We start from the raw sequence: 115,343 nt of genomic DNA on the forward strand, positions 1-115,343 counted from the left end.
TATATGCAGGCGTTGTACATGTTTTGGAAAACCTCCCTCGCGATCACCAATACCGTTCTTATTATGAGTCGCTCTACCAAGAGCTCACACTAGCTATCGTAAAATTGCAAAAGCAAGATGGAGCTTGGCCTATGTCATTGCTCGCAGGAGAAAAATATGCTGAGCCAGAAACCAGTGGCACAGCCTTTTTCACGTATGGAGTTATCTGGGGCATTAATAACGGCTTATTAAACAAAAAACGTATTTACCTAACGTCAAAAAAGGATGGCAAGTGCTCTCTGCGGCTGTACATCCTGATGGTAAATTCGGCTGGGTACAGGGAGTAAATGAAAAGCCTGATGTAGTAACAAAAGATGACTCACAGCTATTTGGCGTTGGCGCTTTTTTGCTGGCTGGAAGCGCTATGTATGACTTTTTAAATGAACAATAGTGTCTATTTATCTTTGGTGTAAAAACAGGAACTCAATGTGAAAAACAATATAAAATGTTCAGTACGACTCTTAACAGCTTGCGGCGCGTTAATGTTTGCAGGTCAGGGCCTCGCAGCAGACTGCAGCAGTAAACCAGCGAATCCAAACGGCAAAACTTCTAAGCTACAAAACGCCTTACAACAAGCTACCAATACTGGCAAACCACTAAGATTGACTGGTACCTACTATATTGGTAGCGATAAAGATGCATCAGATGGGAAAACCATTCTCAAAGGTATAACTGTAACATTGCGGAAAGACTTAATAGTAGATGCCACGGGCGCTCGTTTTATCGCAAAGGCTGATTTAGATGGTGACTTGTTTAGCTTCGACACAAAGAATAATGACAACGTTTGTGGGAACAAAGGTCAACTTGCTGATTTTACATGGAAAGGCGGTGATTTCGATATGTCCCGCGCGAAAGTATCTACTGTTGTACCTATCACACGCTTAACTCCTGCGGGGAGAGAAGGTAAAGACAAAACTGCTGATGCACTTTCTATCCGAGGTGTCGTAAATACAACTAACTATCACAAACTAAACGAACTTGTTATCGAATACATTAACTTTTACGGCACGCGTGATAATAGTGCCCCTTTCTATGAAGCGGGTGGGGACAGCGGTATTTTAATGACAGGCGCACTTAAAGCGACGATAAGGTATAACAATTTTTATGGGGTTCGCGACGCTGCAGTTTACTTATCTGCGGGCGGGGATAACGGACAGTTTGGCGACCACTTTACCATTCATGACAATTATGTGGAACGAGCATTTGATGGTTTTACGTCGAAAAGAGGCGCTGACAACATAGTTATGCGTGACAATGTGCTGAAAGATGTCGTAGTTGGACTCAGTACAAAAAGCGTTTATCCAGGCTGGCAAGCTACAAACGTGAAAATTATAGATAACACTATCTATAACGCCATGCGCGCAATCAGCCTTGAAACCACGAATAGAATTAAAGTTGAAGACAACGAAATAAACAAACTGGGAGATGTGGTGGCAGGCCAAACTTCAACCAGCAAGGCTAATTTCAATGCTTATGGTGACGCTTTTGAAGGCATCTCACTAAATGGCGTTCAAGGAACAAACACTATAAAAAATAATAAAATTAGAGGCGTTACCAATAGTCCGAGAGAAGGCTCCACTACTACGTGGGGTATTGTTCATCGCAGCTATGAAGGCCGAGATACTAAAAATATCAATAAAACTAACAATACATTTTCAAGCTTAGACAAATGGAGCAAGTACCTCTAACCGTTTTGCTCTATTGAGGTATCGAAGGCACAGTGTTTTTACTGCTGACCTTCGGTACATTCCTTCAACGCCTACATAGACAAGCTTGATCGCCCAGATTAATCAGCCAACTACTTCAATATCCTGTTTTAAGTCGCACAACACACTGAGTAAAGTAAATCGAATTGCGTTACGACTCCCTCAAATTAAGTACCGAACACTAGCGTAATGTATGAAAGCACAAATCATTTTGATGTCTATTTTTTATACTTTTAATGCGAGATAATTCTCACTCGGAAAGACGGTGAACTTTGCTTGTAGATAAGCATTGAAATGAGGATAAGAAAATGAAAGATGATGTATCTCTCGAAAAAGTAATGGGTACTATAAAAAATTGGACTGAGGAGAAGACAAACACTCCTACACCTTCGCTGTTAGTCTCATTGGACGATGGGTCATTCCATGTTGGATATTATGCCGGAATGGGCAATTCTGATAGCTCTCCTTTAAGCAAATTTATGCCACATTATCAAGCTACCGTAGAAAAACTTTACCAGCAGGGTCGGTTGGTTGAAACAGGACGAGCATTCACTCTTTACCCTGGCAGCCACCGATTTAAATCGCTTGTATTAGAAAACTAGCTCTTCAACTTACACGCAGTATTTTAGCTTTGCTTAGCTAAATTAGTCATAACACAAGACTAACGGCAGCCTTGTCCTCACGCGACGCCAAGACCGTATTAGTTATTAAGACCAATGCTTTTTTTAGAGCGTCACTGTCGTCTAAAATTTGTGATGTGTTTTGTGGAGCTTGGCTTTTTAAGCAAAGCGAAAGTTGGTCATAGAAGTTACGGGGTAAAGCTAAACGGGCAAAACTTCCTGCATTTCTTGCTCTATAGAAATCTATAACGAGGTTTGTCGCATTAAGCCCACTACTACTCTCTATACTCTTGAAACTTGAAGCGCAATGGCAAAGGTCAACGATCTCTTTTACCGTATTTGACGAGAGCTGCTCTACCAAATCTGAAGGCCACTCATCTAAATATCTACCGTTCACTACTTGCTGTAAATGCTGGTCGGTGAAATCCAAATAATTTTTTGACGACAAAATACTGGTGTCCCAAGTGGCTTGCCGACTTCTATGGAGAAAGCGCCACTCCTTTTCGTAAGTCGAAAACCATTTTGAGAAATTTTTAACCTCACGAACGATGACTGTCTCTACTAGTGAATACCCCTCTGTATTAATCGTCACAATTGAATAGCCTGGCTGGTAAGCAGCCAAAGATGGCACCTGAACGTTTGTTAAACCGTGCTTTGAAGATTGGCTTACATCAAATAGATGCATGTGTCCGCCAAGGTGTAGTTTCAAACCTGTTGCCGCTAGCACAGCTGTAGTATCTTCACTTGGTTGACGTGACATTTGCAGTGAATTTTCGCCAAGTAGTTCAGCAATGCTATGTGTTTGTTGGTCTGAGAATTCAGCCATGGGAAAATGGCTAAAACTGACTAATTTTTTGTTCTGCTTTTTAGCGCGCACAACAACATCTTTAATCCAATCCAACAGTTTCGGCTTGTACTTTACTAGCGCATTGTAGCCAGCATTGCTCGAACCATAAAACTGTTTGTCCTTCAAGCTACCTTTCGGCCTGTAAACATTGGCATCTATCGCCAAAAGCCAAAGGCCTTCCACTGGCTCTACCAAATAGCTCATATCAGGCATGTCCACACAAAATTTTTCTGTATCGCACCATTGCCAGTGGCGCTCATCTAAATCCACTGTATTAAATGGCGTTTCGAACAACTTGTCTGCAGACGAAGGTAAGAAACCATATTCAGATAGTGATTGTGCAATCTCTTTATACCCCCACTCTTTCAGTAGTTCTGAGCAAAAATCACTTTTCCCAGACATACAATCTTGATGTGATGGGCTCATAACACTGATTTCTGCACCTTCACGATTTATAAAGTCGCGCTTACCACCTGGTTGCGTGAAAGGCCTGACTGGGTCGTGGTTTCCGTTGATAGCGAAAAAACGTAGTCCGTACTTATGTCGGTATTCGTTTAGTATTTCCTTTAATGCAAGGATATTTACTGGCTGACCGTCGTCTGTAAAATCTCCCGGTAACGCTACTAACTTGATATTTCTCTCTACCACATCATCAAGCGCTTCTTTAAACACCATAATATTTTCATTAAACAGTCGAGTAGAACCTAATTGAGCCCGCATGCTTCTCAGTAATATTGGAGCATGACTTACAGGGTCTTTTGGCAATGCATTTTTGGGAAGCTTTGCTGCAGCGGCTTCAGGTGCGTGAAGATGGATATCTGCTATGAAGGCTATTTTTACCTGCGTAATTTCACTTTGGGCTAAGGCATTAGTAGAGATAAGTGCAAAAAAATAACAAATAACTAGCAACCCGCTAGACATTACATTGAACGCGCTAACGTTAAAAACTAGTATCTCTTTCGTTCTCTTTTCATTTTTACCCACAACGCAGTCCTGTTCAGCAAGTCACTAATAGTAATAACTGCGCTTCGCACTCAGTGGGGACAGTGGTTCACAAAATCTATTTCAAGCGTTTTGTTGTATGACACTTTTGTGAAGTTTATCTCTTCGCAAAAATTTCCTGTCCCCTTTTTCAAACAACTCCGCTCTACCCTTCAAAATAGTCTTTGAATGTGTACCTATGCGTTATTTCTTACTTTCTTTAACTCTGGTTCTTAGCGCTATATCTTGCGCGAAATCACTAGACCAGTATCAAATTATTGGTTCGCACAATAGCTACAAAAAGTCGCTACCACCAGAGGCAGAGCAGTTCTTAGCAGGTACATCACCTGACCTTTTAAAGAAGATTTCTTATAGTCATCCTTCTCTTCAAGAACAGTTAAATTTGGGAATTCGTCAAATTGAAATTGATGTAGTTAACGATCCGCATGGGCATCAATACAACACACCAGAAATAGAAACGCTTTCCAATAGCAATTGGTTTACAAAGAGCGAACGTCAAATTTTGGCAGAACCTGGGTTCAAGGTTCTACATATTCCACACGTCGATGTAATGACGCATTGTTCGACCTTGCAGCTTTGCGCGAAACAACTTTTAGAGTGGTCAGAAGCGAACCCTAATCATTTCCCCATTACCGTTCTTTTAAATGCAAAAGAGTCTCAGCCAACGTTTGTTAATAAGGCGGCGCCCGCCATTTTTTCTATTTCAGATTATGAACACTTAGATAACGAAATTGCGCGTTTATTTGGAAGCAAGTTAGTTACGCCAGATCTCGTTCGAGATCGTTACAACACGTTAAGAGCAGCAATAACAAAGAATGGCTGGCCAAGTATTGATGCACTTCGCGGTAAATTCTTATTTTTATTCGATGCTAATGAAGCTCAAAAAGAGATATATCTCCAACAGAGTTCAACGCTTCAAAATAGAAGCATGTTTATCTCTGTTCCGAAAAACTCCGACGCTGCCGCAATATTCATTCGAAATGATCCAGTTAAACATCAGCAAGAAATTCAAATGCTAGTCAAAGATGGTTTCCTAGTGAGAACCCGCGCAGATGCTGATTTATCGGCTACGACAGAAAGTTTGCGAGAGCAAAGAGATGCTGCTTTTGCCAGTGGGGCTCAGTTCATCTCTAGCGACTTCTATAACCAGTCTCCGCAATCCACTAATCGCAGTTATTCAGTTTCTTTCGAGAATAACTGCTTGAAAAGATTTAACGCTGTTACACATCAAAATTTAATCAAATAAAAGGTAAACCCATGAATATTAATTTTAAAAAAACACTCTTGGCTACAGCTGTGCTATCAGCCACCTGCATGACGCAATTTACTGCTCAAGCACAGCAGACTGAAGATGAAATGATAGAACAAATTGTAGTGAGTGGTTTTCGTGGCTCGCTGATAAAAGCTAAAGATTTAAAAAAGGACGCCCTAGGTTCACAAGATTCAATTCTTGCTGAAGATATCGCTGACTTCCCGAGCCTCAATCTAGCGGAATCTATTCAGAGAATACCGGGCGTAACCATAACTCGTGAAGCTGGTGAAGGTAGGCAGATATCTCTGCGAGGTCTAAACGCAGATTTTACTCAAGTGCAATTAAACGGCATGGAAGCACTGGGTACATCTTCATCTGCAATGGACAGTAGAGGTACAACTAACCTATCTCGCTCTTTCGATTTTAACATTTTTGCATCCGAGCTATTTAACCAAATTGACGTTCAGAAGAGCTATTCTGCAGAAATGGATGAAGGCGGCATAGGCGGCACCGTTAAACTCTATACCGCAAAGCCATTTGATTATGATGGGTTCAAAAGTGTAGTCAGTGCGCAAGCAGGCGATAATTCCTTAACCGACGATATAGGCCCGAGAGTCGCAGCCTTAGTTTCAAACACGTGGGGTGATTTCGGTGCTCTTGTCTCACTAGCACTTAGTAAGCGTGATACGGCTGAACAAGGTTATAACACCTATCGTTGGCGACCTCGCAACGCCCAAGGCTCAGACATATCTTCACTATCACCAGCAGATCAAGATGCTGTAAATAGCGGCAACCTGCGTTTCTCAAGAGGTAGTAGATACTCCCAATTTAATAGTGAACAAACTAGGGTTGGCGCTACATTAGCGCTCCAATACAGACCGTCTGATGCATTTTCACTTGGTCTTGATGCATTATACGGCACACTTGATAACGATCGCGGAGAGTTTCATTTACAAAGTAGAGGTTCTAGTTCTACCGCACTTGGCTGCACAGGTGCAGACTATCAAGGGGCACGCAATTTTTGCTCTGCCTTGACTGAAATAGAATATAACCAAAACAACGAAGTTATATATTCGTCGTGGGAAAATACCGCTCTGCACTCAGAAAGTCGCGACCAAGAAGCAACAACAGACATTTCACAGTTGGTGTTGAACGCACAGTGGCGTGTAACGGATGCATTTACGGTTTCAGGCTTACTCGGGCATATGGAAAGTGAGTACGAAAGTAATAGTGCAAAAGTCTACTTAGAATCTTTCGCGGATATGACCATAGACTACAGAGAAGACCGCTTTTATGGTAGCAATACCTACATCAACGGATTTGATCCAACAGATATCAATGAGTACCGTTATCACGAGATAGACCTTCAGGAGGATGAAGTAGAAAATAGCTTTGATATCGCTAAGCTTGATGCGGATTACTTGCTGTCTGATAACGCGTCTTTGAAATTTGGTGGCTCCTTTAAGAAGTTCGAACACAGCAACAACAGAGAACAAGTCGGCAATGCACTAAGAAGTGAATGGCAAAGCGGCGAAGTAAGCGATGTGATTAACCCTGAATTTGTTTATATAAACTCAATTCACAAAAAACAAGATTGGCTAAGTACGGACGTTGGGGCTGTGCTAAACGAATTCAATGTTGACCGCGACATAGAATATAGCGATGCGCCTAATGAAGTCATAGAAGAGACCATGGCGCTATACGCGACATATGAATATGACTTTCTACTGCCTGATTCTGAGCTGAGAGCTAGTTTTGGTATACGATATTTTGATACCGATATTCAATCTAGTGGCATAGTGAATGGTAGTGAATACGTCACTGTAGAGAGGGACTATGATGGACTGTTGCCCACGCTAAATGTTGCATGGTATGCCACTGAGAGCCTTGTGCTAAGAGCGAGCGCAGGGAAAAACGTAACGCGACCTACATTGGGAAGCTTATCTGTATCAGGTACGGTAAATACTGACCCATTATTTGGTTCAAGTGGTTTGAGTATCAATGCGGGTAATCCTGGCCTTCAGCCTTTTGAAACAATCAATATGGAGGCAGCTGTTGAGTACTACTTTGATGAAGTCGGTTATGCCTCTATCACTTACTTCCAAAAAGAAATAGATAATTTTATCGCCACTAATGTTTCTCCAATAGCCTATGGTGATACAGGGTATCCGCTTTCGTTAATCGAAGGCATGGTAGACGAAAATGGAAATGCGCAAACACCAGATACACTGTACACATTTTCACAGCCTCAAAATCTAGCAGAAAGCGACTTTTCAGGCTGGGAAATAGCGTTCCAGCGTGATTTCGATTTTCTGCCAGCACCGTTCGATAATCTTGGCGCTATTGTTAACTATACATATTCTGATGGCGAATCTTTACACAACATTTTAGTCGACGGTGAAAGCGTTGAGGTTTACCGCCCCTTTTATGGATTGTCTGAGAATATCTACAATGCAACGATGTATTACGAGACCGATAATTGGGGAGTGCGCGTTTCGGCAGCCTATCGTGATGACTACTTAACGCAGGTTGAAACGTCGAGCAGCGATCAAGATGAGGCCGGCTTTCACGGTACCACTTACTGGGATTTCTCTGCATTTTATAATGTAAATGATAACCTCAAGGTAACACTAGAAGGTATCAATCTTTCTGATGAGCGCGAAGAGCAATACAGCGATTCGGATGACCGTTTGTACAACACAACGGTAAGCGGAAGAACCTTTTACATAGGTCTAACTTACTCAATGTAAATGGATGTGCTCGAAGGGCCTATTAAAATAAGCCCTTCGAGCTTTTAATAGCGATAAGTAATGGCAAGAGAGTAATTACGACCACTTACTGTAGTATTGTATGGTCGATAAGAAGAATCGGAGTACTGAATTTCTCGCTCATCAGTGAGATTAGTTGCTTCAACCCTTAGCTCTATACTGTCTGATATTTGATAAGCTATTACCGCGTCCATGTATAGCGTTGATAAAAATCCTGTCTCATTTTCATCAACTAAGGTTCCTCCATCTACTCTTGCAATATACTCATCGCGATAGGTGGCTGAGAGCCTTAAGCTCAAAGCGTATCCCTCAAGATAGGCGGTAAGGTTAGCCAATAGCGGAGAAAGATAAGGCGCAGTCTTTTTATCCAGGCGGTCACCAGTATTAGTGTTGTAGTACTGAACTTTTCCAAACGTATAACTGGCATTCGCTACTATGCCAAAGTGAAATACGTTAAGGCGCGACATATAGTCACCCAGTGACCACTCTAATTGCGCACTTCCTTCTACACCATATAAAAAATAAGTACCTTGGTTCGTCGGCGTTACAACATCTATGTAGACACTTTCAAAATCACTGGAGAATAATTCAGGATAATCGCTAGCTACGTCACTCAAGAGCAAGCGTTGACTCATGGAAGCTAAACTGTTTTTTATCCATTTACCAAATACATTAACCGAATATCTATCGGTTTCTCCCGGATAGGTTTCGAAGCTTAGATCGAGATTGTAAGCACTTATAGGCTTAAGCCTATCATTGGGGAGAATGAATATATTTTCGTCTTCGATAAGTTGAATATTTTGAGTCAAGGTATCTAATTCTGGGTGGCCTAACGTTCTGCTAATTCCAACTTTAACTACTCGCTCACCTTTTCGGTAGTTAAATTGTATTGAAGGGAGAAACGCAATGTTGCTTAAGTCATAGCGATTTTTAAAACTAGGCTGAAACACCGAAATAGAAGACGCATCGCGCTCTGCTCGGAGTCCCGCATCGAATGTCCAATCACTTCCTTCCACAGAGTATTGAGTAAACAAAGACGCTCGGTTTTCTTTTATTAGGTTGTCAATAACTCTATCTGGCGTATAAGACAGTAATAGTGAATCCACCGAAGACGGTTTGTTGTAAAAAGAATATACCTGCTCTGGTCTAAGAGCTAACCAATCCAAATGCTGATGACTATCAAAAACATAGGCTGCGCTATGAGGTACGGACTCTCGTGTAGATAACCAGCGTTCTTTTAGGATGTTTTGGATATCTGTGTATTTGGCCGTATTTTCAAACTGCACGAAGTCAAAACCCACCTCCCAGCTACTTCGGTGGCTTGTATTGACCTGTACTTGGCCTTTCACGTAAGTAAAATCAGACGTAGAAATAAACTGCTCAGAGTCGAGTTCGTTCATTTGCCACATATCCGGATGTGTCAATTCAGCGCTGTATTTTATGTTAGGGAAGTAATAATCGTCTCTGTAGTCGATAGAAACATCGCTTTCTCCTCTCATGTAAGCTCGAATACTTTGAGGCATTCTATAAGTAGCGTTTTGCACGCCTAGCACACCGCCAAATAAAAGATTATTCGACAGCCTATGCTCAAAATTTAGCACGGTTTGTTGAAACTGCGTTGATACATCCTGATGGCGGCTTTCTGTGCCGACTCGAGCATTTCGATAGTTCGCGTAAACGAGTTCGTTCCTTGAGTTAACCTCAGCATCAGTTAAAAAAGTTTTGCCCTCGATAATTGGCGTAGACTGAAAACCCCGTGGGTAGAGATGATTCTCTTGTCTTTGGCTATCGAGTCGGCCGTAGATCCAGTCGATAGTGAAGTAACTAGAGTCCGTTTGGTACTCTATAGTCGCCCCGATACCTAGGCGGTCCATGTCTCCTCTCCACACAGAATAACGATTACCTCTGGGAACCCTAATTTCCTTATTCTGCCAAGCTTTAATTAGTTCTGGCTCTAAAGCAGAGACATTTGCCCCTTCAGGAGAAAGTTTCCTCCACCTGAAAGTATTTGCACCTTGCTCTTGATACGACCTTTGTCCGTAGGCTGCAGAAATCAACATACCCCAATGCTGATTGGTTGTAGACAAAGTAAACGAAGAACGGTTTGAAAGACCTGCAGCATATTGGTTGGTATCGACTTGATGAGAAACGTTCCATTGTAGGCCTGGTGAATCGAAAGGTTTTGCTGTGGTTAGTGCTGCAATACCAGCCACGCCGCCGCTTGGTTGCTCAGCAGTGTAGCTTTTAAAAACTTTAATTTGGCTAAAAAGTTCTGATGTAAACAAATTGAGGTCAAAAGAACGATCTCTATCTCTCTGTGTCCTGCTATCCATGGGAGAGTCATTGTTTGAAAGTACAGGCATTCCATTAATCGTAACCAAGGTAAAGTCGGGGTCTAAACCTCTAAGCACCACCTGACGCCCCTCACCTGCTTCCCTCGTAATGCTCATTCCTGGAATTTGTTGCATCGATTCTGCAAGATTTCTGTCGGGGTACCTTGAAATATCTTGAGCGACGATAACATCTGTGACCTGTTTATCGTTGCGCTTTTCTTGTCTAGACAGGTTTAGAGAGCCTCGAATTCCATTAACGCTTATTTCTTCGATAACGCTTTGGTCGATTATACTTTCAGCCCTTCGAATGACTACCCCACTATTCGTAATGCTAAAAGTTAATCCAGTTCCATCTAGCACCTTTTGTAGTGCAGTTTCGAGCGTAAACCTGCCAGAAATAGCGGGCGAAATTACTTCTTTAATCAGGGAGGGCGATGCGACATAACCAACACCGAACTTTTCTGCAATTAGCGCTAAGCTTTGGCTCAGTGATGTGGAAGTCAGCGTAATACTTTCTAGTCTTTCACGGTCAACGGCAGATGCATAAGTAAAAGAACCGATATCACAGACAAATAGTGACAAAAAAAATACTACTCTACATTTACACGAAACGTGTTTAAGCATAGTGAGCGACTACTTTATTTGTCTCACTATGTAATCTGAGCTCGTTCGTTCAACCGAGAACTCTTGCATTGAAGACAATAAATTTAGAGATTCACTAATATCGCGTAAACTAAACCGCCCTGAGATAATTACATCTGGGTCGCCAATGTATTTGAGGTGTCGCGACGAATAACGGTTTAATCTTGCTATCACCTCGTTTATAGGTGTGTCTTCAAGACTTAACCACCCCATCCTCCAACTTGGGAGCTGCTGTGGCGTAAATGCCGAGTTTGATGTAATAACACCGTTTTCGAGCTTAATTTCTTGACCTCTATTTAAGAGAATTTCGCGGTCGGCGCTAACTCTTACCGTACCGTCGTAAACTTTTACGATAGTCTGACCTTCTAGCCTATCAATGTCGAAAGCGGTCCCTACAACAGTGATTGTTGCTTCATCTAAATCGACAATAAACGGTCTTTGTGGCGCATGCGTCACGTCAAAATACGCCTGTCCTTTAGTGAGTTTAACCTCTCTCTTGTCAGCACTAAACGCTACGCTTATTTGACTATCACCACCTTGATAAACAATTGAGCCATCATTTAATACGTTGGACTTTTCTTCTGTTGTAGAAGTTGAAATAACAGTAAAAGTACTGGTTTCATAAGCAGTAAGGGCAGACAGTTGTTCCTCAGAGTTCGCCGTTAAATCGACATTACCCGAGGTAAAAAACACGACAACACATGCAATACAGGCCGCCGAAGCAATTGACCAATAATTAGCTATGCGACTGCGCGCCACCTTACCCTCTGCATTTTCATTTTCAGTTAGACCATTTTGTGTTAGTGGCGTTATATTCGTTGTGATTTTTGTCGATAAAGCGATTGACCGTGCAGCAAGCTCGGGCTGCCCCATTGCGGTAGCTATCTTGCGAAAAGCAGCCTTGTTTTCTTCTACAGCAAGCCAGTTTGCGAAATCACGCTGCTCTTGTTCGTTGAGTTCATCAATACGATCAAACCAGTCTGCTGCTTCCTCTAAAACTATTGATGTCATCTTATTGCGCCATTTACCCTGTACAGTAAAACCGAGAGGTAGAATTTCATCTTTAGTTGTCCTCTAGCCATCCAGCTTCTTCAAGTTTCACCGTGATTTCTACCATCGCTCTTGTTAAGTGCTTTTTGACCACCTCAACACTTACATCTAACCTTCTAGCGATGACATCCCGCGCCAAGCCGTCTACTCTTCGAAGCAGAAAAATTTCTCTTCTGAGAGGTGACATGTTCAAAAGTATACTGTCTACCAGCGCCAGTTTCTGTTGATTAAGATAAGTATTACTTGGCGAATAGTCGTCAGATTGAATACTTACTTCTTCAATATCGACGTACTGCGGAACATTTTTTTCTGAAAATCGTATAAAACTGTTTTCGACACCGTGATCATATAGGCGAGTGGAGAGTCTAATTCCGATAGATGCTTGCTTTTCTTCGTCCTTAACACTGTCTCTTGAAAGATATCGTCAGCTTGGCTTTTATCGACCGTTAAACTTCGAATAAATGCCTTTAGCGAAGCGAGCAAATCTTTTACGTCGCTATTTTCTAATTCATCCCAATGTAAATCTGCCGCTGGTTTCATTATTCGTTAATTTACTGAAATTCCATTGAATTATCGTATAACTTTTGTGTGACACTATGATTTCAGAAACCCCTAACCCCATTTAAAATCTAACTTTACGACTTAAATAGTAAATGAAATGAGGTGAAAAAATCACCTCACTGAGAATTAATAAATATCTAGATAAAACAAATCTTTAAGCAACATGTTTTCATCTTTTAGATACGAAGGGTTTCTATCACAAGTATTTTCTGTCCCGTCGACTATTCCTGCTAAAACCCTTCCACCGTCAGATCTACATACCGTTCTTTCATGTGGCCTAAGGTTCCTATTAATTGGATTTGTAGAACCAGGGAAAACACTGTTTTGTCCAACACTTGAAAGTGCTTGAACTCCCGGAGCCCATGTTTGACCAGGCCCTCTGGGATCTTTCCAATAATAGCAGTAGTTCCCAGTTCCAAATGCCCAACTGTCAAAAGATGCCCTACTGCGCTGATCGTGATAATTGCCGTGAGAATACTTTCCGACATAAACTACTGGGTGACTACCATCGGTTTCGATCTCTGAGACAGGTTTCGTGTATCTACCATTGTGCTGCCAGTAAGTAACGTGCTTTATTGAGCCATTTACAGTGTGCACTGTTACTGGCTCCCAATCATCTGCGTGACCACTGTCAAAAGTAGTACAACCATTTTGATTACCATAGTAAGCCCAGTAAGTGATAAGTGAATGACTATTGCCGTACACTAATTCTGAGTAGCTTTCCTCATAAACGGAAGGAGGTGACACCTGAAATGACGATTTGCTATTGCAATTACCAGAGTTAAGCCCTTGAGCGGGTTCTGTTGGCCAGCACTGTAAGTCGTTTCGTAGTTTAAAAACGGGCCTAAAATCCTGTGATTCTGAAGTATTAGCTAAAGATGAAAAAGATAAGCTAGCTATAATTAATGCAGCGATAGTCTTCATAGTTAATCCAATTAGGTTAAATTAAGTTCGTAGTTAATTTTAACTACAACTATGAAGACTAATTGTTTATCGAGATGGGGACGAAAATAGTATGTGAATATAGAATCTATCTAAATCGAATATGATCGCGGTTAAGGTCACTAATCTTTGAACAGCCCATTAACCGCATGTCGCGCTCTATTTCTGCAACCATTAATTGCATCGCTCTCTCTACACCTTTTTGGCCTGCAGCGGCTAAAGCAAATAGATAATAACGTCCTAAGCCAACAGCCTTTGCTCCAAGTGCTAATGCTTTTAAAACGTGCGTGCCTCGCTGAGCGCCACTATCAAATATGACATCTATTTCGTCGCCGACTGCGTCAACAATTTCAGCTAGGTGATCAAATGAACTTCTTGACCCGTCTAGCTGACGACCACCGTGATTAGAAATAACTATTCCTGTACAACCTATATCCACAGCGCGCTTTGCATCTTCAACACTCATTATTCCCTTCAAGCAAAACTGACCATCCCAGAACTTGACCATCTCTTCAACATCTTTCCAATTCATCGAAGGGTCTAACATATTAGTGAAATAGTCACCTATTGAGCTAGCACCGCCTCCCATGTTGATGTGTGCATCCAACTGAGGAAGAGAGAATTTCTCGTGGGTAACATAGTTGATCCCCCACATCGGTCGTGTTGCAAATTGCCATAAGCCTTTGAGGTTGAGTCGAAACGGAATAGCAAAACCTGTTCGCAAATCGCGCTCTCTGTTACCACCAGTGATAGAATCGACTGTTAGCATCATAACTTCGATATTAGATTCTTTAGCTCTTTCCATCATAGCCCTGTTCAGGCCACGATCTTTATGAAAATAGAACTGATAAACCTGGGGCGTATCATATTTTTTAGCGATTTCTTCCATACTCACTGTACCAAGGGAAGAAACACCAAACATCGTTCCAAATTTTTCCGCTGCTCCTGCGGTCGCGCGCTCACCTTGGTGATGAAACAGGCGCTGCAGTGCCGTAGGGGATAAATAGACTGGAAGCGCAAGCTTCTGTCCCATCACCTCAACACTTAAATCAATGTCTTTTACACCGGTCAGAACGTTTGGAATAAGATCGCAACTCTGAAAGGATTCAGAGTTGCGACGCATAGTTACCTCGTCGTCAGCTCCCCCGTCGATATAATTGAATATAGGACCAGGCAACCTTTTTTGCGCTAACTTTCTAAAATCATGATAGTTATGACAGTTACTCAATAACATTTGCGTTTTCTTATTCCGATAGTTTGACAATAGCTACTTATATTATTCTTATTCTTCTTTATTCTTCTTCAATCGCTTTTTTGTAGAGTACAGGTAGAAAGCGGCTACCAAATCGTTACTTACACGATACCTGAGCCAGTGGCATTAGGGTCGCGCGGACGCTCTTTATCCAGTTTTTTCTCTGTAATCGACAGAGCGATAAGCACCGATAGGATTAATCGCCGCAGACTGACGATAGCGCGCCATGGCCAAGATTGGCGTAACATCAACGTTAAATGCTTTCTTAAGCTCTAATGAGGCCATCATCGCATCATTGTCTTCTTGATAACCATACAGCGTTTCTCTGTCTACTAGCAGCGCCTTGATGTATGAACGCTGCACTTCGATAGCAGAAATAATCAAGCTTTCGATAGGATCAGTAACGTTATGTGATTGGTCCAACATATAAGATGGATTGAACTCTGCCTGTTGACGATATTCAGCATCAACTAATTCATTGAAAATAAGGAACTGTTGATATGGGTGTAGTGAACCACTGTCTAGATCGTCATCGCCATACTTACTATCGTTGAAATGGAAACCGCCAAGCTTCTTAAACTGAATTAGACGCGAGACAATCATCTCAATGTTTGTATTCGGTGCATGGTGGCCTAGGTCAACAAGTGATTTACACTTCGGACCTAAGTGCATAGCAGCAAGAATATTCGAGCCCCAGTCTTGAATTACTGTTGAGTAAAATGCAGGTTCGAACATTTTGTGTTCAATATGCATTTCCCAGTCATCTGGAAGCCCTGCATAGATTTTCTCCATGCTAGACAAGTAACGTTCAAACGCATGTTGGAAATGCTGCTGACCTGGGTGGTTTGAACCATCACCTACCCAAACGGTAAGGCTCTTTGCATCTAGCGCTTTACCGTACTCGATACAGTCTAGATTGTGCTGAATGGCCAACTCGCGAGATGCTTCTTGCGTATTGCTCAAGCTACCGTATTTGTAAGATGCCGTTTGGCCCTTCTGATCTTGAAAAGTATTTGAGTTAACGGAAACCCACTTAATTCCGTATTCATCAGACGCTTGTTTCAATTCGCTGAAGTCATCTACCTTGTCCCACGGAAAGTGCGGCGACACACTATCGGTACAACCAGAAAGCTCATTAATCACCGCGCAGTCTTCGAGTTTCTCAAAAATGTTGCGGGGTTCACCCTGTAATGGAAAACGGGCAAACCTTGTACCGCCTGTACCAGTCCCCCACGAAGGAACAGCAATTTGAAAGTCTTCAGCAGCCTTGGTGAATTTCTCGATATCAATACCATCACGTGCTAGCTTCTCAGCAAGTGCGTCATAGTCAGTTTTAAGGTTGCTATATAGCTCTTCGTTTTTTTCGCTTATTAAAGCTGAATCTATTCTACGTAACATAATATACTCCTAGCGTAGGAAGGCTTCGTGCAAACCGCCGTCTACACTAATAATTTGGCCTGTGGTTTTATTAAGCTGACCAGATACAAGAAGGTAAGCTGCCTCTGCTTGATCTTCAGGCGTGATTGGTGACTTAGTAAGTGTTCTCTGCGCATAGAACTCAGCCAAGCGTGTACGAAGTTCCTCAGTAGAGTCTGACTCTTGGAACGGAATATCATACTTTGTTAGCGAAGATATAACGCGGTCACGTGGGAACATGCTACTACCCTGCACAACAGTCGCAGGTGCCAGCGCGTTAACATTTACAAGCGGTGCTAGTGTTACAGCAAGCTCTCGTACCAAGTGGTTTGCTGCAGACTTACTTGTATCGTAAGCAAGTGAACCTTTCTTCGATACAGCTCCATTAACACTTGTAGTTAAAACCATATTCCCTTTCATTTGCTGCTTTTCCCAAATTTTTTGGGCTTCAGAAGCAACGACATAACCACCTTTCACGTTTACGTTAAAGCTTAATTCAAACACTTGATCATTCTTCGCCAAATCTGCGCCTTCTGCAATGAAAACACCAGCGGTAACAATAACTTTGTCGATACCTCCGTAGGCAAGAGTAACGTTAGCAAACAACTCTTCTACAGTATCGCGCTTTGTGATATCCACTTCTAAAGCAATCGCTGGCCCGCAAGAAGAAATACCTGTTCCAGCTACTCCGATACCTTTACCATATAGAGCCTCAAGCTCTTCTGCTGTGGCTTTAGCATTTTCTAAACGCAAATCAGCACAAACAACATGCGCGCCCTCTTTCGCTACGCGGTGAGCTGTAGCTTTGCCGATACCATCGCCTGCGCCAATTACTACAACTACATCTCTTGCTAAAGGGGCTTCTTTAGGCATTCTTTGTAATTTGGCTTCTTCTAAAGCCCAATATTCAATATCAAATGCTTCTTGTGCTGGTAATGCCGTATACTCTGATATAGCCTCAGCGCCTCTCATAACTTCGATTGCGCAGTTATAAAATTCAGCAGTAACTCTCGATTCGCTTTTGTTTTTGCCCCATGCAATCATTCCAACGCCAGGAATAAGAACAACTGTAGGACTTGGATCCCTCATTGCTGGAGAACCTTCTCGCTTACATGCTTCGTAATAGGCCGTATAGTCTTCTCTATATTTCTCAAGAGAGTATTCAAACTTTTCAACCAATGTTTCTAGATCGTCTGTTTCAGGATTAAAGTCTACAAACAATGGTTTAATCTTTGTGCGAAGGAAGTGGTCGGGACAAGATGTGCCTAAATCAGCGAGTCGAGAAGCATCTACACTATTTACGAAACGTAGTGTTGCTTCATCGTTTTGCAATGTGCCGATATATTTAACCTTATTCGAAAGCTTGCCTCGAGCAATTGGCATGAACTCTACGAGAAGCTTCTTCGAATCCTCAGCAGATAGCGGCGCATACTTTTGACCACCAAATGTTTGCTCGCCTTTATCATGCTCTTCAATATAACGAGCAGCCGTTTCAATAACCCACAGTGACGTTTCATAACAGCTTTTACTCTCTGAAGACCAGTTTGTGTGACCATGTTGTCCCAGCAAGATTCCCCAGATATCTGGATTCGCTTTGTAGCTATCCTCACAAACTTTAGCGGCTTCCCATCCCGGTCTCATCCATGGCACGTATGCCAGTTTTCCACCCCAAATCACTTCCGTAAGGGCTTCTTGGTCTTTACAAGAGGCAACCGATATAACTGCATTTGGGTGTAAGTGATCGACATGCTTTTCGTCAATCATAGAGTGCAAAGGCGTATCGATTGAAGACGCTCTCGGATTCAAGCAAAAGTTGCAGTGCTTGAACATACCAACCATGCGATCTTCACCCGCAGACTTATAACCTTTATCAGGATATTGCTGATAAACGGTATCTAAAGCTTTTAGTTTGTCTTCATAAAGTGAAGAAAAGTTTTCTTTTGTCGAAGTTCGTAAATCACCGCCAGAGCCTTTAACCCACAATACTTCTACTTGCTCACCTGTTAACGGGTCTTCCTCAAATAGCTTTGCAGATGTATTGCCGCCGCCAGTATTTGTAATCCTTTGGTCTTCTCCTAGCTTATTGGAACGATAGACTAGGTTTTCTACTGGAGAAAGCTTATCTGCTTCTTCATCCTTCCAAAGATACTTTACATGCTTGTAATCATCGGGTTTAAAAGCCATTACAGTGTCCTAAAATTAACAGTTAGTTATGTATCACAAATGTGAACATCGATTAATACGTCCACAATACACGCCACTTCCAATCCTTGTCAATCATTTTCAATCACAAATGATTGATATTTGATTGGTAGTGTCATGAAGTGTGTACTAAATTGATTAATTCTTTTAGTTTTGAGCGCCTTTGATTGACCTATGCCATTCTTTTACATACGCATTCAGACCAAAGAAATAAGAAGGCTCAACGGTTTCTAGGTCAAGCTCGTGTGCTTGTTCACCGTATTTAATAAGTGCAGCCGCTCCTAGTACAGTACCGGTATTGTCTGAAGATGCGAATACGGTTTGGTTTGGTCTCAATTGAGCAACAAGACGACAGAGTAAAGGATTCTTTAAAAAAGCCCCTTCAATGTAAATCGGCCCTTCAGCGTTTAAATCACTCAGACGCTGATTGATCATTAGTGCGCAGTAAAGAGTAGCAATAGCCTGCGGAGAGCTTGGTTTTTCTGGACATAGCAAGCGAGGTTTAATACCCGGAAACGGCCCATTACCTTCACTAAAATCCGGAGTAACAAGCCAAAAATTACTCAGAGCATCTTGAATTGCGCTCTCGGTCGGATTCATCTTTATATTACCGCCCAAAGTTGAACATATTCTTTCGTACTCTCTCCCTCCCATGAATCTTGCACAGGAAACTGGGTTACCATTAATGTCAACATTGGCAAGCGTATCTGTTTTATTGTGAAGAGAGCTTACAGCCCCACCAGACTGCATTAAGATAGTCCAAGTTCCAGTAGATATGACGGTGAACTCATCATCTTGTTCGCCGCTATTCAGGTATCGTAAAAAGCTCGCATTACTATCATGAATACCACAGTAAATCTTGCACGATGTCGGTAGAGCGGTCTGTTTAGAAACATCATCGGTCACGTTTCCGATGCAATCCCATGCTTTCTTCAAAGGAGGAAACAAGTTAGACCACCCTTTCTTATTTGCAAGAGAAGAGTATTCACCCTCTATAGGCTTCCATAAGTCTGTGTGACAACCCAATGACGTTACTTCAGAGCTTAGCTCAGCACCTAGCCTCCATGCCCAATACTGCGGATACAATAAAATTGTATCCGCATTCGAAAACGGCTCTGGATACTTCCTTTGTAACCAATATAATTGCTTGGCTAGGTTTAAACCTGCTGGAAGATAAGGCGAGTAAGTTTCTTTGAAAACTGGGCGTTCTGCCTTGTATAGCTCAGCGCATTCATCGATACCTTGATATTCATAATCTAAGATGGGAAGCGTGAGCGCTCTTGATTTATCTGTAACATTGCTATCAATAAGCGCAGCAGTTGCCCCATGGGTAGTCACAACGAACCCTTCGACATTTTTAGTGTGGGTGCATGACTTTAGCGTCTCGACAATCCAGTCCCATATGTTGTCGACATCTGCTTGAGGGTATTGGCCCGCTATAGGGGCGTTTTTGCAACTGAAACTCGCTACCTGCTCATGATTTGACACAAACAATAGTTTTATATGAGTTTTACCAATATCTAAAACAGCTTTCACTCTAACGCTAACTCCAGTTTTCTGAGATGACGGAGATACCGACTAAATAGCAACACCAACAAAAGCTATGGCGTATTCATTCAAACTTTTAAGTAGTTATTCGGTATCCCTAATTGTTAACGCTATGTATACCAAATCGTGATTGCAATTGAAAGCTTTTGATTAATAACTATTGATTGACGATAGTTGAGTGCATCCCATCAAAAGATATTAGAATTAAGGGGGGACTTATTGAACGGGCTAGTGAATAGAGGTTTCAAGTTGTAGGAAACCTCTAATAAGTAGCGTTTTACATAAGTGGTGACGGAAACTAACGCCCGCTTACCAAACTATTAGTTCAGGGATTAAAAATGATAGTTACGCAGCAGCGAGGGTTTCCACATCAACGACGATTACTTCAATACCGTAGCTTTTGATCTCATCAAGCTGTGCTTTGTCCGCGCGATTATCCGTAATCACTATGTCAACCGCATCTAAATCGCAGAAAACCAGATTGCTCTGTAAACCAATTTTACTGCTGTCAGCTAATACAACTAACTTGTCAGCTTGCTTACGCAATTTCTTTTCCGCCAAGATTAAGAGAGGGTCAGATTCCATTACGCCATACTTGCTAATTCCTGGCGTGCCCATGAACATCATAGTCCCACGGTAGTTCTGAGTCGTATCATTTTCAAACGAGCTCAATATTATACTTTGTTTTCGGTAAACCTCGCCGCCAGGTAACGTCACCTGATTTTGGCTGTTTTCCACTAAGTCTTGGGCAAGAACAAACGAGTTGGTGAGTACATTGAGTCGCTTATCTCTTAAAAATTCTGCCATCATAAATGTCGAACTACCGCCATTTATAATGATCGATTCACCGTCATTGCAAAGTTCGCATGCGGTTTTAGCGATAGCGCGTTTTATGTCTGCGTTTTTCTCTTTATCGATTAGAAAAGCGTTTCCAGAAAGATAGAAGTTTGAAGTGGAGCCACTATCTATTACTTGTGCGCCGCCGCGAATTTTTTTAATCTTTTTCTGCGCAGATAGTTTCTTTAAGTCTCGTCTGATAGTTGCTTCTGATGCTCCAAGTTGACTACACAACTCAGGTACACTTGCAAATGTTGACTCTTCCAATATCTCTAGAATTAACTGCTGTCGCTGCTTTTCAAGCATTACTTTTCTGTCCTATTTAGCGTTATAGATATTAATATAGGGACCCAAGTAACCAAAATCAATCAAAAAACTCATTTCATGATTGATTTTGATATAATTTACATACTTGATAGCTATTTTCAGTAGATTATCTAGCTTAACGAAGAGATTTCGATGTGGTCCATGTCGTCAAACTCTTGATTCTCACCACCCATCGCCCAGATAAAACTATAGTTAGTCGTACCGACCCCACTGTGAATAGACCAACTAGGAGAGGCAATAGCAACTTCAGGGGCTAATGGCAAAGTTTTGACTTCTTTAGGCTCACCAAGCATGTGAAATACTCGTTCGTTTTGGTCAAGGTCGAAGTACATATATATTTCAGTTCTACGAAAATGCGTATGAGGCGGCTTAGTATTCCATACGCTGCCTGTTTTTAACTCTGTAATACCCATCACTAATTGACAGCTATCCACGATTCCAGGGCGGATTGATTGGAAAATCGTTCTTTCATTCGATGTTTCCTGAGAACCAAGCTCGATGTGTTTTGCATCGACTTTAGGCACGTGAACTGTTTTAGTTACACGGTGTGCTGGGTATGAAACCATATAAAATTTTGCAGGCTCATTTGGGTCATCCGATGACAAAGTAACTTCTTTACTTCCTCTCGACACGTACAAGCTATCTTTTTGCGCCATCGTGTAATCATTGCCATCAACTTTAACAGCGCCTTTACCACCGATGTTAATGATGCCAAGTTCTCGCCTTTCACAAAAACTAATCGGCCGCTAATTCTTTATGTGTAGGTAACTCAATAGGTGAGCCTGTCGGCATCGCGCCACCAATAACAGCCCGATCAACATCTGTGTACGTAAGTGAAAGCTGACCAGGAACGAAAAGAGGTTCAGTTAAGAAAGCCTCTCTAAGCTCTTCATTAGTCATGCTGGGGTAGCTGCGTTTATTTGTAGAGAAAAGAAAATTCATGCGATACCTTTTTATCGTGAGGTGAAAATTTGAACAGGCTCGCTTTAGCGAGCCATCCAGCCACCGTCAACAAGCAATACATGCCCGTTAACATATGATGAGGCCTTTGAAGAAAGGAAAATAGCTGCACCTGCCAGGTCATCTGGTTGCCCCCATTTATCCGCAGGAATTCGGCTACTAATACTTTCAAATCTCTCTTTGTCTTGACGGATATTAAAAGTATTGTCTGTTTCAAAATAGCCAGGGGCAATTGCATTAACTTGAATGTTTTTGTTAGCCCACTCATTAGCAAGCGCTTTAGTCAACTGAGCTACGCCGCCTTTGCTTGCTGCATAAGCAGGTACTGTTATTCCACCAGAGAAACTCAGTAACGATGCGATATTAATTATCTTCCCGCTGCCTTGCTTAAGCATCTGCTTGCCAGCTTCTCGACAAAATGTGAATACGCCATTTAAGTTAACATTTATTACTTCATTCCAATCTTCATCAGAAAACTCGTGCGCAGGTGAACGCTTAATTGTCCCAGCGTTATTAACTAAAACGTCAATTCGACCATGATTTTCAATAATCTTATTTACGGTATCGATAATTTGGGAGGTGTCTGATTGATCGCACCCATAGCCAGCACACTCAATATCTTTCTTAACCAGCAAGTCAATGGTAGATTCTACGCTCTTTGTCGAAGAACCAATCGCGATTACTGTCGCACCCGCTTCACCTAGCGCCAAAGCAATGCCCTGCCCTAGCCCTCTGCTCGCACCAGTAACGACTGCAACTTTTCCATGTAGGCCAAATTGTCTACTTAAATAATCAGACACGTCATGTCTCCTAACTTTATTGTAATTAAATGAGACCCAGAAGCTTAGGTAAAAACTCGCTGATTTCTGGGAAAATAATGGTAAGCGCTAGTGCAAAAATCATCGCAACGTATAACGGAAGAATAGGTTTCATAATCTCACTAATAGATACTTTTCCTATACTGCATCCCACGAATAAAACACTTCCTACAGGAGGTGTGCACAGGCCAATAGATAAATTTAAAATCATCATAATTCCAAAGTGCAGAGGCGATATATTCAGCATTTCCGCAATGGGTAAAAATATGGGGGTAAATATCAGTACTGCTGGGGTGACATCCATGAATGTGCCTACAGCAAGCAATATAAGGTTCATTATAAGAAGTATAATGATGGTATTTTCAGACACCGATAGTAGCGAGTTGCTGATAGCTTGCGGTATCTCCTCATAGGACATCAGCCAAGACATTGAGGCCGAGGCACCAATTAGAAACATAACAATCGCTGTTGTACCTACGGTTTTTAATAAAATTGGGTAAAGGTCTTTTATTGACAACTCTTTATATACACCAAGGGCCAACACAAGGGAGTATAAAACTGCTATGGCCCCAGCCTCCGTCGGCGTAAATAGGCCTCCAATGATCCCACCAATGATTAGCACAATTAAGAACAAACAAGGGATAGCGCCGAATAAACTGGGCCAAAACTTCCCTACTTCTATACTGCTATCCGCGGCAATTCCGGCTCGCTTGATATAAAATGCTGCCCCCATCATTAAAAAAGCCGTAACTAAAAGGCCTGGTAAATATCCGGCTATAAACAGGGCTGCTATTGATACTCCGCCACTAGCTAATGAATAGATGATAAGAATGTTACTGGGAGGAATTAGCATGCCTGTTGTTGCAGCGGTGACAGTGACTGCCGTACTAAACGGCCTGCTGTAGCCCTCTTTTTCCATTGCAGGGACCATAAAACCGCCGACAGCAGATGTTGCCGCAACAGCTGACCCCGAAATCGAGCCAAAAAGAGCACAAGAGATAATATTTACAAAGGCTAGGCCTCCAGGGAGCTTTCCGACCAACACTTTGGCGAATTCAATCAGTCTGACAGCAATCCCACCTTGCCCCATCAGATATCCAGATAAGACAAAAAAACGGAATCGCTAATAATGCAAAGCTATCAACCCCTACTGCTAGCCTTTGCGCTAATGTGGTTAATGCAGGAAGCGTATCAATCGTTAAGAGCATAGTTGCTAAAGTCGCTACAATAATACTCACTGCGATAGGTACGTTTATCAAAAGCAGGATGAAAAACACTCCGAAAAGTACTACTGAAGTCATAGTGCGTGCTCCCTTAGATTGCTAGGGTCTTTTACTTCTAAAAGTCCCCATACACCGTACAAGATAAACAGACACCCACTAATTGGAACTACCAGATAAACATATCCCATAGGAATACCAAGTACGGGGGATTCTTGTTTTAGCAGAAAGGTGATGTAAGTAAGATTGACCCCACCTATAACCAGAACGCCTACAGCGAACAATATTACTAGTACATATCCTAACTTTGCCGTTGTAACCGCAGCGTTACTCTGCATCTTTTTAGTTAAGTAATCGAACCCCAAATGGCTATGGGTATGAAAAGCATAAGCACTGCCCAGCAAGCTAATCCATATCAAGAAAAAGCGGGCAAGCTCTTCCGTGAAGGAGCTTGGGTGAGGTAAAACGAAACGCGTTATCACCTGCCAAGTTACATTTAGTACTAGCAGAGCCATCATTGTTGCTAATAATACTCGCAACGCTTTATTTAGCGTAGGAATGATTCCTGAGAGTGTCTTCATTGTTCTACTCCTAACGACTTTATCTGCTTAACAAGCGCTTCCAAATCGCTACCTTTTAAAGATTCGTAGACGGGGAGTACACTCTCTTGAAATACACTTTTGTCGGCCTCAATAACTTCCACACCGGCTTTTTTTACTACTTCTAAGGATTCTAGTGTTGATTCGGCCCACAGCTCTCGTTGAAAGTCAGTAGCAGCCAACATAGATTCTTCCAACCACTTCTGTTGTTCAGTATTTAGCTGTTCCCAGACATGGGTACCGATGATGATCACGTCAGGTATTGAGGTGTGTTCATCTAAAATAAGGTACTGACTAACTTCATAGTGCTTTGAATAGTAAAAACTCGGGAGGTTATTTTCAGCACCGTCCACCACCCCCTGCTGGAGCGATGTATAAAGTTCCCCCCAACTTACTGGTGTGGCCGCACCGCCCATCGTATTGACCATAGAAACAGCAGTTTGGCTATTCATGACTCTTATTTTTTGCCCTTGTAGATCATCGGGCGTAACCACTTGCTTCTTCGTCGTGTAGAAGCTTCTAGAACCGGCGTCAAAATAGCCTAGTCCTTTGAAGCGATATGGTTGACCTGCGGCAAGTAACTCTTTACCAACATTGCCGTTTAGCGTTTTCCAATAATGCTCTTGGTTATTGAAAAGATAAGGAAGGCTAAACACTTTCATCTCAGGCACAAAGCTTTCTAGCGCACTCGCAGAAACCTTCGTCATTCCCATACTCCCTATTTGAATGAGTTCTAGAACCTCCCTTTCGTCACCTACTTGTGATGAAGGATAAATAACGATAGACATCGAACCGTTAGATCTTCGCTCTAATTCCTCTTTTAGAAATACAAGACCTTTGTGTACAGGATGATTTATATCTAACTGATGCCCTAGGCGAATAATATAAGTTTCGTCTTCGGTATCAGTGCCGCACCCTTGCAATACTGCTAGCGGAATCAATAAAAAAATTTTAAGAAATTGCTTTATTGCCATATTTACGCTCCTTTGAGTGAAATGCTTTTAGGAACTATCGCTCCTTTATGCATGATCACTTGTGCTGCGCAAAACTGACCATCACGGATACATTTTTCTAGACTTTCTCCCTTCGCCTTGGCCGCTAAAAATGCACCGTTAAAAGAGTCACCAGCTGCTGTAGTATCGACAGGATCTACAACGTTAGGAACGTCAAACTCGAACTTCCCATCTTTATTAGCCGCAAGAATGCCGCTAGCGCCGTTTTTGACAATGACTTCAGAAACACCACATTTTAGCCAGCGCTCAATACAATATTCCATTGAGTGCTCTCCATGTAGGCTTACCTCATCTTCCATACTCAGAAGGGCCAAATCTGTAAGATTCATTATTTGGTTAAACGCTTTTGATGCTTCACTCAGCGACAGCCAGTTCCTTTCTCGATAATTATTGTCAAAAATAACCTTGCCGCCACGCATACGAAATTCACTGAGAAAATCATAAAGCGCTTTTCGTGTTGATTCAGAATAGATTGAAAGCGTGATACCGCTTAAGAAGATAGCGTCGTAATCTTTAATCTCGTCTAACGTTTCTGGAAATTTATCTAATAGGTATTTTGCTGGGGAGTTAGAGCGCCAATAGTGGAAATGACGTTCGCCATTGGGCTCATTTTCAATCAAATACAAACCCGGCACATTGTTTTCCAATGTTTTCACATGCTTAACGCCGACTCCTTCCTCTTGCCAAAGCGAAAGCATTTTACTGCTAAACGAGTCATCGCCCAGTGCCGTTACATACTCGACGTCTCCCCCACAGCGAGAAAGATAAATAGCAGTATTAAGTGTATCTCCGCCATAATTGAGTTTATAAAGCTCACTATCACTGTTAGACAACTCAATCATACATTCGCCAATAATAGCTACCTTCACTTCTCTTTCTCTCCATCCCTTAAACTCTGTGTAATAAAACTCATAGGCTTTAACACTCATCAAGAGTCATCAAATAAATGTAAAATGATTGTATATGAACATCTAACAATCATCAACACTCAAAATCAATCACACAGGTTTAATTTGATGCTATGAGAAGTTTGAAATTATTAAGTGATGGCTCTCCCTCCAACTAGCGAGGAAGAGCCATAAGTATTAAGGATTTAATTTGGCAGGAGAGTGTTCTCGAAACTTTTTCTTGATTTAACTTCTTCACTTCGTGCATTTTCGTACTTTTCTATATACACATTTGCTCGCTGTAAAAGCCCATTAGTTAAGTACTGGTACTTTTCTTCATACGCTAGATTAGTAGTTTCTAGCGGGTCGTTTTCCAGATCGTATAGTTGCAAATAGTCATTTTTATAGAAATTCACAAATTTCCAATGTGCTGTTCGTAAACCATACATGGGCGGAATAGGAGCACGTTTCGGTTGATACATATGCTCAAAGAAAAATTCATCGCGCCACTCAGTAACTTTTTCTCCTCCAATTAATGGGATTAAACTATTACCTTGATACGTAGATGGAATAGGCACACCAGCTAAGTCGAGTATTGTTGGTGCAATATCAATGTTTAGTGCAATCTCGCTTACTTCTTTATGCCTCGGAATGCGAGGATCCTTAATGATGAGAGGTACTCGTAGGTCCTCTTCCCAACCAAACCACTTCCCTGCCAACTGGCGTTCGTTCAGTGCGTAACCGTTATCCCCAGTGTAGATAATAATCGTGTTATCATCCAAGTGGAGATACTTAAGAAGCTCGTTTAAAGAGCCAACGGCATCATCGACGCTACTAATAGCTCGATAATGTCGTTTCACTATTCTTTGATACATTTCTTCGGTTGCGAATCGATATTCCCAACGAATTCTTCCCATAGATGTTTTTAGAAAATCAGGGAGCGCTTCAAAAGCTGTGTCATCAGAAACATTGGCTTTTTCAATTTCTACATCCGAGTACATAGGCTCAAATTCTGGCGGATAATGGAACTGGTCTACCTTATCTACGTCATGTGCATGGGGGTTCCAAAAATTTACCGCCAACACCCATGGCTTGTCACCTTTTGATGCTTGCTTAATAAATTCACTCGCAAGATTTCTAATGTAATGTGTTTGTGGTATTTGTTCACCATCCCACTCATTAGTTTTCGACTGAAGAAGAGGTTTGAAATAATCAAACCGTTCATCATCTTCTCCCGACAATTTTATTTCATACTTGCCCACAAAGCCTGTGCTGTAACCTGCACTTTTTAAAAGCGCCGGGTATATATTTGACGATTCTTTTTCGCCTGTGGGCGGTCGCCCAAAAGTAAAGTCGTGAGTACGCTCTGTTAAACCTGTCAGAATACTAATTCGACTTGAAGCACATATCGGAGTTGTTACAAAGGCGTTTTCAAACACCACCCCGTCATTAGCTAATGCATCGAGGTTAGGCGTTTGAACTTGAGACGAATTTCTGCTTAACAAATCCCAACGATGATCGTCAGCGAGTATGAAAAGTATATTTGGAGGCCGGTTTTTAGTATTTGCAGTGTTATTTTCGTTAGCTACTGCTTCGTTGAAACATACTGCTAAGCAGTTAAGAAGTAATGTTAGATAAAAGAATGTTATTTTCACAACCTTCGTCCTGTTGAAAAGAAAAAGCCCCTCTAACTCACGGCGCTAGAGGGGAAACCCTACTTTGGAAACTAGTTTTGAGTTGCGTTAGCTACTGTCGAAGACTCACTGTCTGACTTTGAGTTTTTAGTGTTAGCAAGATAGACGTATGTAGCTGTAATGAAATAAATGATCGTCGCTATCAACAATGGCGTGTGCAAACCACTGTCACCATTATTGACGAAAGCCATTACCCCAATCACCAGACAGGCAACTAACGAAGCGATAGCAGTGTATGTCGCAACGGAGACCACAATCGTAGACTTTTCTTTGGAAACTTGTGTCGAACTCTTGGATAAACCATCTAGAAACGTTTTCTCTTCTTGCCTACGGCTTGCCTCCGCAGCTTCGGCGATTTCCGATTCCGCAAATCTGGTTTTAGCGCCCATAGAAATTGATAGCAAGCAATAAACTATCGTTGAGTAAATCCATATAGGAATTAGAAGGAAAAATAGATGAAGTACGCCTGACTGCTCTAGTACATAGCTTAAAGCGAGCGCTGTTAGCCATGTGATTATTGCCGCCCAGTTTGTGTTATTCCCTTTGTATTGTGACCAGTAACGAGTTAGTCCAATCCTAGGGAAAAGCCAATGTTCTGCGACAATAATTGCACCTACTGGCGCCATCATAAGACCCATGATTCCTACAAAGCCGAGAAGTTGGGAAAACACAAAAGGAAAGCACGCTATGATAGTCGTTACGACGCCCACCACAATAGTCGACTTCTCCCTACTCCACTTTGGGTTTAACGAACTAAATGCTAAGCCAGCACGGTAGATCGTAGGGTTTGAAGTGGTCCATCCCGCAATAATTACGGCAATGATTCCGCATGTACCTAATGCCTGATAGGCAACTGCACCGGGATCTAAATTAGTAATTGCCGTGCCCAAGATAATTGCTGCGCCAGCCCCCATGATGCCTGCACATATCCACGCCATATAATGGCCTATAAACATACCTAACGCAGAGAAAAAACCGTATCGAGAATAACGAGCGAAACGCAATAATGTCATGTCGCCCATACCGCCATGCATAGCCAAATTTGCTACCCAAGCAAACGCGGCAACGTGCCAAAAGCCGACTTCATTACTCGTTCTAACCCATATAGATTCATTTGCAATAGTATAAAAACTCAGAAAATGACGAAATAGAAGTAATACCAGGCGTAGATTCGATTAGAGCGGGAAGTAAGAAAAGCGCACCAATAATGAACATTAAAATCATCCAAGGTGCACAGACTTCTGCAAACGCAGCTAACTTTTTAAAGCCTTTAACAGCCATAAATACCACTACAGCACCGACAAAGAGCGCGACGAGTACAAAGCGAAAATCGGATGGAAACCAGTCCACCTGTGGAGGAATATCTAACAAAATCCTTACAGCAGAAGCAGATACAGTAATCATTGCACCGGCAAGCACACTGAAAAGAATACCATTCACAACACTATATAATTTAATTGTTCCTTTACCTGCTATTTTTTCTAAATAAGCATATAAGGTAAGCCGGGTTTCTGTTGCTATTGGTGCGGTTAAAAGACCCCAAGTAAGCACAGCAAGTAGATTACCTAGAAGTAGGCCAACTAAAATATCACCAGCCCCAACTCCCCAAGATACAAAAAGTGCTCCAATTACAAATTCTGTTCCTGCGACATGTTCCCCTGCATAACTCCCTGCAAATGCTCGAGCTGGCTGTAACTTATTTGGACTTATCGGTTGTGTTTCAAACTCATCTGAACTCGACACATTTCCTCCATTATTTTCATTCTAGGCTTCGGCAAGAAAGCCGCTTAAAAGGAAGTAAAGATGATTACTTTTGAGCGATTATGACTTAATTGTAATTACCAATCAATAAAATTGTTATCAAATTGTGTCGCGTACAAAAGAGCCGAAGATGAATCTATATATAACAAATTGTTTATATTATTCCAGTAAGATTAGTTGGGAAGGTACTGGAGAGGTTTAAGCCGAGATAATTGACATCGGGCTACAACAACAAACATTTTAAGATAAGGCTGTTATCTCTCTGGATCGAATAAAGGCGGAAAGTATAATCTATATTTTATTCGATATTTAATTCATTTACTTAAAAGCGCTGAAACCCGCTATTGTAAAGAGTTTCAGCGCCTACGAGCCTAAATGTTTCCGCGGAAACAAAGACTATTTTGAAAGGGACTTAAACAACTCCTTTAATGCTTTTTCTAACATCACCGGGTCATTAAAGTCTACGCTGTTCCAATCGATTCCTAACTCCAACTGAGTCACATCTTCCGTTAATAAACGTTTTATTGCGGATGCCTTGTCAACTTTTACTTTAGGAAGTGAAATAAACTGTTTAGTTCTGCCTACTTTCTTAACTACTGGTACTTGTAGATATTTGTGAAATTTTTCTTGCGATAATAAAGATCCGAGATATTTTTCTACCTCTTCCCTACCCTCTTGCTCTGCTTTTATTATCTCTTCGTATAATCCTCGCAAAGATTCTACTATTTTATTTTCCAGAAGCGGCATGACAAACTCTCGATATTCATAGAGTTTGTCATAACGGTAGAATGTAGTACGACCTATTCCTAAATATGAAGTAACAACAGAGGCTCTACTTTTTGATAGCTTTTCACCTTCTATGCTTTCTAACTCAGTAACAGCATTTGAATAACTATTAAGAGCATCAGGTAGCGTTAAATCATTACGCGAAAAATTTTCGATGTGGCGTAATACATTTATGTTTTTTGGCTTTTCTGCATATATTTTTACTTTTACTTTTATCAGACCACCATATAAATAACGTATCGCATAATATCTTCTGTGGCCTGCTACAATCGCATAATCAGACATATTTTTACGCCACACAGCGATTGGGTGCACTAACTCACTATGCTTGAGTGTCTCTGCTAAACCTTTAATCTCCTCAATTTCTGCGTCTACCGCATCATATCTAGGGTTACTCTTATCCAACCTATTTTCAATAAGCCCTTTTTCGCATACTACGCAGTTTTTTAGCAAAGCAATTGAATCAGCATCATCACGTTTAGCAAACTTGACAGGTAAATACCGCGGATTATCTGATTGAGGCTGGATGTAGTCCACTAGCACCCTGTCTATTTCAGATGACGTCTTAAACAATGGATCGTCGTGTACGTTACTCTCTTTAGACTTATCTCGTTGCTTCAAATCATCTAGCATCTGTTGAGATTTTTTCGATACACCTTCACCTGACTGAAACTTACTAATCAAATCTTCCTGTGAAGATGGCTTCGTAACACGTCGGCTTCTTGGTTTTTTAGCAGTCATACTTCATCTCCCCATAAGCTACTTTCAATTAATGCATAAAGTTTTTGCATTTCGCTTTTTGCGTGGTGGTTATGAACATAGTTAAAGTGTGTTTCATCAACAGATGGCCGTTCCATTACTCTGTAACAATTTCTTTGCTGAAGCCAAAATGCACTCATGTATTTACCTGTAGGCCCTTCGCTATCATAGAGTTTCGCTAATGCTACTTCGTCTTTTTGCGTTAATCGTGACTTACTAGGAACCTTATTAGGAACTACACCAATAATCTTTAGTGGGTTATGCGCTCTGTCTTCGTTAATTCGATCGATCCTATTAAGAAGCATCGGCACGCCATCAATTGAGTCGTATTCTGGTTCTGTAGGAATAATCACATGCGTAGCAGCACCCAACATGCCAGCAGACACGGGAGATTTACTTGGTGGGTTATCAACGATAACTATATCGTAATCGTCGGCCAATTCATCAACTGAGAACCAATCTCGCATATGAGCGGTAATTTTCGAAACTAATCTATCAGATTCAGGAGTAAGCGCGAGCACTCTATCAACGTTGCCTTCTGAAGGTAGTACCTTAATGTTTTCAAAAGCAGTTGGATATTCGTATACGGGAGAATTGAACAGTATATCGGTACTGGTATTTCTACCACTCCATTCGGGGTCATCTATATCATCAAACTCTGGATGTAAAGGCGCAGCATATTCATCATCTCCTGGGATAGCATCCATTTTCAGAAATGCTTTTGATGAATCTTGCTGTGAATCATAGTCTAATACTAAAACACGCCGCTTTTTACCTTTTCCATCTGGGCCACCAGTGGCAAGTAGGTAAGCAATAGTAGAAGCTAAAAAAGTTTTACCTACGCCACCCTTGCGGTGGTAGCTAGAAAGAACACGCATTCCGTTATACAACTCTGTTTTATTCATTATTCTAACCTTCTTTCAGGACATTTCGTTATATTGACACGCCAACTATTTAATGTCTCGGATCGAATCTTTAGAAGTGAGGACTTTGATAGGCTTGCAGTACCATATATAAAATTTAGAGGAAGAAGACGAATAAGGATTGATTAAAAAGGTCTCAAAGTACAACCTTTACGCGCAAAGTTTTCGTTGTATCCGCTTAAATATTGAGTAATAAAAAAACTTTACGTTAATTAATTTTCTATTCTCGAGTTGCTACAGGCTGCGTCTTTACTAGACCATACCGTTTTTTCTTCTAATTGTTTCCGCGGAAACAATTTCTAGAAACAAACCTGTTGAGTTGTTTACGCCAATCATATAACTGGAAAACACTAACCTGCGTTTTACACAAAGCTCACAATCTCGGGCCAACAATAAAATGATGTCCGGCTGTTCCGTCATGATATGTTGTATCTCCTCATGGACGAGAACTAAATGCTGATGTATCTAGCTATCAGCTCTCGAGGAAGAGATATGCATAGTAGTTCGCTTGAATTTTGCTATTTTGAAAGACAAGATAAATACTTCCGCGAATGTCATTATAATAGCCTATATATAATGTTTCTGATTCCAACAAGTTTCAGTTTCGCTCAAGCTAGATTAAGTCCTACCAAGAGGTAGTGTCTTACTTCGCTATCGACGAGAATTTGTTTTGGCTATATAGAAATTTTGAACTCACGAGCTAAGCAACAGGATGTTTCCAGCATATTTGTGCATTTTACTAATAAAATGAAGTCAGGCGTGAAGTCGCGATTTTACTGGTCTACAAGGGAACAAATGTTAGTTGTTTCCGCGGAAACAATAACGATATGAAAAGGAGGTTAGAAGACGTCCGTCATAAGCCTTCTTTACATAGTCGAAGCAACAACCCGCCTCAGTGAGCTCTTCTTTCAGTATAGCCATATCTACAGAAGACATACTTTTTTCTATTCAATTTTGAAGAAAGCCAACCAGCAATTCTGGTGGAAGAACAATAGACAAAGTTCAGTGCTTTTATTATCGTTCTTTGCATTAAATAAAACAGGAGTAACTTAGCGTCTCTTTTCAATTCTAGTTTTAACTGCTGACAGTTTGTCGACCAGTATTTCATCCCATATCTATTCTAGCAATTTCGCGTAGTCGTAGACATGATAAAGCTTCTCGGATAACCTTTGGATCGAATCTGCAAAAAGACTAAAATCTATAGGAAGAAAGTAAAGTGCGTGAGCTATTCGGTTTATCTGAAAAATATGGATTCAAGGCTCCACTGGTATCGGTTCAAGACGACTTCGATTTCAAAGTATTTATGAGACTTTGTAGTTCTTTAAACATATCACCTACTACTAGTACTGTGGCTTCAGACATATTTATTGCCCTGCAAGAGATTGAAGAACTAACGGCTAGCTTAGATTTCATATCAGCGAGAATAAGCCGTAAAATTTCGAATGTACGCCATCATTTAGTGCAGTTGGAAAAGGAAGGGCTAATTTCAAGTGAGTTTATAACTACCGATCCCATTAAGAAACGTAGAGGAAAGCTTTATAAATTAGCAATTCCTAAAGGTCATTTCTTAACAGCGTCTGATGTAGAAAAAGAAGATGCTGCTTCAGATAATTTACAGTCCGTATCATCAAGTACTGTTGAAACGATAAATATTGAACGCTACGACGACAAAACAAGGTTCATGGAGCTTCAGATAGTTCGCTACTTGGTCAAAGCAATGCGGACTAATCGTAAAGATAAATCGAGTACAATTAGCATTAAGCTACGCGAAGAGGGAAGACCTAAACCTGTTCTTATTACAGCCAGAGCAGAGGAGGGGAGGCTTATATATCTTCCCGATATGAGCTACTACGCTAGCGCAATCACTTGGCTGATAAATCATATATCCGAGCAATTAGATGAGTCGGAAAATATTGGGGAGACCTTTACTCTACCTCTAGAGCCTCTGATAACAATGGCCAAAGATATTCCCGTATCGGAAGCCTCTGCTGGCGGCTACATTAATAATGCTATTCAGTCGCTACATCGGCTCTCAGCTACGACTTTTGATATGAGAGATTTTTACGATAGTAATAAGGACTTTATTGTTGATATCGAATTGTATTACAAGTTGTTTCGATTGGAAGCCATAGTGACCTATGAGGATTCAAAAAACGTCGAAAAAAAGGCTGCAGTAATTCAATTTCCACGCTCGACGGTGAAGAGTATTGTTGCAGCGATTAAGGAAAGGCGGACATTAGACGATATGTTACTCATTGATAGTGACGTCTTTGCTACTAAAAATGAGATCGAAATTCTTTTTGGGCTGTGGGCTAGAGAGCATTTAATTACTGGTCGTCAAGCACAGCAACTATATGCCTGGAATGAGCTAAGAGAATCGGTGGCACCTTCATCTAGCCTAAATGAATTCAAACGAAAATTCTCAAATATGGTCTTGGCTAATTCAGATCCGTCTTATAAAGCAAAAATACACGAAGCTGTAGAGGATAAGATCGTTAAGCAGGTCGGAACTTGTCATCTATCAGAACAGCGAAAAGGAGAGCTCGTCGTTGAATATGGAAGAGCTACTGTACAGGGCTATTTAATCAATATTGGCTATTCCCCAGAGCAGGGTATACCTGTGATCGCCTTTAGACGCGATATGTCTGCGCTCCATATTCTGGGTAAATTAGAAGATCGCAGATAACGCAGTATTGAATTAGTATTTGGATCGAATCTTTAATCTAACAAAATCAAGGATTAACACCTGGATCGAATCTTTAAAAAGATCACAAATAGATCGTGATCCGCCTTGATCTATCATACCTTTCATATAAAGATTACACCTATCGAGAAAACAAGAAAAAAAATGATATTATCTTTAAAAGCTCAGTGAAGAGCACTTTGAAATATGGATAGATAAGAAGCGCTAAAAACAAAACCCGTGGAGTGTTGGCGCACTGCACGGGTCTTTAGATGTAACTTTTCGAAGCAGTTACACATCTAATTCTAGCGGTTTACCAGATCAGGTCAACCACTAATGCGTTTTTTATCAGCAAATCTGCGTATATTGTTGGTAAAAAAGATGAATTCTAATAACAACTATGACGACGTTGTTTTTATGTCGCCAGGGCAATTTGAGTATTTGTCAGACACAGAGTCCTTTGTGTTTGCACATGTTGCTTTTTTTGCATCTCAAATGCGACCATACAAACGACAATTCAAACAGACAACACAAGCAATCTGTAACAAGATTGGCTACTCGCCAAATGCTGTTCGTGAAGCTATAACATCCCTGATAGAAAAAGGTTTTTTAAAGAAGAGCCAACCATTAGAGGAAGGGCAGGGCACCTTTCACCCGTATTACGATAAAATATCCCACCGGCTGCACGTGGGCGAGCATAGCTATGCTGCTTTGTTCGCTCGGGAGCTAGAAAAGACGCTTATTACCTCAAAGAATAAGAGTAAAAGTAGCCAAGAACGCGCCATGACTTTTTTTAAAGTGCATGTAGGACAGTTGAAACGTAATATATCTCTATTATCAGGTAACAGTTCTAAACATGTTCACAAAGCTCTTATCATGCATGGGTATCTTCAAAACCAGCATAAGTGGAATGTTGAGAAAAATCGAAATAGCTTACAGCGTACAGTGCCTTCACTTGCTCGATTTTTAAAATGGTCTCAAAACACTGTTAGACGTGTAATCAACACCTTAAAGCACTGGGGCATCATAGACTATAGTTACACTAAAGGGTTTGTGAAATTCTTAATTGTAAGACAGTTCGACACTGCAGCTAAATGTGTGAAATCTCTCATAACAAAATTGTGCAACGTTGTTCAAAGAAAGAAGCACATAGAGACCATCCGCTCACCTGAACCACTAAACGCCTCACCAAGAACACCTCAGGAAGCAGCTAAACACCTACAAAAACTAAAGAGCTTAGGTAAGATTTAGCTAGCTTAGCGCTCAATTAAGAAAAACTCGACTTTTCGAGGGCTTTTTTGCGCGTATATTTCAATAAATTACTCTCATTTTCTTCTTTTTACTAAAAGACAATCTACTTTTGCCTCTTTCTGAGCTTACCTGTCCAATCTCTAGGCCATATTAAGAACTTGCTAGGGCGCTATAGAGCAAAACAGCGCCATTGATGCGTGAGGAAGAGTACATACATGCGCCACTATTGTCATTGAAGAGCAACATTGTACTTACAAGGTCCTATAATCACATTGGTGCACACATTAGAAGTAATATAGATGTTAGATAAAAAGTTTATATATGGCTTCGCCGATACTCTCACTAATTCTGAATTAGTTATTTGTAACAAACGTTAGCCTTGTTAGAGAAGTTTGTACTATTTGGTAATCGCTTCGAGTGAATATACAACAGCATATTTGACCGATAGTGCTTGTTATTGATTGATTGTGAATATATTGTTAAGACACCACTTTTTGAATAAAGAGAAAGCTTCAACAATGAGAGTTGCTAAAATTACATATAGAAAGCCACTGCTATATACACCGTTAAAGTATATTTGCTTCTCACTAATGTTTACATCATTTCATAACTCAATTATTGCAGCACCGGATCTACATACCGAACAAAAACTACAATCAAATAATGTTTATCTCCCTGATTATTCTTATGCAGGTTATCACTTTGGTGAAAGAGATATTACACATCGAGAAACGACCACTTACGTAGACGTTCAGGACTTCGGTGCAGTACCTGATGACGAAAAAGATGATACAAAGGCTATATTAAGCGCCCTGAAACACGCCCATAGTATAAATGGACATGTCACAGTAACATTTCCCAAAGGGCAGTTTATCGTAAAAGACATTCTTAAAATTACTCGGGGAAATATTACGGTTAGCGGGAAAGGAATGGGCGGAAAGGGCACTCAACTCTACTTTCCAATGCCTCTTTCAATCATTGATAAAACCCCTCACTTAGATGAATTAAGAAACTATTTAAGGTTACATAACAAAAAACAACGTAATGCTGAGATCTATATCGATGATTATTTTTCAGAATACTCTTGGTCCGGAGGGGTGATATGGGTTCAAAAAGAAGGAACTCGACCAGTACCTTACCTAGAAGAGTTAGATAAACAGCTTCCAATGTTAGCGAAAATTACCCAAGGTAAGAGAGGGACAAAAACCTTAGAAGTTAGCAACACATCAGAAATTTCAGTTGGTGACATACTCAGAATAGACTGGCACAACAAAATCGGTAAACAAGCCGGTATTATAAAGTCAATTTATGGAGATACCGACCTGGTGATCGGTTCACATCACTTTGATTTTCCTAATCGTCCACTAGTAATGCAGCCCACTCAAGTAGAATCAGTTAAAGGAAATAAGATCGAGATACGCGATCCTCTTCTACATGACATTAATAATGATATACCCGCCCACATCTCATCATGGGAGCACCTAGAAGAAGTTGGTATTGAGGGGTTGTCAATTCAATTCCCAATGGGTGATACCTATGGCCATCACGTTGAACAAGGTTTTAACGGGATCTATTTGACTAGTGTGTTTAATGGTTGGATAAGAGATGTAAGCTTTAACAATGCCGATAGCGCCATATTGACCGAAAACAGCGGAAACGTGACTATCTCCAATATACACAGCTATGGAACACGTTTTGGTCATTATGGTATTCACCTTGGCAGCGTGCACAATTTTTTAGTCGAAGATGCCAAAATATCAAATCCGACTGTTCATACCTTTAGCATGAATACCAAGTCGACTAAAAGTGTATTTTTGCGGGGAGAAGCTTTCACTCAGCCAACGCTAGATCAGCATGCAGGCGCTAATCACCAAAACCTTTACGATAACATGACTTTTCATATAGAAGCTCAGCGCGATGAAAAAGGTCCCTACTATGATTTATGGTTTGGCGGTGGGGCAGGGTATTGGCAACCTGGACACGGGCGTTATAACACCACGTGGAACGCAAAAATATTTGTTGAAAGTGGTGCTGATAGTAACGAAACCGTAAGAATTTTAGGCCAAACAGAAGGGCCTGATGCAAGAGTTATTGGTATATACGGAAACAGGAAGTTTGCAGTGGAACATTATCCTTTACCGTATATAGCTGACATAAATTCAAAAGTGTCTATACCCTCTCTTTATGAATATCAGAAACAAAAAAGACTAAAACGGTAGGAAAAATTCGGCCCAAGACTAGAAATCTTGGGCCATTTTAATTAACTCATCCGCTTTCTGAAAAATATAATCCCTGCAATACAAAATATTGCCAGGGTTGATGGGGCAGGAACCGATGTTGCGTCTATGTCGTCTCCGTCAAAATTTTGCGCATACATGTCAACTAATGTAAGTTCAGGTGATAACACGCCGTCTTCTAAAGCAACAAAGCTAAACGTACCCAGTTTAAATGACGTACCGAGAACACTACTCCAATTGGGTGATAGGCCTAGTTGGAATATTAATTCATTGCCAACGGCATAAGCATCGTCAAAGTAAGAGTTATTAAACACACTGTCTGTGACGGAAAGCACATCGAATTCGAAAAGACTAGCATCGAAATCCCATACAACTTCAAGGAAGTCTATCGCAGGATTAGCGTTGTTTATGAATACCTCTATTTCAATGATGTCTCCATTTAGGTAGGACGAGGAATCATTTGAAAAGGTAATTAATGATGCTTTCGACGAAAAGGACATCACTAAACCAAAGATAAGAATTAAATTCGCTATTTTCATTTTTTACTCCTAATTTGAGCCGCAGCGTGAATAGGTACAGCGACGAACGAGACCGCGAGTATCTCTGTTATTTACAACGCCATCATTGTTGAAGTCATAACGAATATTCATTTCTTGTCCATTGCGCATCGCAGCCGTAAAGAGTCGAATATCTCTATTATCTACAACGGAGTCATTGTTAAGGTCACCGAGTAGATTAATATTTATAAAAATGCTTGATTCAGACTGCTTATTGTTTGAATCAGTAGCAACGACTTTTACTAAATGCGTACCCTCTGGCAAATCGAGTAATTCATCTGAATAGTTTTCAGCTCCCCATTCAAATGGAGGTTCATAGATTTCTCTTACCAACTGGTCATCAATGTAAAGTGCTAAGCTAACCAGAGAAATATCGTCATTCGCCGTAGAGGCGTCTGCCGTTATGGAAAGGTTTTGATATTCAGTAAGCAGTGAGATATCGCTTTCGTTTATCATTACTGAAGGCCCTGGTAAGCTAAGAACAACTAGTGTCATATCGCTTTCACCCTCAAGACCCGCACTATCTTTCGCGACAGCAGTAAACGTGTGAGTGCCTACACCTAAAGGCGAGGGGTTAGGTTCATGACGGTCTAACCAACCCATAGCGCCAAATTCGTATGGCGCATGAGAATGGCCAAAGTTCCAAACTGGGCGGGTATCTACCCTTACCAATTCGCCATTTCTATACAGAGTAACCGACTGTACATCACGGCCTTCTACAGGTGATTCTGCATCGATAGTAATCGCTAGTTTTTCATAGCCTTCATAGACTGTCACAGTTGAATTAGGCCACGTAACGACTGGTGGTTGCGGCTCGCCCTTCACTACTAGCTGCATCGACGCTGTAGACTCCTCACCTTCACTATCAATAGCAACAGCTGTAAACTCATAGGTGCCAGCTGTCAACGGTGAGGGGTTCGGTGAATGAGTGTCAAGCCATCCCATAGCACCCGTTTCATGAGGTTTTGACGCATGTCCAAATAGATAAGGAAGAGAAGTATCTGTTCTAACAAACTCGCCATCAATGTAGAGAGACACTGATTCGATAGAACGCCCTTCTACAGCACTTTCTGCATTAATGGTAAGGTTGAGTTTTTCAAATCCTTCATCTACTTCTAAATTCTCTTGAGGAAATGAAACGATGGGGGCGTTTGAGTTAACGTTAAGTACCATTGTTGCAATAGCGCTATCACCTTCGCTATCTACCGCTACAGCTTTAAATATATGGCGTCCTGCCTCAAGTGGGGTAGGGTTTGGCTCATGGGTGTCCAACCATCCCATAGCGCCCGTTTCATGGGGTTTAGACCCATGACCAAATAAGTAGGGCAGGGATGTGTCTGTACGTACTAACTCATCGTTAATATAAAGCGTAACAGACTGTATGGTTCTGCCTTCTACAGGGCTTTCAGCAGAAATGTTTAGACTTAGTTTTTCAAAACCTTGCTCTACAGATAGTGAAGGGGAGGGGAAAGATACTAGCGGTGCATTAGCATCAGACTCTATGTCCAAATCGATAATTTGGAGATAAAGCGGCATTGCGTTACCTGAAGTACGCTCCATAAGGTAGTAGTAGACTTTGCCATCTTTTATATAAAGTGTACCGTGATCGAAAACTGGTCCATCGGTGGCTTTATACACTCTGACAAAGTTATTGGTGCCGCCTTGGGCTTTCTCAACATAGGGGCGGCCCCCCTCTAAACCTACAATATAGACATTGTCACCTGATGTATAAATCTCGCTTGCACCGGTGAAATCAGTACTAATTATAAATTCATCAGCGCCAGCCGGTTTATATGAATGAATATATACTTCTTCGTAATCAGGTCTATTACGGTCTGTAGAACGCACTTTGCTGATTATATGAATGTCGCCTTTCTCTGTAACAGTCCAGTCAAAACTTCCCACAATGTAAACCGAGTTGGCTTCGGTGTGGCTTATATAGTCACCTGGTTCAAATACTTTAATCTCATCTGAATTGATGAGCGGCCACGTCATTGGCTCACCTTTGTGGTTCTTCCAATCACCGAAACCATCTGGATGGTCTGAATATGCGTAATAGACACCGTTTTGGTATTTATACTTGTCTGAATTATTGTTACTTCGCTGTTGAAAGCCTACGCGAAGCTTGCCATTCACGTATTTCATGTTTCCATAAAGGCCCCAGTTATAGTCGTTGCCTTTAAGCTTTTGGTTGTTTTCATTAAACTTAGTGAACGTCGACCACTTTTCTGTCTCAGCGTCATAGCGATTGAAAACATAAGCGCCATTATTGTTTCCGCCAAGGCGCATATAAAGAAGTAGCGTACCGTCTACTGTGGTAAAAAACTTGGGATAGGTCAGGCGAGCAAAATTGCTTTTATCGCTTAGGTCACCGGTCATGGTGAGGTGCTTGTAATCATCATCCCCTTGACTGACTTCACTGGTATCTTTTACAAATTTATCTAGCGTAAATTCTGAGTGGGGAAGCTCAGCGGCACCAGGTATGCTATAAGAATAGCGAAAGAAATCGTCTTTAAATTTGCCGCCGTGGTTATTGTTATCATATGCGTGCATGTCGAACACCATATGGATGGTGCCATTAATCGGGCTAACCGCTAAACCAATTGTGTTGTGCGACTCGCCAACGAGTGGGTCCCCTCTAAACCCTGTGTGCTTGTGTGGGAACTCTATCGTAGATAACTCACCGCTAATTGTATTGTAACGAGTGAGCATCACGTTTCTTTCGCTTTTCCCGCCCTTATACCACGTCATAAAGACATAGTGCTTATAGGTTTTCACTGCATCACCATGTGCAGAGATGTTCGGGCCGAAAAAATAGTCGTACTTCTCACCCGTATCAGGTGTACCTACGTTTGAAAAATCGAGGTTTCTGCCATCGAAGTGCAGTCCTTCATCGGTAATTTTTACTTGTTGTTCAAGTGTCACTTCCGCATTTAACGAAAACGCACCCAGTAAGGTGGTTGAAACTAACAATGTTTTTAGGCATTTCATAATTTTATTAGCTCAAGTCTGTTATTAAGTGATGTGTGTTTATTACCAAATGTTAATACTGCAACATTTCAATAACATTCAGTTTCGGACATACCATATTACATTGTGTTTACAAAAGCATTACTTTATGATCATTATTAGTCAAAAGTAGTCATTTGGATGGAAGAGTGTGGATCATATAAGGGATGAGAAAAAAGGTTTCTTAGTACGAGAGCATAATACGCGAGTTAGCGTGCAGAAGGATATGAATTGGATAGGTGCAACACTTTTCACTTTAATATCAATTAGTGCATGTAGTGAACAAAATCCTTCAATACCTACAGTTGAGGAAGTTAAGACAACCCAAGAAAGTGAGCAATTATTCACCGTGCAAGATGCCCTCGGTAATCTTACTTTTGCTAAGGATCAATATCTAAAGATGGCGAGCCATATTGAAGCAGAACGTCATTTATATTATCGACCGGCCTGCGTTGAAGATACGTCAATGATTTGTGTTCCGCGCTCATATGAGCACGGAGGCATTTTTATGGATAAATATGAAAAGTGGACTAACGGCTTTTTCCCCGGAGTAATGTGGAAATTACTGTCTAACAAAGATTACGTGGAATGGACCGAAAGTGAGGAAAAGCAACTTCTAAACTTTGCCACGCACTATCAGAAGGCGTTAGACGGAGATGCTACGCTTGATTCAACGCATGATTTAGGTTTTATGCTTTATGATTCATATGGCGAAGCCCTAAATTACGAAGGCTTGAGTCATGAGCTTAGATCTAAGTATGTTTCAATTTTGGCCAAAGGTAGAGAAACGCTCTCCAACCGATTCAATGCAGAAAAAGGTGTTATAAAATCTTGGGATTTCGTCCCCCATATGAAGGTATCCGTATCAAGAAACGGTAGAGAGGTCGTAGAGTTACACCAAATTGCAGAGCCATGGACATTCCCAGTCATCATCGACAACATGATGAACCTAGAATACCTGCTAGATAGCGATTCATCGCATTACAAAGACATTGCAATAACGCATGCTAAAACAACACTCAAGAATCATTATTTCTATGAAGAGAATGATTCTGAACAGCGGTATCCCATTGCATACCATGTTTTTGATTATGGCAAACGTAAACCGGGAAATTGGCAGGGGTTAGGTAATATTTCAGCATGGGCGAGAGGGCAGGGGTGGTCGTTATACGGTTATGTTACGATTGCCGACTATATGTCTGATTTAAACCTGAGCGACGCGGAACGCGAGGCTTTCGAAAAGCATTTAGGTAACGTGCTAAATAGCATTGAGCATTTGCTAGAAGAAGACTTTGTTCCTTTTTGGGACTTTTGGGCGGACAGAGACAACGCTTATAAATATGCCGAAAACACGTCTTTAGAAACGTCTGTGTATTCGGGAATTTTAGAGCTCTGTGCGAACAGAATAGAGCCTCACATTCTGCCGTATAAAGGTTATCGTCCTCAAATATTAGACGCTTCAATGCTAACTGATGAATCGCTAAACGAGCTCAAAAACCAGAAAAACTGGTATGGTTCTGACATTCTGCAGGGAGATAAGCTTGTTCCTTGCGGACGCGAACCTTACCCTGAAACGCATACTAAAATTCCTAAAGACACCTCAGCCGCCGCTATTTACGCATCTGCACTTTATCGTTACGCAACTATAACGAGGGACGACAAGCAAAGACAAAAATATGGAGCTCTCGCTGACAAAATCATGGCGGAACTGACTTCTAACTATAGAACTGATAGAGACAAAAATGGGCGGGATATGAGCTTCGAACTTGGATTTGTGCTCGATGAAGCTACGGGAGACATGGGGAACGCTGGTGAAATTGATACGCCTATAATCTATGGCGACTTTTACTTTGTCGAAGCCAACATTAGAAAGGTCGACTTTGAACGTTCTCGTGGCGTAAAACTAAATAATTAATTAAGGAACTAAAGAATGATAGGCAGAAAAGCTTTCTTACTAGGTAGTATATTTGTTTTCGCTGCAGCTAATGCCTTTGGTGAGAGCACGTCAAAAGAATTAAATGATCATCCGAACATTCTTATGTTAGCGGTCGATGATTTAAACAGCTGGGTAGGGGCGATGGATGGCCATCCTAGTACCAAAACTCCGAACATTGACAGACTGGCTTCAGAAGCCATCACGTTCACTAACGCTCATGCTCCGGCACCGCTTTGTGGCCCATCAAGAGCGAGCATCATGACCGGGCTTCTTCCTTCAACAACTGGAATTTATGGGCACGTAAAGGATAACGACATCCGTTCTGCAAACAGAAAAGCTGCACAATCGACATTTCTCAGTGAATATTTTGCTCAGCACGGTTATTACACTGCAGCGGTTGGCAAAATATTTCATCAAAGTATAGCTGATGGAAGTTTCGAAGTATTCGGCGGGAGACAGGCTCAGTTTGGTCCGTATTCCCCAGAACCAATTAAATGGGATAGAAAAGGGACCAGTACTGACTGGGGGGCCTATCCAGAAAAAGACCAAATGATGCCAGACTATGATTCGGCTAAGTGGTTAGTCGAGCAGTTACAGCGTAAACACGATAAACCTTTTTTCATCGCTGGTGGATTCCTTCGTCCACACGTGCCTTGGACTGTGCCACAAAAGTGGTTTGATATGCATCCTATCGATGATATCGAACTCCCTCCCTATTTACCCAGCGATTTGGATGATGTGCCTGAAATTGCAAAACGAATTTCTACCTATGACATGATGCCAACGACCGATTGGGCGATAGAATCTGGAGAATGGAAGAATATTGTGCAGGCCTATTTGGCTAGTATTTCGTTTGTAGACCATTATATTGGACAAGTGCTTGATGCGCTGGAGTCTAGCGAATATGCCGGCAATACAATTGTCGTACTATGGGGGGACCATGGCTATGACGTTGGGGAGAAGAATCGTTTCGCTAAAATGGCGTTATGGGAAACGTCTACAAAAACTACACTTATTATTAAGTCGCCTAACTCTTCTTCAAAGTTAACAAGCAACCGCCCAGTAAGTCTGGTTGACTTGTATCCTACACTAGTAGAAATGGCGGGCTTACCAGAAAATCCATTTAATGAAGGGCATGATATTACCCCCTTGATTATCAACCCGAATGCGGAATGGGAGCATGTTGCTCTCACTACGTTTGGCCCAAACAACCATGCTGTAAAGAATGATAGATACCGCTATATTCGCTACGAAGATGGTAGTGAAGAGTTATACGATCACTCAACAGATCCTAACGAGTGGAACAACTTAGCTAGTAACCCTTTCTATTTTGATTTAAAAAATGAGCTTAAAGCTAAGCTACCAAAAGAAAACGCTGAATGGTCGCCTGTATCCCAGTATAAAAGTAATGAGTATTTTAAAGCGCTAACGGAAAAAGCGACAGCAAGTGAATAAATAAGTAGCACGCGCAAGCTATGCTGGCGCGTGATTGTCTAATCTAATACGTTTATTGTTTAAGCGTAAGCTTGATATTCTCGGGTGTGGCATGTTTGTCTCCACCATTATCCGCACCCGTAATCCACCAGTAAATCATACCGGCATCAGAGCTATCAAATTTGCCTGCTTGAAAGGGAACGATACCGTCCTGTTCAGCATATTCGAGCATTTCGTAGATAAGCGAGATACCATCATCTTTACTATCTTTGGCCCAATCCCAAGCATTAATCGGCGTTTGCAAGCCTACATTCTGATCGCCTATTTGGTGCTCTTCAACACCGAAGTCCAGTATTTGTTGCCATGTAAAATAGTCTCCGCTGTTATCATTTGCGGGGTGATGAGAAACTACTTTCACGTATTGTCGTTTGCTAACTTCTGATTCTTGAAGGGCATAGCCAATAACATCAGGTTCGCCAGCTTCAATAATCCATAAAGGTTCATCGGCGGTGGAATTATTGATTGCTAGCGTTAAGTCTTCAATTGCAGCTTGTTGTTCTGCTCTACAATTAAATAATTTTTCAACGTTTTCGAATGGACCAAAAACATTAAGTGCGCGGTTTATAGAACTGTCGAGCACTCGTTGACGTCTGCTCTCGTTTTCTGGATCTATTTGATACCTAGCTTTATTTCTGAAGGGGTCTAAATCGCAAGAGTGAGAAATATGAACAAGTCTGTCGGCAGCGCCGGCCTTATCAAGTAACGCCAATAAAACAGGAGTTGCGCCTATATCATCAGGGTCAGGTGAATTGCCGTCTATCACAACCGCAAGTGTGCCGCTAGGTAAATTGACGTGCTCAAGAGTCGAAGACTCGGAATGTTTATTGATAATAGAAGCTGAATTACAAGCAGAAAGTGCAAAACCAGCCACTACAAGGTTTATTAAAGATTTCACGAGGGCCCCTAACACGTATCTCTTCAAAACCTGAGGCAGGTATGTATCCGAAGAAAGTTCGTGATTGCAAATGATTGATATTTGTCAATGGTAATCAAAATGTGTCACTATGTAAATATTGTTAACGATCGCACCAATGTTACTTACTGAAAAGAGTAGTTGAAATTCTATGGACACATTAAAGCAAATGAACTTTAAAAAATTGGGTATTGCATCCGTACTACTTACGGTGCTTTCTGGTTGTCAGGTTGATGCTTCAAGCACGCTTTCTATGCAAGAGAGGCCAACAAAACAGGCAACTACCGGAAGCTTCGGTGATCAAGGTGACGGCACTTATATAAACCCCATTCTAAACGCCGACTACCCAGACTCAGATATTGAGCAAGTGGGCGACACGTATTACATGATCACGTCGAAGCAGCATATGTCGCCAGGTATGCCTATTCTTAAGTCAAAAGACATGGTGAACTGGGAAAACGTTGGTCACGCTTTTTCCAGTCTATCCTGGGCGCCGGAATACAACTGGGATCGAATGAATGGCTATTCTTTTGGAGTATGGGCTGGTGACTTAGCGTATCACGAGGGTAAGTGGTACGTGTATCAAATAGACTATCAACACGGATTAATGGTCACAACAGCTGACAATATTGAAGGCCCGTGGAGCGAGCCAATCATGATGCTTCCCAAAGCTGATGTGTTAGACGACCCAGCTGTATATTGGGACGAGGAAACACACGAAGCCTACATTATTGTTAACTCAGGTACTAAACAAAAAAGTGCAGATAACACCATTGAAGGTAATGAAAATCGAATTTACCGAATGAGCTGGGATGGCACTAAAATACTTGATGAGGGCAAGCTGGTATATACCGGAATGGGTGCTGAAGCTGCCAAAATTTATAAGAAAGACGGGTATTGGTACATATTCATGGCGCAGTGGACCATGGGAGACAAATCTACAAAGCCTGGTGTTAAAAATCCAAAGAATGATAGAAAGCAATTGGTTTTGCGGTCTAAAGAAAGTATCTATGGACCGTATGAGGTTAAAACCGTATTGGAGAAAGGTTCAGAATTTGGTAACCGTAGTGCAAGCCAAGGTGGGTTAATGCAAGCTCCTGACGGTAGTTGGTGGTATATGCATCAGCTTATTCAAAATGACGATATTCCATTTCAAGGTCGTCCACAATGTCTAGAGCCTGTTACTTGGATAAACGACTGGCCAATTATTGGTGTAGATGAAGACAATGATGGGATAGGTGAGCCTGTTAAACGTTTTGAAAAACCGATAAAAGGTTACCCTATCGCGGCGCCGCGTTCAGATGACGATTTTTCTGCTGGCGATTTAGGCCCACAGTGGGAGTGGAACCATAATCCACGAGACAGTCACTGGTCATTATCAGAACGAGATGGTTGGTTAAGGCTTAAGGCTAGTAAGGTTTTACCGCAAGGCGATAAGTACGGCCCTAAAATTAACGAATGGACTAATAATGATGGTTCAGATGGCGATTTCTGGCGCGCTAGTAATACCATTAGCCAACGTATAATGGGCATTACAACAGGCACGGCTGTAGCGAAGTTCGATATTAGCGGTATAGCGCCAAATCAATTAGCGGGTTTTGTTAGGTACGGCGGTACGTTTAACTTATTAGGCGTGGAAGGCCTAGAAGATGGCACAACTCGTTTGTTTTACATGGATGGAATGAGTAAAAAAGAAGTTGGCCCAATAATCGAAAGCGACACGCTATATGTCAGAACTTCTAATGCGAGGAACAAAGCAACGTACGAATACAGCTTAGATGGCAAAAGCTATCGGGCTTTCGGCCCAACTTTCACTATTAGCTTCGGTAAATGGACGGGTGACAGATTAGGCTTCTTTTCTTGGAACCAGAAGAAGGATGACGGTTACATCGACGTAGACTGGTTCAAATATGACTACGATGGTCCTAAGGGTACTCAACAGATGATGTTTTAGCCTAAACCTTTGGTGATAAAGAAAGGCTGTAGCGTAGTGCTACGGCCTTTTTTAATGAGAGAAAGTATGTAACCTGAATTAGCTCTCATTATTAGATGGCGTGAACCAGAAAAAAACATTGTAACCGCGCTCGCGGTTACTGCTAGCCATTATAAGGCGTGAAGTTTAATTTAACCGCGAACGCATATAAACACTTGTTATTTGTCTCATCTTTTATAAAATAACCGCGGACGCATATATTTGAGGGTGTTGTGTGAAATTTTCAGTTAAAGATGTCAAACAATTGGGTAAAGCCGCGCAATTAGTCAGGAAGACGCAAGGTCTTGATCAGATGTCTGTTGCCTCTTTGTCTTCCAATGGCACAACGTTCCTTAGTGAATTTGAGAATGGCAAGCCGACGGTTGAATTAGGTCGAGTGTTGCGAGTTTTGGATTCATTGGGGATCGCGGTCACCATTGATGTACCAATTGAACAAGAGTCACTTTCAGATGCACAACGAAAACGGATGTCACAAATCATAAACGGCATTGATTTATGAACCGAGCTCTTGATGTATATGCGGATGATACGTTCGTTGGCAAATTGACTGACGAGAATAATATTTGGGGGTTTGAGTACGCCCCAGCTTGGTTAGCAAGCGAGAATCGCCACCCGCTGTCTCCTCATATTCCTTTACGAGAAGGGAAGCACATCGACGGTGCTACCTATCGACCGGTGCAGTGGTTTTTTGACAACCTGTTACCCGAAGAGAAAGCGCGTGATTTGCTGGCAAAAAACGTGAGAGTGCCAATAGACGATGCTTTTGGATTACTCAAAGTTGCCGGTGCTGAATCTGCTGGTGCCATAACCTTGTTGCCAGAGGGCGAGCCGCTTACAAGAGGTGAAGTACATTCACTTACTTACGAAGAAGTGAATGAGCGGATAAAAAATTTGCCAAAAGCGCCTTTGAACCGCGCCGAGCGTAAAAGAATGTCCGTAGCAGGGGCGCAGCACAAGATGCTGGTTATCTATCGCGACGGTGAAATTTTGGAGCCTTCGGGATTTTTTCCGTCGACTCACATTCTTAAACCTGAACATTCTTCGCCAGATGTTTATTACCACACCGTTAGGAATGAATGGTTTGTAATGAAGTTGGCAAAGCTTTGTGGTTTAGACGTCCCTTCGGTAGATATTCGCTATTTGCCAGAACCGGTATACCTTATAGAGCGGTTTGATCGCGTAGGCTTGTACCCTGATCAACATCGTTGCCATGTCTTAGATGGTTGTCAGTTACTGAATCTTGCACCAAATATGAAATACCTCAACAGTACAGCAGAGAATCTAAACCAACTGGCGCAGCTCTCCAGAATGAAAGCCAAAACAACGCTGGATATCTTTCGTTGGGCTCTATTTAATGCGTTAGTAGGTAATGGCGACGCTCATCTGAAAAACCTCTCATTCTTCATCAAAGGCTCTGATGTAGTTATGACCCCACATTATGATTTATTGTCGACGGCGATATATGAGCTGCCGCATAAACACATGGATCATGAATTATCCCAGCCTATGGGAAAAGCACAATTCTTGGGAGAATTGTCAGAAGCAAACATTATGGAATTTGCTGAGGAGTTACACGTCCCCGCTTCTTTGGCGGCGGTTCAGGTAAGAAAAATGACAAAAGCTATCGAGCAAAATGCTTGTCGTTTAATAAATCTTGTTAAAAATGAAGAACAGCATTCTGGCAAAGCTGGAGAGGAGCGTATGGTTAATGAAATATTTCATAACTGCATCAAAGAAACGATCGCTAACCTCAAGCTTTAGCGCGGGTTCTGCGTTGTGTAGAGTGACGTGTTCAAATCTAGGCTTAGTTCTGTTGAGAAATAATTTAGATGCGTCACTCATTAAACTGTGAAGATAAATGCGAAGTAGATTTTAGTGATTCAGCAGAATGTAGTCTGCTTAAGAAAAGGAACGAACTTCATAGTGTAGGCTTTAAACTTCCGAGTTGTGCCATTAGCAGCCGTTCGAATATTTGTAATTAAACGACAGAAAAGTACGTATTGCAGACACTTGCAGTATGATAAATCAATTGGTTTAGTGTGCGATTAACGGAAGTTCAGCACTTGTCTAATAATGATAGAATAATGCTAATTGTTTTAGAGAATCCGCTTATGAAAACCATTGGAACGCTGGCTAAAGAACTAGACATTAGCGTAGAAACAATCCGATTTTATGAACGTAAAGGACTTATCGTACAGCCACTAAAACCTGATAGTGGTTATCGCATGTATGACGACACCCATGTGAGTCAACTTAAATTCATATTAAAAGCTAAAGCCTTGGGCTTTACACTTGATGAAGTCGCTTCGCTCATGACGATGAGTGGAAACTGCGCTGATGTCGAATCGATGGGATTACAAAAACTTAAGTTGATTCGAGAGAAAATTGCTATTTTGCAGCGGCTAGAACATGTGATTCAAGATATGACAAATTCTTGTAAAGCCAACCATGACCCTAATTCCTGCCCAATAATCAATTCGCTCAATTAACTATTGACTCCGTACCTATGTACGGAGTTTAGACTACCTCAAAAGTAGAGGTAATTATGATGAATAAAATTCTAGATAAAGTAGGCTCTGGTGGCGTTTGGCTAGCCGCACTTAGCTGCACAGCATGTTTCCCCGCACTTGGTTCACTAGCATCAGCTTTAGGGCTTGGTTTTCTATCACATTTTGAAGGAATAGCGGTGAATACTTTATTACCATTGTTTGCTGCGCTCGCTTTATTGGTCAACTCGTACAACTGGTATCAACATAAGCATGTGGTAAGGGGCATATTAAGTGTAATTGGCCCAATTGCAGTATTGCTGACTCTTTATCCACTGTGGCAATACGACTGGAGCACTTACTTATTTTACTTTGGGATCACATGGATGGTATTTATGTCAGTATTGGATGTCGTTAAGCCAGTTAAGGAACCCGTATGCGAGGTATAGAATTGGAATCTAAGATTACTTGTCCCGAGTGCGGCTTTAGTAAGGTCGAGACCATGCCAACAAACGCTTGCCAGTGGTATTACGAATGTGAGGGATGCAAAGCGCTACTCAAGCCTTTAATAGGTGATTGTTGCGTTTATTGCTCTTTTGGGACTGTTAAGTGCCCACCTATTCAAGAAGGAAGTAGTTGCTGCAATAAATCTTAACGTCTGCTAATGGCACAAATAGTAAGTCCGATATCAACCTTCTGAAGGTCTGCAATTTGTCTGGAGCGGACTGGCGAGTCAGAGTATCCAAGGTCCGCTTTACGCTCTCAGCGGAAGTCCAAATTAAAAATCTAGATGCGTTTTGTGCTGTCTTAAGTTGTACTTCGCACAGCAAATTTTGCTGTTAAGACTCAAGGGGCTTGATTGCTGCCAATTAGCTGAAAGCACGAATTTAACTAATCTTTCCAACGATACATTGTCAACCGTTTTTTTGAGGTAGCCCATCGAGTTGACTTTTCTGCAATTAGTTTTCTTTGTTGAATTAATCGTTCAACAATTTTGACGCTGAGGGGAGGTAGTGCTACCACTAATTTTTCATTTCCACGATCGGTTCCTACGAGTAGCCATCGACCATTGACGTCTAATCCAGGTGCATATACTCCTGCAGCCAACTTATCTTCAAACTGCCAAGTTGAGTCTAATAAATGCTCGTCTGAAGACATAATGTGGCTGGCTAATAACCCTTCTTCAATTACCGAAAGTAGCGATGATTCGTCATTCAAATTTTTATTTGCTCTAATATGGTCGAGAATACTTAAAGCCGCTCGTTTATATCTCGTAAGTAACACCGAGCGCTTTTTTCCTGATTCGTTAATATTTCTATTTTGAATTAACTTATCAGACTCTTCTTTCAACCGCTGAGCTTCTTCTTTGGTGTTTGCAATAACTTCAAAAATGTTATCGAACTCCAAGTTTGCTTGTATTTCAGTGTTTTCTACTAGGCCTTCGAAAGCTTGCTCGTCGTGACCACAATCTACTAAACCAAACTCACGTCCAACAGGTCCACCAAGAGCTTCATTGAGTCGTCGCTTCTCGCACCAAGCGATGGCCATTCTATCCATGATATTTGCCGGAATATCAACAGATAATTGAGAAAAACCTTCATCGCCGGTATGCCCTTGGGTTACATTGAACGAAACAGGGAAGTCGATAATCAGTTCTACTGGGTTTGTATTGTCGCTTGGATTTGAGAGACTGTCTTCACTAGGAAACTCTTGGTGTAAGCTATGGTCCTCGTCACTAAAAATCCAGTCAATTTTAGTCATAATAAAGTCTCTTGTGTTTTCTCACATGCAAGGTTTGCTGCCACTTAGTAATTAGTTATCAATTAATAAGCCTCAGCGTTTAAACATTTCTAAAACGAGCGAAATCATAGTTGTCGTTTTTCTCTTTCTTTAAGTTCATTTAGAATTTAGTCAGTCAATATATTTGTTCGAGCTAGTATCAAATTTGCACTGCGGCTATCAACCGTCCTCTTTATTTAAGTATTATCCTTTATTGAAGCAATTTAAAAAAGACATCAAAATGATTCGTGCTAAGAGCTATGTGGAAGTAGTAAGTGTTTTTACTTTTCAATGTCTTAAGTTGAAATAAAAGCGAGATGTTTCTTATTTCAAAAGTAAGTGAAATTTATCGGAAAGGGTTCTTCAGCAATAAAACCGCGCTGAGCGTAACTATCTACTGATAATCTTCTTATCTTTGATGGTAATCAGCGCAGATTTTTAGCTTGTTGTTAACAAGATGATAGAACTTTAATTTAACATTGAGCAGTTCGTAAAATGGCCGTGATTATCAGATTCACGCGTCGACTAGATTGACTACATAACGACCAACCACTTTGCCATTGAAGAATCTATCTAGATATTCTGGCGTATCATGTAGTGATATTTCTTGATAGTAGCTTTCTAGGTTAGGCAGTTTCATGTCTGTCGCCACGCGCTTCCAAATATGTTGCTTGTCTTCAAGCGGTATGTAAACCGAATCGACACCCAATAAAGAAACACCCCTTGTGATAAAAGGAATAACGTTCATTGCTATGTCAGGTGAAGCAGCGAGTCCGACAGAAGTGACTCCGCCACCAGGTTTAACTTGCTTAAGCAATCCTGTTAAGTAATCTCCACCTAGGGTATCAATAGCGTGAGCCCACTTAGGCTTGCCGGCAATAGCGTCCTTTACTTCTAAAATAACTTCTCTGTGCAAAACTTCGCTAGCACCCAGTGACTTAAGCTTCTCAGATTGTTCAGGCTTTCCTGAAAAGGCTATAACGTCATAGCCAAGATGAGAGAGTAGGGCAATACTGATACTGCCAACACCTCCAGTAGCGCCAGTCACACCCACCGGGCCGTCACTGGGCTTCGCTCCCATTTTCTCTAATTTTTGTATGCAAAGCGCGGCCGTTAATCCTCCAGTGCCATAAACCATCGCTTCTTTCAGAGACAATGAACTGGGGCGCTTAACTGCCCAATCGGCTGGTATTGATATTTTTTGACCAAGCCCACCAGGAGTGTTCATGCCTAAGTCATAACCAAACACAAGGACTTCGTCACCAGCGCTAAAGGTACCTGACTTATCGCTAACTACTATTCCTGCTGCATCGATTCCGGGCGTATGAGGAAAGTTCTGACTTATTCGCTTATTGCCACTTGCTGACATAGCGTCTTTATAATTTAAAGACGAGTAATGCACGTCTATCAACAAGTCATTATCTGGAAGTTGACTCACTTCTCGCTCAACTACTTTTTTACTAAAGCTATTATCGTTATGCTCTTCAACAAGCAGGGCTTTGAACGTGGTTGAATTGTTACTCATAACTTTTCTCCATAAATACTAACGCGCAAATTAAAATGATAGTTGCATCACTCATGGTTGAACGGCGATGAGACGACCAACTCCTTGTCGATGGTATTCTAAAGTCGCCAGACTAATGGAGGTACAACCATGAGTTATAAGCAGTTGCTGATGGGCAAAGATACCAGATAGAGACCTACTTGCGCGAGAGTTTCAGTTACCGAGAAATGGGAAATTGCCTGAAAAAGAGTCATAGTACTTTGCGTCGCGAATTCAGGCGTAACAGAACTAGAGGTAGTCACTATATACCCGAAGTCGATCAGGCCAATCTTCATTCCTCATTGAGATGAGGGTTCAATGAAAAGTAAAGGTTGGAAGCGTCAGTACATACGAAAAGGCACCGATTGACGAACAGTGATAGATAAGCCGATTAGTGACGTTAAAAGATATTAAATATAAGACCGATAAGTTACTTCGGTTTAAAGCAGCCTATTGCAGTGTTTCATAATCCAAATCAAGCAAGAATATAAACTCTGCTATTGTGGGCACGCCTGCTCTTCCTGTTCTAATAGAGTAGCTTCGCTTGAGTCTCTCACCCAATCAAATGCGTTCGTTAAAAATTGTCGATAAACGGTTTCATCAAAACTTTTATGCATATGGCCAATAGCAGAATAAACCGCTCGGAAATTTGGTGTGCAAAGAGCCCACGCAATTGGGTGTTTATCTGGCGTCGACCCCATCCGCAAATTTTCAGGCCAATCGGGGACTACATTGTTTAGCGGCTCATAGGTCGTTTCGTCAGTTCCTATCAATACTTGTAGCCCGGGCATATCTGGGATTTTATAGAAACTATACCATTCATCTTCGTGCTCCCATGTTTTCGGCACATTTATCATAATAGGATGATTTGAATTCAAGTTCACCAGTGTCGCTTTCTGAATCTGTGGCCCCATTGTATGACCAATAAATCTAGCGCCAATTAAATTGCTTTGATACCAGTTCCAGTCTCCCATTGAGTAATCTCCAGAACCATGTAGCCCAATCCATGATCCACCATTCAGCATCCAATGCTCGAACATACTTCTTTGCTCTTCATTCAACACTCCGCCTGAGACATTGTTAAAGATCACTACCTCGAATCGGCTGAGGTCTTCTTTGTTGAAAATACCGGGATGTTCAGTTGTATAGATACCGTAACCTCGTGCGCTAGCTAATTCTGTAAAAAACAAATCAGCACCAGAAATACCCTCATTATGTCTCCAGCCATGGGTGCCGGAAAAAACCAGTATAGCGGGTGTTCGCATATATTCTGTTATTGGCGGCCGGTACCGTTCAAAATGCGCTATTCCTATGTGGTGTTTCGCACAGCCGAAAATAATGGGCAGAATAAGTAGTACCAATACTAGATGCTTTTTCAAGGGCATTGTTAGAGCCTTAATTAACTAGAGTTTAATTACTCACAGTACGTACACGTTTCAGGTATATCGAACTAACGCGAAAGATGCTTTGCTAAGCATCTTTCGCCAGAAAGCCCCTAAACTATTTAAGTTCTATAGTATCTTGCACTACATTGTCCTTACGTTTCAGTCCTTGTCCACCGCCTACAAGCACCTTTAGTGTACCCAAGTAGGGTTGTCGGACACCGCTTTGATCGACATAGGTAAGTTGGTCGCTTGTTAGAGTAAATTGTACTTTTTCTTGTCGACCACTTTTAATCGTCACTCGTTTAAAGGCAACCAATTCGCGTTGTGGCACCTCGTTCGGTGCATCAGGCATGGATAGATAGACCTGCACCACTTCATCTGCCGTTATTTCGCCGAGATTTTCTATTGTTGCACTAATCGCTAGTCCGTTTTTATTTCGAGATAGCGATAATGAATCGTAGCGAAAGTCGGTATAGCTCAAGCCATAACCAAAAGGATAAAGCGGTGTACCCTTGTAGTATTTATATGTACGGTTTTCCATACTGTAGTCTTTAAAGTCGGGTAGATCGTCCACCGACGAATAAAACGTAACAGGTAAGCGGCCAGAAGGGCTAACCTTTCCGTACAGAATATTCAATAACGCTGGCCCAGTTTGTTCACCTGGGTAAAAACCTTGGATAATAGCGTTAAGGTTTTTATCGTGCCAATTCAAGGCCATGGCGCTGCCGCTCATATTGACTAATACTATTGGTTTTCCTAATTTATGAAGTGCTTTTAGAAGCTTTGTTTGAGTTTTTGGAAGAGAAATATGCGTTCTATCACCATGTGAAAAGCCATCAATTTGCAGTGCCATTTCCTCGCCTTCCAATTGCGCGCTAATACCACCCACAAATACTATAACATCTGACTCTCTCGCAATTTTGATTGCTTCAGCGGCTAAGTCCACGTCTGTGTTTACCCATTCAAAGCGAATATCAGGAGCGATAACGTTACTGTGCCAGTACTTTTGAATTACAGACTCAGCGCGAAATGAATAGGTTTTTCCTGCTTCCAAATGCATGGTGTCAGCAACAGGAATATCATCTAAATAAGCATCGATGTTACTTAGATTGAATGCATAGTTACCGGTCTTCTGAGGTTTGAATAAACCGTGCCAACGAATAGCGAATTCTTGATTAGGTTGACGATGCATAGGAATACCTGTTTTAGGCAAATTTATGTTTGGCTCTATTTGCCGATGAGCAGGCTGTAAATTAAAATGGCTTGCCGAGAAATACTCAGCAACCAGCCCAGGAAGTCTTTCACCTTGGGCATTGGTATGACTAAATACCGATGCTTGAACGGCCTTGAAATGGGCGTAAATATTTTCCGTTAAGCTACTGCCCGGTGCATAGCTGAATTTATTCTTTGGAAGAAATGCACTTAGCGCTTGTTTTGGCGTTGATGGTGCTACAGGGGTACCGTGATAATTCCCTACAAGGATAGAATTATTGTTAGCGTTTGGACCGATAAGTGCAATTTTGCTTGAAGACTTTAAGGGCAATATTCCATCGTTTTTAAGTAACACCATAGAAGACTCTGCGGCATGACGGGCAAGGTCAATATGTGCATCCGAGCCGATTACTGACTCTGATATTTGGGTATATGGATGTGTGTTGTTTTCATCAAACATTCCCAGCTTCATCCGTGCTGTAAGCAAACGAGTAAGTGCGCGGTCGATGTCCTGTTCTTCTACTAACCCTTGAGCTAATGCTTCCTTCAAATAGCTAAATGTGTTGCCGTGATGATCCCCGCAATTCAGGTCAGTGCCCGCTTTTAATGCGTTAGCCGCAGCTTCTGCTGGGCTCGTTACTACATGATGAGAGTTTTCATCATAAAAGTCAGCTATAGCGCCACAATCAGAGACTACATAACCAGAAAAGCCAAAGCTACCTCGTAATAGGTCTTTCAGGAGAGGATCACTGCCGCATGCAGGTAATCCATTTACCCTATTATAAGCACACATAACAGATGAAACATCGGTAGCTGAGATGGTATCCTTAAAGGCTCTAAGATAAGTTTCTGAAAGATCTTTTTCTGATGCTATGTAGTCATCACTATGCCTAGATACCTCGGGCCCACTATGAACTGCATAGTGCTTAATTGTCGCAACAGATTTTAGATAGGTAGGGTCATTTCCTTCAAGCCCCTTTACGAAGCTAGTAGCCATTGTGGAGGTTAAAAACGGGTCCTCGCCGTAGGTTTCTTGACCGCGTCCCCACCTTGGGTCGCGAAAAATGTTTATGTTAGGTGACCAGTAGGTCAGTCCGCCGTACATAGAAGTCGTGCTATTGCGAAGGAAGGCATGGTGTTTCGCTCTCCCTTCATCGGAAATTGCGGTGGCAACGTCTAACATCAAGTCTTGGTCAAATGTCGCCGCTAATCCAATAGCCTGAGGGAATACAGTGGCTTTTCCCGCTCTGGCCACCCCATGTAATGCTTCATTCCACCAATAATATTCAGGTATAGAAAGTCGGGGTATGGGCGCTGACTTATCAAACAGCTGGCTTATTTTCTCTTCTACAGTTAATCGGTTTATCAAATCGTCTACTCGTTCTTCTAATGGCAACTGTAGATCTTTAAATGGCATTGTTTTGGCTTGCGTTAGAGGAGTTAGCACTATGCATGCTGAAAGCAAGCAACCCACTGGCAATTTATTCATCATATTTTTCATTGTAATCACATAAGCTCTTTTTCCTTTGGAGTTAGCATACTAAGAAACAGTAATGCAAAAATCGTCAATACTTGTGAAAACGAAGAAACTTGAACGTTTTAATTATGTAAATTCATATTATGTTTTATGTAAACATTAAATTTGTATTGTTTATAAAGAACCGAGTATAGGCCATGCATAGAAAACATTATGGGATAAATTTTTAATGATAGATTAATGTAATAAATATGTTTACTTAATGGTTTTTGATAATTCTTAACGTTCAAGTTCAAGAATTTCGAAAAGTTGAACGTTATATATTTCTCTTTTATTTCAATTTCTTAAGTTATTGTTTTGAGGTTTATAGTAATTTTTCGTTCAAGTTTGCACGTAACTTCCATATTGGTCGAAATGTTATTTTAATGTTGCTAGATTGTGAGGTGTAAAGCGGTAGTAGGTTAGCTTGTTGACGTGTTGATAGTAGGGAAAAGGTGGTACACGGATTACAAGCGACTACACGACAACGAAAAGGCTAGCATCATATTAAACCACGTAGAAATGGGAGCAATATGCTCGGTATATAGGCACCAATTTTTATATTTAATAGATGCTCGTACGGGCCATTTAATGCATAAAAACAAGAGATTTCGTATGACAACTGGAAAGCACACATTACTTAAACACAACAAACGATTCAGATATTCGTTACTTGCCTCTGCCGTATTAGGACTAACGGCCGGACAAGTAAATGCGCAGGACGTTAAGACGAATAACGAAGAAGAAGAGGTGGAAATAATTGACGTACGCGGGACGCGAGCCGATCTCTTCAACGCTCAAAACATCAAGCGTTTCAGTGAAACTGTAGTCGATGCACTTGATGCCTCTGACATAGGTGGCTTCCCAGATCGGTCTGTACTTGAAGCGATATCTCGTTTACCAGGCATAACCATGGGGCGTTTTGCGGCACCAAATGACCCAGATCACTTCGGTACAGAAGGTAGCGGTGTTGTTATTCGTGGTTTAACACACGTGCGAAGCGAATTTAATGGCCGTGACAGTTTCACAGCAGATTCTGGTCGGGGATTAAGTTTCCAAGATGTTCCGCCGGAACTGATGGGATCAGTCCAAGTATTTAAAAATAGTACTGCCGACATGATAGAAGGTGGTATCGCAGGTACGGTAAATCTCATTACAAGAAAGCCTTTTGACACTGACGGTCAAATGTTTGCTTTTTCTGCTGACGCTACATACGCGGATTTTATCGAAGAGACCACACCGACGTTTTCAGCGCTTTACAGTAACGTATTTGAAAACGACAGCGGTAAGTGGGGCTTACTTGTTAACGCATCTCACTCCGAACTTAAGGCGCAGTCTGACGGTGCGATGGTAGGACAATACTGGCCACAGGCTGACAACGACAATCTAATCCCTGAGGGCGCCAGACTTACACGTAAAAAAGACGACCGAACTCGTCAAGGCTTTGCAGCGGTTGTCCAGTGGCAAAATCCAGACCGCACCATCTTGGCTACAGGGGAGTATATTCGTAGTGATTCCCAATTGGCATGGACTGAAAACGCGGTAGAAATGGATGATACTGATGCGCAAGATGGTTTGATTCCGATTGACGGTACCGAATTTGAGTTTGACTCGAATGGCTACTTTGAGCAAGGTGTTATGACCTCAGACGAGGGGTGGCGTGGAAACGAGGGTGAGCGCACACCGGGTGGTATATTTGGTATGAACCATTCACTCCAGTCTCGTTTTCGCGATAACGAATCAACAGTAGAAGATATGAGTCTTAACGTAAAATATACGCCTAATGACTCATGGGCCTTAAATTTTGATGTTCAGTATGTAGAAGGGACGAACGACGTCATTGACTTTACTGTAATGGGAGCAACCGATGCAGTTATCGGTTTGGATGTCTCGGGTAGTGGTAAGCCCTCAATTGACTTCTATGCGCCCACATTCAACGGTCAACCCGATTTTGATAGAAATAATAATCACTTTACTGACCCGAGTCGCTCGTTCTTTCGAAGTGCGATGGACCACATTGCGGCTAACGAAGGTGAAGAAGTAGCAACGCGCTTTGATACAAAATATACCTTTGATGACGGTGCTCTGACATCTGTGCAGTTCGGGGCTCGTTACGCTAAACGCGAGCAAACCACTCGGCAGTCAACTTACAATTGGGGTGTACTATCTGAAGCATGGACGGGTGATGTCGCTTGGTATGACTCCGCTGCTGGATTACAAGTACCCCACGAAAAAGTTAGCTTTGATAACTTTGCCCGTGGCGGCGTTCTTGACATAGATGGTGGCAACGCCTTCCTGTTCCCCGCTATGTCACTAGCTCAAAATTATAGAAGTGCAGGTGCAGCGTTGGCACCAGTCTCCAGCGGTTGGGCACCGCTCTCTGCGCGAAATACAGATGGTTCTGACTTTATCGACAATGAAGTAAACCAGACCGACGAAGTAAATACTGCCGTCTATATTAAGGCCAATTTCGAAGGTATGTGGGGGGATATGGACTACTCAGGGAATTTTGGCGTGCGTTATGTTAATATCGAAAACGATACGGCTGGCTTCATAGTATTCCCAGATAACGTGCCTGATGATCCCAACGACCCTAATGAACAAGAAAACTATTTACCTGATGACCAAAAGGCATTCGGTAACGCTGCTTCAACATCATTAGTATCTTCGAGCGATTACAATACGATACTGCCTAGTTTCAACTTCAAGCTTAATATTACCGATGAAGTATTAATGAGGTTCGGTGTTGCGGAAACTATCGCCTTACCTCAACTTGGTCTCCTGAGAAACTATGTCGCAATACAAGAGCAAGACCGCATTAATGTTGTCGGCGATGACAATAATGGTGATGGTCAACCTGATTTGGTTTCGTCTACTATAGGGCGTTACACAGCTAACTCGGGTAACCCTTTCTTAAAGCCAATGGAAGCGGTGAACTATGATCTCACACTAGAGTGGTATTTTGCGCCTGTTGGCTCTTTGACTTTCTCTTATTTCTATAAAGATTTGGAAAATTACTTTATTAGCGGCACAAGAACCGAACTGTATACGAATAATGGGGCCACTCAAGAAGTTGAAGTTGCCTCGGCACTAAACGGAGAGGAAGGCTCTGTTCAAGGCTTCGAACTCGCTTATCAACAATTTTTTGATATGTTGCCAGCACCTTTTGATGGCATCGGTGTTCAAGCTAACTACACCTTTGTTGAAGAAGAAGGCTCGCCAAATGCTGGCTTGGCACCAGATAATCCGAATACCACAGCGAACGCAAACTTTGCCTTCGAAGGGCTTCCATTAGAAGGGCTTTCGGAAGACAACTATAATCTTGTGCTTATGTATGAGAAATACGGTTGGAATGCTCGTATGGCGTATAACTGGCGTTCTGCATACCTGTTAACTACACAAGACGTAATTACTCAGTTGCCTATTTTCAACGAAGCCATTGGTTTTCTGGATGCCTCCGTGTTTTATGATGTAACTGAAAATATTAAGCTTGGTGTTCAAGGTACTAACCTGACCGATGAAGTCACTAGAACATCAATGCAAGTAGACCAAGATGGCAACCGGAAACTAAGGGGAGCGTTTGTTAACGACCGACGCTTCAGTTTAGTTGTACGCGGTGTTTTCTAACGCGTGATATTACTCAATGTAGCGGTGCTTACTCTTAGTAGGTACCGCTGATGTAATTTGCGTACTTTCTACGATATTAATTATAAAAACCAAAGAAGAGATAATGCGTGTTTAAAGCGCCCACCCATCAAATAAAGAGTATTGTTGTCCTAGGTGGTGGTACCGCAGGTTGGATGACGGCTGCAGCTTTGTCTAAACTACTCAATCCCAATGTGTTTTCAATTACACTCATAGAATCTGACGCTATCGGTACCGTTGGTGTTGGTGAGGCAACTCTACCTCATTTAAGATTTTTTAATCAGCGATTAGGCATTGATGAAAGCGAGTTTATAAAGGCAACCAACGCCACCATAAAAGCTGGGATTGAGTTTTCAAATTGGGGGAATAGTGGAGACACCTATATTCATCCTTTTGGCGATTACGGTAAACCATTAAAAAGTGTTGAGTTTCACCATTATTTCTATGCCCTTAAAAAATACAATGATCAATTGAACCTCGATGATTATTCTTTGCCTGTAGTGGCATGCAAAAGTGGAAAATTTAATTTTCCGACATCCGATCCTAGTTTACTCACATCAAGCTACTCTTATGCTTATCACATTGATGCAGGTTTATACGCGCAGTACTTAAGGGGTTTTGCGGAGCAAAAAGGTGTTACGCGCATTGAAGGTAAGGTAAATAGTGTTTCACTTCGAAAAAGTGATGGCTCAATTTCTGGCCTTAAACTGAATAATGGCGAACTTATTAATGGCGATTTCTTTGTCGATTGCTCGGGTTTTAGAGGACGTTTAATAGAGCAAAGTTTAAAGGCGGGTTATGAAGATTGGTCGCATTGGTTACCTTGTGACCGTGCTATTGCCGTGCAAAGTGAACATAACGGAAGACCCCTACCTTATACTAAAGCTATTGCCCGAGAAGCAGGTTGGCAGTGGCAAATTCCGTTAAAGCATAGAATGGGGAATGGTTATGTTTACGCTAGCCAGTACGTTAATGAAGAACGTGCACTACAAACGATTTTGGCAAATTTACCCGGCAAACCAACATCAGAACCTAACTATTTGAAATTTACCACAGGTAAGCGCAAATTAAGTTGGTTAAAAAATTGCGTAGCAATCGGGCTTTCAAGTGGATTTTTAGAACCGCTTGAATCAACAAGCATTTACCTTATTCAGGCGGCTATCATGAAGTTGGTGGAGCTACTACCACAACGAGAAAACATGGCTGCTAAAAGTGCCGAATACAATCGATATTTTAGTAATGAAATGGATAAAATTCGTGACTTTCTTATTCTTCATTACCACGCAACGTTCCGCGAAGACACGCCATTTTGGAATTTCTGTAAACATATGAAAATACCGCTAAGTCTTGAAGAAAAGATGGAGTTGTATAAAGAGATAGGTGTAATTGAAGATTATCAATACGGACTATTTTTAACTCCATCTTGGTTAGCAGTCTATAACGGCCAAGGTGTTATTCCCTCTTTTAGTGATATACGTGTAAACGAAATCACACTAGCTCAGGCTAATAAATATATGGCGACGCTTTACGCTGATATTAAACAGGCGGTAGCTGGAATGCCAACACATGAGCAAATCGTTGCACGGTTACATGAAGAGACTATTTGTAACGAACCGTCACAACTCAATCAAGCAGTTCGTTTTAGCCTGTATGGTCAAAGATAATTTAGGCACAAATATGACAAATACTGCTGCTATTAAAAAAGTTAAGGTGATCAGTTGTGAACACAGCGCACTCGCGGGATGGTACACGACTGCAATGGCAGCGTACGCGTTTAAAGATACAGGGATAGCCGTATCACATATTACCAGTGATAAAGAACCACTGTTTAGTCACGGCAGTTTGACGTTGCAAGCTGATGTGCTATTGGCATTGCAGGAGATTGGCATAACCGAATCTGCACTAGTTAACCACGCTCGCGCGATGCCTTTTTTAGCAAACAAGTACATAGGTTGGCAGCGAAAAAACCATGTTGCACTTGCAGGGCTCGCAAAATCTGGAGTGCCATTAAGGGGCGTGAGTTTTGTACACTACCTAGCGAGGCTTAGGAACGAAACCAATGATTTGACTTGGCAGGCAGAACTATTTTCCTTGAACACTATGTGTGCGTCTTTAGGTACGTTTGCACGACCAAATGCTGATCCTCGGTCAATTCTTTCTAGCTTAGAATACGGTTTACGAGTTGACGCAAAGTTACTTTGTAAATTACTGATACAAGTAGTATTTGAACTCGGAGATGTTTCGGCACTACAAACCAACAGTCGTGACTGTCAAGAGCAATCTTTTGACAGAGAAACCATTACGTTAGATTGTCGAACCAGTAGAGGTCCTTCCCACAAAATGCCTTTAGACACATTGCTAATAGAAACACCGTGTCCTAACGAAGATATTCCCCGAGTAGATAAACTTTCAAATGAATATGAATGCACTGACGATGGCTATATTGAACATCAGTATGTGAATGGCTGCCGATATTCTAGGAAATTCATTGCCCGTCACTTCATTAAAGATAATAAGAGGCTATGTGAGCCGTTTAGTGAATGTAACGAAATATCTCTATCGCCTAATTCCAGTGACTTTTGGCAGCATTCCTTTAACACGGTCTATTTGTTCGAAACAGGCGCACATCAATTGCTAGATAATGGCGGTTTAGGGTACAGAGCTCAACAGCTAAATACACTTTGGCCTTTGATACGTGGTGCTAACTTGTCAGCTACAGCGGCTAATTTTTTTAATCGGCTATCGGCGGAACGTTATCGGTACTGGCGTGATTTATCATTACTTCCTGTTTTTTTATGTGACAGAGAAGATACTGCATTTTGGCAGTTTAAAGCCAATCAGATTGAAGCCGAAGACCTAGAACATGTCATTGGCTTCTATCAGCGTACCGGAGTGTTCCCCCAACTAGAACATTATCCCGCCGATATAGGATTAATTGAGAATACGTTATTAGCGTTTGATAAATACCCCAAAGCATCTGACCCTTTATGCTTTTCAATAGAAATAGGGGAGCTTGAGCTTCAGCTTACCAAGCTCAAGCAACAGATAAAGCAAGCAGCAATACAGTTGCCTCAGTTTCAGTGATACAAACCAAGAGAATTCAGTATGCAAGCAGTAAATAAAGTCGTCATCTTAGGTGGAGGGAGTGCAGGTTGGATGACCGCTGCAGCACTAGCCACGGTCTTAAAAAATAATTACGCTGAAATCGTACTCATTGAGTCACAAAATATCGGTACCGTATCGGTTGGCGAAGCAACTATTCCTCAAATAGCGCTGTTTAACAGCATTTTGGGGATCGATGAAAACGAATTTGTGCGCGAGACTCAAGCGACATTTAAATTAGGCATTGAGTTTGCGAACTGGAAACAAAAAGGCCACACCTATATGCACCCTTTCGGTAACTTTGGTGCTGATATGGATGCTATACAATTTCATCACTATTGGCTAAAGATGTTTCAAAAGGGCCAGGCTGAGGACCTTGACGCTTATTCTCTTGCAGCGGTTGCAGCTAAACAAGGCAGATTTATGCGCCCGCAAAACCGAGGCAATTCACCACTATCAAAAATTGCTTATGCGTTTCACTTTGACGCAACCTTGTATGCAAAATACCTAAGAAAAATCGCCGTAAGTCGTGGCGTAACGCGTATTGAAGCTAAAATGGAAGATGTATGTATAAGAGACACAGATGGTTTTATTGACAGTCTAGTGTTAGACAACGGACAAGTTATCAACGGTGATTTATTCATAGATTGCTCGGGCTTTAACGGGCTGCTTATCGACAAAACTTTGAAGTCGGGCTTTGAAGATTGGTCGCATTGGTTGCCTTGCGACAGCGCTATAGCTATGCCTTGTTCGGCTAAGCATGATGTTTATCCCTACACCGTTAGTACGGCGCAAGAGGCAGGTTGGACTTGGCGTATCCCACTGCAGCATCGTATTGGCAACGGTTATGTTTTTCCAAGTCAGTTTGTAGATACTCAAAAAGCAATTGACGTATTAACTCAACAAATGGAAAACGCCCCGCTTAACGAGCCTAATATTCTTCGTTGGAAAACCGGTATGCGCAAAGAGTTTTGGGTGAAAAACTGTATTGCAATAGGGCTTTCTGCCGGGTTTATTGAGCCCTTAGAATCTACTGGCTTGCACCTTATTCAAGCGGGAATAGCCAAATTGTTAGGCATGTTCCCGTATCAGGGGTGCGAGCAAGTAGAAATAGATGCTTACAATGAGCAAACCCGCTTAGAAATGGAGCGTATTCGAGACTTTATCATTTTGCATTATGCAGTAACTGAACGAGAAGATACCGAGTTTTGGCGATACTGCAAAAACATGCCCGTTCCCGATTACCTGCGACAGAAGATCGATCTCTACAAAGCTAATGGGCGAATCTATCGACATGGTACAGAATTATTTAATGAAACTTCTTGGTTAGCGGTAATGAACGGGCAGGGAATTATGCCGAAAGGCTACCATCCTCTCGTTGATACCTTGTCTGAAGCCGAAATTTACTCTAGGTTAGTGCATATAAAGCAAGTAATCGATAACTCGGTAAATGTAATGCCGACTCAAGCAGCGTTTATTGATAGGTACTGCAAAGCAATATCATAGAGAACCGCATCACACTTTATTCGTGTTATTTAGACTAGTGCTATGATAACTGGGTTTCAATACGCACATTTTACGTTTTCACTCTCACGAGGATAAACGTAATTTATTCCCAGAAGTTCTTACGATATTGCGTAGGCGTTGTGCCTACAAGCTTTTTAAAAAACGTGTTGAAAGTAGCTTTGCTGTTAAAACCGGCTGCATCCATAATATCCATCATTGTAGCCTTTCGATTTGATTCGGCCTCAAGCAAAAGTTTACTTTCCTCAATACGATAATGGTTAATAAACTCAAAAAAGTTTTTGTTGAAATGATGATTGATGATGTGCGACAAAATTCTCGGCGAAATGTCGAGCTGTTTAGCCAAATTCTCTAGCGTGAGAAGGTGGTTCAAATAAGGTTTATTTAAATGCATGTAGTGAGTAATTTTTTCTACTTGCTGGGGGGCAATTTTTGGCTTCTCCTTGGCTGTAGTAGGAGTCGCTTGGCGTTCTATTCCGCGAAATATAGTTGAATAACCTGCACTGAAGAATATCAATCCGGACACAATTAGAATTACTACGTAATTTGATAACAAACCCAAAAACTCGTGGTCGATATAAAAGCCAATTTCGTAGGCTGAAATGATAGCGAGTGCGGTGAAGACACCAATAACGCGAACCCCTAAAAAACCTAACACAAGTATTTTTAACCAGGTCAAGTCGACACTGTCAGTTTCAGCGACTTGTTGCTTTAGCTGTTTTTGATACTTACTGAGTTCCATTAAACAAAGCACGCCGCACGCAACGCGAAATATTTCTCTGAAAAGGTGAATGGCTCGCTCATAGAAAGGGCTATTCGCAATAGTGTCACCCTGTAAGGCGGCAATTTTTGTTACTTCTTCTTCAAGCCACCAGTTATTTGCAAAGTATATGGTGTATAACATAAATGGAACGAGTAGAAGCATGTCGTAGCGTCTAAATTGATAATCCTTATAAATAAGACTGCGAATATAAAAGAGTAGTAAAGGCGCTTCTACCCAATATGCCAAACCGAATGAGTAAAAAAGATTCGGAGAAAATTGCAGCGCGGTCTCGCGAAACATTTCTCCAAAATTGATCAAATTATCTAGTGGGATTGCCGCTTGCGACAATAAAAAAGCAGCGAGAAGTAGATGAGTTTTACGCTTGCCTCGCTTAAGTGTCACCAAAAATAGAGCAAATAAGAGACATTGGTAAACGGTAAAAAGAAGAGCTAAATCGTGCATGTTAAATAAAACGGCTTTCATATTAGTAACCTAGAACTCTCCATTCTTTATGTTTATAACCGTTTCATTTCGGTGAAGCAATAGGAATAGTTAAAATGTTATAAGGAAATAGAGTTTTAACTTAATATGTCGATACTGAATTCACAAAATGCGTTCAAATATCAGTAAATAGCGCAAGTTTTAACGAATGGTACCTATAAATAGACGACTTTCTGCTGTTTACTGATGAAGATATAACAAATTTTACGAAGTTCGAGTTATCTATGCATCTCCACATTTTTAAAGATAGGGCTCTATGCTGCCGACCTTATTATCATATGCTTATAGCTTCGATATGTTGCGTGCTCGTTATTGGGTGTAGTGAAGATAATAGTCGAAAAAAGTATACCGAAGATCAAGTTCATAAGCCTGTACAGATTAAAATGAGTCAGGTTGGGTATTTGCCAAATAGCAGCAAACTCGCCATAGTCTCATCTCCAGTTGCTACACATTTTGAAATTAAGCGCAAGATTGACCATGCGGTTCGATATGAAGGCATGTTGGAGAAAGCTAAAAAATGGCCGCTGAGCCATGAATCAAATCTGTTTCATGCAAATTTTGGTGACTTTACCGAACAGGATGAATTTTATTTGGAAATAGAGGGCATTCCAAGTATGTCATTTACGATCGGAAATAGTGTTTATGTCGAACCTCATCGAGCCGCAATAAAATCGTTTTATTTCAACCGTTCAGGTACTTCTTTAGCTCCTGCACATGCTGGGAAGTGGGCTCGGCCAGTTGGGCATTTAGATGAAGAGGTTTCTGTACATAGCTCTGCCACAACAACATCTTTGGATTCTTACGCGGTTCTCGCTTCAAAAAAAGGATGGTACGACGCCGGAGATTATGGCAAGTATACGGTCAATTCCGCAATTGCTACCTATACATTACTTGCAGCATACGAACATAATCCACAGTACTACGATAAGCTAATCACCAATATACCTGAGACTAAAAACGACTTGCCCGACCTGCTCGATGAGGTGCGCTGGAATTTAGATTGGTTAGCTACCATGCAACGATATGATGGAGCCGCTTTTCATAAGCTCACCACTTTAGAATGGCCGGGGAAGGTGATGCCACATGAAGATGTTGAGCAGCGTTTTGTTATTGGTGTTTCAACGTCGGCTTCACTTGATTTAGCCGCAACACTCGCCGTTGCTAGTCGTGTTTACCAAGAGCATGAACCTGAACTCGCCAAGCAGTGGTTAGTGCAAGCTGAAAAAGCGTGGGAATGGGCACAGCAAAATCCAGATACACCTTACATACAGCCTAATGACGTTAAAAGCGGTGAATACGGTGACAGTACTTTCGATGATGAATTTTTCTGGGCAACAGCAGAGCTTTATATCGCAACAGAGAATCCTCGCTATCTAGACTACCTCTCTAACAGTCATATCGAGTTTACGGTACCAGGGTGGGCTGATGTTGAAACACTTGGGCTCATTTCACTACTTACGCATGGAAAGGATTTGTTACCTAGCTTGTTATACGAAAAGTGGAAACAGGCTCTACTCTCCCTTGCTGATGCTATATCGAATCAAATAACGACATCGCCCTATCGCATACCGATGGAAGAGGCAGATTTTGTATGGGGCAGTAACAGTGTTCTATTGAATAAAGCAATGGTTTTACTCACCGCTCGTCGATTTACTAATAATAACAAAGGTTATCTTGATATAGTGCATCAAAGCATTGCTTATATATTTGGAACGAACCCTACTGGTTTTAGCTTTGTAACCGGTATCGGAAATAGAACTCCAATGTCGCCACACCATCGGATTTCCGAAAGTGATAGTGTTGAAGCGCCTATCCCTGGGATGTTAGTAGGCGGGCCTCATTCTGGACATCAAGATAAATGCTCTTACCCATATCCAATGCCCGCGGATTCCTATATTGATAACTGGTGCAGCTTTTCAACCAATGAAGTTGCCATTAACTGGAATGCGCCTTTGGTATACGTACTTGGCGAACTCAATGCGCTGCTGGATAAGCGTAAGTGACAAAAAAGAACGTAAGTACGTACCTTATTTTCAACTGAATGTGTAGCTGCGGATTGACGAGGTTTTCTCTCGGTCTTTTTTTATCCAAAACTGTTCTCGCGCTAAAGTTTTTTGATCGTTATGTCTCTAAAGCGCACTATGTTACTTTTGTCCCGATCTTCTCTATATGCTTTGCTGCCGTGATGTTGAAATGCAATTACACCTTTGCTGTCTTTTGTATCTTTGACATGGGTCGTCAGTAGGCCATTAATAAAGATTTTGATATCAGAACCTTTACAGACTATTTTTATCTTGTTCCACGTTAAGTGATTATAAGCTTCACCTTGCTCTTTGGTCCATTCACCTAAGTAGTTGGTAACAAAGTCTTCATCGGGGTGAGAACGGGTAGAGTGTTGTGGGTAAAGCCATTTCCTGCGGCCCTGATCGTAAAGCCCGCCTGTCCATTTTCTATCACTGGGGTCTATATCTACTTGATAGCCGATAATTTGTGTACCTTTATCGGTTTCGATAATTTGACCTCGGAAAATTATGCCTGAATTACTGTACTCTGACGTATCGGGCATCATTACTTCTGCTTCAAGTACAAAGTCTTCATAAATTTTTCTAGTTGAAAAGAACCAATTTTTTTCAGCTATAAGCTGCAGTTCTCCATCAACAAAATATGCTTCGCCGTCATTGTAAACATTATCGAAGTTAGAGAGTGTCTCGTCTAATAAAGGCTGCGTAGAGGTGCACCCATTTAACATCAAAAGCGCAGCAACTAGACTAAAAAATGTAGAGCATCTCATGATTAAATCTCCAGTTAGCACAAGTTATAAATTATTCCTGAAATACCAGTCCGCGCCACCTTCCTCTTGCGTAAGCCGTGCCACCGTTTTCAGGAATTTTTCCGTTCGTTACTGCCTTTGATTTAACGGTAATGATGTCACCTGGCTTTAAAGTAAGTGAGCCTAAGTCAAAATAGTTTTCTTGGTAATCTGTCTCGGTTTCACTATTGGTGTAGCTACCTATTTCGTTGTTATTAAGTAGAACTTTATAAGGTGACTCACCATCTATTTCGCCAAGCGTAACCAATATTACGTTTTTAAATGTTTTTTGAGCGCTAGCCTTTTTACCCCACATTTTTTCAGGAACCTTAAGTTCTGATGTCGCCCAGACATTTCGATACTGAGTCTCTCTAGCATCAATGCCTAAGGCACTATTTCTGCGGTCATGATAAAAGGGAACATCACCGGCAGACTCAAAGGTTTGGGGAGCTTCTAAAATAAGGCTGTATTTCTGTACGTCAACGAACGTTTCTTTTAACGGAAGGGGCAATGGTGTATGTCTGGTTTCGCTTGGACCCACGCCCGCGGGCTTGTAATTAGCGTCTCTAGTCAGAATGATTTTGTCTAGCTCGAAGCCATCTTCACGCATAGATAGAGTAATATTGTGTACGCCACTTTCTGGTACATCTAACCAGATAGTGTTTGGTGTTCCACAATGATTGTCCTTTCGTCTTTGATTAGACGCCCACGTCCACTTATTTTTGCCCTCACAAAGCTGAAGCCTTTGGCTGCTTGAAGGCCACGTATTGTTTAACCCAACATGCAAACCATTGTCTTCGCTACCAGTGCTAAAAGCCCGAGCCCAAACGAAGTATTTACCTGGTGCATCAAAATAAACAGGGTAGGTTAGCACAGCCAACTTACCTGGTTTTGCAGAAAAGTTTACGCCATGCTTCAAAGGCTCGTAATGGTTTGTTCTTGTGTCTGGCAGTAACTCAATGTACGCATTATTGCTGGCGTCCTCTAAATGGATTTTATCGCTATCTGCTAATCCATGTGCGCTATTGCTTCGACTATTAAAAATGATCCAACGGCGCGTATCAGCTTTATGTTGTGTAGAGTAGTGTTCTGCTTCTATTACCGCTATTCCGTTTTCTGTAGTAATGATAGAGTCTTTTATACTCGCAAAGCTATGGGTGGCCGTGCTCAGTGAAAAAAGTAAGCATGTGAAAGTGAGCATCTTATCCATGTTGTTCACTCTCATAGTGCCGCTCCTTCGTCATTAACATCGTGAGTTACGCGAAATTGATATTGCCCAGTCGGTAGAGATTTCCACTGTTTGAGTTTTTCACCGTTATGCCTTGCAGCATGTTCAACTTTGAAATGCGCCGGTGGAACGAATTTTGCTGTCGTATTGAAGGGAATCGTCACCGATACATCGAACCCACCATTAATCATCGTCCAACTCACATCAATAGTTCCACTTGGAGTAGGTATGGCGCCTTCAGCAAAGCCGAGTTGCGAAGTAAGTTGAGGCGATATTACTGCCTTTTGAAAGCCGGGTGACTCGGGTTTTACACCCAATATACCTTCGTAAAACCATCTAGAAATCGTACCGTAGGCGTAGTGATTCAACGAATTCATGCCTTGTGGGTTAAATCCGTCTTCTATTGAGTACGAGTTCCAGCGTTCCCATGTGGTAGTAGCGCCATTGTTGATTGAGTAGAACCAAGATGGATAAGTTTCTTTAAATAACAGTGCATAGACTAAATCAGTACGTCCAGCCTCTTGTAGAACATTAGCCAGTAACGGCGTTCCAAGAAAGCCCGTTCTTAGGTGAGTGTTCGACGCCTCTAGTAACGAAACGAGTTTAGCTTGTGCTACTTTTACTTCGTTATCAGGTAAAAGGTTGAAAGCGAGTGCAAGAAGATAAGCTGTTTGTGTTTCCTTTCCTTTTACTACGTTTAAATTTGAGTCAAAGAATTCACTTCTGAAAGCCTTCGCTAGCTCTTTGTGTTTACTCGCTAAGCGTTTAGCATCTTTATTGAAGCCAAGCTCTAATGCTGTTTTTTTGGTTAGCTCTACCGAACGGGCAAAAAATGCTGTCGAGATAAGAGAGAAGTCAGTGTCTCCTCGGTTTGCCCCTTTTCCTTCTTTTTCAGGGTAGGGTTGTAGCCAATCACCAAACGTCATCATGCTTGATAAATTGTCTTTAGCCTGGCTTTCGTGGTAATCAATCCAGGCTTTCATTGATGGGTAGCTGTCTTTCAGGATCTTTTTATCACCTGTCATCATGTAGAGCTCCCACGGGAGAATAGTCGCAGCGTCACCCCAACCCGATGATGTCCAGTTTATCCATTTTACAAAGGGTACGTAGAGCGGAACGAAGCCGTCTTCGGTTTGTTCTTCGCGCAAACTTTTAAGGTAGGCTGACCAGAACCCATATACATCCGCCATATACATTGATGGGGCTATAAAAGCGTTGGCATCACCTGTCCAGCCTAGCCTTTCGTCGCGCTGAGGGCAGTCCAATGGGATATCAAAAAAGTTGCCTCTTAACCCCCAATTAATATTTTCAAACAGTTTGTTCAATTTTGGGTTGGCACTAGAGAAATTGTTATATAGCGCTACGTCAGAATGTTGTACGTTCGCTACTATCCAATCTTTTACAGGAACTTTGCTGTGGTCAAAACCAGATACTTCTATGTAACGAAATCCATGGAAGGTGAAAGTAGGCGTATATTTGGCAACGCCGCTTTTAGAAGGTAAGTAGTAATCCGTTGAATGCGCCGAACGATAATTCTCTGTGTAAAAGCTTCCTTTATGTAGTGCCTCGGCAAAGCGTAATTTAACTTCCTTTCCTTCTTTAACTGGAATGTTAATAGTAGGCACGCCCACCATGTTTTGGCCAAAATCAAAAATAACGGTGTCTTTATCAATTTGCTCGAATGATATTGGGGTTAACTGCTTTATATTCCGAACGGGTAAGTGACGTTTCGGACGTAAGAGTGTGTCAGGCGTTACCACCTCGGTAACAGCAGTACTCCATTTAGAATCATCAAAACCTGGTTTTGACCAACCTTCCATTTCAAACCGCTGGTCATATCGTTCTCCATCGTAATTACTTGCAAAACGAATGGGTCCCGACTGTGTTGCTTTCCAAGAGTCGTTCGTTGTAACAAGTAATGTCGTATTGTCTGAATAAGTAATTTCAAGCTGAGTAAGAAACCGTGGCGGTTTTAAATGGTCGGTTTCCTTTAAATCTGCAATTCTTCCCGAATACCAACCACCTGCAATGATGGCCCCAAGTACATTTTCTTTTTGTTAACTAAAGAGGTTACATCATAGGTAAGGGTTTCAATTCGTTTTTCATAAGGTGTCCAACCTGGTGGCAATGCATCGTTGGCGGTGACGTCCTCACCATTTAAGAAAATCTTAAATACACCTTTCGCCGTTACATATAGCCTTGCTTTACTCACTTCCTTATCTAATGAAAATGGCTTTCTAAAATATTGCGGTGTAGCTAAAGTGCTTTGTGAAGGCGATTCAGTAGCTTGGCTTTCTTTTGCGCCTATCCATGAAGCTTTCCAGTCGCTATTTTTAAGCAGGCCCAACTCAATGTGCGCTACGTCGCTCCATTGTGAAACTATATTGTTTTCATCCCAAAACCTAACCCTCCAAAATACCTTTTCTCTTGAGATGATTGGCTTACCTTCGTAATTTACCCATGACATCGACGATGACTGGACTTTGCCACTATCCCATTTATCCGGTTTATTCATTAAGTTTTCGAATGTTGACGCTACTTGTATTTGATACGCCGATTGTTGAGTAGCCTTTTTGTTGTTGAGCGGTGCCTTCCAGGAAAAACGAGGGACTGATTCGTAATAGCCAAGCGGGTTCGTGAATCCTTCTCCTACAGTTAATAATGTGGGTTTATCAATATTGGAATAAGAATGGGATGAACAGGCTCCTACAAAAATTACCGTTATTGCGGCAAGCCAAAATACTTTTACAAAATTCATTTTTATTCCTTGAACATCAGTTTTCTTCAAAAGTCAGCGTTGTTGTAGCACTCTCGATGTAACCTGGTCTATGTGCGACAGCTTCAATAAGACCGGGCTTAATAGGTTGCGCTTCTTTATATATTTGCCAATTTTGTGACGTTTTATCCCGTTTATATCTAAAAGAAATAAAAGCCCCTGGGGTTTCGCTAGCAATTACTGCTTTGCCATTTTCAATGACTAATTCGGGTGCTTCGGTTTTAGGCTGAGTGCTTGCATCGTCCCATAAGGAAGTAATGAGCTGCCTCTCTGTTACTAAAGGATCGTCACCAATATCCTTTAACCACTCGTTCAGTGCACTCTCCATCTCTTTACGTTTATTTTGATAGTTTTTGATATAGGCAAGATTTGATAGTTCGTGAGGATCACTACAAACATTGAAAAGCTCATGAACGTCCTTGGTCTTTCGAAACCATTGACTTTGTGCTTCGTTGAGTTTACCCGCATCGTTTAATGCAAGTAGCTCGCGCATGCTCGGTATTTTCTCTCGGTATGCGACAGGAAGGTAATACGGTTCATTCGGACGATAATTGCGAATATATTTATAGCAGTGATCTCTAACGGCTCTAATTGTGTCGGTAAAGCCATCGAACCTATCGGCTGCAGCGTAAATGTATTCTCTTTCATTTGCGGTGTTTAGAAAGTTTTCCCCTTGCATGTAATCAGGAATGGGAACGCCAGCCATAGCGAGTGTAGTCGGTGCGAAGTCGACAAAAGAAACGAGACGCTCTTCTATAGTTCCTGCTTTCTGACCGTTAGGAAAGCGGATAATCAACGGTACTTTTAACCCGCTGTCATAGATTAGGCGTTTTTGCCTTGGCATCGGACCGCCGTGATCAGAGTAGAAAACGATTATAGTGCTGTCTAACAAGCCGTCATCTTCTAATACTTCTAAAATTGCTCCGATTTGCTTATCAGTTTCGGCTAAATTATTGTAAACCTTCCATAGGTCTCTCTGCACAATTGGTGTATCGGGTAAATAAGGTGGGACTGGAAACTTGGTCTCTGGGTCTACGTGAACAGGTGTAGAGTCTTCATCCGTCTTAACTCTATGATCGTTAGGCAGTGCTGAAATCTTGTCTGCGTCACTAGAAAAGTAATGTCTTTGTTCCAGCTTTCTTATGCCGTAAGGTTCAAATAGGCCTGACTCATGAGTTGTAGTGAAATTGAAAATAGAGAAAAAAGGCTGGTTACTCGGGCGGTTGCGCCAGTGAGCGTAAATTCCATTTTCATCCCACGCAGTTTTTGGTGCTTTAAATTGATAGTCGTTTTTATAGTTGTTAGTGGTGTAGTAACCGGCCTCCCGTAGCAACTGGCTTAACATTTTTGTGTTTTGAGGAGGAACTGCTTCATACTTTGGCAGGCCTGTCTCTTCAGTGTTAGATGAAGTTCTCATATTGTTAGCGCCAAATCCACTAGGGTAGAGCCCTGTCGCTAACGCTGCTCTACTTGGTGCGCAAACGCCTGATGTTGAGAAAACGTTATTATATACAACACCCTCGTCAGCCAATCGAGATATGTTCGGAGTTTCAATACTGTCGTCACCGTACATAGGCAGCAGTGGGCTCATGTCCTCTATTACTAGCCACAAAATATTCGGCTGTTCAGAGCTTGCGCTGGCCTGCATTGAACAGCTTAGCATGAGAGCTAAAGTTGCTAAAACTTTGAGCACACCAGGTTTCATTTTGATAGTAACCACACTACACCCCTTTCTCATTCGACACTTTATAAGAAGAATCCAGATCAGTCTTTCAAACCCGATATTAACACCTTTTTAATCATAAATGTAAATAATAGGTCAAATTCAATCTTTTGTGAGTACTTTCTACTTTCTCCGCTAAGGCAATCGCTGTTTTTATCAGCCCTATTTCCAAAGCGCTTGTTTTATCAATTATTACAGAATGTTGCTATTGTTCGGTGGAATTACAATACTTTTACGGAGTTACATTCAACTTTAAATTGTTCTTTTTATCCAATAGAAGAGACCATCGTATTGTTTATTGTGTGAATGAAAAAGATTGTAAATGACTGTTTTTTGTTTAAAGTTGCTACGAATATTAACGATGTATTAACGTTTCGAGGTTATATTAGTGAGCCGAGTAAAAACATTGCTACTTCAGAGTGTTCTGGGTTGTGCGGTTAGCATCAGTGGCGTAGCCGTTGCACAGACTTTTGATAAAGCAGGCTGCTTCGAGGTTGAAGCAATAGATCGTGTTTGGTCGGGGCACCGCGTTGCGTTTGATTATATCGGGAAGGGCGACCAGCAAATCGTGGCTTATTACGATGCTAGCAGACAAATGAGTGTCGCTTATAAACCCTATCCTACAGGAAACTGGATATATCAAAAGTTAGACAGCTATTTAGGGTGGGACAGTCACAACAGTGTCGTTATTGGTCTTGATGAAGAAGGGTATATTCATATCGTTGGAAATCTACACGTTAACCCTATCGTCTATTTTAAAAGTGAAAAACCTTATGACGTGCGAAGTTTAAAACGTGTGGACTTTATGGCTGATAAGGAAACAGAAAGTCGAATGACTTATCCAGAGTTCTTTAACGATGCTGAGGGGAAACTCTATTTTAAGTACAGAAACGGACGAAGTGGGAGCGGTAACGAAATTTATAACGCTTTCAATGCCAAAGACGGAACGTGGCAGAGGTTACACGACTCTCCGTTAGTTGATGGAGAGGGAGAAAGGAATGGTTATTTCTGGGGGCCCGTTCTTGGTCCAGACGGTTACTTTCACCTTTCGTGGGTTTGGAGAGAAACGCCAGTCGCAGCCTCTAATCACGATATTTCCTATGCTAAGAGTAAAGATCTTGTGAATTGGCAGAAATCAGACGGTACTGCAATCTCTCTTCCTATGAAATTGAGTAATAGTGAAGCGGCTGTTCCGCTTCCTCAATTTTCAGGCATTCTAAACGGTCACACACCTATTGGGTTCGACCATAAAGCTCGACCTTTAATTTCATATCAAGCCTATGATGAGAAGGGAGATAGCCAGCTCTTTATAGCTAGAAATGACAACGGGAATTGGAAAAGTTTTCAAATATCTAATTGGAAAGACTCACGTCAAGAATTGAATATGACTGGTGCCCTTCCTACTACTCTTACGGTCAAGAAACCAGCGAAGCTCCTTGATAGCGGAGATATAGAGGTATATGCGGATCTAGACGGTACATCTTACGCTTACACACTTGATGCTGATTCGTTAAAGGTTAAATCTGAGTCGACCGGCTCACAAATTCCATCAGCTTTGCTTGCCTATGATAAAACTAACGACATGCCCTTATATACAAAGGCTTTGAAACAGCTTTCAATAGAGAATAATCATCCCACTGCTGGAAAACGCTTTTACTTAGCATGGGAAGCCTTGCCGCCTAACCGTGATAAAGGAAGGGCGTTTATACCAGAGCCAACAACATTAACTGCACATTGCCTTGAATAATATGCAGAAAAAAGAAACAAGCGGTTTTAAATTTTTAACTTTTACTAGGAAATACCATGAACAAACTAAGGTTTAGTCTTATAAGCGTACTTGGTGCTCTATTCACATCTCTTTCTTCTAGTGTAGCAGCACAGGACAAACCCAATATTCTATTCATTCTTACAGATGATTTGGGCTTCAACCAAGTCGGTGCCTATGGCAATACGCCAATTAAAACGCCAAACCTAGATGAGCTTGCTTCTAATGGTATCCGCTTCGATCAAGCATATGCAGGTAACACAGTGTGCTCTCCATCGCGTGTCTCTTTATTTACAGGGCGAGATGGCCGTTTGATGACGAACAATTCAAACACTGTTCAGTTAACCGAAATGGATATAACCCTAGCACACGTATTAAAACACGGCGGCTACGACACGGCATTATTTGGTAAATATTCTATTGGTTCACAAATGGGTGTCACAGACCCTCATGCCATGGGGTTCGATACTTGGTACGGGTTTTACTCCATACTCGAGGGTCATCGTCAGTACCCTCACATAGTTTGGAAAGACGGTAAGAAAATTCGCGTCCCTGAAAATGAAGGAGGCAAAAAAGGCGCCTACGCTCAGGAACTTTTCACCAAGGAAGCCATTGAATACATAAAGCAGCCACGAGAAAACCCATTCTTTATCATGCTTGCTTACTCGTCGCCACATGCTGAATTAGGTGTACCAGAGAAGTTCAGTGAGCAGTACAAATTCGCTGAAACACCCTATACAGGTATGAGAGATGGTAATCCAGCTGACAAATATGCCTCATACTACCCAGAACCAGTTGATAAGCCAAACGCGACATTGGCAGGCATGGTATCTGCACTTGATCACTATATTGGTCAAATTGTTACACAGTTAGACGAAATGGGTGAACTTGATAACACGCTAATCTTCTTTACGTCTGACAATGGCCCGCATGATGAAGGTGGCGCAGACCCTGAATACTTAAAAGCCTCTGAGCCCTATCGTGGTATGAAGCGAGATTTGTACGACGGCGGTATTCACGTTCCAATGATTGTTCATTGGCCAGAGCGCATTAAAGCAGGTCGGACAGACGATACACCTTGGCTATTTGCAGATGTTATGCCAACTGTAGCTGAGCTAGCGGGCGTAAATCTAAACATGGTCCCTAGAGTTAAAACTAATGGTAAATCAATTGTAGGGCTTTTAAAAACCGAGCCCAGCGAGATGGGTGAGCGAGTACTCTATTGGGAGTTCTCGAAGCAGGTAGGTGATCCTAATTCAGGCGTAATTGGAGATACCTATCAAGCGGCTCGTAAAGGCGAGTGGAAAGCGGTCCGTTATGGCTACGACGCACCACTTGAACTCTTCAATATTGAAAAAGACCCTGCTGAGTTACGTGATCTTTCGAAGAAAAATCCAGATATTGCCAGCGAGTTTTTAGCGTTATTTGAAGAAAACAAAGATTAGTGGAAAGGTGACGGGGATAGATACGATGTTGAAACGTCAATTTTTACTCAAGAAAACGCAACTAGCGTTCAGTGTAGCTTTAATGAGCGGAGCAGTTCTATCTGGCTGTGCTATGCAAACGAGTAAAGCAGGTCCTACAGCCTCTGAAAACACTCAGTTTGTAGAGTACTTTGCAGACAACGCAGTAGGTAACCCTCTCGCAATTGTTCAGCATCCAGCGGCCATACACCAAAACGGTATTACCTATGTGTCTTATCAAGGACCTAAAGAAGATCCGTTTGTTGCCACGTATGATCACAGAACCAAAGAGTGGAAAGGCCCCTTCAAAGCGGGGACCAGCGAGTTAGGTCGGCGCGATGGTGGCAAGAAGTTCGATAACCATGGTAAACCAACCATGCTTATTGATAACGAAGGCTACATCCACATTTTTTATGGTGGCCATGGCGGCCATAAATCAGACGGTCACAATTCTCTGGGTAATACTCATGTTGGTGCAAACAAACATGCGGTTTCTAAACGTCCTTACGACATTACCGAATGGGTAGATCTAGATAACATAACCCCTTTTGGTACTTATAACCAAGTTGTCAAAATGGATAACGGCGATATTTACCTATTCTTTCGTCACGGTGCTCACCGCAGTGATTGGGTGTATCAAAAGTCTGTAGACAACGGGCGAACTTTCTCTGCGCCTGTGTCATTTCTTAAACACAAACGGCGTACGGATATTGAAGCTGTGGATAGCTGGTATGCCTGGGTTGGTAAGGGAGAAGGAGATAACCTAATTGTTTCCTACGACTATCATGTTTGTTGGGATAACGGCGCAGGTGTTAACGGTCGTGGACATACAACTGAACGTCACGATGTTTACTTCATGAATTTCAATACCAAAACAAATGAATGGAGCAATGTAAAAGGTGAGTCTTTGACTCTTCCCGTTACGAAAGAAGTCGCTGATGAAAAAACACTGGCGATGAAAACCGGTGAGCTCTGGACTTTCAACGGTACTTCACATCTAGACAGCAAAGGTTACCCACATATCGCAATAAACGCAGGAATTGATAAAGGCGCTAAAACCGGCGGCCCGAAACAAACTAGGCATGTTTGGTGGGATGGCAAGCAGTGGTTAGGCGGCAATAAAATTATCGAAGGGTACGAAGGTGTATCTCGCGGAGACTTCCGTGTTAACGACCCTGAAGATATTCGCTACCTCGTTGCTTATGAGAAAGACGGGGACGCTGTTTTGTCGTGGTGGAAAAGCAATAACGACGGAAAATCATTTTCTGAAGAGTCAACTGTGCTAAAAAGCGAAAATGCGAGTTTCGCTATTACAACGCTAATTGAGAACGCTCACCCTGAGGCACAGATGCTAGTTGCCGAAAAAGAGAGTGATGAAAATATTAAAATTTATCTGGTCGGTGAAGATGGTCCGATACCAAGGTCGCTGAGTAGCTTTAAATCTTCGAATAATGCGTCTATGTAAGTCAGTATCCAGATTATTGGACCAAGAAATTTGCTAGTAGTCTGCAACAAATTAGTTGGGAATAAATATGAATCACACAAAACTAAAATTATCTGCCATCGCGATGAGTTTAGCATTAGCTATTAGTGCTTGTTCTGGTGAATCACCTGAACAGAAGACACAAAGCGTAGATGTCGAGCCTAAAAAAGAAATGAAAACATCAAAAGATGTGACTGAGCAGGACATTCAAAAAACAGCACAGCGTATCGGGAAAAGTGTCGCAAATTGGCAAATTGCACAGTTCGGTAACCTAAACTATATCCCTGAGTCGCATCGCGCGAAATCTGAAAATGCAAAATTTTGGATTCAAGCCTCTTTCTACATTGGATTAACTCGTTGGATTGACGAAACAGGTAATCAACGTCTGCTGGACTTTGTAAGAACAGTTGCAGAGAGAGAACAGTACGAATTAATACTAGAGCGTCCTTATCACGCAGATGATCATGCTATTGCTCAAACCTATTTATGGCTTGCTGAAAAGACAGGAATGAAATCAGCTTATGGGCCTACTAAACAGGTTTTCGATATGATTTTATCTAACCCCCCACAGGTCGGTCTGGACATGGGTAATTCAGAGTCAAGCACTGGCAAATACCATTTAGAAGGAAACTGCCAGTTAAGATGGTGTTGGGCCGATGCGTTATTCATGGCGCCTCGTGCGTGGGCACAAATGACGAAAGTTACCGGTGACCCCAGATATCTTGAGTACGGAGACAAAGAGTTTTGGGCATCTGCAGACTATTTATTCTCTGATGAATATGGTTTGTTTTATCGAGACAGTCGCTATTTTGATGCAAAAAGCGACAACGGAAAACCGGTCTTTTGGGGGCGCGGAAATGGGTGGGTCTTTGCTGCTATTCCGATGATTATTGAAGAATTACCTGACGATCATCCCTCTAAAGAGCGATACATTGAGCTCTATAAGAAGAATGCTGAAGGACTTATGGCACTTCAGAAAGAAGACGGTTATTGGCCAGCCTCTTTGATGGATCCTGATAAGGTGAAGACACCAGAGGTGAGTGGCACAGGGTTTATAACTTTCGGTCTAGCCTGGGGAGTTAATAACGGCATCTTGACTGACCAGCGTTCAAAAGAAATCGTAGAAAAAGGTTGGAAAGCAATCACTGAAGCTGTTACCGACGATGGCCGTGTTCACTGGGTTCAACATGTTGGAAAGAGCCCTGACCCTGTTAAAGAGTCTGACTCACAGCTATACGGTTCTGGTGCTGTGCTACTAGCGGCGTCAGAAATGCTTAAATGGAATAAATAGAAACGTTTTTACTTTAGCCCCTGACTTTACGCGCGTTGGTCAGGGGCTTTTTTGTATCTGCTATAGGTTAAATAAAAGCGCGTTGAGATTATTAATGTAAAGATTAAGGAATTTAAAATGCCTTTATCAAAAAGAAAAATAAAACAAAAACTGTTGGGTGTGACAAGCTGTGCAATTGTTTTATTTTCGATCGCAAGCTGTGCTAATCAGAACAAAGAAGAAGTGACAGCTAAAGTTACAGAGCAGGAAACGCCACCGAATATATTGTTAATATTATCTGATGATCATGCGTGGAATGATTATAGTTTCATGGGGCATGAAATTGTTAATACACCAAGCTTAGATAGTTTGGCCAACGAAGGGGTGACGTTCAGTAAAGGGTATGTTCCAACTTCACTTTGTAGACCTTCCCTTGCAACAATTGCAACAGGCCTTTACGCCAGTCAACACGGCATTACTGGAAACGATCCCTCTAGAGAAACTCCAGGAGGAAAAAAAGGAAAGGAATACCAACAACTTCGTTCGCAGATTATTGCAAAGATTGACGAAGTTAAAACTTTACCAGAGCTATTAAGGGAAAAAGGCTACGCATCTCTGCAAACCGGCAAGTGGTGGGAAGGCAGTTACGAACGAGGCGGTTTTGATGAGGGAATGACAAAGGGATTTCCGAACCCAGGTGGTCGACATGGCGATGAGGGCTTAAAGATTGGTCGTGAGGGAGTGGATACTATTACCAGCTTTATAGACAAGACTCATGAGGCAAATAAGCCGTTTTTTGTTTGGTATGCGCCGTTTATGCCGCACTCGCCACACACACCTCCTAAGCGAATTTTATCTAAGTACGAAAAGTATGACCTACCAGAGTCTATTGCTAAATACTACGCGATGATTGAATGGTTTGATGAAACGAATGGAGAATTGTTTAGCCATCTCGAAAAACGTGGTTTGAAAGATAACACGCTGATTGTCTATGTCTCAGACAACGGGTGGATTACTAACCCAAAGCAAACTGATAGGTTCTTACCAAAATCTAAGCAGAGCCCGAATGAAAGTGGTGTTCGAACCCCTATTATTTACTCATTGCCAAATAAATTTAAGTCTTCGTTTAGACAAGAAAGGGTAAGTAGTATTGATATAGTCCCTACTATTTTAGGTGCTGCGGGTATAAGTGTTCCAAGTGAACTGCCAGGTATTAATTTATACGATAATTTAGTAACGGGTGAAGATATCGACAGAGAATTAATATTTGGTGAAGGTTTTGCACATGATATGGATGACTTAGACGACGTTGAGTCTACACTGCTTTATCGCTGGGTCATTAAAGGCGATTGGAAATTAATTGTTAGCTATGATGGTAAAAATGTTAGTTACCAGAAATATCATGATGAATTTTTGGTTGGCCCAAGACTCTATAATCTCGCCAACGATGAATTCGAAGAGAAAAACTTGGCTGCACAATACCCTGAAAAGGTTGGCGAGCTGAAAAAAGAAATCGAACAGTGGTATGCATTGGTAGAACGTAAGCTAATTCAGTAACACCTTCAATAACACCCATGGGGCTTGTGGGAATTGCCGCAAGCTTCTTTCATTCCTTCAATGATCACTGCGCAATCGATAAATGGTGATGGTATTTGCCACTATCACACTTACTTCAAGCAAAATTCCTCCAACAGAGCCTAAATAAATGTTGTTCGCTAACCAAAAAACGGCCCCGCAAATAAAGAGTTGTCTCATTCTTATGCCAGAAGCGTAAAAGATAGCGTAAGTGCCAAAACATGCGCCAAAAATGGGGCAAACGTCTATTAGCCGGTTAACGTTAAAAGCGCCCCAAACAATATTTATTGCTATAAATACAATGCCTATAAACTTGTGGTTAGTTTTGACCGATATGATCGTGCGAAAAAAGTTGAGAAAATTAGCGATAGTTCCAGTGACGGAACCTAAAAAGAAAAAGTGAGCCGTTTGAAATGAAAACATAACAATTAGGCTTATTTTAAGTTTTATATCGCTTTTTTGTGTAAAAGAGTAAATCGCAACTAAAAAAGCGAGCACACCAAAAAGCTGACCAAGGGAAGTAAAAGACATGCTTGTGATGTACCCACTTAACAGTTAGAAAAAGGCTCGTAAACATACAAATACGAGCTCAGGTTCGTTCAATTAGTCGCCAAATTCGCGAATTAGGCCGTTAATCGTTTCTTTAGCATCGCCCAAGATCATTCGCGTGTTATCCTTAAAGAACAAAGGATTGTCGACACCAGCGAAGCCAGCGTTAGCTGAGCGCTTCAACACAAATACGGTTTTTGCACGATGAGCTTCAATAACCGGCATCCCGTAAATGGGACTACCTTTCATCTCTTTGGCAGCCGGGTTAACAACATCGTTAGCGCCAATTACAATAACAACGTCATAATTTTCCATTCGAGGGTTAACGTCGTCCATTTCGTAAAGCTGGTCGTAAGGAACATCCGCTTCCGCTAACAGAACATTCATGTGCCCTGGCATACGCCCTGCTACCGCATGAATGGCATAATCCACTGTACAACCGTTTTCTTCTAGTAAGGTGTGAAGCTCTCTAACAGCATGTTGCGCTTGAGCTACGGCCATTCCATAGCCGGGCACAACGAGTACGGCTTGCGCCGCCTCAAGCACATAAAAGGCATCTTGAGGTGATAGCACTTTTATTTCGCCAGTAATAACCTCGCCTTGCTCGATAGGTTTGGCAAACCCAGATAACAAAACGTTCATCAGCGATCTGTTCATCGCCTTACACATTATATTCGTGAGGATCAATCCTGAGGCGCCAACCAGTAGGCCGGTTACAATCAAAATTGTATTGCCTACTGCAAGACCTGCTGCTGAAGCGGCAATACCTGAATAGCTGTTTAGCAAAGCGATAACTACAGGCATATCTGCGCCACCTATAGAGATCGTTGCCCATAGGCCGAAGCTCAGCCCTAATGCAATAATACAATACAGCCATACTTCATTAGACGGTTGTGTAACAAAGAGATACCCCACGGCTACCATAGCCAGCAAATGAAGGATACTTAATTCCCTTAGCCCAGTGAAAATGAACGCCTTTGAAGACAGTTTTCCAGAAAGTTTTCCCCAAGCAACTACGGATCCTGAAAACGTAATCCCGCCAATGAGCAGCGTTAAAAGAACAGTAATGAAAACAAAAGCCTGGTTATAACCCGATGCACTGGCGTCCATACTGCTAACTGTTGCCCATCCTAGTAGCAATGAAGCAGCGCCACCAAAGCCGTTAAAAAGAGAAACCATTTCCGGCATTTGTGTCATCTGCACACTACGTGCTTTCCATGCGCCATACAGTCCACCGATAAGGACACCAACTATAATGTAATGGTAACTGATGATTTGTTGGTCGAGCAGAGTAACCATTACAGCTACAAACATACCCATCGCTGACACGAAGTTGCCTTTGCGTGCTGTTGAAGGATGACTAAGTAACTTAAGACCAAATATAAAAAGCCCTGCTGCTAGCACATAAGCAAGGTTAATAAGTGTTTCAATTGTCATGTTCAGCGCTCTCTTAGTTATTATCTTTCTTTTTAAACATGCCAAGCATGCGATCGGTAACAAGATAACCGCCCACAACGTTAATACTTGCTAACGTTACAGCTGCAGTCCCCAGAATTGTTGTCAACATACTGTTATCAGAACCAGATGAGACTAGAGCACCGACTAAGGTAATACCTGAAATAGCATTAGAACCAGACATCAATGGGGTGTGTAACGTGGCAGGAACTTTACGAATGAGTTCAAATCCAAGAAATGCAGCGAGTAATACAATAAACAGTAGGTAAATAGTTTCCATTATTAAGCTCCTTCGTACGCAGACAACAGCATGTCATTTCGAATTTTTCCACCATGAGTAATGACAGCACCATTAAGAATGTCATCTTCAAAGGTTAATTCGAATTCAATAGGCTCGTTCTTTACAAACTCATCCAGCAAGTTGTAAATGTTGTTTGCGTACATATCGGTCGCAGCCCGAGATACGCCCTCACTCCAGAAGCCGTCTCCTATAATAGTAACGTTATTTAGTACAACGGTTTCACCTGGCTTAGAGCCTTCTACGTTGCCGCCAGAGACCGCAGCCATATCCACAACAACGCTACCTGGTTTCATAGACGCCAGTGTTTCTTTTGAAATCAACACGGGCGGCTTACGACCGAAAAGCTGCGCTGTAGTGATAACTATGTCTGAACTTGCTATGGCTTCTTTTTGTGCCTGTGCGAGCAACGCTTTTTGCTCGTCAGAGAGTTCTTTAGCGTAACCGTCTTTTGTTTGGCCAGTTTCACCTATATCAACGTTAAGGAATTTGCCGCCTAACGACTCTACTTGTTCAGCTACAACTGGGCGCGTGTCATACGCCAGCACATTGGCACCAAGGCGCTTGGCTGTCGCAATAGCCTGCAGACCCGCAACGCCTGCTCCAATAATAAATACTTTGGCAGGTTTAATTGTACCGGAAGGTGTCATCATCATTGGTAATATAGAAGGAAGTGTGTCCGCGGCCTTCATCACCATCGCATATCCCGCCAAACTCGCTTGAGAGCTCAATGCGTCCATTTTTTGTGCTCTAGAGGTTCTGGGGATCATTTCTACTGAGAGCGCCGTCAAATTGGCCTTTGCTAGTTTAGTTACCAACGCTTCGTTAAAAAATGGGTCTAAGTGTCCAATAACAACTGTGCCAGCAGGCAGCTTTTCAACAATTGATTCTCTAGGTGTGTTGACACAGGCTAGTATATCTACTTGCTTAGCTATTTCTGTTATATCAGCAACAATGTTAGCGCCAGCTTTCGCGAAGTCTTCATCTTTATAGTGTGATAGCAGGCCAGCACCTTTTTCGATATAGACTTCGATGCCTTTTTTGACAAGCTTGGCGATAGTTTGTGAAGACACCGCGCAGCGCCGCTCCACATGAGCGTGGTGCCTTTGCTCTAGGGCTTCGTTTAAAATTAGGATTTTCAATTAACTCTCCTTTTCAAAACTGTAGGAGAATGAGGTAACTCATTCAGTAAACTTCTCTGTCGTTAACTGATATGTTTTAAAGAAGCCCGTTCCTTAACTATGTTAAGCATGGCACCGGTGCTTTGGTGTTGTTAGTATCACACCGGCTACTCTCGGATAGACATAAAAGGTTTTACTCTAAGTGAAAAACCTTTGTTAGGTCTGTAGCTACAGGTTGGTTATCTTCGTGAGTGTCCATTATGTCTGCCATATACTGCCACCACTTCTTAACTACAGCATTATTTGGCAGCGCATCCATGGTGTGGTCGTCCTCACGCTTTAACACAGCAAAGAGCTTATTCGAGCTTTCCTCATAGAAAATACTGTAGTCTGACACGCCTGCATTTTTAAGCTCTTCTACCAGCTCGGGCCATATTTCGTCATGACGTTTCTTATACTCTTGCTCATAACCCGGCTTTAGTGTCATAACAAAGGCAACTTTTTCCATCTATTAGTCCTCCAGGCTGTTTAAGTATTCTTTCCATTGCTCCACAGTGGTGATCTCACTGTCACCTTCCCATGCAAAGCCAGCTTTGTAGTTCAACTTACCTTCTGGTGATGTTTGAGTTATTAGCCAAATATGACTTTCATCTTTCTTTTCAGAAGGTGTATGAATGATGTTACTAATTTTACTCGGCGCGATAACGGCCGCGGTGCCTAACCCTTGGTTGTCAATTTCTTCCCAAGCGGCAATCCATCCTTCTTGTTGATTTTTATACACATCGGCTTTTTCGTCGTGTGTAGCTACACCTATGGCAATAGGGAGAGAAGCCGGGGTATTATTTAGATAGAAAGTCGAATCGACGTTGTACATCCGAGAGCCTAGCGCAAGCGACACGGTTTTAACTTCTTTTACCATGCCAATAGGCGTTTCAAATTCGTAGTGAAGGGTAAACTTGACTTCGTCAGCATTGTTTTCATGAATTTCATAACGAGTGAAGTTGTGGGCGTAGTACGGTGTTTCGTTTATCCACACTGCTGAGCCACCCACGCCACGACTAATACCCGTATGGTAAGGGTCGTAACCTTCTCCTCTGTCCTCGTGATACGACTGACCACTGAAGTGCATGTCATACCACTTGTCGATAATCGAATAATCGACCTTCTTTAGCCATGCGTCGACGCCGCTGGCGTGGCCAGCTAAAGGTGCGGCAGGGCCATAAACCCGAAACGCTACCTTATCATTTTCCCATGCAAAATCGTCCCGTCTCTCAGGTACGAATTTAGCATATGCCTTGACTTGGTTAGCCATAGCCGGCGCGCTGTCTTTATCAGTTTTTTGTACTTCAGATGAGCACGCTGACATGCCTGATAATCCAATAGCGATCGCCGCGGCTAAACAAATTTGCGTATGTTTAAACATCTACTCTTTCCTCTGTTTGATGGCAAAGCAAGTGCTTGGACATTGTTTACAAGCGTACTCATTTATTCTTTTCAATCAATGAAGTGATTGTTAATGAGCGATATTGCATTATTGTGAGACGGTTTGCAATGGATTTAGAACGCGTTTTATAGAATTAAACTAACTGATATTATTTTAAGTTATTAAAATAGCGTTGTTTTCGGGTAATTCTGTCTTTCCTATAAAGTAATTCTAATATTAACGAAAATATAACAAATATGTTGATATTGGTTAACTTGTGATCTATCGTGATTTTTGGTGATTGATAATGATTGTTTAGGGAGAGAGTACATGACGTTAATCGGTGCGAAGAAATTACGGCTAGCTGTAGCTATTTCATCTGCGATTGCTTGCTATTGTGCAGAGGCTGCCGCACAGGATGCAGATATATCAACAAGTGCTGACCAAGAAACCGAAGTGATAGAGGTTAGAGGAATAAGGAGCGCGCTAGCTAGTGCATTGGCTGAAAAGCGCTCTGCCGACAGTATTAAAGAAGTTATTCAAGCTGAAGACATCGGTAAGCTACCTGACCAGAATTTGGCAGAAGTTTTAGAAAATGTCACGGGTGTTCAAATCGACCGAACTGCAGGTGTAGGAACTGGGGTCCAAATACGAGGTACGAACGCAAACCGTGTCGAAATAAATGGTGTATCTACTGTTGGAAGTGGTAACGGCCGCTCTGGGATTAGTTTTGACGACCTACCAGCAGCGCTGATTTCATCTCTGGAAGTCATTAAGGTGCCGACTGCGGAAACTGTTGAGGGCTCTGTAGGTGGAACGATAAATCTACGTACACTTAGAGGCCTTAGTCTAAAAGAGCAGCTGATTTCAATTCGTGCACAAGCGGAGAACAGTGATTTGGCAGATGCTACTTCGCCGCGAGTTTCCGCAACCTTTGGAGATAGCTTTGACACCGATTATGGACGAGTCGGTTTGGTTCTCACCGGTAGCTACGCAGAGCAGCAAGTTGCTTCGTTTGACCCACGTTTCGACAGGGACAGGGAAGTACTCCCTGATTCTGGCAGCGCTAGTGCAGAGTCTTTCCCTTTTTTGAGAACGCAGTTTTTAGATCAAGTCATTTCCCGATATGAATATGAAACCAAGAATTTCACAGGCTCCTTTGAGTTTGAGCCTATGGATAACCTGAGGTTATATTTTGATGCGACAGTTAATCGCCAAGAACGAGCACAGAAAAGTTCCCGCGCATTTATTTCAGGAACCGGTGGATCGGCTGTTGTTGACAATACGGATAACACAGCGTTTGAAACCGTCGACTTAGGAACAATTGATGGTCCAAATGGGCCGTTAGAATTAGGTGAGGTTCAAGCAGTCCTTACGGGAACATTAGGAGTAGGTGTTGATGCAAATAACAATAATATCGACCCAAATTTAAGAACAAGCGTCAATACAGGCTCACGTATTACCGACAGTGATGTATTCGCTACCGGTTTCGATCTTTTGTTAGATCGCCTTGCTCTTAAAGGTGAAGTATCTTATTCAAGTTCAGATTCAGTGTTTCCTCGTTTAAATACGACACTCGATTTTATCAATCCGAATGGCCCGCAACCAAGTGAAGGGTTAAGTATTGATAACGGTGTGCCTGTTGAATTTGATGCTTCGGGCGGCACACTTCAATTCGGGATAGCTCAAAATGCTGAATTTGGACCTTCTAGCCAAGACTTGTTGAATCCAGCTAACTATGCACTTCGTGGTGTCGGTGTGGGTAGAAGTACTCAAGAAAACTCCGAAACCGCATTTAGACTAGATGGGGACTACGACATCTCCGATTTAAATCCGTATTTTTCGGGCATTAAAGCAGGTTTGAGATGGAATAAGAATAAGGCAGAAAGTAACGATATAAACACCACGTCAAACTTTTCTAACCCTAACTCAGCATTCTATAGACCTAGGGCTGATCTGTTTTCAAATATTGTTTCTGCTGGCCCTTCAAACTTTAACGATGCTGATGGAAGACGCTTGTACATTGCTGACTACCTTACCGTAGACGGTGACTTATCGTTTAACAACCCAGACCAAGTTTTGACTGCGATTAATAACGCTATCGCTGAGAATAATGCTGCTCAAATTGCAAATGGAAATATATCAGAGCCATATCCGTCATTGGCACAGCCTGAGCTTCAGCTAGATTCATTTTTTGACATTGAAGAAGAGACAACAGCGTTATATTTGCAAGGAGACTACTTCTTTTATATCAATGATATGACATTTCGCGGAAATGTTGGGGTTCGTTACGTTAGTACAGATATTACTTCGGTAGGTAACAACATAGAGAACGGTGTAGTAACAGGCCTGCGCGAAGAAAATGCGTCTTATGATTATTATCTGCCAAGGTTCAATATTGCGTCTGAAGTTATCGATGATTTAGTAATTCGAGCTGGTGTTGCCAAAGATATTCGAAGACCCAACTTCGATAACCTTTCTACTTCGATTAACTTTCCTGGAGGAGCCGGCGCCGCGGTTAGAGTGGGGAATCCTGCTTTAACACCGGAAGAAGTTATTTCTTACGATTTATCAGCAGAATACTATTTCTCTGACTCAAGTTTTGTCAGTGTGGGTGTTTTCCATAAGGAAAGAACAGATATCTTTGCAGCAGTTCGTGATAATCCAGAAGAGCCTATTGGAGAGAATGGTCAAATTGAGCGGGATATAACCGCTCCATGTGAAGGTGGCGGTATATTTAATCCCACTGTTACTGACCGAAATGTTTGGTCGTCTGTTCCTGGTACGGGGATTTGTGTTCCACTTCAAACAACAATTAACTTGCCGAATGAAGAGACTCAAACCGGTATTGAAGTCGCGTTTCAACATGACCTTTCTGAATATGAAGAAGAGCTTGGATGGGCTTCTGGTTTTGGGGTAATCGCAAACTATACATATCAGGAAGCAGGTGCAGGTATTGAAACGTTCCGTCCAGCAACGGGAGATGGAAACGCGCTTAATAAACTATTAGGACGTACAGATACTGTTCAATCTACAGCAACATTAGCTGACGATATTGTAGAAGAACGTATTGAGCTGGAAGATTTATCTCAAAATGCCTACAACATTACACTGTTCTACGATAAGTATGACCTCAGTGTAAGGGCAAGATATACATGGCGCTCAGCATTTAAAACTGGTGAGTTGATTAGTTTTGATATGCCTCGAATTGTTGATGATAGAGCGCAGCTTAATATGAGCGTTAGCTATGATATCAACGATACGTTCACTGTTGGTCTTGACGGTATTAACCTGCTGCGCGAGGACCGCACCGAGTGGTGCGTAAATGAAGGTGCACTACTTTGTGCACAGGGATTAACTGACAGACGCATTGTGTTGGGGATTACTGCAAACCTTTAATCACATTTTAAACCATTGAGTTAGTGAATAGTATCTACCTCTAGATCATCTAGAGGTAGATTTATAGCTTTAACAAGCGAAGAAAGCGGAAAGCCCATTGCGTAAGCTCAAGTTTCTAGGTCATTTTTGACAATACAAAAATCATGTTTCGTTTGGCGGTGATATTTGGACAGTAAGTGAATTGGGTCAGTACCGCTAATCAGGTCAACCTGAACTGTCGGTGATGTATCATCTATGGGGGAGCGCCTCCAAAATAAGTCTTGGCTGCTCACCTCATTGCAGAAAAATTCTCCACAAGTATACAACCAGCTTTTAAATAACACCAAATTGAGAGACGTACTACCATTTTAATGATTATCACTTCGTAAGTCATTGAGTTGGGTTATTGTCGACTGCTTACTAAGCCTTGTATTTAAATAGCAATTTCATAAGACGGTTGTGAATTACCAAAATCTTTATGTATACATATTTTCGCCTATGTAGAGAAAAAGTGTTTATGAACCTTGCATTAAAGGTCACTACTAGACTACAAAAAGCCATTAAAGACGGTCACTTCGGCATATTTACGACTCACGATATCAGCATAAATTGCAAGTATTAGTGTTGCCCTGTCCGATGGCGACACGAAACGCAATGCAATGCTTTAGATATGAGCATGTAGTTAACTCACTATAAAATCGCTTGATTCTAACCGTGAACTTACCGGCTCTTGCTGTATGTTTGTTAACTTTTGCTCTGTCCACAATCATCAAACCCTACTTGTTTTTCGCAGCCCTCTTGATTTTAAAGGGCTCAGCTGGGTACCACAATATGAAAAACTATGTTAAAGGGTGTGCGTGTTCCGGCCCGTTCCGATCATCTATTTGGGTTTGCTAAGGTTAAAAATAACGTTTTTCCAAAACCATTAATCTGAATCCCGAAATGTTCTTCTTTTTTTACTACATCTATTCGTAAGCCCAATTCCGCATTTTATTGAAGAAACAAGCAGGCACGGTGAGAGTTTCAGGATAACTTTTTGAGCGCTTTCTCGATATTGCATCTGCGCGATCCGTTTTTACGTTTTTGAAAACTAGATTTTTGCCCAAAAAACGTATAATACCTTCGCGTGGGTATGCGGTTTGCCAATTCGGGCATTTATCAATTTATATCTGGTTAAAATTGTAGTTTGAAAAATTGATATTGAGTCATTCTTCAGCATTATGTGATTTAGAAAATCACTTATTTTAGGGTATTGAAAATACTTCATTTGCCATAAATTTAGTATTTTTTTGGGCGATTTAGCTAAGAAGCATTAGAAAAAGCGATTTTGATTAAAACCATATCCAGTCTCATCATTAACAATGACTCGCGAATTCAAGTCCGAAGTGCACCACGCCGAAAACGGCATATCGCCAGTAAAAACTAGTTGCAACTTAAAAATCGAGATACAGAAAGTGTTAAATTCCTGACTTATTAGTACTAACTCAGAACTGAACTGAAAGTCACTCGATTTGACCCGACAGACAGCAAAAGATAATTTCTTGCCCGTCACTACCGCGAAAGCGGTAGTCTCTTATAGACAATAAGCGGACCTTCATAGGTAGTGTCCTTTAACTTCTGATTGATGCCAAATTCGGTCATTTGCACCATAGTCTCTTGTAATACCTAGCCTTCGATAATATTGAAAACACGCTGAGCACAAGCTATCGGCGAGTTCATAATATCGGGACCAGAAATTCTAATGCTGCGTATTCCTATAGCTTCTAGCTTGTCATCTATTGCTTTATCTTTAGCTATGGCTTCTTCAGAAGAATGATGAGCTACAGAATCAACAAAAATCGCTACGCGCTGTTTAGCAAAGTAAAAGTCAACCTCTGTGATTGTCTTGCTCAGCGCTTTAGTTCTAACGCTACCTTCCCACATCGATTGTAAAGTTGGAAAAATGGTACCGTCTCTGAGGATGTGGGTTTGAATTGTAGGTTTTAGCCCGAAACTATGCATAGCTTGAAGCAGAAAAAGCTCTATCGGAGAATCGCATCCCCAGATTTTTACTGATTCGATGTTATTAAATCGTTTAAAGTATCGAGTGAACCTGAACTTTCGGTAATCATTTAGCAACCCCTTACTTTCACCGAGTAATGATGTGCACAAACCGGGATCTAAAACGTCTGACTTGTTGTATTTTGATGCAAGAAAATAGGTGTTATAAACAAACCCTATTACATCGGAACACATTTTCTCGTTAACTGGTATTCCCTCACCAACACAATACAAACCAAACGCATTTGAAAACGGATTGAAGCCCATATAATATGGGTTGCCATCTAAAACACGTTCCAAGTCGATTTTATCGATCCAATCAACTCCAACGGATGATGGTAGTCCTCTTTTTTGTGTAGGTCTTAACGATATATGGTATGGAAGCCCAAAAAGTTGACCATCTCTTTCTTCAAATGCATAGCAGCAAACTACTACATTGATCATTTGAAAATCGTCACCACGCTCACGATAAAATGCAAGAGCTTCATCTGATGGGTTTACGTTAATCAGACCATCCGTCAGTTCAACTATTCTGCCCTCTATTGGTTGGTTTCCATCAAGATCAAATAGGTCATGCGCCAAAAAATCACCGAGAGTACCATTTAAATCTATCTGAAAACTCCCTGAAGGTAAGCAACCGTAATTTGGAAGCTTGAATAACTCTTTTGGTCTATTTTCAATGTCTGCTGCATCTCGTGTCATGATTTCTCCATGTTAGGTATAACGCCTCAAACACTGGCGCAATCAAGTTTCGTCCGAGTGCTCTGATTTGTCAGGCATTTGTCCAGTACATTTAAAGTTCGCTTTACCTTTAATTGAGCTTCGTGAATCCAGCCCCCATCACGGCTCAAATATTCATCAAAACTTCTTAGCAAAGTTATTAGCTCATCGATATTATCTAAACCAACCTTAACTTTATCAGAAGCATCTTTGGTTCTACGGGTCGACAGGTTTCCTTCAGGAGGAACCCCCATGTCTAAAAAGTGATACCTATTAACGAGTTCAATTGCAGATAAAACTGCGATATCCATTAGGTGTTGCGGATCAGAATCAACACCAATCTTGCCTCGAAATACTGAAGCGATTCTTGGCTGTAGATACTCGATAAATGAAATATGCTGACTTGATTCATTTTGGTGAGGAGGAGCACCACTTCCATCATCGAATGGCAGAGAGCGATTATACGCGTCTTTAACTAATGACAATGCCATTAGACACTCTTCATCTAAAAACAATTGATGATGATATAAGAGCTCTTCAAACTCTCTCTGCCCGCTTGAAGGAACAGGTTCATACAACCCTACTTCAGGGTCATAGTGAGAAACCCACTCTTTGTTGATTTGGGCTATTTTAGTTATTAATGTTGCAAAAGCATCTCTTTGATGATCAAAGAACAGTGAGGTTCGCAGTTGTGAAACCTGATTTTCGTGCTTAATCGCTTCCACTTTTGAATTTAATTCAGTTTTATAGCTTTCTAATTTTTCCGCGTATTCATGTTTAATAGATTGTTTCAGCCTCTCTGAAATCCATCCTTGGGCAAGCCAAACCAAAACCGCACCACTAAAGCCACCAGATAATATGCTGAGCAAGTATTCCATTCTGTCTCCTGATACCTAACGCTAAGCTTTGAGCTTTGGGACGCAGACATGGGCTATAATCGCTGAACGGCCCAGTGTTCGCGTCCCAGCGACTGAAGGCAGTACAGATAGCGTAATGTTAGTTTGCATTGATACGGCCTTTTTCGTTTAGAATCTTGATTAATTCTTTAAAAGCGTTTGCACACCTGACGTGAGATGAGACGTTGTATTGGTTTTCATACTCACGCACGTCGAGTAGAAACAGGTGCATATTATTCCTAATATCCCAAACCCAATTTAAGTCGTCGTGCAATGATTGGGAAACAATGCCCTGATTTAAAAGATACTCAGAACGCTTTTTAAATGAGCGTTGTTTACCAACTATTCCTACTAAATAATCCGAAAGAATTCCTTCAATAAGAGCGCCACCGAGAAAAATAAACATTTTTATTAGCATGTCTTTAGCAGTAGCAGATATATCTGTTCTTACTAAAAGCCATAGAACGCTATCTGTCAGAATTAATGTATAAGAGAGGTTCGCCCTAAGTTCTTTTGACTGTACAAAGCTGAGCCGGTTCCGTTGTTCGCTTGCAGTTCTCAGGTAACCACGGGGAAACCGTACTTTAGCATCTGGGCGATTTTCACGGCCACAATAATCTTGAATTTCCTGAAGCAAAAGCCCTGCTTTCTTAACGGCAGCTGCTAATTCTTCGTCCGTTTCTATAGTCATCCTTGTTTCCTAAAAACTAACATTTAAATGATGCGGCCCCTTAGAACCGCATATTAATTTTTATCATACGAGGCCACCTCCCGCTATCCCCTGCTGAGGCTGAGATGGCATCACATCCTGCATTTTACGAACCTATTTATATTCAAAGAGCGGTTCGCAAATAAATATCTCATTATTAGCATTCTAAAGCTTTACACCGCCAAGTCATACGCTCAGGCGTACGCAAAACAGCTGAGTGTAAAATAAAACGAATAGGTGTCTTAAGGGACAAAAATGAACGGCAGCAATACGTACATGGCGGCCTTACGACTTAGGCTAAAGTTTTTATTCTCTAACTAAAAAAGCGCCTAATAAAAACGGCGCTTTTTAACACATCAATATATATATTTATTGTTCAATCGTCACTGAATGTTGCCCTGCTCCATATATACGGCTTGGTTTACCCTGCAATGAAACCTTGGCTGAGGAATTGTTCGGCACCTCGAACTGCCAATGGATAGTATTTCCATGGCGCTGCCAATTGCTCACTATTTTCCCATAGCCTGTCTTATAACTTGCTTCAACCCATTCTAGGTCTTTGGGGAACACAGGCGACAACTCAAAATGTTGATAACCTGGATTGTCGCCGAGAGGTCGAATACCGCCTAAACCCTCGTAAAACCAACCGTCATACCCACTGTGAAAAGGGTGGTTTAATGAGCGGCCCGGCGGGTTTCTACCTTCAGGGTCTTTAGTTGGATCCCATACGCCTTTACGCTCCCATAGGGTTGTTGCTTTTAGATTATCGAATTGCCACTGGTAACCTGGATAGCCCTGAGCCGTAAATATACCAAAAGCAGTATCGCCGTAACCGTAATCACTCAGTGCGCGATATACATAAGTTTGACCCAATGCGCCAATAGAGCCGTGACCATTCCAGTTTTCCACAACATCTTTATTCAGTGCTTCGGCAACAGAAGACCTTAAGTGTATAGGGGTAATACCGAATCTAAGTGCCATGGCGTCAGCGGTTTGGCTCCCATAATGCCCGGTTTCTGGGTTATAAAATTCTTTGTGATATTGCGAGGCAATCCTTTCGAATAAAGCACTATAGTGTTTAGCTTTTTCCGGCTTATTCAGAAGCGTAGACATTTTAGCCATTAGGTCGGCGCCATGTGCTAAAAAGCCAGATGTCGTCATCGTTGGTAGAGTATATTCAGGATTACAGCGTTTGCGCGTCATCCCGGGTACTCGAACTGGATCACACCAGTCACCATAGCCATCGCGCAGAAGGTTATCGGTTAGTTGTGTCTCTGCAGCGTCCATGTATTCCACCATACTCTCGTACTGTTCGGCGATTACTTGGATATCTCCATGATGGCGATAATGCTCCCAAGCAATAATAACTTCAGCTACAGCCCAGTCGTACTTTTCGCCATGTGAACGTTTGCCAGGTACGACTGCCGGTGCGATGTGACTCGATGTCTCGAAGTCACCTAAATATTTTTCCCAGAGGTTTTGCATGTCATAATTGTAGTTACCAGTAATCAGCGCTGCATGTGCATCACCTGTCCACCCAGCTCGCTCTCTTATTGGGCAATCCATCGGTAGCGCCATTAAATTTCCTTCGTAACTCCAAAGCGCCATGTCATGAATTTTGTTTAGTAAGTTACTAGAGCTTTTAAATTGCCCAGCAATTTCAACGTCGCTTCGAACTAGATGTCCGTGTACGGCATTTAATTCTGGCTCAAAGTCTATGCCAGTTAGTTCTAGATAACGAAAACCATGCCATGTGAAAATCGGACTCCAAAATTGCGCGTCTTCTCCAGAAGCTATATAGGTATCAACCTGTTTTAGAAGTGGTGCACCTCCCCCAGACTTTTGGCTTAAATTACCGTCTATGTCAGCCCATTCTCCGTAGCGCATATGGACAGCTTGCCCTGGTTTTAAATTTAGAGCTTCTAGGTTTAATGTGGGTATACCAGTGAAGTTTTGTCCGAAGTCGAAAACCCATACATTCTTTTGCGGTTGATAAAGCTTAATAGGTTCTAATTTTTTTATTGCTCTTATTGGCGGCAGAAGCTGTGGTTCCAATGATTCAGTAGGCCATTCTTCCAAGGCTTCAACCGGTTGCCAGTTAACTAGATTATTTGCAGATGTATTTACGTTCCATTCTTCAACAGCTTCATTGGCGTCGTAAAGCTCTCCAGAAAAAAGCCCTTCTTTTAAAATAGGTGAAGGGTGTGATATCCAGTTTTCATTTGACGCTACAATTTGACTGCTTCCATCTTCATAAATAAGTTCTAATTGGGCTATGAATTTCGGCTGTCCATAGGATAAGGTTTTCTGGTTTCTCTTATCCTTAGCTGCGTCAGGGTTAGACCATTTGCTAAAGGCAATGTTTTCGTCATACCAGCCGCTTCCAAGATGGACGGCGATAGTATTCTGACCGTTAAGAAGTAAATCGCGGACTTCATCAGTGTTATATAAAATACGCTTATCAAAATCAGTTTGACCCGGGTCAGCAAGTCGATCATCAACCTTCTGTCCGTTTAAGAATATTTCGTAGTACCCACCAGCTGTGCTGTGAAGTTTTGCTCCCGCGATTTTTTTGCCAGTTTCTGTTGTAAATGAGTGACGAAATAAGCTGGCAGTAGGCTGCTGTTTTAATTGTTCAACAACGCCTAGTTGTTTGTTAAAAGCGCTCTCTGTTAGTTTTTCTGTGATATTTGGATGAACATTGGCTGCATATTTAATCCAATCCATTCGATTTTTTGTTACTTGTGCGATATCACGCTTTTTGACTTGCAACCACTTTGCACGCCAGTCGGATTTGTTAAGTAAGCCCATTTCCCAAGTTGAGGGAGTGCTCCATTCGCCAGGCTGTTCGGCGCCCTTTGACCAAACTCGAACTCTCCAAACGGCTTTACTGTTTGCCTCTAGCGCCGTGCCTTGATAGGGAACGTTAACAGAAATACTAGATATGACTTTCTCGCTGTCCCAAAGATCGGGTAAACCAGAAATTAATTTGTCCCGACTAGTAGCGACTTGTATTTGGAAAGCCTCTTGTGCTTTAACATTTGCATGCCAAGATAACCTTGGAGTTTCGGTGTGAACGTTAAGCGGATGGATATTATCTTCAACCAGTAAGTTACTAGGTTTTGGCTGTTCATTGTACTGTACTTTGCTGGAACTCGATTCAGGTTCAGGAAGGGTACAAGCAACTAATATAAGTAATGAAGCGACAAAGGTAAGGTGTCTTAACATGTAATTTTGCTCTTCTCATAGCGAGTTAAAGGTTCATGATGAATAGGCAATCTTCTAGAAGATTGATACCCAAGATTTGTAGTTATTTTTCAAAGTTAGTCTTCGCAAAAGAGCACTTTCAATATGTAAGGGCTTTGACGTAACTAACTACTTGAGAGCTGCTACCAAAATTCTCTTACGGTGTCACAAGTTTTACTTAGAAAGAGTAGTAACGAGGTGCCAGCAAGCATTCACAGAAGCACCTATTTAACTAAGTTGCAGAAGCCTAATTCTTTAGGACAGGTAACTAGCCCTGCATATCTTCAAGTTCTACGCCTCTAGTCTCATAGACATATCGTATGACAAAGATAATCGACAGCAGTGAGAAAAGCGCATAAAGGCCGTAAGCACCCGCGAGCCCTATACCGGCAAGCAACATCGGGAACGACCAAGTTATTAAGAAGTTTGTTGACCACTGGACTAATCCACTCACAGCAAGACCTGAACCTCTTATCTGATTTGGAAACATTTCCCCTAACATCACCCACATCACAGGACCCCATGAGAAGTTGAAGCAGAAAACGTAAAGGTTTGCTGCAATTAAGGCTATTGGCCCCCATTCGTTCAGAGATAATTTGCCATCAGCAGATTGCTCAGCATTAAAAAAGGCAATGGCTACTATGGCAAGCGTAACTGTCATACCAATAGACCCCCACTTTAATAACGGTTTACGCCCTACTTTGTCGATCACAGTGAGGGCGACAATACATGCCGCTATGCTTATAGCCCCACTTATAACGTTTATTAGTAATGCGTCAGACTCAGAAAAGCCTACTGCTTGCCATAGTACAGCGCCATAGTAAAAAACGACGTTTATACCCACGAGCTGCTGTAGCGCAGCTAAGCCAATGCCAATCCATACTATAGATTTCAGCTTCCCTGAGCTTTTATCAATTAAATCCTTTAACTGAGGCTTATGATCGTCAGATAATGATGCCTCTATTTCCATGAGTTTATTCTGAGCGTGAGAGCCGTAAAGCTTACTTAGTACCGACCTTGCCTCCTCAGTTTTCTGCTTGACTACCAAAAAACGTGGGCTCTCAGGAATGAAAAGAAGCATTACGAAAAAAAGTGATGCTGGCACTATCTCCATCCAGAACATCCAGCGCCAAGCTTCAAAATCCAGCCAAAGCTTTTGAGTAGAGCCTGATGCGATGTCAGCAAGAAAATAATTACTAAGAAAAGCTGTGAAAAGCCCCCCTATAATCGCTATTTGCTGTATTGAGGCGAGCATACCTCTATATTTTGCTGGTGATACCTCTGCGATGTACGCGGGTGCCATTACGGAAGCGGCGCCTACAGCGAGACCTCCGATGATTCGATAAAGAACAAATTCAACACTGCTTGTTGCAACACCTGAACCCCACGCACTTATCAAAAAGAAAATCGCCGCGACGAGTAGTAGAGATTTTCGGCCGTAGTTATCAGCTAAGCGTCCAGCAAAAAAAGCGCCCACGGCACAACCTAAAAGCATACTGGATACATTGAAACCAGTGCCTACACTTTGAGAATTAAAAGCGGTTTGCAGCCCATCAACGGTGCCATTTATTACGCCACTGTCGAATCCGAAAAGAAACCCTCCTATCGTCGCTACAATAGTTATGAAGAGAATAAACCCAGTGTTTGTCGTTTTACTGGAAATATCTTTGGTTAACGTTGTGTCCATATTGTTTTCTCTATTGTTATTTTCCTAATCTAGGAGATGTTGATAACCGTGCTTTCTGATTCACTTTCTAAATAATCAGGTTGCGCTGCTTGGCGGTACTCAACAGGAGTTTGATCAAAGTGTTTACGAAAAAGCGCGTACATGTATTGAACAGAAGGATAGCCACAGCGCTTTGCTATTTCGCTACTGTGCGCGTCAGTTTCTTTTAACATTCTGCATGCTCTGTTTAATTTTTCGTTGTGTATTTCGGTGTGAATGCTATGGCCCCGCTCTTCTTTAAAACGGGCCTCTAAGTTAGACCTTGAAATGCCGACATGGTCCAGCACTTGGTCAACTTTTATACCCTTACAGGCATTCATTCTTATAAAATGCGACGCTTGCATTACAAGAGGGTCTTTAATGGCTTTAAACTCTGTTGACTGCCTTTCTGCTACGGTAACGGGAGGGACGAGTAACTGAGTGATTTTAGGTGCTTGCCCTTTCAATTGCTTGTGAAGTAGCTTCGCAGCCTGGAAGCCCATTTCGAGACAACCTTGTCTAACAGAGGACAAACTAACTCGGCTCAAAAATCGTGTGAGTTCATCGTCGTCGATCCCAATAACCGCAAATCGCTCTGGAATGAGCAGGTCCAAATGGTCACATGCTTGAAGTAGATGCCTAGCACGAGAATCAGTGACGGCTACAATGCCAGTGGGTGCTGGTAAACTTTTGAGCCAATCGGTAAGTCTTTTTTGAGAATATTGCCAAGTTTCGGCTCTCACCGCATGACCACGATAAACATAACACTCGTATCCATATTGCCTAGTTAGAGAGAGCATTGCTTGTTCGCGTTCTTGTGCCCACCGCTGCTCTTGGCTGATTGGGCTACCGTAGAAAGCAAACCTTTCAATACCTTTTTGACGTAAGTGTTCAACTGCGGCTTCTACGAGCGCAAAGTTATCCGTTGCAACATATGGAACATTGGGGTATTTGCTTTTGTCTTGATAAGAGCCCCCTACGCCAACAACTGGTACAGATGTACTTGCCAAAGCGCGCTCTATTGCAGGGTTATCGAAGTCGGCAATTATGCCGTCACCGCGCCATTCATCTAAATGCTCTAACCGAGTCAAGAAATCTTCTTCTAAATACAAATCCCAGTCTGCATCTGATGTTTGGAGGTACTGACCAATCCCCTCAATAATTTGTCTGTCGAATATCTTACTCGCATTCAGAAGTAGCGTAATACTGTGCGCTTTTTCGAACATGTTAGCTTCCTACGTATAAACAGATTACGTAACTTTTATTATGATTATTTGTTTATTGATACTAAACCAGGATGTCTTAATTAACAAAACGATTACAAAATTTCGTAATTGATATAAACGCTTTTAGTAATCAACATTCGTACATCAGCGCTTATTTTATGAGAAACGTCGATGTATATAGGAATAGATTTAGGCACCTCTGGTGTGAAAACTGTGTTAACCAACGCAGCTGGAGCGGTTGTTCAGTCAGTGAGCCGTCCCCTTGGCATATCTATGCCGCATCCTCTTTGGTCGGAGCAGGATCCTAAAGACTGGTGGCAGGCCACCTGTGACTGTCTTGATGAGTTGAGTGATAAGAACAGTTTATCTACCGTCAAAGCAATCGGCTTGAGTGGTCAAATGCATGGTGCGACGCTGTTGGATAGTAATGGGAGCGTTTTAAGACCAGCTATATTGTGGAACGACGGCCGAAGTAGCGACGAGTGCGAAGAGATAACTCGCTTAGTGCCAGACTCGTCTATCCGTACCGGAAACCTCATAATGGCAGGCTTTACTGCCCCCAAAATTCTTTGGGTAAGAAAAAATGAGCCGGAAATCTTTTCTAAAATAGACAAGGTACTGCTTCCTAAAGACTTTTTGAGGTATCAGCTAACCGGCGAGTTTGGGTCAGATATGTCTGATGCTGCGGGAACTGTTTGGATGAACACCGAGTCTCGAAGTTGGGATGAAGAACTATTAAAAGCTTGCGGCTTGAGCGTCGACAACATGCCTTCTCTTTACGAGGGCAGCAGTATTACAGGGCGTTTAAAAGACTCACTACGGACACGCTGGGGAATGCAGGATGTCGCTATTGCTGGTGGTGCCGGTGATAATGCGGCCGGTGCGATTGGGTGTGGAATTCATGAGCCTGGTCACGCAATGCTATCGCTTGGAACATCAGGTGTATATTTCGCGGTAACTGATCGATTCACCGTAAATACTGCTCAGGCTGTTCACAGTTTCTGCCATGCTATTCCTAATCGTTGGCATATGATGTCGGTTATGCTCAGCGCGGCGAGTTGCTTAGACTGGTATGCAAAGCAAAGTGGTTATGCTGATGTTGGGTCTATGATTGACGATGTACAGACAAATACAAGCCACCACGACACTCAAACACCTGTTTTCCTCCCTTATCTAACAGGCGAAAGAACACCTCATAATAACCCTTCAGCTAAGGCCGCATTTTTTGGCGTGTCGGCATCGACTGAGCGAGTTCATATGGCACGAGCTGTCATAGAAGGGGTTTCGATGGCGCTCGCAGACGGCATTGATGCGGTACATCAAAGTGGTGTCATTGCAAACTCAATAAGTCTTATAGGTGGAGGCGCTCGAAGTACTTTCTGGCGTCAGCTCCTTTGCGATATCAGCGGTTACGAACTTGAGTACAGAGAGGGCGGAGATATTGGTCCAGCTCTTGGGGCGGCTCGGCTGGCCCAACTTGCCGCCAACCCTAACGCCGACCTTTCAGAAGTATGCTTTAAGCCAAAGCTTGAAGCTACATATAGGCCGAACAAACTTATACATGATAGCTACCTTAACAAACGACAAAAGTTTAGAGAATTGTACTACGCCGTCGAAACATTTTACTCGTAATGTTGGGTTAGAGTTAAAAACTTTAAGTGACTGTTACGCATCAATATAGTGCGGACTACAAAGGAAATACTATGAGCAATTATTTTGAAAGCATTCCTTCTATACAATATGAAGGGCCAGATTCAACGAACCCACTTTCATTCAAGCACTACAACCCTAAAGAGGTGCTCGGTGGTAAAACAATGGAAGAGCACCTTCGCTTTGCTGTGTGCTACTGGCATAACTTCTGTTGGGATGGCGCAGATGTATTTGGAGGCGGCACGTTTAATAGACCTTGGCTTGCAGCGGGTGATCCCATGGAGAGAGCCAAACAAAAAGCCGATGTAGCGTTTTCATTTTTCGAAAAGTTGGGTGCGCCATTTTATTGTTTTCACGATATTGACATAGCACCAGAAGGCGATTCTATACAAGATTACATTCGCAATTTTGGGGAGATGACAGATGTCTTAGCCCGTAAGCAAGAAGAAACCGGTATGAAACTTTTGTGGGGAACCGCTAATGTATTTAGCCATCCTCGCTATATGTCTGGCGCGGCAACTAACCCAAATCCAGAAATTTTCACTCGGGCTGCTACTCAAGTTTATCATGCGATGAATGCGACCAAAGCCCTCGGCGGTGCAAACTACGTCTTGTGGGGTGGTCGTGAAGGTTATGAAACGCTTTTAAACACGGACTTGAAGCGCGAGCGTCAACAATTTGGTCGCTTTATGAATATGGTTGTTGAGCATAAGCACAAAATTGGTTTTGATGGATTATTGTTGATTGAGCCAAAGCCTCAAGAACCCACAAAGCATCAATATGATTATGATACAGCAACGGTTTATGGCTTCTTGAAGGAGTTTGGTTTAGAGAAAGAATTTGCTGTAAACATCGAAGCTAACCACGCGACTTTGTCTGGCCACTCATTCCATCATGAAGTGGCTACTGCGTTTGCGCTTGATATTTTCGGTTCAATTGATGCGAACCGCGGTGACCCGCAGCTTGGTTGGGATACCGATCAGTTTCCTAATTCAGTAGAAGAAATGACACTTATTTGTTACGAAATTCTGAAGAACGGCGGTTACACCTCGGGCGGATTTAACTTTGATACAAAATTAAGACGTCAAAGCCTCGATGCTGAAGATCTTTTCTTAGGCCATATTGGTGGTATGGACACCTGTGCGCTTGGTTTGAAGAAAGCTTACGAATTGATATCTAACGGTGTGTTAGATAGTAAAGTTAAGAGCCGCTATGCAGAATGGAACTCAGTATTCGGACGAGAAATTCTAGATGGAAATATGTCGCTAGAGTCCTTAGCTGAACTCGCGAAAGTTAAATCTTTCGATCCTAAACCAGTGTCAGGCAAGCAAGAAGGGCTAGAAAACATAGTAAATCAGGTTATCTACAAATAATGTTGTAAACCCAGCTACAAGTTAAAGAGGGCAAACACTTCCAATTAGACTCACCAGAAACGCTTTTAAAGTAATAGGTTAAGCTTGTGAGCACTTTATCAAAGCTTGCTAAGTTTTTATAAAGCTTACATAGCAAAGTTGGTAGAGTAGCGGATTGAAAATCCGCGTGTCCCTGGTCCGATCCCGGGTCGAGGCACCATCATTCAAGCCCTTGCAGATATGTGAGGGCTTTTTTGTTTTTACTGTTTGCTCGTAGGTAAACGCACCGGATACAAAATCCGCGTGTCCCTGGTTCGTTCCCGGGTCGAGGCACCATCATTTGAACCTGATACTTTATTGAAAAATATCAGATTTTTCTATTTCTGGGCCTTGTCTTTTTTAGTCACCAGACCATTGATTGTCACAAAGTGTGACGATTTTTCGTCACAACCTATTCAAAAAATTTATATAATTTAAAAACTTAGATAGCATTTATTTGAAAAATATGTCACGGTTCTTGAATAACATGCTTGAACCACGTTTTTAATTGCTCCTGGTCTGCAAAATTTCCTTCATACTTAATATCTGGTTCTAAATTTTCAGGTTGTGAGGCTTCCAACAGTGTCAATGCTCTATATGGAATGTTTACCTTCATATTGTTTTTTGTACGAATACTAATCTGGTCTGTATAGATAGTACTCATGTGTGGATGTTCACCGATGTGGATAACGTTATCTAATTCCTTCATTATTTTTAGAAAAACTACACATGCACTAGCGCACCCACCGTCTGTCAATATGTAGATTTTTTTCGCAAACTTTTTCGTTCTTACATTGTTAAAATTTGAATAAAATGTTTCCGTCGAAACTACAGGAAAAACGATGCTAGAGAGATTTTCAGCTAAAGCTTTTTTTGAAACATTTACTAAGCGTTCTAGCATAACTTGGTCATAACTAATTTGCTCTTGGCTAATAGCTATTTTCCTTAGTCTTTTATCTAAAACATCAATTAGTTCATCCGTAATACGAAATCTATTGTAAGATATTTGCTCAACAGTAGTGGAAGAATGTAGATGATTTGGAACTAATGACTCTATTATTTCAAAGACTCTAGTGCTTGATCCTCCGGTATTGAACCTCAAATCGATTACTGTTGCTTCTCTTTCTTCTATTGATTGCAGTCGGTTTAAAAATCTATCTTGAAAAATTTGCTTTTCTTTTTCATTAAAACTGAATGAGGGTATAGCTATATATATTATACCGTTGCTCTGAACATTAACTACTCGAGAATTCATATTTTCATTAATGAGAAAGCCCTTAGAATTCTCTGCGTCAAATGATGCCCATTTGATATCGTAAGAAGTGCTTTTTTTGTCTGATTCACTAGTAAAAACACAGGTCTTCCATTTTTGAGAATTCAAGAGCGGAAAAATTGATGGAAATCTCATCGAAAACAAGTTTATTACTTTTTGAGTAGAATTGACTGAATGAGTGTTATGGTTCACATAAGGTAATATAATTGACTCCCATATTGTTTTGACGCTAAGCCCATCGCAAGAGGCTAGCTTATCACCGACAGCAGGCAATTTTTTATCCCAAGATGGACTGACATACTTAACTGTATAAGTATTATCCAGTTGATAACCTGCCCACGATGGATTTTCAGGGCCTATTTGCCAAAATCTAAAGGAAAATTTGTTTGAGACAAAACACCCAATACAATACTTATAATGACCAGAGTTTACGTGTATGTCTTTAAAACCGTTAATATAATACTTTACGACAGCACTAGCGTCCTCTATGTTATCAATCTCTCCTAATTTTTTCTTAGCAAGTAAATAACCCTTTTCGTGCCAACTAGCGACCTCAATTTCCGATAGGCCAGGATGGATAAACTCAATATTCTTATAAATAACCTTGAGGTCTTCTTCCACCCTGTGTTGCCATGTGATAGCAGAGAACTCTTGAATAGTATCAAGAATTAAAGTAGCAATAATAAGCCCAAAAAAGAGAATAAATATTTTGCGCATGATAGCCAACTAATTATGTTGTTTGTAAAACACGTATTCTGTCGACTATCTTATAAATTCTAAGCTAAATCATAAGCAGATATGAAAGCTCAATATTACCCACAAAAGTAACAATTCGAATAGAAGTCACTATCGAAGAACACAATAAATAACTGGGAAATCAAGTAACGTTTGTGACGATTAACGTTACCTGTGAATCGAAAAGACCTACAATGATCACTCTACTTCGTCAATGAAGGCCTTTGTTTGAAAACCTAATTTTCACTTCTTGATTGCTTTTACAAGAAGTCTTCCCGCATTGGGCTAAACATGTCAATGAGGATCCCACCGGTTTCTGTTGTGGTGCCGTGCTCAACATGTGGATCGATCACGCAGCTATCTCCTGCCTTCAATACCTTAAGTTTACCGTCAATGACGAAATTGAATTCGCCTTCTTCGCAGTAAACAATTTGTGTATGACGATGGCTGTGCGCGTAACCTTCTGCGCCTTTTTCAAACCACACTTTCACGGCCATAGCATCGTCATTGTATGCGAGTATCTGACGCTTGATACCGCCACCCATATCTTCTACAACACCTAACTTTTCAGACATTTCAATTTTCCTTCTTAAAGTGTTTTAACAATCAATTACGTGATTTCTGCGCATCTACGGACGCTAAAACTTCTCCAGTTCTTTTCTAAAGTATGTAAATTCACCGTTGAGCCCCAGTTTTTTGGGATAAAGCCAGGCCGAGTTGTAGTACTTCATATCGACCTTCAACGCTTGGACTTCGTGTTTTTAGCAACTCAATAGCTCGTTTGGTATTACCTGCTTTGTCTAGCGCTAAGGCCAAAATATACAGATAGTTGCTGTTTGTCGGCTCGATATCGGTGGCAGTGTTAAAATGCGTTATTGCGGCATTTAAATCTTGGCTGCGTATTAAGCGCATTCCTTCTGCATAGTGCATCAACGGTGAGTGTTGATTGGCGTTTAGACCATCTTCAAGTGTTGCTGCCTCTAAAGCGCTATCTCCCAAAGAGCGATATAAATTTGCTAGGTTTATGTAATTAGGCTCAAAGAATGGGTCTCGGAATATACCTGCCTTAAGATAATATTTTGCTTTTTCAAAGTTACCTTGATTAGCTTGAATAAGACTAGCGTTTAAGTTCCCTTCACCACGCCAGAGGTTTTGTTCAGATGCTTCGTATAACTCGTCTAATACTTTTGCGGAAATAATGGCCAATTCCCCCGAAGCTATTAGCTGTTCAGCAGCCGAAACTCTAACCGCTTTATATTCATCCGCTAAAAGCGCTTTTAAAAGCTCGACGCGTCTGTGTTTATCGACAAGAAATGAAATATCGGAAAATGCTAGACGAACTAGCGGGCTCTCGTCATTGGCCAGCATTTTGGCATACTTATACGCTAGAGTTTGAACTGAAGCGGGAAGCAGTGAAACGACAGTCGCTCGTTTTATATCAGACAGTGCTTTGTTTTTTGCTAAGGAAAAGTGACTATTGAGTGTCAAGGTGTCGCCACTTAGCAATACCATATATTGCATTTCAGCAGGGTGTGAAGGCGCTGATGGGCCATGCCACTCGTCGATTTTGTCTTGCGCCCATTGCGGGCCTTTGTCTTCGTGGCAGCTGTTACAGGCGTTAGGCGTGCCAAACTTCTCAGTAAGGTGCGGTGCTGGAACCTTGAAACTATGATCTCTTCGTTTATCAATGCCCATATAGGTATTCGTAGGCATATGACAATTTACACATTGTGAGCCCTGACTATTGGGTTCGTGCTTATGATGCTCGACGTCATCATATGCTGTTGCTTTGTGGCACTGTAAACAGAGGCCATTTCCTTCAACTTTCACTTTCGCAGTATGCGGGTTGTGACAGTCGTTACAGTTCACGCCGGCCTCAAACATTTTACTTTGTAAAAACGAGCCGTAGACATACACTTCATCCTTTATCTGGCCATCAACATGATATTGCGGGGTAGTCAGCAAAGCGGGTTTAAATTGTGACAAGAAAGGTTCAGATGGTGTGATACCATCGGTGAGTGGGGTGCGAAGCGAATGGCACGCAAAACAGCGTTCCATAAAACTGTTATCACGCTTTGGACCTTCCCATGTGGCTATCTTTTTGTCTTTACCTAACAGCCAGTTGCCAATATCTTTCTGTTCGCTTTCAGAAAGAACCGAGTGAGAGGAGCCCTTACCAGTATAGTGATTATCGTCGACGTAACCATGGCAAGATTGACAAGAAACGTTTATCTCATTCCACACTGTATTGAATGTGTCTTTTTCACTGTCGTAGTTTCTTTTTAATCCTGACGAGTGACAGTCCGCACACATACCATTCCAATTCTGCAAAGGCTGGAGCCAGTGTAGCCTATCCAGCCTGCTTATTTCTTCGTCGGGATATATGGGGTACCATTTTTGACCGCCGTTCGACTTATCTCTTGAGTCCCATGCAAATGGAAAGACCTGCATTTTTCCTTGTTCAGTGTTGATAAGGTACTCCTGAAGAGGAAAGTGACCGAACACATAGCTGACTTCGTAAACCCTCGGTTCTGTTTTATCTTCTTGAAACTCTACAAAGAACTTTTTACCTTTTTTATAGAATGTGGCTTTTTGATTGAAATGTTCAAACGTAAAGTTATTAAAGTCGCCTAAAACCGTATTTTCTGAGGCGATAGCCATTGCTTTACTGTGGTCCGATTCTAGCCAATCGGTCAGCTCCTTCTCATGACAAGCACCACACTGGTGCGCCTCGTTTGCAAAAGAACTGAAGGAAATACTAATAAGAGTGAGTAAAAAGCACAGCCGTAACATTAATTAAGAAAACCAAAAGCAACAAAATACAATCATAAAATATCACGGTAGAAGTACGATCGCTAACATTCGATTAACTTTCATTCTCTTATTACGTATGTAAAGCGCGAAATGAGGTAAATTCAAAAACGAATGAGATTACGATTTAACTTAATTTGCTTATTAATGACAGATAAAGATGATATCATCAATTTGAAATTCAACTTTATTCAGGAGTAGTCATGAAGATTGCCTTAATGATGGAAAATAGCCAAGCGGCGAAGAACCCTGTAATTCTTAAAGAATTGACTTCTGTGGCCGACTCGCTAGGACATAGTGTTCATAATGTAGGTATGGAAAGTGAAACCGATCATCACTTAACTTATGTACACCTTGGGATTATGGCCGGCGCTCTTTTGAACTCTGGCGCTGTAGACTTCGTTATCGCCGGCTGCGGTACCGGGCAGGGCGCTATGATGTCTTTGAATGCGCAACCTGGTGTTTTCTGTGGTTATTGTATCGATCCTTCTGACGCCTTTTTGTTTAACCAAGTAAATAACGGTAATGCGTTAGCGCTTCCTTTTGCGAAAGGTTTTGGTTGGGGAGCTGAGCTGAACGCCCGTTATATTTTTGAAAAGGCTTTTACTGGCGAGCGCGGAGCTGGTTATCCGGTTGAAAGACGCGAGCCTCAAGTGCGTAATGCCGGTATCCTTTCAGAACTAAAAGCGGCGTTAGCATGCGACGACTATGTTGACACATTGAAAAAAATTGACCAAGAATTGGTAAAAACAGCAGTGTCTGGTGAACGCTTTCAAAAATGCTTGTTTGAAAATGGCAAAGACGAATCTATCAAGTCATATATCAAAACGCTCGTATCATAATTCACCTGTAGGCAGTGTAAGGCGTATACAATGCACCCTTACACTGTCTTTATGTTTATCCAACGGGTAGCGTACTATTTGGATACTTGATTCTTTTCTGACGAGGGCTAGCAAGAAAATACGCAATGGTCAGTGGACCCAATCGGCCAATAAACATCAGAAATATGATAACAAGGCCTCCAGCATCAGACAACTCTCCGGTTAAACCGCGTGATAATCCTACCGTACCTAAAGCCGATATAGCCTCAAAAATAATATCTATAAACGCCGCATTTTCTGTTATCGATAAAATAAATATAGAAAGCCATGCAATTACAGTGGATATTAACGTAAGCGCCAACGCTTTTCCTCTCGTTTCACTCGACAACGTGCAGCCAAATATCGCTGGAGAAGGATCGCGTCGCAGATAGCTGTAGGCCGACATAATAAGAACAATAAAGGTGACAAGCTTTATGCCACTGGCAGTACTCATAGAGCCTCCACCGATGAACATTAATAGCAACGTTAGCCAAGTAGTTGCATTTTCTAATGCACTTATATCCACAGTATTGAACCCAGCCGTGCGGGGTGTTACAGCTTGAAACCAAGATGCCCACCATTGTGAAGTGGTGTCCAAATTAGCAAGCGTATTTGGGTTGTCTTTTTCGATAGAATAAATAAGGAGTAACGCTATTGCGTTTACGATAATAGTGCTACTTATCATTAATTTACTGTAGACAGACAATTTGTGCCACGTACGCTTTTTAATAAGATCTATCCAAACTGAGAAGCCCAAACCTCCTATGATAAACAAACCGGTAATAGTGAGGTTTACTACCGGGTTACCCACATAAAATGAGAGACTATCTGAGCTTAATGCAAACCCAGCGTTGTTGAAGGCTGAGATTGTGTAAAAAAATGCGTGAAAAAGTGCCTCTGCAGGTGGTTTACTCTGAAGCCAGAATAACGCCAAGATAGTAAAGCCAATCATTTCAATGATAAACGCAAAAATTAGAACCGACCTCGCCGTAGAGGCGAGGGTGGATAAATCTGTTTGGTTAAATGCTTCTTTAATTGCCGACTGTTGCAAAAAGCTTATTCTTCCGCCAAGCGCAATTAGCGTGACTACCGCAAAGGTCATTAAACCAAGCCCACCTATTTGAATTAACAGAGCAATTACTGTAAGCCCCAAGGTGGTGAAGGCAGTCCCTGTGTCTACAACTACAAGTCCTGTCACCGTAACTGCAGATGTCGCTGTGAAAAGACTGTCTGCGAACGTGATTGATTGTGTAGTCATACCTGGTAGTAAGAGCAATAATGTTCCTAAAATTATCACAGCTAAAAAGCTCAGGGACAGTATGAGTGGTGGAGCCGCTTGGATTTTATAAGCGCTTTTTGCCTTACGTGATAAAGGGCGACGTTGCAAATTCCAGCGTGTCATTATTTTAGCCTTGGGGCAATCCGAACTAAGGCCTCTTTGGGGCCGAATAAGATTAACGTATCGCACTCGCGAACAATATAAGAAGGCGGTGGGGATTTCATAACCTCTTGCCCTCGCTTCACCATTAAACAGTGAATTGAGTTCTCGAACCCTTTTATGAGCGAGTCAATTGAGGTTGGTTGAAAAGGAGAGGGGAGGTGTATATCTACAATATAACTACCATGACCAATACTCAAATAGTCACTTACCATTGGATAGTTTAAAGCCTGTGCTACTCGTGCTCCCATCTCCTCTTCTGGGTGAATAATTCGTGTCACTCCTAGTTTAGAGAGGATAGTATGGTGGGCTGAAGTATTAGCTTTTACCCAAATATCCTTAACGCCCAGATTTTTAAGATGAAGAGTGCACAGAAGGCTGGCCTGCATATCTTCGCCTATGGCTACAAGTACGGCTTCGCTCTGACAGAGATTAAGTTCTTTCAGGGCCCTCTCATCTGTAACGTCACATATGAGTGCTTGAGTGAGCTCACCTGCGTACTGCTCGGCAAGTTTCTCATCTTTATCTATACCTGTTACGGTATGGCCCATATGTATCAGCTCGATACTGGCGGTTATGCCAAATCTTCCTAATCCAATTACCGTGAAATGTGCCATTTATTTACTCCGTGTGACTGACGAGGAAGCGATATCCGTTCCCTGCAGAAGTCTCAATCGAAAAACAATTTGAATTTAGAGCAGAAAGTTTTTTCCTAACGTGACTGACCAGAATTCTTACGTAATGTGTGTCTTCGCTATTATAATTACCCCAAATAGAGCGAATGAGTGTTTGTTGGTTAACAAAGACCCCGACTTCCCGTGTTAAAAGGTCGATAAGGTGCAGTTCTTTTGGGGTGAGTGAGATGTCTATGTTGCCTAGTGATATTAATCCGCTATCCAGGTCAATTGTTAGGTTCTGTATCTTTCTACGTCGTTCCGCGGTAGGAATGACGGGGGTAATATCCCTTAGAAGAACTCGAATGCGTGCTATCAATTCTTTTATACTGAAAGGCTTGCTAACGTAGTCGTTAGCTCCAGCCATCAACATACCTACTTTGTCATCTTCTGAATGTCTAGCGGATAAAATTAGAACAGGCACGCTACTTGTGCGTCTAATTCTAGCTAGAATTTCTTTACCGTCGCCATCGGGAAGGCCAAGATCCAATATTATCAGTTCTGGCTTTTCTTTAAGCGCTGTGATGAGTCCGTCTTTAACATTAGATGTTTCAAGGGGCTTAAACCCCTCGGCCTTCAGGGCAATACATATCATTCTGCGAATGTTTGCGTCATCTTCAACAATAAGGATTTTGTTCATGACGATTTTTCACTTAGGTTTGGGATGGAAATAATTGCACGACAACCTGGCGCTAAGTTTTCGAGTATTAGCCTACCTTTGTGCGCCTCTGCTATACCTTGGGCGACGTTTAGCCCTAAACCAATTCCTCCAGTACCGACATCACCATCTCTTGATGAAGAAAAAAGCATAAACGGGCGTTGTGTGTCGCCATCTTTAAGCCCAATACCACTGTCTTCTACAATTATATTTGTGTATTTCGAATCGCTTTTTACTTTTACAAGCACTTCTTGTTCGCTAAATTTAAGTGCGTTGTCGATGACATTAAACATAGCTTGTTCTAAAAGTGGGCCGCTTGCATAAATTTGACGAAGATGCCCCGAAAAGCTAGTCACAATACGAGGATTGCTAAAGCGAGTTAGTACGTTTTCAATCAGCGAGTTTATTGAAATTCGCTCTCGCCCCGCTATCAACAGATCGTTTTGAATACGCGTAGCTTGCAAAATATTCTCTATGTAAGCATGTAATCTTTTGCTTTCGACAATACTCCCCTTTATCAACTCTCGCTTATCGTTTTCGGGAAGCGAGTGATAGTAGGTATCTAAGGTTTCCATGGAGCCAATCATTGTTGATAAAGGGGTGCGTAGATCGTGAGAAACTGACCTTAGCACGTTTGCTTGGAGTTGTGCTTTGCGAAGAGCGGTTTGCTGTCTCTTGTAAAAAGAAGAGAACTCACTGGCT

General features: G+C 41.8%; 83 protein-coding genes, 1 tRNA gene and 3 pseudogenes (1 of these 87 running past the window's edge). 32 read left to right on the forward strand and 55 right to left on the reverse strand.

What is annotated here, in order from left to right; translation table 11 throughout:
• Positions 1–23: 23 nt before the first annotated feature.
• The 3 genes and pseudogenes from EYR97_RS13005 (at position 24) to EYR97_RS13015 (ending at position 2,347) form a co-directional block, all read left to right on the forward strand.
• Positions 24–430: pseudogene (locus EYR97_RS13005) on the forward strand (glycoside hydrolase family 88 protein).
• Between the two features lie 91 nt (positions 431–521).
• Complete coding sequence (locus EYR97_RS13010; RefSeq protein ID WP_131094845.1) at positions 522–1,727, forward strand: right-handed parallel beta-helix repeat-containing protein; 1,206 nt, start codon at positions 522–524, stop codon at positions 1,725–1,727.
• 326 nt (positions 1,728–2,053) lie between these two features.
• Positions 2,054–2,347, forward strand: a complete 294-nt coding sequence (locus EYR97_RS13015; RefSeq protein WP_131094846.1) for a hypothetical protein — start codon at positions 2,054–2,056, stop codon at positions 2,345–2,347.
• 46 nt (positions 2,348–2,393) lie between these two features.
• On the opposite strand, the gene EYR97_RS13020 is transcribed toward EYR97_RS13015, so the two are convergent.
• On the reverse strand, positions 2,394–4,196 hold the full coding sequence (locus EYR97_RS13020) for a metallophosphoesterase (RefSeq protein ID WP_131094847.1): 1,803 nt from the start codon (positions 4,194–4,196) through the stop codon (positions 2,394–2,396).
• Positions 4,197–4,392: 196 nt separating this feature from the next.
• Here EYR97_RS13020 and EYR97_RS13025 point away from each other — a divergent pair, with 196 nt between their 5' ends.
• Both EYR97_RS13025 and EYR97_RS13030 read left to right on the forward strand, forming a co-directional pair.
• Positions 4,393–5,460 carry a Ca2+-dependent phosphoinositide-specific phospholipase C gene (locus EYR97_RS13025; RefSeq protein WP_131094848.1) on the forward strand — a complete coding sequence of 356 codons (1,068 nt, stop codon included), beginning with the start codon at positions 4,393–4,395 and terminating at the stop codon, positions 5,458–5,460.
• 11 nt (positions 5,461–5,471) lie between these two features.
• The gene (locus EYR97_RS13030) at positions 5,472–8,216 is read left to right on the forward strand and encodes a TonB-dependent receptor (protein ID WP_131094849.1); all 2,745 of its coding nucleotides are present in this window, start codon (positions 5,472–5,474) and stop codon (positions 8,214–8,216) included.
• 44 nt (positions 8,217–8,260) lie between these two features.
• Here the strand turns inward: EYR97_RS13030 and EYR97_RS13035 are convergent, their stop codons facing one another.
• From EYR97_RS13035 to EYR97_RS13130, 22 genes and pseudogenes are all read right to left on the reverse strand, one after another.
• Complete coding sequence (locus EYR97_RS13035) at positions 8,261–11,149, reverse strand: TonB-dependent receptor (protein ID WP_165478077.1); 2,889 nt, start codon at positions 11,147–11,149, stop codon at positions 8,261–8,263.
• Between the two features lie 51 nt (positions 11,150–11,200).
• On the reverse strand, positions 11,201–12,220 hold the full coding sequence (locus EYR97_RS13040; RefSeq protein ID WP_131094851.1) for a FecR domain-containing protein: 1,020 nt from the start codon (positions 12,218–12,220) through the stop codon (positions 11,201–11,203).
• Positions 12,221–12,272: 52 nt separating this feature from the next.
• Entirely contained in the window at positions 12,273–12,635 is a 363-nt protein-coding gene (locus tag EYR97_RS22615) for a sigma factor-like helix-turn-helix DNA-binding protein (RefSeq protein ID WP_307722616.1), read from the reverse strand.
• Entirely contained in the window at positions 12,530–12,799 is a 270-nt protein-coding gene (locus EYR97_RS13050) for an RNA polymerase sigma factor (RefSeq protein WP_131094853.1), read from the reverse strand. The genes EYR97_RS22615 and EYR97_RS13050 overlap by 106 nt, the downstream gene beginning before the upstream one ends.
• Before the next feature lie 147 nt (positions 12,800–12,946).
• The gene (locus EYR97_RS13055; RefSeq protein ID WP_131094854.1) at positions 12,947–13,744 is read right to left on the reverse strand and encodes a hypothetical protein; all 798 of its coding nucleotides are present in this window, start codon (positions 13,742–13,744) and stop codon (positions 12,947–12,949) included.
• Positions 13,745–13,850: 106 nt separating this feature from the next.
• Positions 13,851–14,996 (reverse strand): alpha-hydroxy acid oxidase, encoded by a 1,146-nt coding sequence (locus EYR97_RS13060; protein ID WP_131094855.1) that lies wholly within the window; start codon positions 14,994–14,996, stop codon positions 13,851–13,853.
• Positions 14,997–15,161: 165 nt separating this feature from the next.
• Positions 15,162–16,412 carry a TIM barrel protein gene (locus EYR97_RS13065; RefSeq protein WP_131094856.1) on the reverse strand — a complete coding sequence of 417 codons (1,251 nt, stop codon included), beginning with the start codon at positions 16,410–16,412 and terminating at the stop codon, positions 15,162–15,164.
• Positions 16,413–16,421: 9 nt separating this feature from the next.
• Positions 16,422–18,614, reverse strand: coding sequence for a bifunctional rhamnulose-1-phosphate aldolase/short-chain dehydrogenase (locus tag EYR97_RS13070; protein WP_131094857.1), 2,193 nt, complete (start codon positions 18,612–18,614; stop codon positions 16,422–16,424).
• A gap of 165 nt (positions 18,615–18,779) precedes the next feature.
• Entirely contained in the window at positions 18,780–20,168 is a 1,389-nt protein-coding gene (locus tag EYR97_RS13075; protein ID WP_131094858.1) for an FGGY-family carbohydrate kinase, read from the reverse strand.
• Positions 20,169–20,525: 357 nt separating this feature from the next.
• Positions 20,526–21,323, reverse strand: a complete 798-nt coding sequence (locus EYR97_RS13080; protein ID WP_131094859.1) for a DeoR/GlpR family DNA-binding transcription regulator — start codon at positions 21,321–21,323, stop codon at positions 20,526–20,528.
• 131 nt (positions 21,324–21,454) lie between these two features.
• Entirely contained in the window at positions 21,455–22,084 is a 630-nt protein-coding gene (gene kduI, locus EYR97_RS13085; protein WP_307722617.1) for a 5-dehydro-4-deoxy-D-glucuronate isomerase, read from the reverse strand.
• Entirely contained in the window at positions 22,080–22,286 is a 207-nt protein-coding gene (locus EYR97_RS22395; protein ID WP_242635066.1) for a hypothetical protein, read from the reverse strand. Before EYR97_RS22395 ends, kduI begins: the two co-directional genes overlap by 5 nt.
• 44 nt (positions 22,287–22,330) lie before the next feature.
• Complete coding sequence (locus EYR97_RS13090) at positions 22,331–23,104, reverse strand: glucose 1-dehydrogenase (protein ID WP_131094860.1); 774 nt, start codon at positions 23,102–23,104, stop codon at positions 22,331–22,333.
• A gap of 25 nt (positions 23,105–23,129) precedes the next feature.
• Positions 23,130–24,423, reverse strand: a pseudogene (locus EYR97_RS13095) (TRAP transporter large permease).
• Complete coding sequence (locus EYR97_RS13100) at positions 24,420–24,923, reverse strand: TRAP transporter small permease (RefSeq protein WP_131094861.1); 504 nt, start codon at positions 24,921–24,923, stop codon at positions 24,420–24,422. Before EYR97_RS13100 ends, EYR97_RS13095 begins: the two are co-directional and overlap by 4 nt.
• On the reverse strand, positions 24,920–25,915 hold the full coding sequence (locus tag EYR97_RS13105) for a TRAP transporter substrate-binding protein (protein WP_131094862.1): 996 nt from the start codon (positions 25,913–25,915) through the stop codon (positions 24,920–24,922). Before EYR97_RS13105 ends, EYR97_RS13100 begins: the two co-directional genes overlap by 4 nt.
• Before the next feature lie 2 nt (positions 25,916–25,917).
• The gene (locus tag EYR97_RS13110; RefSeq protein ID WP_131094863.1) at positions 25,918–26,883 is read right to left on the reverse strand and encodes a sugar kinase; all 966 of its coding nucleotides are present in this window, start codon (positions 26,881–26,883) and stop codon (positions 25,918–25,920) included.
• 164 nt (positions 26,884–27,047) lie between these two features.
• Positions 27,048–28,496, reverse strand: a complete 1,449-nt coding sequence (locus EYR97_RS13115) for a sulfatase-like hydrolase/transferase (protein WP_242635067.1) — start codon at positions 28,494–28,496, stop codon at positions 27,048–27,050.
• 71 nt (positions 28,497–28,567) lie between these two features.
• Entirely contained in the window at positions 28,568–29,575 is a 1,008-nt protein-coding gene (locus EYR97_RS22400; protein ID WP_242635068.1) for a hypothetical protein, read from the reverse strand.
• Positions 29,576–29,645: 70 nt separating this feature from the next.
• The gene (locus EYR97_RS22405; RefSeq protein WP_242635069.1) at positions 29,646–30,278 is read right to left on the reverse strand and encodes a hypothetical protein; all 633 of its coding nucleotides are present in this window, start codon (positions 30,276–30,278) and stop codon (positions 29,646–29,648) included.
• A gap of 414 nt (positions 30,279–30,692) precedes the next feature.
• On the reverse strand, positions 30,693–31,823 hold the full coding sequence (locus EYR97_RS13125; RefSeq protein WP_131094864.1) for a ParB N-terminal domain-containing protein: 1,131 nt from the start codon (positions 31,821–31,823) through the stop codon (positions 30,693–30,695).
• Positions 31,820–32,746, reverse strand: coding sequence for a ParA family protein (locus EYR97_RS13130; RefSeq protein WP_131094865.1), 927 nt, complete (start codon positions 32,744–32,746; stop codon positions 31,820–31,822). Before EYR97_RS13130 ends, EYR97_RS13125 begins: the two co-directional genes overlap by 4 nt.
• A 1,234-nt stretch (positions 32,747–33,980) precedes the next feature.
• Between EYR97_RS13130 and EYR97_RS13135 the strand changes: the two genes are divergently transcribed.
• From EYR97_RS13135 to EYR97_RS13145, 3 genes are all read left to right on the forward strand, one after another.
• A complete protein-coding gene (locus tag EYR97_RS13135; RefSeq protein WP_131094866.1) occupies positions 33,981–35,450 on the forward strand; it encodes a helix-turn-helix transcriptional regulator in 1,470 nt (489 codons plus the stop codon).
• A gap of 459 nt (positions 35,451–35,909) precedes the next feature.
• On the forward strand, positions 35,910–36,698 hold the full coding sequence (locus EYR97_RS13140) for a hypothetical protein (RefSeq protein ID WP_131094867.1): 789 nt from the start codon (positions 35,910–35,912) through the stop codon (positions 36,696–36,698).
• A 494-nt stretch (positions 36,699–37,192) separates the two neighbouring features.
• Positions 37,193–38,917 (forward strand): right-handed parallel beta-helix repeat-containing protein, encoded by a 1,725-nt coding sequence (locus EYR97_RS13145; RefSeq protein WP_242635070.1) that lies wholly within the window; start codon positions 37,193–37,195, stop codon positions 38,915–38,917.
• 41 nt (positions 38,918–38,958) lie between these two features.
• Here the strand turns inward: EYR97_RS13145 and EYR97_RS13150 are convergent, their stop codons facing one another.
• Positions 38,959–39,474 (reverse strand): hypothetical protein, encoded by a 516-nt coding sequence (locus EYR97_RS13150; RefSeq protein ID WP_131094868.1) that lies wholly within the window; start codon positions 39,472–39,474, stop codon positions 38,959–38,961.
• A gap of 9 nt (positions 39,475–39,483) precedes the next feature.
• Complete coding sequence (locus EYR97_RS13155; RefSeq protein ID WP_131094869.1) at positions 39,484–42,483, reverse strand: BNR-4 repeat-containing protein; 3,000 nt, start codon at positions 42,481–42,483, stop codon at positions 39,484–39,486.
• 169 nt (positions 42,484–42,652) lie between these two features.
• On the opposite strand from EYR97_RS13155, the gene EYR97_RS13160 reads away from it, so the two are divergent.
• Complete coding sequence (locus tag EYR97_RS13160) at positions 42,653–44,416, forward strand: glycoside hydrolase family 88 protein (protein WP_242635071.1); 1,764 nt, start codon at positions 42,653–42,655, stop codon at positions 44,414–44,416.
• 15 nt (positions 44,417–44,431) lie between these two features.
• The gene (locus EYR97_RS13165) at positions 44,432–45,892 is read left to right on the forward strand and encodes a sulfatase (protein ID WP_242635072.1); all 1,461 of its coding nucleotides are present in this window, start codon (positions 44,432–44,434) and stop codon (positions 45,890–45,892) included.
• A gap of 52 nt (positions 45,893–45,944) precedes the next feature.
• Here the strand turns inward: EYR97_RS13165 and EYR97_RS13170 are convergent, their stop codons facing one another.
• The gene (locus EYR97_RS13170) at positions 45,945–46,826 is read right to left on the reverse strand and encodes a hypothetical protein (RefSeq protein ID WP_131094870.1); all 882 of its coding nucleotides are present in this window, start codon (positions 46,824–46,826) and stop codon (positions 45,945–45,947) included.
• Positions 46,827–46,995: 169 nt separating this feature from the next.
• Here EYR97_RS13170 and EYR97_RS13175 point away from each other — a divergent pair, with 169 nt between their 5' ends.
• The 6 genes from EYR97_RS13175 (at position 46,996) to EYR97_RS22410 (ending at position 51,978) form a co-directional block, all read left to right on the forward strand.
• Positions 46,996–48,798 carry a glycoside hydrolase 43 family protein gene (locus tag EYR97_RS13175; RefSeq protein WP_131094871.1) on the forward strand — a complete coding sequence of 601 codons (1,803 nt, stop codon included), beginning with the start codon at positions 46,996–46,998 and terminating at the stop codon, positions 48,796–48,798.
• A 253-nt stretch (positions 48,799–49,051) separates the two neighbouring features.
• A complete protein-coding gene (locus tag EYR97_RS13180) occupies positions 49,052–49,336 on the forward strand; it encodes a helix-turn-helix transcriptional regulator (protein ID WP_131094872.1) in 285 nt (94 codons plus the stop codon).
• Positions 49,333–50,598 (forward strand): HipA domain-containing protein, encoded by a 1,266-nt coding sequence (locus EYR97_RS13185; RefSeq protein WP_131094873.1) that lies wholly within the window; start codon positions 49,333–49,335, stop codon positions 50,596–50,598. The genes EYR97_RS13180 and EYR97_RS13185 overlap by 4 nt, the downstream gene beginning before the upstream one ends.
• A gap of 302 nt (positions 50,599–50,900) precedes the next feature.
• Positions 50,901–51,326, forward strand: coding sequence for a MerR family transcriptional regulator (locus tag EYR97_RS13190; RefSeq protein WP_230962184.1), 426 nt, complete (start codon positions 50,901–50,903; stop codon positions 51,324–51,326).
• Positions 51,327–51,382: 56 nt separating this feature from the next.
• Positions 51,383–51,772, forward strand: a complete 390-nt coding sequence (gene merC / locus EYR97_RS13195; protein ID WP_044556817.1) for an organomercurial transporter MerC — start codon at positions 51,383–51,385, stop codon at positions 51,770–51,772.
• Complete coding sequence (locus tag EYR97_RS22410; protein ID WP_080590288.1) at positions 51,760–51,978, forward strand: GDCCVxC domain-containing (seleno)protein; 219 nt, start codon at positions 51,760–51,762, stop codon at positions 51,976–51,978. The genes merC and EYR97_RS22410 overlap by 13 nt, the downstream gene beginning before the upstream one ends.
• A 236-nt stretch (positions 51,979–52,214) precedes the next feature.
• On the opposite strand, the gene EYR97_RS13205 is transcribed toward EYR97_RS22410, so the two are convergent.
• Entirely contained in the window at positions 52,215–53,084 is an 870-nt protein-coding gene (locus EYR97_RS13205; protein ID WP_131094874.1) for a hypothetical protein, read from the reverse strand.
• Positions 53,085–53,616: 532 nt separating this feature from the next.
• On the reverse strand, positions 53,617–54,627 hold the full coding sequence (locus tag EYR97_RS13210) for a YhdH/YhfP family quinone oxidoreductase (RefSeq protein WP_131094875.1): 1,011 nt from the start codon (positions 54,625–54,627) through the stop codon (positions 53,617–53,619).
• Positions 54,628–54,806: 179 nt separating this feature from the next.
• Here EYR97_RS13210 and EYR97_RS13215 point away from each other — a divergent pair, with 179 nt between their 5' ends.
• Positions 54,807–54,956: a hypothetical protein gene (locus EYR97_RS13215; protein WP_165478078.1), complete on the forward strand. Its 150-nt coding sequence runs from the start codon at positions 54,807–54,809 to the stop codon at positions 54,954–54,956.
• 186 nt (positions 54,957–55,142) lie between these two features.
• Here the strand turns inward: EYR97_RS13215 and EYR97_RS13220 are convergent, their stop codons facing one another.
• Together EYR97_RS13220 and EYR97_RS13225 are read right to left on the reverse strand one after the other, a co-directional pair.
• Positions 55,143–56,030, reverse strand: a complete 888-nt coding sequence (locus EYR97_RS13220) for a ThuA domain-containing protein (RefSeq protein ID WP_131094876.1) — start codon at positions 56,028–56,030, stop codon at positions 55,143–55,145.
• Between the two features lie 115 nt (positions 56,031–56,145).
• Positions 56,146–58,743, reverse strand: coding sequence for a glycoside hydrolase family 3 C-terminal domain-containing protein (locus tag EYR97_RS13225; protein ID WP_242635090.1), 2,598 nt, complete (start codon positions 58,741–58,743; stop codon positions 56,146–56,148).
• A 630-nt stretch (positions 58,744–59,373) separates the two neighbouring features.
• Here EYR97_RS13225 and EYR97_RS13230 point away from each other — a divergent pair.
• From EYR97_RS13230 to EYR97_RS13245, 4 genes are all read left to right on the forward strand, one after another.
• Positions 59,374–62,385 carry a TonB-dependent receptor gene (locus EYR97_RS13230; RefSeq protein WP_131094877.1) on the forward strand — a complete coding sequence of 1,004 codons (3,012 nt, stop codon included), beginning with the start codon at positions 59,374–59,376 and terminating at the stop codon, positions 62,383–62,385.
• 107 nt (positions 62,386–62,492) lie between these two features.
• Positions 62,493–64,067: a tryptophan halogenase family protein gene (locus EYR97_RS13235; RefSeq protein WP_207308069.1), complete on the forward strand. Its 1,575-nt coding sequence runs from the start codon at positions 62,493–62,495 to the stop codon at positions 64,065–64,067.
• A 13-nt stretch (positions 64,068–64,080) separates the two neighbouring features.
• The gene (locus tag EYR97_RS13240; protein WP_165478079.1) at positions 64,081–65,487 is read left to right on the forward strand and encodes a tryptophan 7-halogenase; all 1,407 of its coding nucleotides are present in this window, start codon (positions 64,081–64,083) and stop codon (positions 65,485–65,487) included.
• A gap of 21 nt (positions 65,488–65,508) precedes the next feature.
• On the forward strand, positions 65,509–67,011 hold the full coding sequence (locus EYR97_RS13245; RefSeq protein ID WP_131094879.1) for a tryptophan halogenase family protein: 1,503 nt from the start codon (positions 65,509–65,511) through the stop codon (positions 67,009–67,011).
• 103 nt (positions 67,012–67,114) lie between these two features.
• On the opposite strand, the gene EYR97_RS13250 is transcribed toward EYR97_RS13245, so the two are convergent.
• On the reverse strand, positions 67,115–68,275 hold the full coding sequence (locus EYR97_RS13250; protein ID WP_131094880.1) for an AraC family transcriptional regulator: 1,161 nt from the start codon (positions 68,273–68,275) through the stop codon (positions 67,115–67,117).
• Between the two features lie 401 nt (positions 68,276–68,676).
• On the opposite strand from EYR97_RS13250, the gene EYR97_RS13255 reads away from it, so the two are divergent.
• Complete coding sequence (locus EYR97_RS13255; protein WP_165478080.1) at positions 68,677–70,296, forward strand: glycoside hydrolase family 9 protein; 1,620 nt, start codon at positions 68,677–68,679, stop codon at positions 70,294–70,296.
• A gap of 101 nt (positions 70,297–70,397) precedes the next feature.
• On the opposite strand, the gene EYR97_RS13260 is transcribed toward EYR97_RS13255, so the two are convergent.
• The 5 genes and pseudogenes from EYR97_RS13260 to EYR97_RS13275 form a co-directional block, all read right to left on the reverse strand.
• Positions 70,398–71,084: a DUF1080 domain-containing protein gene (locus EYR97_RS13260; RefSeq protein WP_131094882.1), complete on the reverse strand. Its 687-nt coding sequence runs from the start codon at positions 71,082–71,084 to the stop codon at positions 70,398–70,400.
• A 31-nt stretch (positions 71,085–71,115) separates the two neighbouring features.
• A complete protein-coding gene (locus EYR97_RS13265; RefSeq protein ID WP_131094883.1) occupies positions 71,116–72,327 on the reverse strand; it encodes a hypothetical protein in 1,212 nt (403 codons plus the stop codon).
• Complete coding sequence (locus EYR97_RS13270) at positions 72,324–73,964, reverse strand: family 78 glycoside hydrolase catalytic domain (protein WP_404840970.1); 1,641 nt, start codon at positions 73,962–73,964, stop codon at positions 72,324–72,326. Before EYR97_RS13270 ends, EYR97_RS13265 begins: the two co-directional genes overlap by 4 nt.
• A gap of 132 nt (positions 73,965–74,096) precedes the next feature.
• Positions 74,097–75,088 (reverse strand): annotated as a pseudogene (locus EYR97_RS22415) (alpha-L-rhamnosidase N-terminal domain-containing protein); the annotation flags it as partial.
• Positions 75,089–75,104: 16 nt separating this feature from the next.
• Entirely contained in the window at positions 75,105–76,826 is a 1,722-nt protein-coding gene (locus tag EYR97_RS13275; RefSeq protein WP_242635074.1) for a sulfatase, read from the reverse strand.
• Between the two features lie 391 nt (positions 76,827–77,217).
• Between EYR97_RS13275 and EYR97_RS13280 the strand changes: the two genes are divergently transcribed.
• The 5 genes from EYR97_RS13280 (at position 77,218) to EYR97_RS13300 (ending at position 84,367) form a co-directional block, all read left to right on the forward strand.
• Positions 77,218–78,576 carry a BNR repeat-containing protein gene (locus tag EYR97_RS13280; protein WP_131094884.1) on the forward strand — a complete coding sequence of 453 codons (1,359 nt, stop codon included), beginning with the start codon at positions 77,218–77,220 and terminating at the stop codon, positions 78,574–78,576.
• Between the two features lie 56 nt (positions 78,577–78,632).
• Positions 78,633–80,039, forward strand: a complete 1,407-nt coding sequence (locus tag EYR97_RS13285; protein WP_131094885.1) for a sulfatase-like hydrolase/transferase — start codon at positions 78,633–78,635, stop codon at positions 80,037–80,039.
• A gap of 25 nt (positions 80,040–80,064) precedes the next feature.
• The gene (locus tag EYR97_RS13290) at positions 80,065–81,522 is read left to right on the forward strand and encodes a BNR-4 repeat-containing protein (RefSeq protein WP_131094886.1); all 1,458 of its coding nucleotides are present in this window, start codon (positions 80,065–80,067) and stop codon (positions 81,520–81,522) included.
• Between the two features lie 67 nt (positions 81,523–81,589).
• Positions 81,590–82,831: a glycoside hydrolase family 105 protein gene (locus EYR97_RS13295; protein ID WP_131094887.1), complete on the forward strand. Its 1,242-nt coding sequence runs from the start codon at positions 81,590–81,592 to the stop codon at positions 82,829–82,831.
• A 117-nt stretch (positions 82,832–82,948) separates the two neighbouring features.
• Positions 82,949–84,367, forward strand: a complete 1,419-nt coding sequence (locus EYR97_RS13300; RefSeq protein ID WP_131094888.1) for a sulfatase — start codon at positions 82,949–82,951, stop codon at positions 84,365–84,367.
• Between the two features lie 57 nt (positions 84,368–84,424).
• Here the strand turns inward: EYR97_RS13300 and EYR97_RS13305 are convergent, their stop codons facing one another.
• The 6 genes from EYR97_RS13305 to EYR97_RS13330 all read right to left on the reverse strand — a co-directional run bounded on the left by EYR97_RS13305 (position 84,425) and on the right by EYR97_RS13330 (position 89,231).
• Complete coding sequence (locus EYR97_RS13305; protein ID WP_131094889.1) at positions 84,425–84,916, reverse strand: YgjV family protein; 492 nt, start codon at positions 84,914–84,916, stop codon at positions 84,425–84,427.
• 72 nt (positions 84,917–84,988) lie between these two features.
• Positions 84,989–86,371: an NAD(P)(+) transhydrogenase (Re/Si-specific) subunit beta gene (locus EYR97_RS13310; protein WP_181409147.1), complete on the reverse strand. Its 1,383-nt coding sequence runs from the start codon at positions 86,369–86,371 to the stop codon at positions 84,989–84,991.
• A 13-nt stretch (positions 86,372–86,384) separates the two neighbouring features.
• Positions 86,385–86,669, reverse strand: a complete 285-nt coding sequence (locus tag EYR97_RS13315; protein WP_131094890.1) for an NAD(P) transhydrogenase subunit alpha — start codon at positions 86,667–86,669, stop codon at positions 86,385–86,387.
• Between the two features lie 2 nt (positions 86,670–86,671).
• Positions 86,672–87,829 carry an NAD(P) transhydrogenase subunit alpha gene (locus tag EYR97_RS13320; protein WP_131094891.1) on the reverse strand — a complete coding sequence of 386 codons (1,158 nt, stop codon included), beginning with the start codon at positions 87,827–87,829 and terminating at the stop codon, positions 86,672–86,674.
• Positions 87,830–88,001: 172 nt separating this feature from the next.
• Entirely contained in the window at positions 88,002–88,316 is a 315-nt protein-coding gene (rhaM, locus tag EYR97_RS13325) for an L-rhamnose mutarotase (protein ID WP_131094892.1), read from the reverse strand.
• 3 nt (positions 88,317–88,319) lie between these two features.
• Positions 88,320–89,231, reverse strand: a complete 912-nt coding sequence (locus tag EYR97_RS13330; protein ID WP_131094893.1) for a DUF4861 family protein — start codon at positions 89,229–89,231, stop codon at positions 88,320–88,322.
• Between the two features lie 330 nt (positions 89,232–89,561).
• Between EYR97_RS13330 and EYR97_RS13335 the strand changes: the two genes are divergently transcribed.
• Positions 89,562–92,630, forward strand: coding sequence for a TonB-dependent receptor (locus tag EYR97_RS13335; protein WP_131094894.1), 3,069 nt, complete (start codon positions 89,562–89,564; stop codon positions 92,628–92,630).
• Positions 92,631–94,274: 1,644 nt separating this feature from the next.
• Here the strand turns inward: EYR97_RS13335 and EYR97_RS13340 are convergent.
• The 6 genes from EYR97_RS13340 to EYR97_RS13365 form a co-directional block, all read right to left on the reverse strand.
• Positions 94,275–95,351: an endonuclease domain-containing protein gene (locus EYR97_RS13340; protein WP_131094895.1), complete on the reverse strand. Its 1,077-nt coding sequence runs from the start codon at positions 95,349–95,351 to the stop codon at positions 94,275–94,277.
• 26 nt (positions 95,352–95,377) lie between these two features.
• Positions 95,378–96,247, reverse strand: a complete 870-nt coding sequence (locus EYR97_RS13345; protein WP_131094896.1) for a hypothetical protein — start codon at positions 96,245–96,247, stop codon at positions 95,378–95,380.
• Between the two features lie 118 nt (positions 96,248–96,365).
• Positions 96,366–96,956: a hypothetical protein gene (locus tag EYR97_RS22420; protein WP_242635075.1), complete on the reverse strand. Its 591-nt coding sequence runs from the start codon at positions 96,954–96,956 to the stop codon at positions 96,366–96,368.
• 387 nt (positions 96,957–97,343) lie between these two features.
• A complete protein-coding gene (locus tag EYR97_RS13355) occupies positions 97,344–100,202 on the reverse strand; it encodes an alpha-L-rhamnosidase (RefSeq protein ID WP_131094897.1) in 2,859 nt (952 codons plus the stop codon).
• Between the two features lie 286 nt (positions 100,203–100,488).
• Positions 100,489–101,907, reverse strand: a complete 1,419-nt coding sequence (locus tag EYR97_RS13360) for a sugar porter family MFS transporter (RefSeq protein ID WP_131094898.1) — start codon at positions 101,905–101,907, stop codon at positions 100,489–100,491.
• A gap of 29 nt (positions 101,908–101,936) precedes the next feature.
• Positions 101,937–103,151: a DNA-binding transcriptional regulator gene (locus tag EYR97_RS13365; RefSeq protein WP_131094899.1), complete on the reverse strand. Its 1,215-nt coding sequence runs from the start codon at positions 103,149–103,151 to the stop codon at positions 101,937–101,939.
• A gap of 171 nt (positions 103,152–103,322) precedes the next feature.
• On the opposite strand from EYR97_RS13365, the gene xylB reads away from it, so the two are divergent.
• The 3 genes from xylB to EYR97_RS21900 all read left to right on the forward strand — a co-directional run bounded on the left by xylB (position 103,323) and on the right by EYR97_RS21900 (position 106,373).
• Positions 103,323–104,783, forward strand: coding sequence for a xylulokinase (gene xylB / locus EYR97_RS13370; protein WP_131094900.1), 1,461 nt, complete (start codon positions 103,323–103,325; stop codon positions 104,781–104,783).
• A 71-nt stretch (positions 104,784–104,854) separates the two neighbouring features.
• On the forward strand, positions 104,855–106,174 hold the full coding sequence (xylA, locus tag EYR97_RS13375; protein WP_131094901.1) for a xylose isomerase: 1,320 nt from the start codon (positions 104,855–104,857) through the stop codon (positions 106,172–106,174).
• Positions 106,175–106,303: 129 nt separating this feature from the next.
• Positions 106,304–106,373, forward strand: a tRNA-Phe gene (locus EYR97_RS21900).
• 288 nt (positions 106,374–106,661) lie between these two features.
• Here the strand turns inward: EYR97_RS21900 and EYR97_RS13385 are convergent.
• The 3 genes from EYR97_RS13385 to EYR97_RS13395 form a co-directional block, all read right to left on the reverse strand.
• Complete coding sequence (locus EYR97_RS13385; RefSeq protein WP_131094902.1) at positions 106,662–108,182, reverse strand: S41 family peptidase; 1,521 nt, start codon at positions 108,180–108,182, stop codon at positions 106,662–106,664.
• Positions 108,183–108,460: 278 nt separating this feature from the next.
• On the reverse strand, positions 108,461–108,775 hold the full coding sequence (locus tag EYR97_RS13390) for a cupin domain-containing protein (RefSeq protein ID WP_131094903.1): 315 nt from the start codon (positions 108,773–108,775) through the stop codon (positions 108,461–108,463).
• A gap of 100 nt (positions 108,776–108,875) precedes the next feature.
• Complete coding sequence (locus EYR97_RS13395) at positions 108,876–110,861, reverse strand: multiheme c-type cytochrome (RefSeq protein ID WP_242635076.1); 1,986 nt, start codon at positions 110,859–110,861, stop codon at positions 108,876–108,878.
• Positions 110,862–111,214: 353 nt separating this feature from the next.
• Between EYR97_RS13395 and EYR97_RS13400 the strand changes: the two genes are divergently transcribed.
• On the forward strand, positions 111,215–111,853 hold the full coding sequence (locus EYR97_RS13400; RefSeq protein WP_131094905.1) for an RpiB/LacA/LacB family sugar-phosphate isomerase: 639 nt from the start codon (positions 111,215–111,217) through the stop codon (positions 111,851–111,853).
• A 55-nt stretch (positions 111,854–111,908) separates the two neighbouring features.
• On the opposite strand, the gene EYR97_RS13405 is transcribed toward EYR97_RS13400, so the two are convergent.
• The 4 genes in view from EYR97_RS13405 to EYR97_RS13420 are tightly spaced (at most 4 nt apart) and all read right to left on the reverse strand, a layout consistent with a single transcriptional unit that may run on beyond the window.
• Positions 111,909–113,273, reverse strand: a complete 1,365-nt coding sequence (locus tag EYR97_RS13405) for a TrkH family potassium uptake protein (RefSeq protein ID WP_131094906.1) — start codon at positions 113,271–113,273, stop codon at positions 111,909–111,911.
• Complete coding sequence (locus EYR97_RS13410) at positions 113,273–113,926, reverse strand: TrkA family potassium uptake protein (protein WP_131094907.1); 654 nt, start codon at positions 113,924–113,926, stop codon at positions 113,273–113,275. Before EYR97_RS13410 ends, EYR97_RS13405 begins: the two co-directional genes overlap by 1 nt.
• Before the next feature lie 4 nt (positions 113,927–113,930).
• Complete coding sequence (locus tag EYR97_RS13415) at positions 113,931–114,623, reverse strand: response regulator (RefSeq protein ID WP_131094908.1); 693 nt, start codon at positions 114,621–114,623, stop codon at positions 113,931–113,933.
• On the reverse strand, positions 114,620–115,343 hold the 3' portion of the coding sequence (locus tag EYR97_RS13420; RefSeq protein WP_131094909.1) for a DUF4118 domain-containing protein. It continues 278 nt past the right edge of the window; the window shows 724 of its 1,002 coding nt (coding positions 279–1,002); the start codon falls outside the window, past its right edge; the stop codon is at positions 114,620–114,622. Before EYR97_RS13420 ends, EYR97_RS13415 begins: the two co-directional genes overlap by 4 nt.

It is taken from the genome of Alteromonas sp. KUL42, from assembly GCF_006538325.1.
In the GTDB taxonomy this organism is placed as follows: Bacteria; Pseudomonadota; Gammaproteobacteria; order Enterobacterales; family Alteromonadaceae; genus Alteromonas.

What these genes read in the sequence shown, in the direction of transcription:
- EYR97_RS13010 (WP_131094845.1), top strand. Translation starts at nt 522, where the DNA reads ATGTTTGCAGGTCAGGGCCTCGCAGCAGACTGCAGCAGTAAACCAGCG.
- EYR97_RS13015 (WP_131094846.1), top strand. Translation starts at nt 2,054, where the DNA reads ATGAAAGATGATGTATCTCTCGAAAAAGTAATGGGTACTATAAAAAAT.
- EYR97_RS13025 (WP_131094848.1), top strand. Translation starts at nt 4,393, where the DNA reads ATGCGTTATTTCTTACTTTCTTTAACTCTGGTTCTTAGCGCTATATCT.
- EYR97_RS13030 (WP_131094849.1), top strand. Translation starts at nt 5,472, where the DNA reads ATGAATATTAATTTTAAAAAAACACTCTTGGCTACAGCTGTGCTATCA.
- EYR97_RS13040 (WP_131094851.1), bottom strand. Translation starts at nt 12,220, where the DNA reads ATGACATCAATAGTTTTAGAGGAAGCAGCAGACTGGTTTGATCGTATT.
- EYR97_RS13050 (WP_131094853.1), bottom strand. Translation starts at nt 12,799, where the DNA reads ATGAAACCAGCGGCAGATTTACATTGGGATGAATTAGAAAATAGCGAC.
- EYR97_RS13055 (WP_131094854.1), bottom strand. Translation starts at nt 13,744, where the DNA reads ATGAAGACTATCGCTGCATTAATTATAGCTAGCTTATCTTTTTCATCT.
- EYR97_RS13060 (WP_131094855.1), bottom strand. Translation starts at nt 14,996, where the DNA reads ATGTTATTGAGTAACTGTCATAACTATCATGATTTTAGAAAGTTAGCG.
- EYR97_RS13065 (WP_131094856.1), bottom strand. Translation starts at nt 16,412, where the DNA reads ATGTTACGTAGAATAGATTCAGCTTTAATAAGCGAAAAAAACGAAGAG.
- EYR97_RS13070 (WP_131094857.1), bottom strand. Translation starts at nt 18,614, where the DNA reads ATGGCTTTTAAACCCGATGATTACAAGCATGTAAAGTATCTTTGGAAG.
- EYR97_RS13080 (WP_131094859.1), bottom strand. Translation starts at nt 21,323, where the DNA reads ATGCTTGAAAAGCAGCGACAGCAGTTAATTCTAGAGATATTGGAAGAG.
- EYR97_RS22395 (WP_242635066.1), bottom strand. Translation starts at nt 22,286, where the DNA reads ATGAATTTTCTTTTCTCTACAAATAAACGCAGCTACCCCAGCATGACT.
- EYR97_RS13100 (WP_131094861.1), bottom strand. Translation starts at nt 24,923, where the DNA reads ATGAAGACACTCTCAGGAATCATTCCTACGCTAAATAAAGCGTTGCGA.
- EYR97_RS13105 (WP_131094862.1), bottom strand. Translation starts at nt 25,915, where the DNA reads ATGGCAATAAAGCAATTTCTTAAAATTTTTTTATTGATTCCGCTAGCA.
- EYR97_RS13110 (WP_131094863.1), bottom strand. Translation starts at nt 26,883, where the DNA reads ATGAGTGTTAAAGCCTATGAGTTTTATTACACAGAGTTTAAGGGATGG.
- EYR97_RS13125 (WP_131094864.1), bottom strand. Translation starts at nt 31,823, where the DNA reads ATGACTGCTAAAAAACCAAGAAGCCGACGTGTTACGAAGCCATCTTCA.
- EYR97_RS13130 (WP_131094865.1), bottom strand. Translation starts at nt 32,746, where the DNA reads ATGAATAAAACAGAGTTGTATAACGGAATGCGTGTTCTTTCTAGCTAC.
- EYR97_RS13150 (WP_131094868.1), bottom strand. Translation starts at nt 39,474, where the DNA reads ATGAAAATAGCGAATTTAATTCTTATCTTTGGTTTAGTGATGTCCTTT.
- EYR97_RS13155 (WP_131094869.1), bottom strand. Translation starts at nt 42,483, where the DNA reads ATGAAATGCCTAAAAACATTGTTAGTTTCAACCACCTTACTGGGTGCG.
- EYR97_RS13165 (WP_242635072.1), top strand. Translation starts at nt 44,432, where the DNA reads ATGATAGGCAGAAAAGCTTTCTTACTAGGTAGTATATTTGTTTTCGCT.
- EYR97_RS13175 (WP_131094871.1), top strand. Translation starts at nt 46,996, where the DNA reads ATGGACACATTAAAGCAAATGAACTTTAAAAAATTGGGTATTGCATCC.
- EYR97_RS13185 (WP_131094873.1), top strand. Translation starts at nt 49,333, where the DNA reads ATGAACCGAGCTCTTGATGTATATGCGGATGATACGTTCGTTGGCAAA.
- merC (WP_044556817.1), top strand. Translation starts at nt 51,383, where the DNA reads ATGATGAATAAAATTCTAGATAAAGTAGGCTCTGGTGGCGTTTGGCTA.
- EYR97_RS22410 (WP_080590288.1), top strand. Translation starts at nt 51,760, where the DNA reads ATGCGAGGTATAGAATTGGAATCTAAGATTACTTGTCCCGAGTGCGGC.
- EYR97_RS13205 (WP_131094874.1), bottom strand. Translation starts at nt 53,084, where the DNA reads ATGACTAAAATTGACTGGATTTTTAGTGACGAGGACCATAGCTTACAC.
- EYR97_RS13210 (WP_131094875.1), bottom strand. Translation starts at nt 54,627, where the DNA reads ATGAGTAACAATTCAACCACGTTCAAAGCCCTGCTTGTTGAAGAGCAT.
- EYR97_RS13220 (WP_131094876.1), bottom strand. Translation starts at nt 56,030, where the DNA reads ATGCCCTTGAAAAAGCATCTAGTATTGGTACTACTTATTCTGCCCATT.
- EYR97_RS13225 (WP_242635090.1), bottom strand. Translation starts at nt 58,743, where the DNA reads ATGAAAAATATGATGAATAAATTGCCAGTGGGTTGCTTGCTTTCAGCA.
- EYR97_RS13230 (WP_131094877.1), top strand. Translation starts at nt 59,374, where the DNA reads ATGACAACTGGAAAGCACACATTACTTAAACACAACAAACGATTCAGA.
- EYR97_RS13240 (WP_165478079.1), top strand. Translation starts at nt 64,081, where the DNA reads ATGACAAATACTGCTGCTATTAAAAAAGTTAAGGTGATCAGTTGTGAA.
- EYR97_RS13245 (WP_131094879.1), top strand. Translation starts at nt 65,509, where the DNA reads ATGCAAGCAGTAAATAAAGTCGTCATCTTAGGTGGAGGGAGTGCAGGT.
- EYR97_RS13250 (WP_131094880.1), bottom strand. Translation starts at nt 68,275, where the DNA reads ATGAAAGCCGTTTTATTTAACATGCACGATTTAGCTCTTCTTTTTACC.
- EYR97_RS13255 (WP_165478080.1), top strand. Translation starts at nt 68,677, where the DNA reads ATGAGTCAGGTTGGGTATTTGCCAAATAGCAGCAAACTCGCCATAGTC.
- EYR97_RS13260 (WP_131094882.1), bottom strand. Translation starts at nt 71,084, where the DNA reads ATGAGATGCTCTACATTTTTTAGTCTAGTTGCTGCGCTTTTGATGTTA.
- EYR97_RS13265 (WP_131094883.1), bottom strand. Translation starts at nt 72,327, where the DNA reads ATGAGAGTGAACAACATGGATAAGATGCTCACTTTCACATGCTTACTT.
- EYR97_RS13270 (WP_404840970.1), bottom strand. Translation starts at nt 73,964, where the DNA reads ATGGTGGGCGTGCCTACTATTAACATTCCAGTTAAAGAAGGAAAGGAA.
- EYR97_RS13285 (WP_131094885.1), top strand. Translation starts at nt 78,633, where the DNA reads ATGAACAAACTAAGGTTTAGTCTTATAAGCGTACTTGGTGCTCTATTC.
- EYR97_RS13290 (WP_131094886.1), top strand. Translation starts at nt 80,065, where the DNA reads ATGTTGAAACGTCAATTTTTACTCAAGAAAACGCAACTAGCGTTCAGT.
- EYR97_RS13295 (WP_131094887.1), top strand. Translation starts at nt 81,590, where the DNA reads ATGAATCACACAAAACTAAAATTATCTGCCATCGCGATGAGTTTAGCA.
- EYR97_RS13300 (WP_131094888.1), top strand. Translation starts at nt 82,949, where the DNA reads ATGCCTTTATCAAAAAGAAAAATAAAACAAAAACTGTTGGGTGTGACA.
- EYR97_RS13305 (WP_131094889.1), bottom strand. Translation starts at nt 84,916, where the DNA reads ATGTCTTTTACTTCCCTTGGTCAGCTTTTTGGTGTGCTCGCTTTTTTA.
- EYR97_RS13310 (WP_181409147.1), bottom strand. Translation starts at nt 86,371, where the DNA reads ATGACAATTGAAACACTTATTAACCTTGCTTATGTGCTAGCAGCAGGG.
- EYR97_RS13315 (WP_131094890.1), bottom strand. Translation starts at nt 86,669, where the DNA reads ATGGAAACTATTTACCTACTGTTTATTGTATTACTCGCTGCATTTCTT.
- rhaM (WP_131094892.1), bottom strand. Translation starts at nt 88,316, where the DNA reads ATGGAAAAAGTTGCCTTTGTTATGACACTAAAGCCGGGTTATGAGCAA.
- EYR97_RS13330 (WP_131094893.1), bottom strand. Translation starts at nt 89,231, where the DNA reads ATGTTTAAACATACGCAAATTTGTTTAGCCGCGGCGATCGCTATTGGA.
- EYR97_RS13335 (WP_131094894.1), top strand. Translation starts at nt 89,562, where the DNA reads ATGACGTTAATCGGTGCGAAGAAATTACGGCTAGCTGTAGCTATTTCA.
- EYR97_RS13340 (WP_131094895.1), bottom strand. Translation starts at nt 95,351, where the DNA reads ATGACACGAGATGCAGCAGACATTGAAAATAGACCAAAAGAGTTATTC.
- EYR97_RS13345 (WP_131094896.1), bottom strand. Translation starts at nt 96,247, where the DNA reads ATGGAATACTTGCTCAGCATATTATCTGGTGGCTTTAGTGGTGCGGTT.
- EYR97_RS22420 (WP_242635075.1), bottom strand. Translation starts at nt 96,956, where the DNA reads ATGACTATAGAAACGGACGAAGAATTAGCAGCTGCCGTTAAGAAAGCA.
- EYR97_RS13355 (WP_131094897.1), bottom strand. Translation starts at nt 100,202, where the DNA reads ATGTTAAGACACCTTACCTTTGTCGCTTCATTACTTATATTAGTTGCT.
- EYR97_RS13360 (WP_131094898.1), bottom strand. Translation starts at nt 101,907, where the DNA reads ATGGACACAACGTTAACCAAAGATATTTCCAGTAAAACGACAAACACT.
- EYR97_RS13365 (WP_131094899.1), bottom strand. Translation starts at nt 103,151, where the DNA reads ATGTTCGAAAAAGCGCACAGTATTACGCTACTTCTGAATGCGAGTAAG.
- xylB (WP_131094900.1), top strand. Translation starts at nt 103,323, where the DNA reads ATGTATATAGGAATAGATTTAGGCACCTCTGGTGTGAAAACTGTGTTA.
- xylA (WP_131094901.1), top strand. Translation starts at nt 104,855, where the DNA reads ATGAGCAATTATTTTGAAAGCATTCCTTCTATACAATATGAAGGGCCA.
- EYR97_RS13385 (WP_131094902.1), bottom strand. Translation starts at nt 108,182, where the DNA reads ATGCGCAAAATATTTATTCTCTTTTTTGGGCTTATTATTGCTACTTTA.
- EYR97_RS13390 (WP_131094903.1), bottom strand. Translation starts at nt 108,775, where the DNA reads ATGTCTGAAAAGTTAGGTGTTGTAGAAGATATGGGTGGCGGTATCAAG.
- EYR97_RS13395 (WP_242635076.1), bottom strand. Translation starts at nt 110,861, where the DNA reads ATGGCTATCGCCTCAGAAAATACGGTTTTAGGCGACTTTAATAACTTT.
- EYR97_RS13400 (WP_131094905.1), top strand. Translation starts at nt 111,215, where the DNA reads ATGAAGATTGCCTTAATGATGGAAAATAGCCAAGCGGCGAAGAACCCT.
- EYR97_RS13405 (WP_131094906.1), bottom strand. Translation starts at nt 113,273, where the DNA reads ATGACACGCTGGAATTTGCAACGTCGCCCTTTATCACGTAAGGCAAAA.
- EYR97_RS13410 (WP_131094907.1), bottom strand. Translation starts at nt 113,926, where the DNA reads ATGGCACATTTCACGGTAATTGGATTAGGAAGATTTGGCATAACCGCC.
- EYR97_RS13415 (WP_131094908.1), bottom strand. Translation starts at nt 114,623, where the DNA reads ATGAACAAAATCCTTATTGTTGAAGATGACGCAAACATTCGCAGAATG.